We start from the raw sequence: 113,372 nt of genomic DNA, 5'->3' as shown, positions 1-113,372 counted from the left end.
TCCGGCCTGCCGCTCTTCGGCGTGATGATGAGCGTTATCTCGAAGGGCGAGACCGTTGCCGGCCTGATCTTTGATCCGATGGGCAATGACTGGGCGATTGCCGAAAAGGGTTCCGGCGCCTGGCTTTGCAGTGCTGATGGTTCGCAGACGCAGATGTCGGTCGTGCCGGCGCCTGAACTGTCGCAGATGGTGGGCATCGCCAATACCGGCTATTTCGACGTTGAGACACGGCGCAAGATTCTGACGAACCTCGCCGATGTGCGGCTGTTCACCAGCTATCGCTGCGCGGCGCATGAATACCGCCTGTTCTGCGGCGGCCACATGCATTTCCTGATGTATAACAAGCTGATGCCCTGGGACCATCTGGCCGGCACGCTGCTTTCGCAGGAAGCGGGCGCCTATGCGGCGCGTCTCAACGGCTCGCCCTATCTGCCGCGGCATGTGGATGGCGGGCTGTTGCTGGCACCCAATCAGGAGACGTGGGAATTGCTGCGCGAGAAGATTTTTACGGTTTGAGGCGGCGAATTAATGTGGGGCTGGGCAGGAAGGCTTTCTCCCGTCATGCCGAACTTGATCCGGCATCCAGTAGCCGCGCGTCTGCGCGGTGGAAAGAGTCTTCTCAGCCCAAAGACTTGGGCTGGCTAGACCCCGGATCTAGTCCGGGGTGACGGGCTGCGGATGACGTGAACTCGTAATCAACAAAAAGGGCGCGGAACAGAATTCCGCGCCCTTTCATTTTTCTAACGGCCCTTACCGTGTCGGCTTGTTGTGGGCCTGAAACAACACGCCCTTTTCCCCGATCAGCACGAAGATCAGACCGATGATGGAGACGACGAAGAAGCCGGCCACCATGGGCAGTGCGGTGCCGTCGAAAGCCTGGCCGATGGCGGCACCAATCAGCGAGCCGCCGACCGTTCCCATGAAACCGATAACGGACGAGGCCGTGCCGGCGACGTGGCCGAGCGGTTCCATGGCGAGCGAGTTGAAGTTTGAGCCGATCCAGCCGAACTGGAACATGGCGAGCGCGAAGAACACGATGAAGATCGCAAAGGGCATCGGTTCCGGGCCAAGCACCTGCACCACCAGCCAGATGAAGGTGATGGCGATGAAGCCCAGCAGGGATCCGTGCGACAGCTTGCGCATGCCGAACCGGCCGACAAGCCTTGCATTGATGAAGGACGAGAAGGCCATGAACAGCGCCACGCCCGCAAAGGCCGCTGCGAACCATGCACCCAGCCCATAAATGCCCTTGTAGACCTGTTCGGCCGAATTGATGAAGCCGAACAGCGCACCGAAGATAAAGGTGCTGGAGAGCGTGTAACAAAGCGCAATGCGGTTGGTGAGCACGATCTTGAAGCCGCCAAGGATAGAACGGGCGGTGAAGGGGCGGACATCGTCCGGATGCAGGGTTTCCGGCAGGCGGAAATACATCCAGGCCGTCACGACGGCGGCAATTCCCGCCATGAAGGCGAAGATCAGATGCCAGTTACCGAAAAACAGCACGATCTGACCGGTGCCGGGTGCGATGACCGGAACGACCATGAACACCATCATGATCAGCGACATGACTTCCGCCATCTGGCGGCCGCCATAGATGTCACGCACGATCGAGATGGTAATGACGCGTGTCGCCGCCGAGCCGATGCCCTGAATGAAGCGCAGGATCAGCAGGCCGGAGAATGACGGTACGAAGACTACGGCGAGGGCTGAAACGATATAGATCGCAAGTCCGACGAGCATCGGCTTGCGGCGTCCGAAACGGTCCGAGATCGGACCGTACAGAAGCTGCGCGACGCCGAAGCCCAGAAGATAGGTGGAAATGACATATTGGCGGTGGTTTTCATTGACGACGCCAAGCGATGCGCCGATTTCCTGAAGACCCGGCAGCATGATGTCGATGGCAAGCGCGTTCAGCGCCATCAGCATCGCGGCAAGCGCGATGAATTCCGTGCGCCCCATCGAGCCTGCGCGCGAAGCGGTGGATTGTGAAAGTTCTGTCACAGGATTGCCCCAAAAAGAACGGCAAAGGCGTTGCATGAAGCAACGCCTGGCATAGTTTTCTGACAATCAGGGTGGGCCGGATGAACCGGCCGAAATCAGGCCGCGCCGCGGACGCTGATACCCTGTTCTTGGAAGTGGCTTTGCAGTTCGCCGGACTGGAACATCTCTCTTACGATGTCACAGCCGCCGACGAATTCGCCCTTGACGTAGAGCTGCGGGATTGTCGGCCAGTTGGAATAGTCCTTGATGCCCTGACGGATGTCGGCATCGGCAAGCACATTGACGCCCTTGTAGTCGACGCCGAGATAATCGAGGATCTGTACCACCTGTCCGGAAAAACCGCACTGCGGAAATTGCGGGGTGCCCTTCATGAAAAGAACGATGTCGTTGCTCTTCACTTCGCTGTCGATCATGTCGTTAATGCCGCTCATAGGCCTATTCCTTTCACATGCGGTTCAAGGCCGCTGCTTTCCGTTTGTTCCTAGATAACATGTCGCGGCGCGATTTCCACCCGGGAAGCGTAAAAAACTGCGGGTGTGGCATCATTGGAGAGGGATCGAAATTTCGCGTCCACGTCGCAGCGGGTCAGGTGTCGGGATAGACCAGAAGTATTTTGCCGATCGTCTTTCGCGGTCTGGAGACGAGCGGGACTAATATGCCTGTCTCGTCAGCGAAAAGATCGAGTTCTTTCTGGTTCTGGAGTGTCATCACTGAGCGGCCGGTCGCTAGCGAACAATCTCGTTCGCAATCCACCTGCATTTCACTCACCAGTCGGTCGTTTTGGTGGTCGATTTTGAGATCGACAATTAATTTAGGCTCTTCCTGTTTAAGCAGACGGCAGGTTTGACCAATTTTGCAAAGCGCGGTGCCGGCTATCGGATCAGCATCATGAAGCAGCACGGCGAAGCCGATTTTGATCTCTTTGTTACTTCTGTCGTCGGTGAAGCCCATGCGTGTTGCGGAAAGAAACAGGAGGGCGCAGGCGAAAAACAGGCAAAGCCGCTCGTTGCGGATCATCGATATCTCTGTCGGCTGCGCGCAGCGGCCGTGCGTCTTTTGCTCACCTGCTTCTTGGCTGGCTTGGGTTTGACGGCTGCGTTGATCGCGGCTTCCAGGACCGAGCCGACGATGCCGCCGGCAAGGGAACCGGCGCTTTTCGTCCGGCGGGCCCTTCGGGTCTTGCGGATACCGGTCTTGGTCAGCACTTCGGCCAGAGCGCCCTTGACGACGCCGTTGAGCAATTGATCGACGATGCCAGACAAATTTCCCTCGCCAATAAATAAATCATATTTCGGTCGCGATTTTTACTATACGTGCATCGCCCACTGTATCAAGCGATCCTTTCGGGTGCCTCCAGCCCGAAGGTTTATGCATGCCGACCGTCAAGTCACGCCTTGTTCTTTATTTCCCCGGTTTCGATCCGCTCGATGCGGCGGCCCATCATCTGCGTTACCAGCGGGCGGCGGCGCTGGCCGGCAAGACTTGGGATGTCGACTATGCGGTGGGACCGCTCACGAACACGCCGGCGGGTGAAACATTCACGGTGGAGGCTTCGGCGGGCGACTGGCGGACGCGCTCCGACATTTTCGTTTACGATCATAATGCGGTGATATCGCAGTTACGGGATGCGCCGGTCCGGCAGCAGATCTGGCTTGGTTTCAAAGCCGGTGCAGGCATTATCGCCGAGGGCGGTGCGGCGCGCTACTTCCGCCATGCCTGGCGTTTTGGTCTGTTCTTCATCTTCCCGTTCCTGCTGATGCTGGTCGGCGGTGCTGTTGCTGCGGCTATTGCGCTCTCGCCTTCGCTGCTCGGTTTGCCTCTCTGGCTCTTCGCAATCAGCCTTCCCGCCGCCGCCCTGTTTTTCGTGAAGGCGTTTCTGCCTTTTGCGGAGCGGTTTCACACCCTGCATCTTTATGCGGACTGGCGCTTCGCGCTCGCTGTCGGCCGCGATGAAGCGATTGCCCGCGACTGGATCGAAGAGAGGGCCGCACTTGTTCTGACGACGCTTGAGCAGCCCTCGGACGAGGTTCTGGTCATTTCGCACAGCATGGGCGCCAGTCTTGCGCTCGCCGTGATCGGCCGCGTGCTGGAACTCAGGCCGGATGCGCTGGATGGCCGGAAGCTGTCCTTTGCAACGCTGGGCGGCGCAGCGCTGCAATGTGCGTTCCTGTCGAGTGCGGACAGGCTGCGTGAGAGCGTCGGCGTGATTGCACGTCACCCTGAGGTGACATGGTTCGATATCCAGTGCCTCACCGATCCCATTCACCTCTACAGGTGTAACACGGTGGCGCTGACCGGCCATAAGGATGCGCCGCTGCCGAAGATCGTGCCGATCCGCTTCAAGCATTCGCTTTCGCCGGAGCGGTATAAAAAGAACAAGCGCAACTTCCTGCGCATGCACCGGCAATATGTTCTGGGGCCTGATCGCAAGTCCGGTTACGATTTTACGCTGCTAACGGCTGGACCTTTACCGGCCGCATCTTTTGCCGATCTGGAATCGCAGAGCCCGCCTGCTTTGTAAGCGGCTACTGCTCATTCTACCGGATATGAAAAGGCCCGCGTGAGAGTATCACGCGGGCCTTTGATTTTAGTCCGGAGCCTTTATGCGTTGGCAGGACAGTGAAACTGTCTTGCCCGAACGGCTTTGACGGCCACGGTCATTCGGGAGCCGAGGTCTGCAGGGCAAGGGCGTGCAGAACGCCGCCCATATTGCCCTTCAGCGCGTCATAGACCATCTGGTGCTGCTGCACGCGGGTCTTGCCCTTGAACGCATCCGCAACGACTTCCGCCGCGTAGTGGTCGCCGTCACCGGCCAGATCGCGGATCGTGACCTTTGCCCCGGGAATTCCCGCCTTAATCATGTCTTCAATGTCGCCGGGTTTCATGGGCATGGTGTTTCTCCTTAATTCATTCTGCGGCGAGCAAAGTTTCGCCGTCCATGAATTGAGGGAACCACGATTCATAGGCCAAGTGCAATTCTTTAATCTCGACAGCCCGCGCCGTGCCCAGCTTTACGCTCGCACCGCCGGTAACGCCGATTGCGGGGCAGGAAACGCCCGCCGCCTTCGCCGCTGCCTGCACCTTGTCGAGATCACCCTTCTTCACCGTCAGGACGTAACGACCCTGGTCTTCGCCATAGAAGGTGAGGACCGGATTGTGGCCTTCGACCGCATCGATCGTCGCGCCGATGCCGGAGGAAATTGCCATTTCGGCAACCGCAAGCGCCAGACCGCCCGAGGAGCAATCGTGAACCGCTGTCGTAAGACCATCGGTGATGAGCGTACGGACGAAATCGCCGTTCTTCTTTTCGGCTGCCAGATCCACATGCGGTGCGGGGCCATCGATGCGGCCATGGATGTCGCGCATGTAAACCGACTGGGCGATGTGGGTGCCGAGACCGGCAGGCGCGCCGACCAAGAGCACCACTTCGTCAGCGGCGGCAAAGCGGATGCGCGCCATGCGGCCCCAATCCTTCAGGAGGCCGACGCCGCCGATGGTGGGGGTGGGCAGGATCGCCTGACCGTTGGTCTCGTTGTAGAGCGAGACATTGCCGGAAACGATCGGGAATTCCAGCACGCGGCAGGCTTCGCCGATGCCCTTGATGGCATGCACGAGCTGGCTCATGATCTCAGGCTTTTCCGGATTACCGAAATTGAGGTTGTCGGTAGCCGCCAGCGGCAGGGCGCCGGTTGCGGTGATGTTGCGCCAGCATTCGGCGACGGCCTGCTTGCCGCCTTCGAAGGGATCGGCCTCGACATAACGCGGCGTCACGTCGGAGGAGAAGGCGAGCGCCTTCTTGTCATGGCCTTCGACACGGACCACGCCGGCATCGCCACCCGGCAGCTGCAGGGAGTTGCCCTGGATCAGCGTATCGTACTGCTCATAGACCCAGCGGCGCGAGGAGTTGTTGGCCGAACCAACCAGCGAAACCAGCGCATCGGCAATATCGGCCGAGGGAATGTCATTTTCCGAAAGCGGCGCCTGAACCTTGGCGGGCGTCCACGGACGGTCATATTCCGGGGCCTGATCGCCGAGATCCTTGATCGGCAGGTTGGCGACTTCCTCGCCATTGTGCAGCACGCGGAAGCGCAGGTCGTCGGTGGTCTTGCCGACGATAGCGAAGTCCAGACCCCATTTAACGAAGATCGCCTTGGCGACCTCTTCCTTGGAGGGCTCGAGAACCATGAGCATGCGCTCCTGGCTTTCCGACAGCATCATTTCGTAAGCCGTCATGCGCTCTTCGCGCACCGGCACGGCATTGAGGTCGAGTTCGATGCCGAGATCGCCCTTGGCGCCCATTTCAACGGCCGAGCAGGTGAGGCCGGCGGCACCCATGTCCTGAATGGCGATGACCGCGCCGGTCTTCATCAGTTCAAGGCAGGCTTCCAGCAGGCACTTTTCGGTGAAGGGGTCGCCGACCTGAACGGTCGGGCGCTTTTCTTCGATCGACTCGTCGAATTCGGCAGACGCCATGGTCGCGCCGCCGACACCGTCACGGCCGGTCTTTGCACCGAGATATACCACCGGCAGGCCGACGCCCTTGGCTTCCGAAAGGAAGATCGCATTGGACTTGGCAAGGCCAGCAGCAAAGGCGTTGACGAGGATGTTGCCGTTATAACGCGGGTCGAATTCCACTTCGCCGCCGACGGTCGGCACGCCGAAGGAATTGCCGTAACCGCCGACACCGGCGACGACACCGGCCACGAGGTGGCGGGTCTTCGGATGGTCAGGAGCACCAAAACGCAGCGCATTCATGGCAGCGATCGGGCGTGCGCCCATGGTGAAGACGTCACGCAGGATGCCGCCGACGCCGGTCGCCGCACCCTGATAGGGCTCGATATAGGATGGGTGGTTGTGGCTCTCCATCTTGAAGACGACGCAGTCGCCATCGTCGATATCGACAACGCCGGCGTTTTCACCGGGGCCCTGAATGACGCGCGGGCCTGTTGTCGGCAGGGTCTTCAGCCACTTCTTGGAAGACTTGTAGGAGCAGTGCTCGTTCCACATGGCCGAGAAGATGCCAAGCTCGGTAAAGCTAGGCTCCCGTCCGATCAGGTCGAGGATACGCTGGTATTCGTCGGGCTTCAGCCCGTGGGATGCAACGAGTTCCGGGGTGATCTTGATGGAGTTTGGAATCGACATAGGTCTCACGCGGTTCGAGCCGAGGAAAGTTTCCGGTTCTTTAGCGCAAGAGGCTCAATGGCGCGACAGGAAAATGCGCTGTTTTGCCGGTTAATTGGCGGTTTATGCCGTTATTCGCGGCGGCGCACGGTCTGCGCACCAACGCACATCGGGTCATGCCACGCTCTCATATCCGGCGGAGCCATTATCGAGCAGGTGGCGGAGGACGCCGAAGGCATGCGTCAGTTCCTCGCGGGTGGAGGGGCCTGAAAAGCTGATGCGGACGCGGTGGAAAACCTTGTCCGTCCGTCCGGCCTTGAACTCGTCCTCGTCGTCGATCAGCACGCCTTCCTTCATCGCCGCATTGCGGAAGGTGCCGGAAAGCCAGGGTTCGGGCAGTCTCAGCCACAGGAAGGCGATATCCGGCAGCGAATTGAAATCCAGTCCGGCAAAGGCCCGCCGGGCAATCGCTTCGCGTTGATTGATTTCTGCGATGCAGTCCTTGCGAATGTCATCGGCGTCGCCGCTATTGACGAGGCGCGCGTTCAACTCGGCCAGCATGAAGGGCAGGCCGCCCGTCAGCATCGAGTGGGAAATGCGGATACGAGAGGAATATTGCGCTGGACAGGCGACCCAGCCGCCGCGCACGCCGGCGGCGACGGATTTCGACAGGCCGCCGACCACGAAGGTGATATCGGGCGCAAATTCGGCGATCAGCGGGATCGCCTCGCGGGTCATCGCGCCGTAGAGATTGTCCTCGATGATCCACACGCCGTAACGGCGGGCAATATCGGCAATCGCGCGGCGGCGCTCTTCCGGCAGGGTGGCGCAGGTCGGGTTCTGGCCGGCCGACATCAGGAAGATCATCTTCGGATGCTGCTGGGCGCAGACGCGCTCGAAATCATCAGGGACAATGCCGTTCTCATCCGCTTCCACCAGCGTCACCCGCCGACCGGCAAGGGCGGCGCTGCGGCTGATGTGGGAATAGGTGACGGGTTCGAAGACGATACGGTCGCCCGGCGCGGTCATCGCCGTCACCACACTCATCACCGCCGCATGGGCGCCAAGCGTCGAGACGATGTTTTCCGGTTTCGGCGACCAGCCGTTCTGGGAAAGCCAGCGAACGCCCGCCATGCACCAGCTGTCGGGGAAGGAGCGGGCGTAATTGGTGATGTCGTAGGCATGCTCACGGGTGACGGCCTCGATGTGCCGGGCGATCAGCCCGCTCTGGCCGACATCCGGTGCAGCCGTCGTGTTCAGCCTGAATTCGGCGCTGCTGTCGATGGCGTGGCGTGTGCTGCCGAAGGCCGCCGCTGCCGGTTCCAGGGGCAATGAGGGGGCAGGGGTCTTGCGCTCATTGACATAGGTGCCGCGTCCGACCTCACCGCTGACGAGGCCACGTTCGTGAATGAGCGCATAGGCCCGGCTGATTGTACCGATTGTCACACCGAGATCGTAAGCAAGATTGCGCTGGGGCGGCAGTTTCGAGCCGGCCTGCAGGGTGCCGTCGGAAATCGCGCCTTCAATACTGTCGGCGAGGCGAAGATAAATCGGGCCGTCGCCCTCGGTGATGTCGGGAAGCCAATTTGTCATGGTGACAATTTATGCATTGTATCTATCGAGAAGTCAATTGTATTTATTGTCTGCATTAATTGAGGATCAACGAACGGAGACAATAGGTGCAATATGCGCAAGATGGATCAATACCTTTCGACAGCGGATACACTCTATCCTGATGGCTACGAACGGGAACGCGTGTTCCGCGATGCCGGCGACATGGTCGCACCGGCGCCCTTTCCGGCCAAGATCGCCCACACGCTTATTGGTCGCCTGATTGCGGGCATGTTCAATTGGCACCGGAAACGGCAGGGACGGCTCGCTTTGCGGGAATTGTCCGACGATCTTCTGAAGGATATCGGCGTTACGCGGGATGAGGCCCTCAACGAGGCCGCAAAATCGCGGCTTCTCTCCTGGCCCTCCCGGTCGCTTTGATTTTTTGTCGGAGAGCGGTGCCTTCTTTCCCCGGCGCCATCAAGCCATTCGGCAGCCCGCCACGCCACTCCCAACCGGCGCTGGCGGGTTTTTTTATTGGATTGCCGAGAGCCTCTTTGCCAAATCGACAAGTACGTTACAGGGATTTTTTGCGCCGGGCACACATCCGTGTCCCTCATTCCTGTGCTTGTCACAGGAATCCAGCCGATGCGCGTCTGCGCGACGGAAGGACTACTCTCAGCCCAAGGACTTGGGCTGGCTGGATCCCTGTGACAAGCACAGGGATGAGGATAGAAACGATGCATCCCAAGCTAAGAACTAACCGATGCGCCCGCCGCGGACCGTTTCCGCGCTTGTCGATCAGCAGCCCTTGCCGCCGTTCGCCCAGCGCTTGACGTCGGTTGCGATGCGGCCGGAAATGGCTTCGTTCATCACGGGGCCGAAAGCGTCGAGCTTTGCCGGATTGCCTTCGGCCTGAACCACCAGCATGGGGCGCGATTCCGGGCTGTTGCGCGGCACGAGCAGGATGCGCGGGCGGCCGGAGAAGGAGTTGAGTTCAGGGGCCAGACGATAGGCCTTGAAGGCCGCATCGCCCGACTTGAACCAGCAGGCATTCGCGCCAAGCGCGATCCGTTCCATGGTCGGCAGGGCCGCGCGGGAGACGGAGGCAGCCGGCTGCGGTTTCGGCTGGCAGGCGGCAAGTGCGGCGGCAGCGAGGATCAATCCGGCGGCTTTATGGGCATTGTGTCGAAGAAGACGGGGCATCAGGTCATCCAGAAGAAAGGCCGAAACGGCGCCGAAAGCCGGCATCAAAAAAGGCGGGCCTGAAGCCCGCCCGGTCTATCAGGCTGCGATGACGCCGAGCGCCGAAGCGAAGAGGCCGCGGCCGTCATTGCCGCCATGGGCGGCTTCGATGAGGTTTTCCGGATGCGGCATCATGCCGAGGACATTGCCCCTGGCGTTGATGACGCCGGCAATGTCGTTCAGCGAGCCGTTGGGGTTGGTGTCCTCGGCATAACGGAACACCACCTGGCCGTTGCCTTCCAGCGCCTTCAGCTCTTCGGCTTCGACGAAATAGTTGCCGTCGTGATGGGCGACGGGGCAGCGCAGGATCTGGCCCTTGTCGTAAGCGCGGGTGAAATCGGTGTCGTTGTTGGCGACTTCGAGCTTCACTTCACGGCAGACGAATTTCAGCGAGGCGTTGCGCATCAGCGCACCGGGCAGCATGCCGGCTTCGACCAGAATCTGGAAGCCGTTGCAGACGCCGAGAACCTTGACGCCTTTTTCGGCCTTTTCGCGGATGGCCTGCATGACCGGCATGCGCGCGGCGATGGCGCCGCAACGCAGGTAGTCACCATAGGAGAAGCCGCCCGGAATGACGATCAGGTCGACATCGGGAATATCCGTTTCCGTCTGCCAGATGGTGACGGGCGCGCTTCCGGAAATTTTCGTCAGCGCCGCGATCATGTCGCGGTCGCGGTTGAGGCCGGGAAGTTGGACGACAGCGGATTTCATGGACGGCGGCTCCTGCGGCTTCAGAGGATGGCGATAGCGTAGTTTTCGATGACCGTGTTGGCCAGGAGCTTTTCGCACATCGCCTTCAGGTCGGTCTCGGCCTTGGCCTTGTCGGCGCCTTCCAGCTCCAGGTCGAAGACCTTGCCCTGACGGACATGGCCGACGCCACCGAAACCGAGGCTGCCGAGCGCGCCTTCGATTGCCTTGCCCTGCGGATCGAGAACGCCGTTCTTCAGCGTAACAGTCACCCGTGCCTTGATCACCTGATCTTCTCCTGATTTTACCCTACGAGGCCAATATTACTTTACGAGGACCGGACCAGTGCCGCGGATCGGTTCGTTTTCATTGATGATGCCGAGACGGCGCGCCACTTCGGAATAGGCTTCCACAAGTCCGCCCATATCGCGGCGGAACAGGTCCTTGTCCATCTTTTTCTGGGTCTCGATGTCCCACAGGCGGCAGCTGTCTGGCGAAATCTCGTCGGCGAGGATGATGCGCATCATGTCGCCTTCGAAGAGCCGGCCGCATTCGATCTTGAAATCGACGAGCTGGATGCCGACGCCGAGGAACAGGCCGGACAAGAAGTCGTTGACGCGGATGGCGAGCGCCATGATGTCGTCAAGCTCGGCGGGATTGGCCCAGCCGAACGCCGTGATGTGCTCTTCGGAGACCATCGGGTCTTCCAGCTCATCCGACTTGTAATAGAACTCGATGATCGAGCGCGGCAGCACCACGCCTTCCTCGATGCCGAGGCGCTTGGAGAGAGAGCCGGCGGCGACATTGCGCACGACGATCTCAAGCGGGATCATCTCCACTTCCTTGATCAGCTGCTCGCGCATGTTGAGGCGGCGGATGAAGTGGGTGGGAATGCCGATCTTGTTCAGATGCGTGAAGACATATTCGCAGATACGGTTGTTCAGCACACCCTTGCCGTCGATGACTTCATGCTTCTTCTTGTTGAAGGCGGTCGCATCGTCCTTGAAGAACTGGATAAGCGTGCCTGGCTCCGGACCTTCGTAGAGGATCTTGGCCTTGCCTTCGTAAATACGGCGGCGACGGTTCATAATTGCAGGTCTCTTGGTTGACGCCGATTCTGGTGGCGTTGCGTTTGGTCTTTGAAGCGGTCCCATAAAGGAAAAGAGTGCATTCTACAATGCGGCTCGCATATTTCCCTTCAATTCTTGTGACAGGCCGGAGAAACCGCGGCACCCGGAAAATAGGCTTCCGGGGCAGATCGAAGGGGAGGCGGCCCGCACGGCCGCCGCCGTCAGGGCTCGACAGCCTTCAGCCTGCTCAGGAACTGGGCGAACACCATGCCGCCTTCCGGCCACGGACCATGGCCGGACTCGCTGTTGATATGGCCGGACATGCCGGCGTCGATCAGCAACGAACCCCAGGCGGCGGCAATGTCATCGGCGTGTTCATAGGAGCCGAAAGGATCGTTCCGGCTGGCGATGGTGATCGTCGGGAAAGGCAGCGGGTCGCGCGGGTAAGGCCCGAAGGTCATCAGGTGCTTGGGCCGGATATCGGGATTGGCGACATCGGGCGGCGCAACGAACAGCGCACCGGACACCTTCTTGCCGATTTCCGGCAGGGCGTGGATGACGGTCGGCACGCCAAGGGAATGGGCGACGAGGACGATGGGCTTGGTGGAGGCGTTGACCTCTTCCACCAGCCGGGCGACCCAATCTTCCTTCACGGGTTTGGCCCATTCGGCCTGCTCGACGCGACGGGCGGTGGAAAGCTTGCGCTCCCAGCGGCTCTGCCAGTGGTCGGGGCCGGAATTGGTATAACCGGGGACGATCAGGATATCTGCTTCTGAAACTTTCATGCGCCCATATCTGTGTTGTGATGCCGCCGCGATCAAGGTCGCGGCGACATTAACTTCAAGGTCTCTTACTCAGCTCAAGTCTCAGGCGTTGCCGAAGACGCGGGTGAAGATCGTGTCGACATGCTTGGTGTGGTAACCGAGGTCGAACTTTTCGCGGATGACCTCTTCGGGAAGTGCGGCGCGCACTTCCTCGTCGCCCAGCAGTTCCTCAAGGAAGTCGGCGCCCTGTTCCCACACCTTCATGGCGTTGCGCTGGACGAGACGATAGGCGTCCTCGCGGGAAACGCCTGCCTGCGTCAGCGCCAGCAGAACGCGCTGCGAATGCACGAGGCCGCGGAACTTGTTCATGTTCTTCAGCATGTTGTCCGGGTAGATCACCAGCTTTTCGATGACGCCGGCCAGACGGTTCAGCGCGAAGTCGAGCGTGACGGTCGTGTCGGGGCCGATGGCGCGCTCGACCGAGGAGTGGCTGATATCGCGCTCGTGCCATAGTGCAACGTTTTCCATTGCCGGAACGACGGACATGCGCACCAGCCGGGCAAGGCCGGTGAGGTTTTCGGTCAGAACCGGGTTGCGCTTGTGCGGCATGGCGGACGAACCCTTCTGGCCCGGCGAGAAGAACTCTTCCGCTTCCAGAACCTCGGTGCGCTGCATGTGGCGGATTTCGATGGCGACGTTTTCGATCGACGAGGCGATGACGCCGAGGGTCGCGAAGAACATGGCGTGGCGGTCACGCGGGATGACCTGCGTGGAGACCGGCTCGGGGATGAGGCCGAGCTTTTCGCAGACATGTTCTTCGACGCGCGGATCGATATTGGCGAAGGTGCCGACGGCGCCGGAGATCGCGCCCGTGGCGATTTCGGCGCGGGCATTGACGAGGCGCTCGCGATTGCGGTGCATCTCGGCATAGAAGCGGGCAAAGGTCAGGCCCATGGTGGTCGGCTCGGCATGGATGCCGTGGCTGCGGCCGATGCGCACCGTGTTCTTGTGTTCGAAGGCGCGGGTCTTGAGCGCCGTCAGCACCCGGTCCATATCGGCGAGCAGCAGATCGGCGGCGCGCACGAGCTGGATGTTGAGCGTGGTGTCGAGCACGTCGGAAGAGGTCATGCCCTGATGCACGAAACGGCTGTCAGGGCCGACAAATTCGGCAAGATGGGTTAGAAAGGCGATGACGTCGTGCTTGGTGACGGCTTCGATTTCATCGATGCGGGCGACGTCGAAGGTGGCGCTGCCGCCTTTTTCCCAGATCGTCTGGGCAGCCGACTTGGGGATGACGCCGAGTTCGGCCAGCGCGTCACAGGCATGTGCCTCGATCTCGAACCAGATGCGGAACTTTGTTTCCGGCGACCAGATGGCGACCATTTCCGGCCGGGAGTAACGAGGGATCATGGCAATGACTTTCTTTGTGGAGGAATTTTGCTGCCCGTTTAGCAAAGTGTTCCGGTAATCTCAATCTATCAAGCCACATGCCTATGTTGCTCGTTGCGCACGTCGGCAAAGGAATGCACCCGCAGGCAGGAGTGGAACGGCGGCAAAGGGTAAATACAATCCAAGACCCAGAACGCAGAACTGGTAAATCGCGCCGAGCGATGTGAAGAGCTGCTGGAAAAACCAGATGCGGGAGAATGCCGGCGCGTGCCATTGCGCATAGAAAATCCGGTACTCGAAAGCGAAGAACGCCGCCGCGACAGCCAGCGTGAAAAAAGCGATGGCAAGACAGGCCGCCGCGAAACGCAGCGGCAGGGCGGTGGACGGGGGGAGGAAGTGCAACGCGGCCATGGCCAGCATCCAGCCGAAAAGGCCGCCCACGAAGAAAAGCGTGATTATGTCGGTGGCGTGGTCGGTTTCCAGCCGGTTCCTGACATAGAGGCCGATGGCGGCGGCCGCGGCTGAGCAGAGGGCCCAGACAAACGCGCCGAGCAGCGTAAATAGCGCTGCCGAAGCCGTGTCACGGAAACCCCGCCTGTCGCTTCCCATGAAAATCCCCCCAACGCCTTGCTGTGCCGTCTCCGGCCTGTCCGCATTCAGCGGTGGCGGGTTACGTCCGCCCGGCTTCCGCCGCCGCACGCAACTGAGCGACGGTCTTGCGGTAGTCGGCGACGCCATCGCCCTTGAAGACGGCCGAGCCGGCCACCAGCGCATTCGCACCGGCGGCAACGATTGCGCCCGCGGTTTCCGCCGTCACGCCGCCATCAACTTCCAGTTCGATCGGCCGGTCGCCGATCATTGCCTTTGCCGCGCGGATCTTGTCGAGCATGGCCGGAATGAACTTCTGCCCGCCGAAACCGGGATTGACGCTCATGATCAGGACGAGATCGACATCATCAAGCACGTTCTCGATGACCGAAAGCGGCGTGGCGGGGTTCAGCGTCACGCCGGCCTTTCTGCCGAGCCCGCGGATCGTCTGCAGCGAGCGGTGCAGGTGAGGCCCTGCTTCCGCGTGCACGGTGATGCTGTCACAGCCGGCCTTGGCGAAGGCTTCGAGATAGGGATCAACGGGTGCGATCATCAGATGGCAGTCGAAGAACGCCATGCTGTGCGGGCGCAGCGCCTTGATGACATCAGGGCCGAAGGAGATGTTGGGGACGAAGTGGCCATCCATGACATCGAGGTGGATCCAGTCCGCGCCGGCTTCCGTGACATCGGCGACTTCCTGTCCGAGCTTGGCGAAATTGGCGGCCAGAATGGAAGGGGCTATGCGGATGGGCAGGGACATGGGGCAAACTCCTCTCGACGCGTTGCGTAAGCTGCCTTTAACATCAAGTATCCGGGTTTGAAACGGCTGGCCGCGCGGTTGCCGGAGGTTTTCAGCCGCGTTTCATCGAATTTCGGTTGCTGCCGCGTTGCCTATTGTTTTTCCGCCTTGTCCGCCGGTTCGAAACGCTGGCCGTTCCAGCGCTGCAGGCGATAGGGATTGTCGGAAAGGTCGTGTGACGGGTTGAAGCCGAGATCGCCGATGACGGTCTTGAAGACGGCGCCGCCAGCCAATATTTCCGGCCCGGGTTTCGACTGCGCCTGCACTGCCTCCGCAAGGGCGGCGGTGAGTTCGGCCGCGGCATAAGCGGGCAGGATATAGCCCTCAGGTTCGATGCCTGCGCCCCGCAGTTCGCCGGCGGCGGTCTGGGCGGAGGGCAGGGCGTCATAGGCCGGACGCGTGACGGCCAGCACATTCGCGGTCAAGGGAACCGGATTGTTGGCGGCGTTCATGGCGTCGCCGCCCATGATGGTCAAGGGAAGGTTTTCGGATGCGGCATCCCGGGCGATGATGGCGACGTCGTTGCGCTCCGCGCCCACGAAGACATGGGAGATGCCGGTGCGCGCCAGCCGGCGCACAAGCGCCACCTGCTGTTCCTGGTTGGGCCGCATCGTATCGGTGAAGGTGGGCTTGAGGCCGTTTTCCTCGAGCGCCGAGCGGATGCGGTCCACCAGCTCGCGGCTATAGATCGTGCCGTCATCCACAAGTCCGATGGAGTGTCCCTTCCAGTCGCGCAGGATGATTTCGGCGATCCTGTCCGATTCGGCCCTGTCAGACGGGGCGAGGCGGAAAAGCGGCCAGCCGTATTTCAGCGCATCTTCCATCAGGATCGGCGCGCGGCTGGAAAGCGTGATCGCGGGAATGGCGGCCGCTTTCAATGGCGGCAGAACGCCCTGAAGCGTCTCCGTGCATAAAAACCCGATCGCGGCGCTGACCTTGGCGGCCACGAGGCCATCGGCAATCGCGCCGCCGCTGCCGTCTTCGCAGCTCTCATGGATTTCGACGACATCAAGCCCGAGCTTGGCCGCCGCCGCCTTCGCCCCCTGCCGCATCTGCTGGCCCAGAAGCTCGTAAGGACCGTTCTGAGGGGCAACAATGCCAATCGATGCCGCGCTTGCTGAGCCCGCGAAGGCAAAACCGGCGATGATCGTTAGCAGGCGAAGTGAAAGCATGACGCGATAGAAATCCTGTTGTCCCGGCTTGATGTTTATCGGCAACAACCGGTTTTCCAAAGGAAAAATCGCTGCGGTTTCATCATAATCGCATATCGCCATCCGCAGGGCGGCGGTTTTGATCGGAAGTTACCCGATTCGAGGGCGCGGAGCAGTCCAGCAACTTTTAATTGTTTTCATTCGGTGCAATTGCGCGCGACCGGTCTCGCGGTGCGGCTGTTCTTGCGGTGGAGTTGTTCCTCCTTTGCACCGAATGGGCGAGGAGGTATTTCGTGTTCCTGCCGTGAGTTGCGTTACTTCATAAATCTATTACATGTGCCGCGTATAAGCACAGTTTAGAAAAGACTGAGCTAGGTTTATGCTTTTCAGAGTGCAGCACAAAAACATGCACATTTTATTATCAATTGCATAATTTATTGATATATATGACGAATATATAATCCTTCCAATTATTCACCGCTTTTACGCCATGTTTTTTTCGCATTTGCGAGAAGATTTGCTTGACGGAAAGTAAATGATTAGCTTAGATGTAACTGTTTCAGGGGACGACTGAAATTGGCTGTAACAGGCCTCGGAAAGTGTTCCGATTATAAGCACTGCCAGACTATATTACATTCTATATTCTATTTTTTTCATTACGTATAAACCGCTTCAGGCAACTGGGGCGGTTTTTTACATGAAGCTAATTTAAGCAATTTTAAATTGAATTCTGAAAGCCTGGCGCAAAGACGTTCTTTCATTTTTGTATTTCTGGAAAAGATATAGCGCGGAGAGGGTAAATCCAACTCCGGCGTATAGATCGTATGACTGTGTGAAATTGCCCGTCGAACGCCCTTGTTGCCTGCAGGCGGGTCCGGTTGGCCGCTTGTGCGGCCTTATTTCAGGGCGGCCAGGGCGTCCCTGGCAAAGGCGGAGATGGGTTCGGGAAGTTCACCCGGATCGAACCAGCCGATAGCGGAAAGCTTGTCCGGTTCGGTCAATGCCGGCTCACCCTGCGCATCGCGGGTAACGAAGATCAGCGAAACCCAGTGGTGGCGGTCTTGCGTATCGATAAATTCGCTATGGCAGAGAAACTCGACGTCGCCGATCTCAAGGCCGGTTTCTTCTTCGGCCTCGCGGCGTGCTGCGGCGAGGGAAGTTTCAAGGTGATCGACCTTGCCGCCCGGAATGCTCCAGTATCCGGCTTCCGGCGCCTTCAGGCGCCGGCATAAAAGTACGCGCTCGTTACGCAATATGACAAGGCCGACACCAACGCCCGGAAAATCGAGGCCGGGCTTGATGGTTGATGTCATATTGTCCATTGCGCTGGTCAAGCCTTGGCGTTGGCCACGATCAGCATGAAGGCGGGAATGTCGTCGCCGAAACCAACCGGTGTCGGGCCATCGTCGTGGTCGCGATAATGGCGGCGGCGGTCGCGGTTGTCGTCATTGGCGTGCGGTTGGTTGCGGCTGTTGCGCTCGGAATTGCGCGGGGTCTTTTCCGGTCTGCGTTCTGCCTTCACCTTGTCTTCTCCGTGAGCCGCAATGTCCGTATCCACAGCGGACTGTGCATCCTGATTGATGTTTTCGACCGGCGATGCGGGTGCATCGCGACGGTTCCTGTCGCGACCTCTACCGCCACGTTCCTTGGGCCCTCGGCGGCTGGAATTGCTCTCGAAGCTTTCCATGGGCGCGGGGAGTGAGGACAGGTCACCGCTCAGCCACTCGATCTTCTCGGCGATCAGCTTTTCGATCGCGTCCAGATATTTTGCATCGCTTTTGGTGACGAGGGTGAAGGCCTTGCCCGAACGGCCCGCGCGACCGGTGCGGCCGATGCGGTGGACATAGTCTTCAGCGTGAATGGGAACATCGAAGTTGAAGACGTGGCTGACATCGGGAATGTCCAGTCCGCGTGCTGCAACGTCGGAGGCGACCAGCAGCGTCAGATTTCCATCGCGGAAATTCTGCAGCATCGTGGTGCGCGAACGCTGGTCCATGTCGCCATGCAGGGCGCCGACGGAAAAGCCGTGACGATCCAGCGAACGGAACAGGTCTGCCACATCCTTCTTGCGGTTGCAGAAGATGATCGCGTTCTTGAGTTCGGTCTCTTCGGCACGGACGAGATCGCGCAGCACGGCGCGCTTCTCATAGTCCTTGTTGTGCGCGGCGACGATGCGCTGCGTCACGGTCTTTGCCGTGGAAGAAGGCTTGGCGACTTCGATACGGGTCGGGTTCTGAAGGAACCGGTCAGCCAGCTTCTGGATTTCCGGCGGCATGGTGGCCGAGAAGAACAGCGTCTGCCGGGTGAAGGGGATCATCTTGGCGATACGCTCGATATCGGGAATGAAGCCCATGTCGAGCATGCGGTCGGCTTCGTCGATGACGAGGATTTCCACGCCGGTCATCAGGAGCTTGCCGCGCTCGCAATGGTCGAGAAGGCGGCCGGGCGTGCAGATCAGCACATCGGCGCCGCGCTCCAGCTTGCGGTCCTGGTCTTCGAAGGAAACACCGCCGATGAGGAGGGCGACGTTCAGCTTGTGATTCTTGCCATATTTCTCGAAGTTCTCCGCCACCTGCGCTGCAAGCTCACGGGTCGGCTCGAGGATCAGGGTGCGCGGCATTCTGGCGCGCGCACGGCCCTTTTCGAGCAACGTCAGCATCGGCAGAACGAAGGACGCGGTTTTGCCCGTGCCGGTCTGTGCGATACCGCAGATATCACGCTTTTCCAGCGCCGGCGGAATGGCGCCAGCCTGAATGGGTGTCGGCGTCGTGTAGCCGGCATCTGCAATAGCGGAAAGAACTTTTTGGCTCAGGCCAAGATCAGAGAATGTTGTCAAAGGAAGAACTTTTTCCGTTCTGGTTCGGTAAGAACACCTGCGTGCCGCTGCGGCACTTGCAAAGACTTGGCGCGGGGATATGCCCAAATTGCCGGAAAGTCAAGGAAACAACGGGGAAAGCGCGCGAAACAGCGGGGTTCGGGCGGGGCTTCTGGGCCTTTGGTGCAGATTTCAGCGATTTATCGTGAAAAGCGCAAAAAAAGCATTAAAATCGTGCTGCTATTTTAAATAGGTTTTGAGTTCCGTTCCAGCGATCAGGAACCGCATGGGATCAACAGGCGTATCGTTGCGGCGCACCTCATAATGCACATGCGGACCGGTGGAGCGACCGGTGCTGCCGGCACGGCCAATGACGTCGCCTGCTTCGACCTTGTCGCCGGCTTTCACCAGAATGGCGGAGAGATGGCCGAATCGCGTCGAAACCCCCTGACCGTGATCGATCTCAACCATATTGCCGTAGCCGCCTGAGTTTTCCGCCACCGTCACCTTGCCCGCGCCGGTGGATTTGACGTCAGCACCGGTCTCGGCGCGAAAATCGATGCCGGTATGCAGGGCCGGGCGGCCGAGAAACGGATCCATCCGGTTGCCGAATCGGCTTGTGATCGCCCGGCCGGGAGCAGGGTTGCCGAAGGGCAGGGCGGTTGCGGTTTCCTTGACGATGTCGAGCCTGTTCAGGGCATTGTCGAGATTGGTAAGCGACAGGTTGAAGGGATCGCCTTCACCGCGCTCGGGATCGGCATAGGGGCCGCCTATGTCGTTCGTGCCGCTTTCCTCGATTTTCAGGCCCGCCTGCCGGATGATGTCCTGCATCGCGTTCGCCTTGTCTTCGGCGTCGCTGGTCAGTCTGGCTATGCGCGATATCTGCTGGCGTTCGATATCCTTCAGCGACAGTGTCACCTTAGAGAACACCCGATCGGCCCGATCGGATGGCGTTTCGCCGGCTTCGGGTACATACGCGGCGCGTCTGTCTGATGTGGCGGGCTTTTCCGCCTGTGGCCTGCGTGGCGCCATCAGCTTTTCAATGGCCGAAAGGCCGCCGGAGAGGTCAGCGCGTTTTTCCGGCGCCATGGCGTTCGAAAGAGACGAGGGCGCGGCCGGGGAGGCGGCGATGCCGGAATTTTCGGCGCGCTCCAGCAATTCACTCATGCGGCCGTGCCGCGAGGTTAGCGCCGCCTGCTGTTCCAGCAGCTTTTCCACTTTCTTTTCAACAACCTGCTGATCGAGCAGCTGCCGGGAAGTGACACGGTCCACCTGTGCCCTCAGCGCCGCGATGCGGTCTTCATAGTCGTTCTGCATGCGGGTCTGGCGCGCCATGGTCGCGCCGATCAGGTCGTCACGCAAGATGAGATAGCTTGTGGCGCCAAGATAGCCGAGTGAAAACAGGCCGATCGTGCAGCCGGCAAGCGCCGCCATCCACGGCCGGATGGTCATGTGCCGCACCCTGTCGCCGCGCGCGAGAATGAGCACGTGCGGCTCACGCTTTTTGCCGAATACCCGGTTTTCCGCCGTATCAGTCACAATCTCTCTCCGGACTGGCCGATTTCTTAAGGGAAATCATAATTCGTTAAGGTTAACGAAGTTTTGCCGGAGGTGAGTTGCGGGTGTCAGCTATTGCTGACGGCGGTCAGCGAGCGGTAAAACGAAGGCGTAAGACCCGCCTCGGCTCGGGCAAGGTCGTTGAAGGGCGGTTTCAGCGGGCCGCGGAAATTGGCGCGCACCAGCTGCCTGAAAGTTGCGGCCGGATCCTTCTTCTCACGCGCGCACAGGAACCGGAACCATTTCGCGCCGATGGCGACATGGCCCTTTTCATCATTATAGATGACGTCGAGAACGGCGGCGCTTTCGAGGTCGCCGGTCTCGCGCATCCTTGCCTGCAGGGAAGGGGTGACGTCCAGTCCGCGCGCTTCCAGGATGAGCGGGACGACCGCCAGCCGTGCGGTGAGATCGTTGCGGGTGGAATGAGCTGCCTGCCAGAGCCCGTCATGGGCGGGCAGATCGCCGTAGTCGGCGCCGAGGCTTCTCAGGCGGTCGCGCACCAGCCGGAAATGTTTTGCCTCTTCGAAGGCGACCTGCATCCAGCCATCGAAAAAGGAATGCGGCACGGGCTCGCTGGCATATCGGGCGACGATGTCGAGTGCGAGATCGACGGCGTTGAGTTCGATATGGGCGATGGCATGCAGCAGCGCGATCCGTCCCTTGACGCTATGGAGCGAGCGGCGTTCCACGGCGGTTGGCGACACGAGTTCCGGCTTCTCGGGCCTGCCCGGACGTTCGGGCAGCGGCGGGTCGAGCGGGGAGCGCAGCGACAGGCGGCGTGCAAACCAGCGCGTCGCCGTTTCCTGCGCTAGCGCGGTTTTTCTGTCGAGATCGGCGCTCACGATGGCATCCGTCGCGCCGCCTCGGAGCGAAATGATCTTGAACGGGGGCGTCACGACGGATTGGTCCCTCAGAGTTTTTTCACGGCCTCAAGAACGGCCTGCGCGTGACCCGCGACCTTCACCTTGTTCCAGACTTCCGCGATTTTTCCATCCGGCGCGATGAGGAAGGTGGTGCGTTCGACACCCATGTATTTTTTGCCATACATGCTTTTTTCCTTCCAGACGCCGTAGGCTTCCACCACCTTCTTCTCCTCATCGGCGGCCAGCATGACGGAGAGCGCGTGTTTTGCCGCGAATTTGTCGTGACTTTTGACGCTGTCGGGCGAAATGCCGATGACGACGGCGTTGGCTGCCTCGAATTCGCCGCCCAGCGCGCTGAAGTCGATGGCTTCGGCGGTGCAGCCCGATGTGTCGTCCTTCGGGTAGAAATAGAGGATGACGGCCTTGCCTTGCAGTTTGGACAACGTCACCGTCCCTTCACCGTTACGGGGCAAAGTAAAATCGGGAGCGGTGCCGCCAATCGTCAAGTCTGTCATAATCTACCTTTCTTTCGCCGGGATGTTGAGTGAAAGTCGCCACATTCGATATATAGCGAAACCGCGCGTCGTCCAGATCATGATTGAGATTTGAGGTCGAAACGATCTTAAATCTCAATCATGATCTGGGCTAAAGAATTAGAGCGGGATTCCAGACGGAAACCGCTTATACTTTTCGCCATCCGCTCCGGTGTTGCGGCGAAACAAAAGCTATTCAAGGGCAAACAAGGGCGTATGGCTGAAGTCAGGGGTGAAAAGGTCAAGTTCGGCAGGCGTGATATCATTGCGCTGCATGATCTTCCTTCGGCGCAGGCCGAAGATCCCATCATCGTTCATTGCCCCGCGCCGCGCTCCATGGTGCGAGCCTTCGTCAAGATTTTCGCGGCGCTTTTCGTGCTGGCCTTCCTCTCCATCGGCGGCATCATTCTTTCCGTCGAGACCGGATCGATCGATGCGACGCTTTCCAGCCAGGCGCAGCAGGCGCTGGAAAAGGCGCTCGGTCCACACTACAGCGCACGGATCGGTTCTTCGGCTATCAGGTTTTCCACCGGGCTGCGCCTTGCGCTGGTGGCTGAGGACGTGGATATCGTTGAGAAGGAATCCGGCCAGCATCTGAGCCGGGCGCGGGCGATCGGCATGGCGCTCGATCCGCTTGCGCTTCTGACCGGCCGTGTCTCGGTGCAAAGCCTCGAAGCTGACGGGATGGAGCTCGATACCGCGCTTTTGCCCAAGGGTAACGGGTTCGATCTCACCAGCGTCAAGCTCGACGCCGTGCCGCAGCAATTGCAGGATGCCTTCGGACAGCTCGACAAGCTCGCCCAGGCTTTCCTGAGCAGCGGAACCGAGGAGATCGATATCTCTAGCGTTTCGGTTCACCTGCCGCCCGGCGAACTCGGCAAGCCGCGTACAATCGAAGTGCGCGAATTGTCGCTGACGCCGGATCAGCAGGGCGGCTATTCGCTTAATGGCGAAACGCTGTTTAACGGTGAAATTGCCAGCGTGTCGCTCAAAACCTCCGGCGCGGGCGGTGTGATCAACGGCTTCGAGGCCCGCATCGACGGTTTCGATATCGGCCCGTTCCTGGAAAAATACGATCCCGACGGCAATCTTCATGAGGGCCTGAACGTCAAGACCGGCGTCAACATTGTCGCCCGGCGGGCCACGCAGGGGCAGGAGCCGCGCCTGGACGTTTCCCTCGGCATGGGCAACGGCACGCTTCGGATTGGCGGCGAAGCCCAGACCTTCACGGCAGGCACCGTCAATGCGCATTATGACTTTGCAAAAAGCACCCTCGTCATCGACAATTCGCGGCTGGAGCTCGGCCGGACTATTATTCCGGTCGCCGGTGAAATCAGCGATACGGAAGACGGCTTCGGTCTTTCGTTGCGGATCGACAATGGCGTTGCTTCGTCCGAAGCTTCGGGGGAGGCCCCAGTTCCTTTCAGCCTGAAGGCGGACGGGCATTTCACGGCGGCGACGAAACAGCTTGATGTTCCCGCGCTTTATGTCTCGGGCCCGCTCGGAGACATGGCGGGATCGCTGAAAATCCGGTTCGGCCAGGGGTCGCCGGAAATCAGTTTCGGCGGACAGATTCCGAAGATGGAGGCCACGGCGGTCAAGCAGCTCTGGCCGTTCTGGATGGCGCACAAACCACGCGACTGGGTGGTATCCAATCTTTACGGCGGCACCGTAACCAATGGTTCAATCGCGATCTTCATCCCGCAGGGACGGATGTGCGGCCCCGGCTGCCCTCTGGTGCTGGGCGAAAGCGAAATGCAGATCCGCTTCGATATCGATGATACGCGTCTCAATACCACCGGCGACATTCCACCGTTGCGCGATGTCGATGCGCATTTTGACCTTGTCGGCGGCAAGATGGCCGTCGATATCAAGCAGGGCACCACCTATTTCCCGTCGAACCGCTCGCTCGCGCTGGAGAACAGCCGCTTTCTCATTTCCGCTGTTTACGACAAGCCGCTGCTCGGAAATCTCGAGTTGAACGTTTCAGGTTCGGCCGACGCCGTGGCCGAGCTTGCGACACTCAAACCCATCAATGCGCTCAAGGACACGCAGTTCAAACCGGAAGATTTCACCGGTGATGTCAAAGCCCACGCGAATCTCACCGTTGGCCTGCTTTCCAGCCACAACCCGCCGCCGCCGGTCTGGACGGCCGATCTCGACCTGAAAAACCTGTCGCTGACGAAGCCCTTCGCCGGCCACAAGGTGACCGCTCTCGACGGCTTCATGACGTTGGACGACCGCCAGCTCAAACTGGAGGGCAAGGGCCGCGTGGACGACGTGCCGATGGACATCGTGATGACGGAGCCGGTGCGCAAGAAGAGCGATATCGCGCCGACACTGTCGCTGAAGGCAACCCTCAATGAGACGCAGGTCGCCAAGCTCGCCCCTGAACTGTCCACGGTCCTCGGCGGCACGACGGCGATCGAAATCGACGGCGCTGACCCCAAACGCCAGGACATCCGGCTTGATCTGACCAAGGCGTCGATCATTCTGCCCGGGCTCGGCTGGAGCAAGGGTATCGGCATTCCCGCCAATGCCACCTTGACCATGGAAGTGGCTGATGGGCGCACGACGATCAGCGACTTCTCACTCGATGGTGACGGTTTCGGCGCTGCCGGCGATATCGCCTTCAGCAAGAACGGGCTGATTTCCGCCGATCTCAGCCGCGTGCAACTCTCGCCCTCCGACAATTACGCCGTTTCGGTCGCCGCGTCGAAGAACGGCTATATCATCAATGCATCGGGCAAATCCGCCGATCTCAGGCCCTTCATTTCGAAGCTGCGCAGCCCCTCCAGCGGCAGCGACGGCGCATCCCGCTCGCAGCCCACACTTTCCGTCAAGGCGCAGTTCGACAAGGTTTACGGTTTCAACGACGAAATCCTCGGCAATGTCAGCGCCGATGTCAGCGTGCGGGACGGCAAGGTACGCTCGGTTGATTTCCGCGGTGTCACCGGCAACGGCCAGGCGGTCGTCGCCCAGACCACCAATCGCGGGGCGACGGGAACCGTAACGCTGACCAGCAGCGATGCGGGTTCGCTCGCCCGTTTTGCCAATATCTACAGCCGCATCCGCGGCGGCCTGCTCAATCTTGCGCTGACGACGTCCAATGGCAGCGACTGGAGTGGCTCGCTCGACCTGCGCAATTTTGCCGTCGTCAACGAAGCCAAGCTGCAGGACATCGTCGCCACACCGACGGGTGAGGACGGCAGGAGCCTCAACAATGCGGTGCGCCGCAATATCGATGTCAGTTCGGAAAAATTCCAGCGCGGTTTTGCCCGCCTCGTTTATGTCAACGGTTCGGTGGCGGTGGAAAACGGCGTCGTGCGCGGTGAACAGATCGGCGCGACATTCCAGGGGCTCTTGAAGGACCAGAGCGGCCGCATGGACATGACCGGCACCTTCATGCCTGCCTATGGCCTGAACCGGCTGTTCGGGGAACTGCCGTTTATCGGCATCTTCCTTGGCAATGGCCGTGACCGGGGTCTGCTCGGCATTACCTTCAAACTGTCAGGCCAGACGGACCAGCCGAAGCTGACGATCAATCCGCTGTCGTTGATCGCGCCCGGCGTCTTCCGGCAGATCTTCGAATTCCAATAAAAAGGGCCGCTTTCGCGGCCCTCAATAACAGCTTTAGCGCGGGCGTTACGCCGGGCGAACCAGCACGTGCTTCTTCTTGCCGACCGAGAGCTTGATGACGCCGTCGCCGGTCACTTCACCGGAACCAACGTTCTGACGCTCATCGGAAACGCCGATGTCGTTGATCTTCACCGCGCCGCCCTGAACATGGCGGCGGGCCTCGCCGTTCGAACCGGCGAGACCGGCGCGCACGATGAGCGAGAGAACGCCGACGCCGGCTTCGAGTTCGGATGCCGGAACCTCGATGGAGGGCAGGTTTTCGGCGAGCGCGCCTTCCTCAAAGGTCTTGCGCGCGGTTTCGGCAGCTTCTTCCGCAGCGGCGCGGCCATGCAGGATCGCCGTTACTTCGGTCGCGAGGATTTTCTTCGCCTCGTTGATCTCCGATCCGCCGAGTGCTGCCAGACGGGCGATCTCATCCATCGGAAGCGTCGTGAAGAGCTTCGCGAAGCGAACGACATCCGCATCTTCCATGTTGCGCCAGTACTGCCAGAAATCATAGACCGGCAGCAGGTCCTTGTTCAGCCACACGGCGCCCGATGCCGACTTGCCCATTTTCGCACCGGAGGAGGTGGTGAGCAGCGGCGAGGTCAGCGCGTAAAGCTGCGGTGTCCCCATTCGGTGACCGAGGTCGATGCCGTTGATGATGTTGCCCCACTGGTCAGAGCCGCCCATCTGCAGGCGGCAGCCGGTACGCTGGTTCAGCTCCACGAAATCGTAGGCCTGGAGGATCATGTAATTGAATTCGAGGAAGGACAGCGACTGCTCGCGGTCGAGGCGCGTCTTCACGCTGTCGAAGGACAGCATGCGGTTGACCGAGAAGTGGCGGCCGACGTCGCGCAGGAATTCGAGGTAGTTGAGTCCACGCAGCCAGTCGGCATTGTTGATCATCAGTGCCGGGTTCTCAGCGCGGTCATAATCGAGGTAGTTGGCAAAGACGTGCTTGAGCGAGGTGATGTTGTCCTCGATCATGTCGATCGTCATCAGCTTGCGGGCCTCTTCCTTGAAGGAGGGGTCGCCGACCATGCCGGTGCCGCCGCCCATCAGGGAAATCGGCTGATGGCCGGTCTTCTGCATCCAGTGCAGCATCATGATCTGGGTGAGGTGGCCGACATGCAAACTCGAAGCCGTCGGGTCATAGCCGATATAGGCGGTCACGGTTTCCTTGGCGAACAGTTCGTCGAGACCTGCCTCATCGGAGATCTGGTGAATGAAGCCGCGCTCATCGAGCGTGCGGAGGAAATCGGACTTGAACCTGGACATAACCTTTTACTTTCTGGTTTGATCTTTGCCGTCGCTGGAGCGCCGCACGTCCTTTCGGACGCGCAAAGGACGCTCCACAATGCCGTAAGCAGCCAATGAACGACGCGGCTTTATCATTGTTTTTTGAAATGTGCACCCGTTTCGGCCATGAATAACGGCGATTCACGTCATCATGATTCGATATTGAAGGGGAGCGGCGCATGGGCGAGGTCAAAACGGCGATCGGGCTGATGAGCGGGACATCGATGGACGGCATCGATATCGCCCTGTTGCGCACGGATGGCGAAAGCGTGGTGCGGCACGGGCCGAGCGGTTATTTCCCCTATGATCCGGGCCTGCGGGCCATCTGGCAGAAGGCGCTTGTGACAGCCAAATCCATTCGCGAACGGCGCGAGCGTCCCGGCGATCTTGGTGAGGCAGAGCGCAAGCTGACGCTTGCCCATACCGCGGCGGTCAAATCCTTCCTCCACCGTCACCGGCTTGAAGCCGGCGATATCGATGTGATCGGTTTTCATGGCCAGACGGTGCTGCACCGCCCGGATGAGGCGCTGACCGTGCAGATCGGCGACGGCGCGCTTCTGGCTGAAGAAACCGGCATCGATGTGGTTTACGACATGCGGGCGAACGACATGGTACATGGCGGGCAGGGCGCGCCGCTCATTCCCGCCTATCACATGGCGCTCTCCGCCAATCTGCCGGCAGAGTTCGAAACGCCTGCCGTCTTCGTCAATATTGGTGGCATATCCAACCTTACCTATATCGGCGAAGGAGGGCGACTTGCCGCTTTCGACAGCGGTCCCGGCAACATGTTGATCGACCAGTGGATCGAGGCGCATACGGGGAAAGCCTTCGACAAGGGTGGCAGGACGGCGGCGGGCGGCAGTGTCGTTGCCTCGCTCGTCACCCGCTACATGGAAAGCCCGTTCTTCTCGGCCAATATCCGCCGCTCCCTTGATCGCAGCGATTTTGTGCCACCGCAAAAGGGCGAGGCCTCGTTTGCCGACGGCGCGCGCACGCTGTCGCATCTGACGGGCGCTGCAATCCTCAAATCGGCGAGCTATCTGCCGGAAGAAGCAAAAACCTATGTGGTCTGCGGTGGCGGGCGTCTCAACCCGGTGATTATGGAAGAATTCGCGAGCCTTGCCGCAAAGGTGGGCGCGCGGGTGATTGCGGCGGAAGAGGCGGGTTTCGATGGCGGGGCGATGGAGGCGGAGGCCTGGGCCTATCTGGCCGTGCGATCGCTTAAAGGCTTGCCGCTGACCTACCCCGGAACGACGGGTGTGAATGAGCCGGTGACGGGTGGGGTTTTGGTGAGGGCGTAATAGACGACGGCGGGTGTGGCTCACCCCCCTCTGCCCTGCCGGGCATCTCCCCCTCAAGGGGGGAGATCGAATCGTGGCGACCTATCGGCCACCTTGAACGTAGCAGCTTAGGTAAAGAGCAGGCGTCTGGCTGATCTCCCCCCTTGAGGGGGAGATGCCCGGCAGGGCAGAGGGGGGTAAGCCAAGCCCGCCGTCGATCACTGTAGCTAGATCAAGACCTGCCCCGACGATGCGCGGCTTATCAGCGAATACGCTTCGCTGCCGGTTCCGGAACCAGTTCGCCATTCAGGCGGCGGTCGAGGTAGTCCTCGCATTCGCTCATCAGCTCATCAACCTTGCCGTTGAAGAAGTGGTTGGCGCCGGGAAGGGTGCGGTGGGTGATGAGGATGCCCTTCTGGGTCTTCAGCTTTTCGACCAGACCGTTCACATCCTTCTCTGGCGCGACCTTGTCGGCATCGCCGTTGATGATGAGGCCGGAAGACGGGCAGGGGGCGAGGAAGGAGAAGTCGTAGGTGTTGGGCTGCGGCGCAATCGACATGAAGCCCTCGATTTCCGGACGGCGCATCAGAAGCTGCATGCCGATCCAGGCGCCGAAGGAATAACCGGCAACCCAGCAGCTCTTCGAATCCGGATGCAGGCTCTGCACCCAGTCGAGAGCGGAAGCGGCGTCGGAAAGCTCGCCAGCACCATGGTCGAATTCGCCCTGGCTGCGGCCGATCGAGCGGAAATTGAACCGGAGCGTGGTGAAGCCGCGCTTCTGGAAAAGATAGAACAGCTGATAGACGATCTGGTTGTTCATCGTGCCGCCGAACTGCGGATGCGGATGAAGGATGATCGCTATCGGCGCGCTCTTTTCCTTGGAGGGTTGATAACGGCCTTCGAGGCGACCCGCAGGGCCGTTAAAAATGACTTCGGGCATTGGTACTCCGGTCGTGTTTTTTCATTCTCCAACCGCATTCTTCCGATGAGAAGACTTGACGAACTGTGTCATCTTTTCTAGAACGCAGTTTAGAATAATTCGAAACTTTGCGTGTGCTTAAGCACTCGGTCGTGTCATAAGGCAAGCGCAACTGTAATTTCAAGAAAAATGCGTTTTGGCGCAATTAAGATTGAGCGAAACTATTCCGCGATGACGGGTTTGACGCGCACATATATGGACTGGAACGCCACGGCGCCGCTTTTGCCCGCCGTGCGGGAGGTTCTCGTCTCCGCGCTGGAGATTGCCGGCAACCCGTCCTCCGTGCACCGGGAAGGGCGTGCCGCCCGCGCGGCCGTTGAGGCTGCCCGTCGTGATGTGGCGGTGCTTTGCGGCGCACAGGCATCCCACGTCACCTTTACCAGCGGGGCGACGGAAGCGGCCAATCTGGTGCTGACGCCGGATTTCAGGATGGGGCGCGCTCCCGTACGCTATGGTCGTCTTTACGTTTCGGCGATCGAACACCCCGCTTTTCGTGAAGGAGGCCGGTTCGGCAAGGCTGACGTTACGGAAATTCCCGTTACGTCAGCGGGTGTCATCGATCTTGCGGCCCTTGAGGCTCTGCTGTCTGCGCACGACAAGTCCACTGGTCTGCCGATGGTCGCCTGCATGCTGGTCAATAATGAGACCGGCATTCTTCAGCCGGTGGCTGAAGCGGCGCGGCTTGCACATGCAGCAGGGGGATTGATGGTTGTCGATGCCGTGCAGGCTGCTGGCCGCGTTCCGCTCGATATCAATGCATTGGATGCCGATTTCCTTGTGATCTCGTCCCACAAGCTTGGTGGCCCGAAGGGTGCTGGGGCGCTGGTGTCCCGCGGCGAGGTGATGATGCCAAAGCCGCTGATCCATGGTGGTGGCCAGGAAAAGGGACATCGTTCCGGTACTGAAAATACCCTGTCGGTCATCGGTTTCGGTGCCGCCGCCGCTATTGCTGCGCAAAACCTCGAGACCGAAGCGACGCGTCTTGCAGCGCTGCGCGCAAGGCTGGAAGACGGCATGCGGGCAGTCGCGCCTGACGTGATCATCTACGGTGAGGATGTCGGCCGTGTCGGCAATACCACGTTTTTCACCTTGCCCGGTTTGAAGGCGGAGACGGGCCAGATCGCCTTTGATATAGAAGGCATCGCGCTCTCGGCCGGTTCGGCCTGCTCTTCCGGCAAGGTGGGGGAAAGCCATGTGCTGACGGCGATGGGGCGCGACCCCAAGCTCGGCGCACTGAGGATTTCCCTTGGCCACGCGACTGATGAGGCAGATATTGAACGCACGCTTGCGGCGTTTACGAAAATTGCCGGGCGGCGCAAGCTGGCCGGTCAGGCCGCGTAAAATGCGGCAAAGAATTGCGGAATAGCAATTTTCCGCTTGCCGGGATGTGTGAAAAGCGCCATCCCGCACTTACATGGGTATAAGCTCCGCCCGTTTATGCGGCACGGACGATTTGCCCGAAGATGGATAAGGCGGCTTTCCGCCTTGATACGTTGACAAGCCACCGGACCTTGGCTCCGGCGAGATTGGAGAACGACATGGCAGCGGTTCAGGAAACGATCGATCAGGTCCGCCAGATCGATGTGGACCAGTATAAATACGGCTTCGAGACACAGATCGAAGTCGACAAGGCCCCGAAGGGCCTTTCGGAAGAGGTTATCCGCTTCATCTCGGCCAAGAAGCAGGAGCCGGAATGGATGCTGGAATGGCGTCTTGAGGCTTACAAGCGCTGGCTGACGATGGAAGAGCCGACATGGGCGCGCGTCAGCTATCCCAAGATCGACTTCAACGATCTCTATTATTATGCCGCACCGAAAAGCACCCCCGGCCCGAAGTCGCTGGACGAGGTCGATCCGGAACTGCTGAAGGTTTACGAGAAGCTCGGCATTCCGCTGAAGGAACAGGAACTCCTGGCCGGCGTGGAAAACCGCCGCGTGGCCGTGGATGCGGTGTTCGACAGCGTGTCCGTCGTCACCACCTTCAAGGCGGAACTGGCCAAGGCCGGCGTGATCTTCATGTCGATTTCCGAAGCCGTTCGCGAGCACCCGGATCTGGTGAAGAAATATCTCGGCTCGGTCGTTCCGACGACTGACAATTTCTACGCGACGCTGAACTCGGCTGTCTTTACCGACGGTTCCTTCGTGTTCGTGCCGAAGGGCGTGCGGTGCCCGATGGAGCTTTCCACCTATTTCCGCATCAACGAAAAGAACACCGGCCAGTTTGAACGCACGCTGATCATCGCCGAAGAAGGCGCCTACGTCTCCTATCTGGAAGGCTGCACCGCGCCGCAGCGCGACGAGAACCAGCTTCACGCCGCCGTGGTCGAACTCGTGGCACTCGACGATGCCGAAATCAAATATTCCACAGTCCAGAACTGGTATCCGGGCGACAAGGACGGCAAGGGCGGCATCTACAACTTCGTGACCAAGCGCGGCGATTGCCGTGGCGACCGTTCGAAGATCTCGTGGACGCAGGTTGAAACCGGTTCTGCCATCACCTGGAAATACCCGTCCTGCATTTTGCGCGGCGACGACAGCCGTGGCGAATTCTATTCGATTGCGGTTTCCAACGGCCATCAGCAGATCGACAGTGGCACCAAGATGATCCATCTCGGCAAGAACACGTCGAGCCGCATCATCGCCAAGGGCATTGCCGCCGGTTTCTCGGAAAACGTCTATCGCGGCCAGGTCTCGGCTCACCGCAAGGCGACCAACACGCGCAACTTCACGCAGTGCGACTCGCTTCTGATCGGCGACAAGTGCGGTGCCCATACCGTGCCCTATATCGAGGCGAAGAACTCGTCTGCTCATTTCGAGCATGAGGCGACCACGTCGAAGATTTCCGAAGACCAGCTGTTCTATTGCCTGCAGCGCGGCATTCCCGAGGAGTCGGCCATCGCACTGATCGTCAACGGCTTCGTGAAGGATGTCATCCAGCAGCTGCCGATGGAATTTGCGGTTGAAGCGCAGAAGCTGATCGGCATTTCGCTGGAAGGTTCGGTCGGCTGATCGTCATACGAATACGCACTTTGAGTGCGCGGTTTCGCGCACCTTCGCTCACACTATTCTTAGGATAAAACCATGCTTGAAATCATCGACCTGCACGCAAAGATCGCCGATACCGAAACCGAGATCATCAAGGGCCTCAACCTGAAGGTTGCTGCCGGTGAAGTTGCGGCCATCATGGGCCCGAACGGTTCCGGCAAGTCGACGCTGTCCTACATCCTGTCGGGCCGCGAAGACTATGAAGTCACCTCCGGTGACATCCTCTATAACGGCGAAAGCATTCTGGAACTGGATGCCGCCGAGCGCGCTGCCAAGGGTATTTTCCTGGCCTTCCAGTATCCGGTCGAAATTCCCGGTGTTGCCACCATGCAGTTCCTCAAGGTTGCTATGAACGAGCAGCGCAAGGCGCGCGGCGAGGCCGAGCTGACGACGCCGGACTTCATCCGTCGCGTCAAGGAAGCTGCCGGCGACCTGAAGATCGACATGGACATGCTGAAGCGTCCGCTGAACGTTGGGTTCTCCGGCGGTGAGAAGAAGCGCGCCGAAATCCTGCAGATGGCGCTGCTGGAGCCGAAGCTCTGCGTTCTCGACGAAACCGATAGCGGCCTCGACATCGACGCGCTGAAGATCGTGGCTGATGGCGTCAACGCGCTGAAGTCGCCGGATCGCGCCACTGTCGTCATCACCCACTACCAGCGCCTGCTCGATTACATCGTGCCTGATAGCGTTCACGTTCTTTACAAGGGCAAGATCATCCGTTCGGGCGACAAGGCCCTGGCGCTGGAGCTGGAAAACAATGGTTACGCCGACATCATCGGTGAAGCGGCCTAAGCCAGAGGCCAGGAGGTGATGTCCATGAACATTCAAACGACCAATCGGCTGACGCCAGCGGAAACCGCGCTGATCGACGCCTATACCGCCAAGTTCAGCGAATTGCCGGGCAATGGTGCGGTTGTCGCCGCCCGTGACGTGCTGTTCGACGATCTGAAGACCGGCGGTCTTCCGACCCGCCGCATCGAGGCGTGGCACTATACCGATCTCAAGAGCCTGTTGCGTGCCATTCCCGAGGACCAGCCCGCACCTGTTATCGAAAAGCAGGCGTCTGTTGTCGCCGGCTCGTCCGTCGCCTACGTGCTGCATGGCACGGCCAATGTCGGCAAGATCGAAGACATCAGCGTTTCCAGCTTTGCCGAGAGCCTGCTTGACGGCTCGGCCGCCACAGGCCTTGCGGAAGCCAGCAAGGACGACGTGATCGGCCGTATCAACGGCAGCTTCGTGCGCGACGGCCTGATGCTCGACATTCCCGCTGATGCCGAGATCGAAAAGCCGATCGAATTGCAGGCGATTCATGGCGCAGGTCAGGTTCACAGCCGCTTCCCGGTGCGCTTCGGCAAGGGTTCCAAGGCGACCGTCATCGAGCGTCACCTTTCGGTGACTTCGGATGCCGCCCTGGTTTCCTCCGTCACCGACATCGTTGTCGAAGACGGTGCGGAAGTGACCTGGATCATCCTGCAGCAACAGGGCGCGGCCGATATTCATCTTGGCCAGCTGCGCATGAAAATCGGTGCGGACGCCAAGATTCGTCTGTTCGTCATCAATGCCGGCGGCAAGCTGGTACGGCAGGAACTGCGCATCGACGTGGACGGCGAGGGTACTGACCTCATCGTTCGCGGCGTCAACCTGTTGGGCGGCGAAACCCATACCGACGTGACGATGGTTCTTGGCCACAACGTGCCGAACACGACCTCGACGGAAGTGTTCCGCAACGTGGTCTTCGACCGTGCAAAGGGCATTTTCCAGGGCATGATCCGGGTTGCCCCCGATGCCCAGAAGACCGATGCGAAGATGGCGTGTAATACGCTGCTGATGTCTGACGATGGCGAGTTCTCGGCAAAGCCGGAGCTTGAAATCTTCGCCGACGACGTTCAGTGCGGTCACGGTGCGACGGTTGCCGATATTGACGACAACCATCTCTATTATCTGATGGCGCGCGGCGTGCCGCGGGCAAAGGCGCGGGCGATGCTTGTCAACGCCTTCGTCGCTGAGATCGCCGAGGAACTGGAAGAAGAAAATCTGGTAGAGGCGCTGGAGACTATCATCTCCGGCTGGCTGGAACATCATGCCTGAGAGCGAACGCGCCGCATTGGCGGCCCCTTATGACGTTGAAGCCGTGCGGAAGGATTTCCCGATCCTGTCGCGCGAGGTCTATGGCAAGCCGCTGGTCTATCTCGACAACGGCGCGTCCGCTCAAAAACCGCAGGTGGTAATCGACGCCGTTTCTCATGCCTATTCCAATGAATATGCGAATGTGCATCGTGGCCTGCATTTCCTCTCCAATGCCGCAACCGACGCCTATGAGGCGGCGCGCGAAAAGGTGCGCCGTTTCCTGAATGCCGGTTCGGTGGACGAGATCGTCTTCACCAAATCCTCCACCGAGGCGATCAATACGGTTGCTTACGGTTACGGCATGCCAAAGATCGGCGAGGGCGACGAGATCGTCATCTCGATCATGGAACATCACTCCAACATCGTGCCGTGGCATTTCATTCGCGAGCGGCAGGGCGCCAAGCTTGTCTGGGTGCCTGTCGATGATGACGGCGCGTTCCATATCGAGGCTTTCGAAAAAAGCCTGACGGAGCGCACCAAGCTCGTTGCCATCACCCATATGTCGAATGCGCTGGGCACCATCGTGCCGGTCAAGGAAATCTGCCGCATCGCCCATGAGCGCGGCATTCCGGTGCTTGTCGATGGCTCTCAGGGCGCGGTTCACATGCCGGTCGACGTGCGCGATATCGATTGCGACTGGTACGTCATGACCGGCCACAAGCTTTACGGTCCCTCGGGCATCGGCGTGCTCTACGGCAAGGCTGACCGCTTGCGCGAGATGCGGCCGTTCCAGGGCGGCGGGGAGATGATCCTCGACGTTTCCGAAGACAACGTGACCTATAACGAGCCGCCGCACCGTTTCGAAGCCGGCACGCCGCCGATCGTGCAGGCCATCGGTCTCGGTTACGCGCTTGATTATATGGACAATCTCGGCCGTGCCGCGATTGCCGCGCATGAGGCAGATCTTGCGGCTTACGCCGCTGAGCGGCTGCGCGAGATCAATTCGCTGCGCATCATCGGCAATGCGCCTGACAAGGGCGGCATCTTCTCCTTCGAGCTCGAGGGCATCCATGCCCATGACGTTTCGATGGTGATCGACCGGCGCGGCGTTGCCGTGCGCGCCGGCACCCATTGCGCCATGCCGCTCTTGAAACGGTTCGGCGTCACCTCCACATGCCGGGCATCGTTCGGCCTTTACAATACCCGCGCCGAAGTAGACTCTCTTGTTGAGGCGCTGGAATATGCGCGCAAATTTTTCGCCTGATATCGGAATAAGAGATCAGGATTGAGGTTTAAGACCATGACTGCCGAAGCCACTGCAAAGACCCAGGATGCGACCGAAGCCCAGGAAAAGGTGTCCACCATTCCGCCGGATGAGCTGGCGCGCCTCAGCGACGACGTGATTGCGGCGCTGAAAACCGTCTACGACCCGGAAATTCCAGCCGATATTTTCGAACTCGGTCTCGTCTACAAGATCGACATCGAAGACGACCGGATGGTCAAGATCGTCATGACGCTGACGGCCCCGGGTTGCCCGGTTGCAGGTGAAATGCCGGGCTGGGTGGAAAATGCCGTGGGCGCCGTCGAGGGTGTTTCCGGTGTTACCGTTGAAATGACCTTCGATCCGCCTTGGACGCCGGACCGCATGTCGGAAGAAGCGCAGGTCGCCGTCGGCTGGTACTGACGTGATTTTGACAGGTGTCATCCCTTGATGACACTCTCAGGCGCTATTAAGTTGAATTCCATAAGCATCGAGCCTTGAACTCGATTGTCGAAGGAGAATGGGCCGATGGGCTTTGCGATCATGACCATGACCGGGGCTGCCGCCTCGCGTGTTAAAGCAATCGTCGAAAATTCCGGCCCTGATGCCAAGGGCGTGCGCGTCGGCATCAAGAAGGGCGGCTGCGCGGGCATGGAATATACCATCGACCTCGTGACCGAAGCGGATGCGAAGGACGATCTGGTCGAATTCGAAGGCGCCAGGGTCTGGGTTCAGCCTTCTGCCGTGCTTTATCTGCTCGGCACGCAGATGGATTTCGAAGTGACCAAGATGCGCTCTGGCTTCACCTTCAACAATCCGAACCAGACATCCGCCTGCGGCTGTGGTGAATCGGTTGAGCTGAAGCCTGCCGATCTGGCAGCGCTGGCAAAGCAGCGCGAGGCAGAGGCCAGCGTCTGATTGGTTACGGCTATCTCTGCGATGGAGAGGCAGACCTTTCTTATGCACGCAGCGCTCCCACAAACGCGACGTCATCCCCGTCAAATCGCTTGAGACGTTTGTAGATCCTCGGGTCAAGCCCGAGGATGATGGATGAGAGGTTTGAGGTTCTTTTTCCGCAAACTGCGCCCGGCGTAAAAATCAGCTTTCGAAGGATCATGACTGCTGTTTGAGGGTTTCGATAAAATCCGCCAGCGGATGAATTGATGGCGTCGTCGTCAATAGAGGTTCGAGAGCCGCCGCGATCATCCCGCAATCCCCCGCGGAAAGTGGCCGAAGGCTTGAAGTGACCTTGTTATAGTCGGGCTTGCCGCGTGACGCGAGGGAACGATTGATCACAAACACTTCCGTCTGCCCGTCAGTTCGTTCCACGAAGAGAGCGAGCGAACCGCCGTCCGCGGCAGCGGCGCTGTCCGATACCGATTTGAACATCCAGACTCCATCCGATAAACTTGAGGGTGAGCCTATCCGATTGACGCCCTGAAGCAAGGTTATCGGATATTCCGCGAGGTTTGGCAGGAGGTGCGTGACCACCTGCCACCCATACTGAAAAGGTATTTCGGACAGCTGACAGGACTGATCGTGGGGAGGAAACCGGGATGGAAATCAATAGCGCCTCGATTGATATCTGGACCATAGGTCTGATCGTCGCCGGCGTCGTGGCTGGTCTGACGCTGATCGTCGGCATTATTTATCTTACATTTTACTGGGAGGAGAAGGCGCGCCTGCGAGCGCGGTCTGCGACATCCAAGGGTGACACGCAGAATGGCCTTCAGTTCGAGCGGACCGAGGGTGGAGAATGGCCGACGGTGCACGGTGACGGGGGAACGCATCATTGAACAGGCGGATTATTTGATGCGACCGGAGCCAGATATTATCGCAAACGCGAAAAGCGGCGGTGAGAGAAGCATTCGCGGGTGTCACCCTGGGTGGTGGCGTCGGCCTTTCCGAGGCGCAGGCGCTTGACGATTATGCGAATAATGAGGTTCGCGCCGCGTGTCGTGCTGGCGACGAGAAGAATGACTGGGCCGCTATCTCCGTGGAGGACCTCAACAGACATTCCGGCAGCCCCGCCTTCCTTGATGCTGAAGGAATGCGATTTCATCTGCCCGCCTATATGACTGCTGATCTCGATGGCGACTACAGGCACGAATTCGCACCCTATTTGTGCAGGTGCCAGGAGAAATTTTCCTTACTGACCCTGCTGCAACGGAATGCCGTGGAAGCGTATCTCCGCGCCATCAGTGAGAAGGAAAACCTGCCGCCCTATCAGGACGATATAGAGCGCGCGCTCGAAGAATGGGTGGATATGCGTGCTCCACGGTGAGCGATTAGAGCGGATCGGGTCAATCCCCAAGGAGGAGTTGCAGCTTGCCGTTTCTTCTCACACAAAGCCGGTTGCGGTTTGAACGCCGACTTTCACTCATGTCGCAACGCTTCTATCGGGCTCAGGCTTGCCGCCCGCCGTGCCGGGAAATACCCGAAAATCACCCCGATGGCCGCCGAAAAGGCGAAAGCGAGGAAGATGATCGAGGGGCTGGTGACAAAGGGCACGGTGAGATAGCTGACGACGGCATAAGCGAGGCCGAGGCCGGTAAGGATGCCGACGAGGCCACCGAAGGCCGACAGCATGACGGCTTCCACCAGAAACTGCGTCAGCACCTGTTTTTCCAGCGCGCCGATGGCAAGTCGAATGCCGATCTCGCGGGTGCGTTCCGTCACTGAGACCAGCATGATGTTCATGATGCCGATGCCGCCCACCAGAAGGCTGACGGCGGCGACCGCGCCCAAAAGCCCGGTCAGCAGCGTCGTCGTGCCGGTCATGGCCGAGGCGATCTGCGTCATGTCGTTGACGGTGAAGTCATCCTCACGGCCGATGCCGATGCGGCGGCGCTCGCGCAGCAGGTTCTGCAGGTCGCTCTGCACCTTGGCGGTGGAAACGCCATCCTGCGCTGAAACCATGATCGAGGAAATGGTGGTGGTGCCGCCAATGCGCCGCTGGTGGATTTTAAGCGGCATGATGATCGTGTCGTCCTGGTCGTCACCGAGGCCGGACTGGCCTTTTCTGGCCAGCACACCGATGACGGGGCAGGAGATGTTGCTGACGCGGATCGTCTGCCCCACAGGGTTTTCTGCCCCAAAGAGTTCCTGACGCACCGTTTCGCCGATGATGCAGCCGATCTGGCCGCCGCGATCTTCGGCGGGCTGGAAGTCGCGGCCGAGCGCAATGGTCCAGTTCTGCGCGATCAGATAATCGTTGGTGGTGCCGATGACACTTGTCTGGTGGTTCTTGCCGCCGAAAATGACGGTTGCGGCGGAACTGCGGTTCTGCGGCGCAACGGCACGGATGCCTGATATCTGGTTGCGGATGGCCTCGACATCGCGGTCATCGAAGCGTTTGGCTTCGGTGCTGGCACGGCCGGGGCCGAACTGGCCGGGACGGACGAACAGCATGTTGGTGCCGAGCCGTGACAGTTCCGATTTCACCTGTTCCGTCGTGCCATTGCCGATGGTGACCATGGCGATGACGGCGGCCACGCCGATGACGACACCAAGCACGGTGAGGAAGGAGCGCAGCAGGTTGCGGCTGATGGCGCGCAGCGCAAGACGCGACGTTTCAAAGAACATCTGATGTCTCCTTTTTGTCCGCGGCGCTATCGGAGGCGAGATGGCCGTCGACAAAGCGCAGGAGGCGTCCGGCGTGGGCGGCGATATCCTCTTCATGCGTGACCATGACGACCGTGATGCCCCTGTCACGATTGAGTGCGGTGATCAGTTCCATGATCTCGACACTGGTTTTCGTATCGAGATTGCCGGTCGGCTCGTCGGCCAGAAGCAGGGCAGGGCGGGTGACGATGGCGCGGGCAATGGCCACACGCTGCTGCTGGCCGCCGGAAAGCTCCTGCGTGGTGTGGTCCTCGCGGCCCTTCAAACCTACCTGCGCCAGCGCCTCCATGGCGCGCTCGCGCCGTTCCGAGGCCTTCATGCCGCGATAGATCAGCGGCAGCTCGACATTTTCCACGGCCGAGGTGCGTGAGAGAAGATTGAAACCCTGAAACACGAAACCCAGCATGTGCCGGCGCAGCAGCGTCAAATGTTCATTGTCGAAACTGCTGGTCGGCACGCCCTGGAACAGATATTCGCCTGATGTCGGCACATCCAGACAGCCTATGATGTTCATCGAGGTGGATTTGCCCGATCCTGACGGCCCCATGATGGCGACGAACTCCTTCTCGCGAATGGAGAGGCTGACGCCATCGAGCGCGCGGATCGTCGCTTCGCCGCGGCCATATTGCTTGACGACATCGCGGAATTCGATGAGCGGCGGCTGTTGCATGCGCTTGTCCTCCGTCAGCCGGCGTTGCGGGCCGTTGCGTCGGTGATCACCTGGTCATCGGCCTTCAACTCGCCCGATTTTACCACGGTATGCTGGCCGTCGGTGGAACCGGTTTCAATGGAAACGGAGACCGGATTGTTGTTGCGCAGCACCCAGACCGTTCTTTTGCCTGTCGCAGCCTGGCCGGCGTCGCGGTTCTGCGAGCGGCCCATGCGGGGCGGGCGGAACAGGCTCATCAGCCCGCCGCCACGGGAGGCGGATTCGCGCGGCGGCGTATAACGAAGCGCGGAATTCGGCACCAGCAGCGTGTCCTTGATTTCCTCGACAATGATATTGGCGGTCGCCGTCATGCCGGGGCGCAGCAGCAGTTCCTCATTGTCGACAGTCAATATGCCCTTGTAGGTCACCACGTTGGACACGGTTTCGGACGCGAAGCGCACGGTCTCGATCTCGGCCGGGAAACTGCGGTCGGGATAGGCATCGACGTTAAAATTGGCCTTCTGGCCGGTTTCGACCTTGCCGACATCGGCCTCATCCACTGAGACCTGCAATTCCATGTGGCGCAGATCACCGGCGATGGTGAAGAGAACAGGGGCGTTGAGCGAGGAGGCGACGGTGGCGCCGGGATCGACGCTGCGGGTGAGGATGACGCCATCGATGGGCGAGACGATCTTTGCCTTGCCGAGATTGACCTCGGCGAGCCTCAGATCCGCCTCCGCTGACAGCACCGTTGCCTCGTTGACCTGCAGCGTGGCGGCGGCGGCATCATGGGTGAACTGCGCCGCATCCAGATCCTGCTGGCTGGACACCCGGTTCTGCACCAGCGATCTCAGGCGCTCCATCGAGGTTTTTGCCGAGCCGAGATCGGCGCGCGCCTTCAGCACATTGGCCTTGGCGGAGGCAAGCTTGGCGCGGGCGCTCTGCACATCGGCCTCCAGCTTGTTGGTATCCAGTTCCGCCAACACGTCTCCGGCCTTGACCGGCGTATTATAGGTGACGTTGACCTTGCGCACCGTGCCGGACAGTTCGCTCGATATATCGACCTGATCCGTCGGCTGAACCGAGCCCGTGGAGGTGACGATGACCGAGAGATCGCCCTGACGCGCGGCCTCCGTGGTGTAGCTATAGGCGACGCCGGCTGCGCGTGACTGGTAATAATAACCAAGGCCCCCGCCAATCAGCACAATGGCTGCTGCGGCATAGAGATATCGGCGCGACTTTTTCTTGCGGCCGTTTCTGTTTGTTCCCAGAATCTCGCGCAGATCGGGCTGGCTGTTTTTTGTATCGCTGCCACTCGTATTGGCGTCATTCATTCTCATCACCCGCAAAGTTCAAAATACCACAGAGGGTTGTTTCCGCTCTCCGGTTTGTCCGTCCATCTGTCGCCGTTGTATTCCTCTGATTGTGGGAAGTGACATAGCTTGCCCTGAGGGTGAAGTGAAAACTTGGTAATATTTATGATAGTTCTGGTCTGTTAGAGATAAATCCGGAAATATCGATGCCATAAACGCGGCTGAGCTTTCAGCGGCGACATTCAGGACGATGATGAAATGAACGACAATGTGGTGAAGTTCCGCAAACCGGTGCCGCCGAAGAAGCCACGCGAACCGCTGGGGCCGAAAGCCAGGAAGGCCTTGACGATTGCGGCTGTCATCGCGTTTTTTGTGGCGGTGTGGGGGTATTTCACACTGTTTGGGCAGGGGTAGGGCTGTGAGGGCCTGTTTATGACGGCTATGGCCTAAGCGGACTTTGTTCGGTGAGCGTGGGAAGCCTCGGAATGGTCACCCTGGAGACGAGGACGCCGAATGCCATGAGACTTGCTCACATCAATCTTGTTGCCCGCAATGTGGAAGCACTTGCCACGTTTTACGTGAACGTCATGAAATGCGATGTTCTTCGCGAACCGAGGACATTATCCGGCGAAAAGGTTTCCCGGGGAAACGGGCTTTCAAACTCAGAAATTCGTACAGTCTGGCTTAGATTCCCAGAACTGGAGCAGCCTTTTCTGGAGATTCACGAACACAGGGTCACCCATCCCCGTGAACAGCCAAGGGTTAATGAACCCGGCTTTGGGCACTTAGCTTTCCAGATGGAAGATATTAGTGCGACCCTCTCCAGCATCATCGAAGCCGGCGGCGCACAGATCGGGCAGATTACTGATTTCGGGACGCCGGAGATGCCCTATCTGATCGCTTATGCACGCGATCCGGAAGGAAATGTGCTTGAGCTTGAACAGACTGATTACGCGGTCTTGGTTTGTCCATTTTGCAAATAGACCCATTGAATTCACATGGGAATTTTTTGACCTTCCAAACAGATGCGGGCATTCCGCTGCGTTTGATTTGGGCACATTTCCAGATAGGGCGCAAAAAAGCCCGCCGGAGCGGGCCTCAAAGAGTCAAAATGTAAGACTTCGCTAGAGACGAATGCCAGCCTGGATCAGGTCCGACCTTCTGTAGAAACGGGCGATGAATCCTTCGGGTTCGAAGATCGGCGAAAGGCCGACGTCCTCCAATTCAACCTTGATTGCGGCCCTGTAACCTTGGCGAGATTTGGCGATCTCCGTCAGGGAAGCATGCGCCGCATGGAACTCTGCCAAGGACTGCCGCTCAATGAACTTCACAACATGCCCCGTTTTCCGGCGGACGGTCCGCTGACGGAGGTAACCGCGCTTGATGAGGTCCGCGACCGTGATGGTCGTTGTGCCGAGCGCGAGTTCAGCCTCCTTGAGCCGCATCAGTTCGGCGTCGCCTCCCGCCAGGGGGGTGCCTTTTTTCTGCTCTTTTCGGGCCTCTGCGGACGCGGGCGTCGGTGAAGCAATATGGACCCGTTCGAAGACTGGTCCGTCGCCGGAAACGATGAACGCCTCGACACCCCCGTCCAAGACCATTTCCACAAGTCGGTTGAACGGCTGACGAAATGCAGGAGCCGCTGAGGCAAGCGACACCAAACCCTCCGTGAATGCTACAACGGTCGATTTGTTCTCGAGAGATTGAACCAGAGCGTCCAACGCACCAATTTCGATTCTGACGAAGGCTCGCTCGCCGTCGACCCGCTTCTCGACTTGCGTCAGGACACCGACGCTCAAAAGACCGTGTACCATTTCTTCGCTGACACCCAACACGTCTCCTGCCTCCCTGCTGTTCAGCGTGTCGCGTGCCGCTTGAAGGATCGGCCGCAAGGTGGCAGCATCGAAGTATGTAGAGGCGTCAGAGAGGCCGTCACGAAAGCTAGGATCGTTTGCCTTCATCAAGGCCCTGATCCGATCGTGGGGAAGACCATACTCGGCGTGTGCGGAGCTCACACTGTGAAAGTGTCTGGTCCGCACGGGCTTGAAGATGGTCTGCCCCTCACCGAATGGCATGTTGCGCTCGAGGATATCCTGCATGAGATCGATTACAGGCCCATACGCTTCTTTGACGAGGTTGCGGCGCAGCCACCTCACCATCGGCCCGAGAACCAACTCGACATACTGCATTTTCGGGCGCTTATCATCGATGACTTTCCCGATGACGCGACGGATTTCACCTTCGCCCGATACTGCGAGATTGAATCCCCATTCGCGAAGGTCGGTCTCGTCGTGCATCCACGCCTTGATGTCGTGAAGGACCAGGAAGTCACCGAGATAGCGGGTGAACTCGGCAGCGACATGTGCGTCGAGCCTGCCGAGGAAGCCATCCCCTCCAACCAGGAACACCCTGTCGCGCATATACGCATCCAGTCGAGGCTGGCGGCTCGGCGCATAAGCCGCCGCGGCGTCCTCGATAAATTCGAGATTGGCATTCACGAATTGCGGGAAATCGTGAATGCCGCCAGCGGCATCCACTGCCACTTCCGTTAGCCGGCAGCCGTGAACTGGACATCCTTCGATCCCGCGAATGGTCCACCACGCACGGCGATAGGCACGGGACGCCAAACGTCCCGCCTCCCTTTCTCGGTCTTCCAGCACGCATTGGGCACAGAAGCGATGCATTCGGCCCGGACGCATGTCCTTGCTGAGGGTTGCACATCCCATCTGCCAGGTGCCGCCAGCCCCAGACGCCCTCGCGGTCAGTTTTCCCAGCGCAGCGACGGGCACCCCAGACCACTCGCTGACCAACGACAGGGCATCCATCTCTCCGTGGACGATGGCATTGGCCGTGGTGTCCGTGTGTGCGAGAAACTCCCGCAGAGACGGATATCCGTTGGCGGCGGCAAGACGGGCGACCAGATCGATCGCCGCCTCGTCCTCGTGATGGGCAAGCGTTACGGGCAGAACCATCACTTGCCTCCCTTGCCAGCGGTGGCCAAGTCGGCCAGCGCGTTGCCAGGATCGATTTCGCTCCAGCGCGCGGCGGTGAACACGTTATCGCTCGGAAGGCAACCGGTGTCCCGCTGGTAGTTGTAAGCGAAGGCGCGGCGATCTACTGTACCCTTGCCCTTGTGCATGACGAGGAAGCACGCCGCTTGGACTGCCTCGATGATCTTCCCGTAGCACCCGCTGTTGGCGGCGCACAGACGGCCGAGGAAATCGTCGGTACGGAGTTCCTCGGGGAGGCTCAGGCCGCACTTGCCTTCAACGATGTCGGCCAACACCTGCACGATGCTGGCCTTGTCTCCGTGCAGGCTCAGCGGGATGAAGCGCATGACCATTGAACGGTTGGCCAGTTGCTGATCGCCCGTAAGCAGCTCCGCGAGCTCCGGCATTCCGGAATAGATCGTGTGCAACGGCCAGTCATCGATCTGCATCAGGCTCTTGAGACGATCCTGGACGTCGAGGATCGCGCGGCTGCGGCTGTGGCGCAGCAGGTGCTGTGCTTCGTCCACGTGGAGATAGATGATCCCGCGCTCGCGCAACTGGGCCTTCACGGTCGCGAAGAGCTGGCCTTCCGTCATCCTCGCCTTAGACGGTACTCCGATGGCATCCAGGATCGCCATGGCGAAGTCTTTCGTCGTGCACGGCTTCGGTGCCTCGATGCTCAGCAGCGGCCGCACGGTCTCACCGAACTCGTTCTTCCGCGGCTGGAATTCGGGAATGCGGCTGAAGTGATGACGGAGCGCGAAGGACTTACCGCTGCCCGAGGCCCCGATGAGGAACAGAGCGCGCCGGCGCGATCCTACGCCGCGACGGCAAGCTTCTACATTGTCGGCTAGGTCGTGCAGCATCGTGTCCAGCCGCGTGTCGCGTGCGTGTTCGATGTAGCCGCTGTAGACTTCGGCCTTCTTGTCGTTGATCGCGTCGAAAGCGATGACGTTCGTAGCGTTTTCCATATCAGTACTCCTCATAGTAGTTGTCAGTGGTTTCGGCAGGAGTCGGCGTTTCGGCCGGCGTCTGCTCAACGGCGGCGGCACGCTTCTTCTTCCGCGCATCGCGTTCGCGTTCTGCGTGGAATTCGGGGATCAAACGGGAATCGGAGACCGATCCGTCACGGAGAGGGTCCGAGGGAAGCGCGAAGGCAGTCGTAAGGGTTGGTGTGTCCGCCGACTTCACGGCGACCCACGCGCCGAACAACTCGGCCTCGAGGGCTTCATAGTGTTCGGCCGTCATGTTGCGCGGGGTCAGGTTCGCGCGGAGCGCTGCGGCCCTTCCGCTCTCGGCAAGGCGGTTGATAGTTCGGTTCATCGCAGCGAGACCAGCCTCCGCCTCGGCGGCGTGCTGTGTCCGGAGGTCATGGCGGGCGACAATCCACTCTGCCAGAGACAGGTTGCGCGCGATATCGACCTTGTTCTCGACGACGAACCACCCCTTGTCACCCCGGACCGCGATGTGCTCCAGATTCTCGGGATCGACCTTGATCTCGAATTCCATCTGTCCGTACTTCTTGCGCTGGCGGTCCAGCTCCTCGTTGGCGTACGGGATGCCCATGAATGGTATGCCGTATTGCCCGATGCGGCGCTTGAACTTCGTACCGAAGACATGCAGCATGAATTCGGGGTCTTGGCTCGGGAACTCGATGTCGTGTTCTTGGGTGGCGCGAACCCAGGCGTTATGCGGAGACGCCCCACCAAGGCCACTGTGCGGCTTGTTGTGGTAGATGTCGCAGATCGCCAGGGTGAAGAGCTGGATCATCTCGTCGACCTGCAGACTGATCTGATGTTCCGGGTTGTAATCACCCTTCTCGGCGATCGACCCGAACGTTCTGCCGTCGAAGAACGACGCGATCAGCGGGCCGATCGAGTGGAACAGGCTCTCGATGAAGGGACGAGCTTTGGGATTGCCCGCCTGCGGCCGGTTAAACGTGATCTTCGCCGCGCGCATGATGCCTTCGACAAGCGCGTTGGCGAATTCCGTGCCGTTGTCGCTGAAGATGTTGCGCGGCTGGACCATCCCGATCCACGGCGTCTCCGCCCCGACGAAGTCGGAAATGTGCCGCTTGTCGGACATGATCATACGGATGGCCGCCGCTGCCGAAACGGCGTTCGGGTTGACGCTCGCCCTGAACGCAAGAATGTAGCGTGTGGCAACATCGATCGCCGCCACAAACCAGATGCGCTTACCGACCATCGCCTCTTTGTACGATGGCGGAAGGATGTCCCACATCCCGGTTTCAACGAAGAGGGCCATGAGATCGACGTTCCAGAAGTCGATCTCGATGCGCTCGCCGACGAACAACGCGGGGATGCCACCTCTCTTCGACATCCCGAAGCGCTTGAGCGCCGAGGCACGACCGTGGCGGCCGTCCCATTTGTCGAACTCGTCGAATTTCGAGATCATAGTCTCGAACTTGTGGCGGGTGACCTTCAGGAGCGGCGTGGTGCGCTCTGCATTCACCTTCTCCAGTGCTGCCAGATAGTCACGGTAGACCTGCGCCATTGTGGGCTTACGGTCCGTCATGTAATTGAGGGCTTGCTTGTGGGCGAACGCCGTTGAATCCGCGTCAACCTTGCGAAGGTGCAGGCCAGGACCGTGATGGCGGTGGACGATTCCGAGGGTATCGCCACCGCAGGCGTGATAACGCTTGTAGTCGCGGCGGAACGTCTTCACCGACGGTGTCGGAAAGGTCTTTACTTCGACCATCGCGTCGGCGCGGACGTCTGTATCCTCGTCATCGAGACCTAGCATCTCGGCGATGATTTCTCTGCGCCAGGCTCTGAGCTTGGCCTCGAACATCTCCTTCGACCATCGCGGCTTTTTGCCGAGAGTCAGCCATTCTGCATCGAAGCGCTTGATGAGCTTTTCGCGAAACAACGCGAGGTCACGGCGCTTGCCGACAATGTCTGAGAACGTGTTGTCGCCGAAAATCGCGCGCAGACGCTGGTTTTCAGGATCGTTGTAGCCATAGCGGATTTTGGCAACTCCGCCGGCGAGTTTCGAATAGACCTCACCGTGCAACACGAAGCGTTCGTCGCTGACGTTCGCCTCGTTGCTAAAGGTCCACCCGTCGGCGTCTCGTTTCTTGGGTTTCCAGTTAACGTCGTCATCGGTGAAGCGATCGGCGTGACGCATTCTGACGATGGCGTGGCGGAAGAGGCTGGGTCTCTGGAAGTCGGTCAGCATCGCAGGCTCCTTTTAGGGCGATCGGAAGTCGGGTGATGGGTGGGGGTTATCGGCGGACCATCAGCATGGTCAGATCGTCGATCCGGCCGGGTGTCTCGGTCAGAAGGACACACTCGTCGATCAGCAACAGGAGTGCCGTGCGACGAGCTGCCCGGTTCTCACACCCGCGGAGAAGTTCACCGAAGCGAAAGGGGCCATGAAACTTCTGGACGGCTTCAAAAGCTCGGTCGTATTCGGCGTCGACACGCATTCGACGGGCGCGCAGGATGCGTTCCGCGTTTTCATAAGCACCGTATGTCGCCTCCCGTTCGGTCATGAGACGGATGCCGTGGACCGCGCCAAGCGTCGTCGAGCCGTTCCGGTTCTTCCGGAGGAAGCCTTCCGCCTTGATACGCTTCAGCAAGTCCGCCATCGCATCCGACTTGCGGGCGTGCTTCACCGCGACGGCTACAATCTCGCCATCGTCGAAAACCACGCAGAAGTCACAGATATGCTCGCGCCATACTCCGTCGGCATCGCGATACAGCAGCACCGGGAATTGCGAGTAGATAGCCTTTACGTCTTTGCGGAGCTGGAGGACCTTCGAGACGCGGCGCTCGAGATCGCTCTCGTGATAGACCACCGTTTCCTTGAAGACCGAGAAACCGCGCAGAGTCTTGGCGTGCGTAGCCGGCGGCTTGCGCACGGCACGTTCGGCTACCGGCTCGTTCCAGAACTTGGTTTCAGTCGTCGTTCCGACGACGATTCCGCGTTATTCCGCATTCCACGGCATCGGATGGCCCGTTCTCGGCCATACGGTTGGCATAACCGAAGGTGCGCGGCTGGATTGGAGGCATGCTCAGGAAGCCGAGACCTGCCTTGTGAAGCGCAATGTGTTTGGAAACCTGACGTGCAAAATGCATGAAGCCCTCCTTAGGCTCGAACAAGATGACGACATACGGTGCCTCCAGACGGAATTGTCCGCCCGAATGATCACTTTGTTCGTATGCCTATCTCGTTCATGCTTGGCTCCTTGCGTCAGCGATTTCCCAATACCGATTTTTTCGGCACTGCATAGAGTATCAGAGCCGGATCGGGGCATTTTGTGCCCCGGATTGGTGCACTTCTTTGATCTTGGTTAATGGGGTCCTTCGAAAAAATCCTTACTTTTAACCTCTAAGATGACCTAAGGCCCATACCGAATCCGCCATCCTATTTATTTCAGGTTTTCAGCGATCGTCCGAGTACAGGTTTCATCGTTTCCGACGTTAGTTGTAGCAACCGGCTTCCACGTGTCTCGATCAAAATCGAAGAACTCGACGACGCAGGTGTTGGTTTCGTAGTTCAACCATTGGGCAGCGACCAGTCGGCTATCGCGACGAAAGTCCAAACTCAGATACATGTGCTCTTCCCCGCCACGGGGGAATGAACCCGGGCGGCCCGTTTGATTGTTGGCGACGATAACGAATGAGCACCCCGTACCGCACCCGATCTGGATAAGGGTATATTGGCCAGCGAAATTTGGCCCTTGACGCATACCGTCGCGAATACGAGTTCTGAAACTGTTGAATTCGCGATCACGCCCCTTGAAGTCGGGCATGACGGTCTTTCCGGAAAGACGACCTCGAGCAGGATAGCTGGAAAGGTCTGGCCTCCTGAACGTCGCGCTTGGAGCAATCCCTACGGCCCTTTCCTGTTTATAGGATGTTACTTCACACGCGTGCCAGCGCATTTGATAGCCGTATTCCCCCTCACGACCGTAACACCATCCTACGGCCTCAAGCTTGTTGCCAATGGCTTCGCGCCGTTCACAGGCCACATTTGTTTCTGGCAAATCACCGCGGTCTCCGCGGCAGGCAGAATTCTGTTCCGCCCACTGGGATATTAGACGTACGGGTTGAGAGACCCCCTTGTCGGTCTGGATAACCTTGCCCATTTCCGAGAGGATTACGCCCGCCCTCTGGTCCCAAACCAGAGAAAACTCGGCGGAGCCGGATGAGGTCCGGTTCCCGACATCACGTTTCGTGAACCAGTCAACGATGCCGTCAACCTTGCAGGTTTCCGCGCAAGTCACCTTCGTTGCACTCGCATTCACGCTGTATGCGCGGACCGGCCATCTATTCGCGAAGTTCCGTTTTTCGTTAACGACAGCGGATTTCGGCGTGGCTTTACCGTAGAAATCGACGGTCTCCGCGTAAGCCTTTTCCATAAAGCTCAACGCTTCCTCATTCCCCCTGGACCAGGCATCATGGTACGCCGTTATGAACGCCAATGCCTTTTCCTCAGTTGTGGCCGGAGATGCGTCAGTGGTTTGCGCGGTTGCAGGCACCGCCGCTGGGGCGACCTTGGACGCATCAACGGATTTAGTCAGATCGGCCATACTTCCCCAGGTCACTTTATAGCTCTGCATCTCGCTAGCCGTGAGATACCGCATGTCGTCACTGGGAACCGACAGGCTAAGTTGGAGCAGTTTGGGGTCGACGTCCATTTCGACAAGGTACGTCATGATCTGGGCGGTCAGCGCTTGAACCGCTGCGACCGCAGTATGTCCCTCGATAGTGGTTTCCGGAGAGAAGGAAGACTGGTGTACACCGATCGCGCCGGGCTCTGCTTGGCGATTCACGCCTCCGACAAAAGCGAGTGCGCAAGCCGAAGCGCATTCGGCAGACCGAAGCTGGAGCGTCGATAGCCCGAGCGACCTGATCATCCTCCCATAAGCCATCGCCGTCATGACGTTGCCGCCGTTGCTGTTGAAGGTGATCAGTTTGGCACCGCTTGCGGCGACTTCACGTGCAAGTTGGTCAGGATGGTCCGATGTGGTGAACTCACCCTTGAGTAGGAGAACAGGCGAAGAGTTGTCGATTGGAACACGCTCAAGGGTGATGTCCGCAAGTGCGGCTCCGACCCAGGTCATCGACACTGTTGTCGATACCAATAGTATACGCTGAAACACGACTTCTGCCCCCGTTCGCCTCGAGACGCATGCTATCGTGTCAATCACTACGTGCAATATCGAAAGCGGCTAAACTGCGCTCAATGACGGCCTCGAGTAGATCAGGCGAGCCGAAATGTCGGCGAAGCAGTCAGGATAGGCGAGCAGGCCGCCGTCGTTCAATATTCTTGCCATCATCGAAGCTCCAGTTTCAGCCAGTTTGCAACCTGAACCCGTCTTGAGGTCAATAGGTATGGGTAGTTTGAATCGCTGTCGCCGCAACGTCTGGTGTACGGCGCAATCCAGTCGGGACAGAATGAGCCGTTTGCGGGTGGTGGAAATGCCGAACATTCACCCGTAGGCCAGCCGGAGCGCAGCCATGTCACCGCTGCTGAGCGCCGCCAGGTTGGCTTCGATTTTCTCGATAGGCCAGTCCCACCAGGCGAGACGAAGCAGTTCGTCGATGACTTCGCTGGGATAACGCATTCGGATAATAGATGCTGGATTTCCGCCGACAACTGCGTAGGGCGGTACATCTCGTGCGACGACCGAAGCGGCAGCGACAATCGCACCCGTTCCTATGTGAACGCCTGGCATGATTGCCGCGTTCTGGCCAATCCAGACGTCGTGGTCCACGATCGTGTCCTTGACGGGCAGGTCTTTGTAACCAAAGGTCTCCGGCTTGAAGATACGAAACGGGTAGGTGGTGAAGCCGGTCATCGGGTGGTTCGCCGAACTGGTAATGAAGTAGCTTCCTCTCGCGATCTGCACGAACTTGCCGATTACCAGTCGTTCGCGCACACCGTGACCGAGATAAGGAGCTAGGATCAGGGCAGTGTCTTCGGGCTTTCCGGCATGCGTATAATAGCTGAAATCACCGATCTCCATCCGCGGATGATCTATGACGTTCTTCAGGTACACCGTGTCCCGATAGATAGTCCCGTCGGGCAGCGTAATCGGATGGATGGCATTTGCGTCGAGAAGAGCCATACAGAACCTTTCGAATGCCAGCCGGCCAGAAACGGCATCCTGTTTAACCTCGTGGGTGATTTTGTCGCTGTCAGGCTATTTTCTCCCGACCGAGAAATCCATCACGGGTGGTGTATCGTTCCAATGAATAGTTTTGATGGCCAACGTCGGGGTTGAACACATCTACCTTCTACGACGTCTCCGATAGGGCGCTTCCGTGCAAGCGAGTATATGGAAGCCCGGAGGTGATCCGATGTGATTATCTGTGTGGTCAGTGGCGGGTGTTCCGTTGACCACACAAAGTCTTCAGAACAGATTGCGAGTGTCGCTCCTCGGGTCGTTTGCCACCTGATGAGGAACGTAAAGTTGGGCACGCGCCTTTCGCCGCCACGGTCGAGCCGGATTTTCCGGGTCAATCACAATGTCCGCAACAGTGATCGCGGCTCCGCCATCTGCCGTGCACAGTGCTTTCCATTGACCATTCGGCGCAGCAATTCCCGAAGGGGCCAGCATGCTTTGCGGCGCGTGAGCGGCATAGCTGATCCAGTACGTATTGCTGGCCGCATGTCCCAATACCTCGGCGGCAAAACCTGATGCAGCGGACGGCGTTTCGCCCGTGGTCGAAAACAGGACGCAATCTACCTCAAGCCGCTCATATTCGGTGAATATCTCTGGATAATGCGTTTCCATTCCAAGCGCGCAGCCGAAGCGGACGCCACCAACGTCAAATGTCACAGGAGTTCTTCCTGGCGAATACATGAATGAGACTTTTGTGTTCGACAACATTCGCTCGTCGTAACGTGTCACCAGTTCCCCCTGATCAGAGATGACGTACAGACTGTTATGTGGCCGATGTGGAGCGGTGAGCTGATGAACTGAACCAAACACCGTCCATAGCTGAAGCTCCTTCGCGAGCTGGCTGGTCAGATTGAGTTCGTCACGCAAGGTCGCCCATTCGAATTTGGCCCAGGCAGAAGGACCAATTTCTCTAGGTCCATTTGCGGACATGATCCGCTTATTGGGCGAGCAGATTGCCCCCTCAGGGAAATGCACAAGACGCGCACCCGCGTTATGCGCCTCTTCCATCAGGCTGCGCATTTCCCGCCCACCGGCCCGAAGCGCCGAAATGTCACGGGGATCATCGAACAACGATGTTTGCCCGACAGCTAATCGTATCGAACGGATCGCGGAGGTATCCGTTGGCTGCCGAATATGTCGGAGTGCTGAGGTATAGGATTCGCCGGTTTTCGCGGCACGAGCACGCACACGGCGCTTGAGATTACCGTTTTTCGTCATCTTGGAGCCTTCCACGTCCCGGACCCAGTTCCCCAGCAACCCGCCCGAAACGCTCGGACCAAGATAATGACCTGAGACGGAAGTCCCTTTGCCTCCGTTCAAGACCCTGCTGGGGAGAGTCTGGGAGGTTTGGCGCAGGTCACGCCAAGACCAGGATGGTAGCGGAATGATGATTCGTCAATGTGGTTCGATGCCAGGGTGAGCGAGATGCCGATGGCGATTGGAAATTTTACACGGGTGGAAAATCGGAGTTCGCTGCTCGTGCTGTTGAACAGGCGGCTGCCCAAGCAGCGGCGAGAGCTTGCAATTCGATGAGTGTTCTTCTGCTGAACCAATCACCGTTTCTCGCTGATGTAGAGGTAACGGTCGACAAAGACGCCGCTTTCCCGGAGCTGTTTCCGATAAACTTCTTTTCTGTCGTGCACTTGTTGTGCGACTTTTTGCGATGGTGTGTTTTCGGGGCTGGTGATGCTGACCACTCTCGGTAAACCGAGGCTGTGAAATGCATAGTCGCGGCACGCAATTGCTGCCTCGGTTGCGAAACCGTTTCCCCAGAAATCACGCCACAGATGGTAACCTATTTCAGGCTCGGGACCCGCGGGGGTTTCCTGTAGTGTAATACCACAATCGCCAATGACTTCTCCTGAGGACGCATCGATGACGGCCCAAAGGCCGAAGCCATGTCGGTCGTAGGTATCGAACGCGAGTTTTTGAAACCATGTGCGGATTTCTGAGGGTGACTTGGTACCCGGATAAAACCGCATACATTCGGGGTCGGCGTATATCCTCCCAAGCGAAACGAGATCGGTCTCCTCGATCCTGCGTAGACACAGTCGCTCCGTTGTCAGAATGATCGACACGCTACCTCCATTTCTCCTGCCCATATTACCCCCTTGGTGGACAGAACGCGGCATTGACCAGGGTTTCAAATCGGAACGAACGCAAACGTTCATTTACCACGAGGTGGATTGCCAGATTCGACGGCGCGTATATGTCGTCTTTGCCATTATGTATCCGACGAGAACAACAACCGATGAGGTGACATGATGTCAATCAACTCGGGTCATGCCAGACATTTCCCGCGACCCACACCAACTACCGTTAGCCCATTGGAACGGGCTATCCTGCAGCTAGAGACGATGATCGATGAGCAAAGACTGAGTGCGCTACCGGCACCGTTTGCACTTCACAAAGCTAAACGCATTCTCGAACGATGCCACCAAAGTAAGCCGTCGCCAGACGTTGACAACAACATTGGTAGCATCGGTTTCGATGACGGCCGCAAATCCACTTGATGGTCAGCGTGGAGGTTTGAACCAGTACAACTCGTCCCGAGCCTCGCCAATGTATACATATCTGCTTAGGATAAGTGGTCACGCACCCTGTCACGGCCCAGAAGTGATACACGGTGATGGCGGAGTCAAGGTTTTCTCAGGCTGACGCTCACGACCGTAGGGTGATCACTGATTCGTTCTACATCCCAACGGCTTGTTAGGATTTCTGCGATACTGCACCACCGTCAGAGAATTTGGTGCTTGGAATGAACATAGACGAAGTTATGGAGTTCGCTCCGTACATTCAGATCATGCTGGATCGGTATGCCGAGAATAATCCGGTCGCAACTCAGTGTCTTGTTGTTTCGGCGAAACTCGCTTCTGGCGTCGAAATGCTGATCAAAGAGCGATTGCCTCGGTTCAGAGCTAACTCCTTAACTCTCGAAATTGGCAACCTGCTTGTGGATGGCGTCTTGCAATTCGATGAAGGTGTCGCGAGGAGGCATGCAGAAGACCTTCCTCCCCCAGCTTTGACCCCAGAACACGTGGAGGCCTACCACGCTTGGCTTCAGTTCGATCGGGCAATTATTGACCTCACGATCATCTACACGGCGTTCGCCGCGAAGGACATAACTCACCTCGAGCCAGGTGCTGTCTTCATATCTTCCGATGGGGTATGGGCACCGCAGGACTACGGCTTCCAGTATCGGTCTTACCGAAGCTGGTCCTTGGAGGAACTTAGGGTGATAGGATACTGACTGCCATGGCTCTGTGTGTGTTCAGCTGCACGCACAATTCGATCCAATAGCGCGGTGTATTCAGGGCCGATGAAGTTCGATCCCTGAGCTCGACACCGCAGGCTTTTATTTCCTGTGACATGCGGTTCCTTGAGGGAGTCATATGGGTCCGTATGCACGGGGACGGTGGTTTCTGTGGCTAGCAAAGGCGACTCCAAACTGTTCGTTAATCGTGCGATCTAAACGTTGTCGGCGCAATAGTCAGGCCGATTGAAGTAAAAATAACCGGTATACTCGGTTGCAAGCATTGGCATTCTACAGTTTGTCTGCCTATGATTCCGATATGGCGAAGAACGTTACGCAGAATCAGCTTGTTGGCGAGATCGGTGAAACGGCCGCGAAGCTGCAGTTTCTAAAGATTGGCTTCCAATTCGACCCCCGGTCGCGGCTCGAGGCGGGTATCGATGCTATTGTTGAAGTCATGGATCACGGCAAGCCGCTGGCTAAGATGATCGCGGTCCAGGTAAAGACAACGGCGGCAGGAAAGTATGCCGGCGAGGACGACAACGGCTTCCACTATCTTTTGAAGAGCGAAGACCTTGCTTACTGGCGGGGCAGCAATCTACCGATCATCATTGTCCTGCACCGACAGGCGGACAACTCGTTCTTCTGGAAAGAAATCCCACGTGGCGAAGAGTTCCAAGATCGGCGCTTGAATTTTAGTAAGCGGGACGACGTGCTCGACACGGACGCCGTTGATCGCTTGGCGGCACTCACAGTTCCAAAAGCGGGCTTCGGATATTATGTTCCGCCTTTAGGGGGAGGCGAGGAGGCCCTGGTTAACATCCTTCCCGTCAAGCTGCCGTCCGAGGTTTATGTCTCCACCACTTCGTATTCGCGAAGGCAGGCCGTAGCGATATTGCTGGATGCGGATGAGCCGGCGCGATTCGACTGGGTCATCAAGGGCGATGCGTTCTGGTCATTTCATGACCCGAGGACTTCCGTCTGCAGGCACATCGTCGATCTCGATCAAGTCGAAGCGATCGATGTCGAATCCCTAGCGTTTCACGATGACGTCGATGAACGCAACAACTTTGCCTACCTACTGAAGCAGGCGCTGTCCCACCAAGTCCGACAGGACCTTTCCTGGGACAAAGAGAAAAAGCTCTATTACTTCAAGGCCAAGGCCCAGAACACAGCGCGCACCTTTAAATACGAATCCGCGAAAAAGGCCACCGAAGCCGACGTCGTAAACGTGGTGACCAGCAAGAGCGAGAAGGGCAGGGTCGAGTTCGTTCGGCATCATTCCTTCGTCCCTCGGTTCGAAAGCTTCTACGACGAATGGTTCCTGGTCATCGAGCCGACCTATCACTTCACGACCGATGGGTTCACGCCGCACACCTATCCCGATGCGCTTTTGGCCGGGAAGAAGCGATTGGACAAGAGTGCGGCGCTGCGAGGTCAGGTCATCATGTGGCATCGTTTTCTGGCCAGCATCGAGCCGAAGTCCGACGATCTCTTCGCGGTCACTTCGGGCGACCCTTGGCTCGCTTTTGGGCCTCCGCCGACGCTGGAACTGCCTACAAGAGTTCCCGAAGATGTCTGGGGATCGCCGAAGAAGGACGACCACACCGACGAAGAGAGGGACTTGCTGAACTGGGCATGAAGTTTACATCCACCATCTTCAAAGAGCCTCAGCTCGAGTTCGGCGACAAGCATCAGGACCCCGATCCCCGGCGGGGCCTCTTCCTCGCTGGTCCGTTGCAGACTGCGAGCGGCGACGCCATCAAGATTGCGGTTGTCGGAAGTGCGAAGACCGTCGAAGACACGGAGAAGTTTCTCGCTGCCGCATCAGTCGGTTTCCTCGGCAAGTCCGAAAAGCATCCGAACATGCATCCTGATTTCCCGGGCCTCGGCAATCAGAACCCATATCGGTGCAAGTTCGAGATTGCCCAGGATGCGACGGCCGCCATCCCACAGGCAAAGATAGAAAAGATCAGGAAGGAGCCTCACCACGGCAAGGCCGTGGAGATGGCAGTCGACGAAGTCATGGAACTGCTTACCGCTATCGAGGAAGGCAGTAGCCGCCCCGACGTTGCAATCGTCGCGCTTCCCGTCGCCCTGATTGAACGAGTCTGGAATGCCAAAGTCGATTCCGACGGCACGGTCGAAAAAGAGGACGACGGCGGCTCCGATGCGCCGAACTTCCGTGGATTGCTAAAGGCGAGGGCAATGCACCTGAGGTTCCCGATCCAGATCGTGTGGGAAGACGTCCTCGACGAGAGGGCCGTCATCCCACGTAAGGTGAAGGAAAGCAGCGCGCGTAAAATCCAGGACGAGGCAGGCCGAAGCTGGAACATTATGACGTCGCTCTACTACAAGGGGTCTGGACGCATTCCGTGGCGGCGGATGCCTCAGGAAGGCGAATTCTCTGCGTGTTACATCGGCATCAGTTTTTACCGTGAAGTAGGCGGGCAACAACTGTTCACCAGCGCCGCCCAAATGTTCGACGAGCGCGGGCGCGGCTTCATCCTAAAGGGACGGCGAGCCCAAACCGAAACAAGGGGCCGCCACCCCTACATGATTCAGGACGACGCCAAGGCGCTGGTTGCCGAAGTCCTCGCCGCTTACAAGAGCCATCATAAGCACTTTCCTGCGCGCGTCATCGTTCTGAAGACGTCACGGTTCCGGGACGACGAAGCTGACGGCATCATGGAGGCCCTTGAAGAAGTCGGCACCGAGATGAAGGACCTCGTGTGGGTGCAGGAAACGTCATCCATCAAAGTACTGCGGGACGGCAATTATCCCGTGCTGCGCGGGACTTTCGTCGAACTGGATGGAAAAGGGCTTCTCTACACCAACGGCAGCATCCCCTACTACGGTACATATCCCGGGATGTACGATCCTCGGCCATTGCTGCTGTGTCCGCACAAGACCAGCGATAGCACCGTTGCGCAGATCGCCAAGGAGGTCTTGTCGATGACGAAAATCAATTGGAACTCGACCCAGATGAACCAGAAGCTGCCAATCCCGATCCGGGCCGCGCGCAAGGTGGGGGAAGTCCTGAAGTATGTAGGCGACGGCAAGGTGAGTTCCGATTACACGCGGTACATGTAACCCGTCATCTCGGCAACCGCCTCGATTCTAGTCTAACGATCGTCGATTGAGCGCGAAACCGCGCGTGGAGACAGGCCGGTCGGCAGTGCCCAGCGGGATTATGAGACGATACACGTCGGCAAGACGTATGACATCGAGTTGGAATCCACGGATGGCGCTGATGTGAACGTGGAAAGGCTGCTCTGCGCTTGGCGAAGCTGTTGTCGCTCCTCAAGTTTCGTTGTCTCGACCGCTGATTGAAGTCCGGTCGGGCCAAATTGCTGCCCCTCCGCTGGTGGTGATTGCTCCTTAACTCCGAAAACATCTGTGGACCAATCGACCATTGCTGCGTCCTGACGGGACATACCCTGGCGAATCTGACCTGCTTCAGAGCTGTTGAGTCCTGGGCCCTCTGCGGCCACTGGACCGCTTTTACTTCGATTTGGGAATAGAGTTTCATCTCCTGCGGTGACATGGTCGATTTTTGGAGAAAGCAGTGTTTAAAAAAGGATCAAATTCGTCGTTGACAGCACTGAATTTGTTCTCTATTTGTTCGATCATGAAAAATTCGGCCCGCCTCATACGAATAGGATGATCCCGACCTGCCGCGACGCTCGCGGTCACGATCATCCGTGTTTCTTTGAGGTTTCAAATGGGTATCGCACAGCGCGCGAAGTCTCTTCGCGCAAGCCGCAGTTCAGCATCTATTCGCACATTTTATCCAACGGCCACCGTCAAATGCGACGGTCCGCCAATCTACCGCTCCCAGATGGCTCGAGATGCAGCGTGCCTGTTTGACTTCAACCCTTCGATCTCTTTGTGGCACTGCATGCCACTCTCACTTGATTACGGGGAAGGTGTCCACGTCCCTGATTTTGGTGTCCTGGATGATGAGGGTACACGGCTATTGGTCGACGCACCGGATCGAGTAGTGTCAGCCCAAGCCGACGAAATTGAAGTCATCGCTTCTCGGCAAGGGTACAGATATCGACGTCTGGTCGCCGATGAAGTCTACGACGGTCCGCGTCTTCAGAATGCCAAAGACCTGCTTCGGTATGGCGGTACGGTTCTAGCGCTCGGTGACCGTTTGCGGTTACTCGCCGTCTTGGAAGAGCACGGCACTCTAACGGTCGCCGAATGCCTGACAGTTTTTACCGAAACCAAGCCAGTCGCCGGACTGGCCCAGATGATCTTGCGCGGTTTCGTCGAAGTCGATCTCGATACGGAATTACTCGGCCCCGAGACAATGGTGCGGCGGATACGGACCTGAACGGCCGTCAGCGTCATCATCATTCCCCGTGTTCCGAGGCATACATGCAGTCTTATAGCGATAACCTGATCGCCAATCGCGATCCGTTCCATAGCTCGAAGTACGAGCTTACCTTGCCAACCCATCTAGCCATCATCGCAATGTCGAGATCGATCCGCCAGTTGCTGAAAAGGCGATCTTCGTTCGTCGCGGCTTTCGTCATGCCGCCGAAGGCAGACATCTATGCCCACAAGATGGCCGCCAAATGGTTGCTTGAGGGGACTGTGCCGGTTGGTGGCGAACAAGGCAACAACTACGTTGTCGTCATCGGCGAAGAGACTGAACTTGCCGACGATTTCCAGGCGTTCAGGAAACTTCGAGAACTCAAGCGGGCGATCATTCTTCTCCAGGACGAGGAGCTTCTATCTGACGAGGTCCGCATCGTCGCCGATATCGTGGTCTCTTTGGCCCTACCGGCTCCGAACGATTATCGGATCGCGGCGCAGCGGATGAGGCTCGGGACTATCACGAATGCCGATGCCGATTTTTTGGCGCACCAATCTCCCAAACGGGTCGAACTCGGTTGGCGGCGCGGACGATCCGTAGCTGTGAGCATCGGGCGTCTCCGTCGGTATCCCCATATCGAAAAAGGAAAACGTCCCTCCAACCCCTCGTCGGCGGGGCCGGCACTGCACGACCTGTCCGGATATGGTGAGGCCAAAGCCTGGGGTCTCGAACTTGCCGAGGACATCACGGCATGGAAGGCGGGAGTTCTCACGTGGGATGATGTCGATTGCGGCGTCCTGCTTTCCGGCCCTCCGGGGTCGGGTAAGACATCTTACGCAGCTGCGTTGGCGAGGACCTGCGACGTACCGCTCGTATTAGGTTCGGCAGCACGTTGGCAGGCGACGGGCCACCTCGGCGATATGCTGAAGGCAATGCGCAAGGCGTTTGTCGAGGCTGCGCGGCAGGCACCGTCGATCCTCCTGATTGATGAATTCGACAGTTTCACTAGCCGCGACGACAGAACCGGCAGTAGCAACGACAACTACCATCGTCAGGTGATCAACGGTCTTCTGGAACTTTTGGACGGGGCACAATCACACGAAGGCGTTATTGTGATCGGTGCGACGAACCACCCGGAGATTATCGATCCGGCGCTTCTTCGAGCAGGACGCCTAGAGCGCCATTTCTGCATTCCTCTCCCGGATGACACAGCGCGCCACGACATCTACCGTTTCTATCTCCGGGGAGACCTTGCAGACGAAGCGCTGGACGACGTGGTGTCGGCGAGCGAGGGCTGGTCTGGTGCCGACATCGAACGATGTGTCCGTGATGCCCGACGCCATGCGAGAAGAGCAAAACGCTCGATGTTGCTCAGTGATCTCGCCACTGCCATGCCACCAGTCATCCCAGTTCCAATGGCCGTACAGCGCTGTGTCGCTGCCCACGAACTCGGACATGCCATTCTCGGTGTTTTGCTCGAGGCCGATCCGTTGGTGTCGGTTTCGATTCAGAGAAGCATTCAAGTCGGCCGGTCCTCGCAATCTCTGGGCCACACGGAATTCGAAGAGCGGCTGTTTAGTCGGAAGACTTCGACGCACCTCCGAAACAAGATTGCTACATTGCTTGGCGGTATCGCCGCAGAAGAGCTGCTATTCGGCGAATTTGGGAATGGAGCCGGTGGCGATCCCTCCGCAGACCTCAATCGCGCGACAGACTTGGCAACAATGGTGGAAATCAAGTGGGGTCTTGGGAAAACCCTGTCTGTCGAGCCTGGCGACAGTCCACGTGAATTGTCGGCATTCCGTCACCGCCGCAAGGCTCTCAGCAAATCAGTCGAGGCGACATTACAAGCGGAGTTTCGGCGCGCGAAATCCCTGCTCGAAGAACATAGGGATTCCCTTCTCGATCTTCATGCCGGTCTTTTGCGGGAGGGCAGTTTGGCCGCCGCGGAGGTGAGAGCTGCCGTAGAAAGGAACGAGAGCGCCGGTCTACCTCATAAAGCCAAAACCGCTGGATACGAACTCGGGCAATGAAGGCAGCGTCATTCCGTAATCGTCGTCGTGTATCACAGCGCGGCATGGAACGTGCCATTGAACTTCAACAGGATGAAAAACGCCCGGTAAGGGGAAATACTTGTCGATCAGGATGAAATCTTTCACGTTGAACGACGCAATCGGCATTTGATGGGCGATCGACAGGGCCGCGAACAGGAGATCATGCCCAATCTTATCCTTCTTCTGCTCCGGGCTTGGTACATAGAGATGTCGGAGGGGTCCGACGGTGGTCATTTCGGCATAGAGATTGGCGGCTTTGGCTGTGAGTTCGGCGAACTGGAAGTCGACGGAGAGGATGTCATCAATCCAGTTGTGGAGTCGTTGCGCTTTTTGTGGATCGTGTTTCGAGGCCAGATGGGCACCCCGCCTCAACTCTGCTATAGCGGGGAAGGAGATGGCGAGTGAATCCGCTCCCATGGCTTTCATCCAGGCACGCAACCCTGGCGGAGGTCGTTGCAAACCGGCATTGCTCAGGATGTTCGTATCCAGCAAAAAAATGGGGCCTGCCATTTCGAAACCCTCGGATGTAAACGGAATCACCAAAGGTCGTAGCCGGCATGTGCCGGTTTTCCGTAAACGTCGACGTATAGAAGTCGTAATTCGAAAATTGGAGAGACGGTGACGATGTCACGAACCTGGACGATCGATGAAGCATCTGCCGACCTGCCGAGCCTTCTGGAAGCGGCACGCACGTCGTCGCAATACATCATTGTCCCCGATGGCAAGTTCGAGGTGTCGTTCAGACAAACAGGGCGGAAATCCCTAGACGATATCTTGGATAATGACGGGCCGCTGAAAGCAAGCGATATTCGCGACCTGTGAACAAGCAACTCCTCACCAAACGCATACACTTGGAGGAGGGAAAACTCGTGTGGACGGCCGACATGGCGGGGAAGCAGTTTTAGCTTCTCGACAACCTCATTCTGGCCAAAGCATTGTTTTCCAGCAAGCCGACTCTTGAGGACAATCCAAGTCCGTGCTTCAGACCCAATAGGCACTCAAGAACGATGTATGGAAGTTCGTCCTCAACTAGGTACTGTGGACGGCGCTCATCTACGGCGGAAACGGCATCCGATTTGGTAGAGAGTTACTGTGCCGGGGGCATGGGAGAGCTTCCCAGTGTTGATCTCGACTACGAATTACTCTCCGACATTGCCGAACATTTGCGTGCGCGCATGTGTCTGGGTGACTTTGTCGATATTGAATAGATCGTCGATCATGTTTCCGTACGGCCTCAATCCGATACGGAAATAGTAGAAACAGGCGCTGCAAAAGGGAAATACGTAGGTTCCGGATACCTGCAAGGCTTCCATGTCGACAGCCAGACCATAGTGCTCTGAACGACGCCATGAAACTCGATATTAACTTCCAGTTGCGATAGCGGACGTGGGCGAAGTAGGGGAATTCCAATGACATTGTTGCTTCTATGGAAGAACGGAGACGAGATCACCGTTATTGCGGACACGCTGTTTGGCGGCGGACACGGTGAAGGCTCCGCGATCGGCCCAAAGATTTTCCCTGTCCCGATCGCGATCTCTGACCTTGGTGAGGCAAAAAAGGAAACGCTACCCAATATGGGATTTGCGTTTGCCGGCAACGTCCTCTCAGGCCAATTCGCGCACGCGCTTGCGTCAACCTGCCTCCAAAACCTTGCCGCGCCAACCACGACTATGAAGCCGGACGTGGCCGATGTCGCGCGATACTACGCCGACTGTGGACTGCGAATCGTCGAAGAGAGAAGACGGCACAAGGCTTTGGATGGATATGGTTTCGAGGGCGTTGTGTTCGGCTACTCCGACAAGAACTCGACTTCAAAAGCCTATCATTTCAACGTTCACGTTAATTCAGAAGGCAACTGTGTTGCTCCTCTTGACGAACTCTCGCTGCCAGAAGGAAAAGTCCATCCATTTGGTAGCGGGGCCTCGTACGCGCGCGAGGTAATCGCACACCTAGAGAAGAACGATGCGCCGATAGACCCCTGGGAACTCATGGATTTCATCATAGCGAGCGAAGAAGTTCCGTCTGTTGGTGGTGAAATCCAGGCGGCAACGTCACAGACTGATGGAGTCGAGCTTCGCCCTGTGCAACGGTTCTTTCGCAAGAGAGATTCGGGCGAACTCGACGTCGATTTCGCGGTAATGGGAATTAATATCCACCGCATGGGGATGGTGGCCGGCTATGTCCCGATCGGCACTCCTTTACAGGGTGACTCCGCGGAGCGGCTGAATCGAATGATGAACGATATCGAGTAATTCCGATCGCAGTCGCATCGAGATAATGCCGGACACCGAGGCGTCGCCAAATAGCCGGCCGACCATCCCGTCAATCAACGGGGGATCGCTTGGAAGCCGAGTTGTAAAACGATCCTGAACTCTACTATTGTCTGCGTGAACAAAATCAGATTCACGGTGACGAACGTTGTCGAGTTATCCGGTCTATGAATACAGCATGCATGATGTAGCGAGGGCGGGACAGCGTCTGAAAGACGTTATTCCTTGGGAGGACTATGATGATGAGGTTCGTCGGGTCTTCTCAGTAGCGAATAGTTGGCGTGACAGTCACGTGCTTCCGATGAAAAGCATTCGTCTTTCCATCGCGCACCGGATGCGTCATCTCAAGCTTTCGGGCGACGTAGTGGCGCGCGCGAAGAGAATGTCGTCAATCCGTGGAAAGCTGAGACGGCATCCAGGTAAGCTGGACCAAATGCAGGACCTGGGAGGGTGCCGCGCGATTATGGACGATATCAACGGCGTCAACGCGCTTGTGGCCGAGTGCCAGCGGATGCCTCACGAGGTTCGCAACCACAAGAATTATGTCGATCATGCCAAGGCGGACGGATACCGCAGTCATCACGTTATCTTCCGGTTCGATGGCGAGGCGGATCGAGCTATGTACCGTGGGCGTCGCGTGGAACTCCAAATCCGCACGAAGCTCCAGCATTCTTGGGCCACAGCTGTCGAAGTTGTCGGTCAAACGCGGCTCGAGGAACTGAAGTCCGGTAAGGGCAGCGCCGAGTGGTTACGCTTCTTTCGCTTGATGTCCGACGAGTTTTCCTTTGAGGAAGGTTGTGAGCTTGACCGCGTCGCACCCGAACGACGACACAGGCTTACTGAAATCCGAGAATGCAATAACGCTCTTCGTGCAATGGAAGTGCTTGAGAATCACCGCACAACGACGCGGTACATAAAATCCTACATACTCTCGGGCGATGCGCGGGTCTTCCTTATCCGATACGACAACGTCAACCACACTGTCAGCGTGGAAGGTTACTCAGACCCGTCCGTGGGAGCTATTGCCCTACAACATGAAGAAATGGCGATGGAAGAGGCCGGGCTGGCCGAGAACAGTGTCGTCCTCGTGGACGCGAAGGAGGCTGCGTCAATCGTCTCGGCATTTCCGAACTACTTTGGTGACGTCTCGCTGTTTCTTGGCCGTCTGAAAGCGATTTGCGGGAAGGCTCAGGATGCCGAATATCAGTTGCCTAAGCAGGAAGCTGTAGCTCCGAAGGCTCGCGAGGTGCCGGACCTAAGCTGGTTCAAGCAACGCCATCGACGCTGGACCGAAGGCGGCAGAGGCAACAAAAAATAGGAGCTGTGATGTTGAGGAAGGACGAATTCGTGATCCTGAACATCTGGGAGGACAGCCGCGCGCAACTAATTGAGCGGTTAGACTTCTACCACGAGCAGGCGAAGAAGCGCGTACTTGAGCAGTTCCGAGATATTGAAGGCGAAGCAGAGCGGTACGCAGAGGAGTCGTATGACCGTCGCGGACACTGGTTCAATCCCGACACGGACGATCCAGCCTCATCGGCGGAGGCCGCGTGGGATGATGGTATCATGCACTACGGTCTTCTTGAAGACCTAAGGAAGCAGATGATCCTTAGCATAGCGGCCGGAATGTACCACGAGTGGGACAAGCAGTTCCGTGACTGGCTGGACCGCGAGCTAGGTCATAATTTCAGTCTGGATAAATTAAGGCCTGACCTATGGAAGCAGGACGTCGGCACGCTTTTCGACATGCTTGAAATGTGGGGATGGGACCTTAGGGCGCAACCGTTTCATGAAATCATTGATTCCTGCCGTCTGATCGTGAACGTGTATAAGCATGGTCATGGTCCATCGTTGAGCCAGTTGAAGGAAAAGTATCCGCAATATCTTCCTAGTTCCGGGAGGCGTACTTCCTTCGGATCAAGCTATCTGCACTACAACCAGCTTGAGGTCGAAGAAGACGCCTTGTCGCTGTTCCATGAGGCATTCGGTGATTTCTGGAAGTACGTCCCTAGTAGGACTGTTGTACGAAAGAATACTACGCTGCCGGCGTGGTTTGAAAAGGCTCTGACGCGGAAGCCTCGATCCAAGGAACCGCCGAAAGCGAGGACATCATCGTGAGCAAAAACGAGTGCCGCAGTACGATGCCTCTTCCTCACTATCGAGGCCGTGGGAAATGACATCCTCAAACAGCCCTCATGATTTTCACCCTGTCTACCAGGTCGGTAGGGCTGACGACTTGGATGAGGCTTGGGGAATCGATTTGATCACAGGGCAGAAGGTCGCATCTCTAGTCGCCCTGTTTGGCGCGGTAGAGTTCCATCTGGAACGTGCGATATGGAAGCTGAAAGGTATCGATCCCAAGGGCATCCGTCCCGAAACCGATGGCAAGAGGATTTCGGCGATGATCGACATGGTCGAGCAGATTGCGGTTGCTCTTCCGTCCGATATCGAGAAAGGCATGTTGGCGACATGGTGTGCGGCGTGTCGGTCGGGCTTCACTATCCGGAACAACATTTCGCATGGGGTACCGTCAAGGCTTGGGACGACTCTTGTCTTTTCGAGGAATCCTCAGTGGCATGGAGAACAGCGGAAAAAGGTCTTTGGTGACTTTTGGGCGGACGTACACACTCTCGACCTTGTGCGTCAGTCCTTTGCCACCCTTCTGCGGGTGATAGTTCACGTGGAGAAATGCGAGACATCCCTCGAGAGCATCGGGACAAAGATTGTCCTACGTGCGCTTGGCGAGGCTCGATCAATCCTCGGTGAGTTTGCGAGTCAGACCTATGATCCTAGTTTCGAAAAGTACTGAGGTGGAGGAACGATGAGGCTCTACTATTTCACGAAGGCCGAATACGGGCTCGAGAACATCCGCCGCCGCCGGATCAAAATCGCCCGTATCAAGGACCTCAACGACCCATACGAATTTATCCCTCTCATGGGAGACCGGGCGCTGCGCACAGGGATGCGAGAGATGAAGCGTCTGGCGGACGCTGAGTATGGCATCGTGTGCTTCACGACCGATTGGACGCATCCGATGATGTGGTCGCACTATGCGGATCGACATCGCGGCGTCTGCCTCGGGTTCGACGTCGTAAACGCCCGCCCGATTATTCCCATCGAGTACACGCCGAACCTGCTCGCCGAGAAGGACTTCAAGGTCAAAGAAATCGACGACATCAACACGCTCGACTATATGCGGACCTGGTTTGTCAAATACGAGGCGTGGGCCTACGAGGCCGAGGCGCGGATGGTCTTCCAGCTCTCCCAGGAAGAGGAAGAGAACGGCCTCTACTTTCATCAGTTCGAACCCGCTCTTCGTCTGTCCGAGGTTGTCGTCGGCCCCGAGAGCGACATCAACCGAAACCAGGTTGAGGCGGCCATCGGCGACCTTCAAAATGTCGAGTTGACCAAGGCAAGGCTGGCTTTCCAGAGGTTCGCGGTCGTGAAGCAACACAAGGAATCGATGTGGAAGAAGACCGAGGACCTCGACCCCGAAAATCTAATGTGACTTGACTCCACCCGAAAACGAGAACGGTTGGAGAACAAAATCCGAGGTTCTATATGATCACGTATTTCGACGTCACATGTACTCGGAAATCGGTTACTCTGGCACCGTGTCCTGTGCCAGCTGGTTTCCCGTCGCCTGCGGGCGATGACGTCGAAGAAGTCTGGACTTCGTGTCATGGATCGTCAGGCACGAGGCATCGACGTTCTGGTGGAAGGTCAGCGGCGACGGCCTTCATGACATCGGAATCCAGGACGGCGACTGGATCGGGGTAGACCGCACCGGAAAGGCTCGCCCTGGTCGCGTCGTCCTCGCCGTTCACGAGGGCTAGTTATCATCAAGATTATCGACAAGCGTGACGGCCGGCTCTGGCTCGAGGCCTTCCGGAACTATTCTCCGATCCTCGTAGGCGAGGACACGACGATCTGGGGTGTAATGGCGGGCCTGGCGCACAAAATGCCCATCGAGTGATGCGATGCCAGAGCCAATCGCCCTAATCGACGGCAACAATTTCCACGTTTCCTGCGAGCGGATTTTCGATCCCCGCCTTCACAACATTCCTGTCGTTGTGCTGAGCAACAACGACAGCTGTACCGTCGCCCGCACGCCAAGGCCAAGGCGCGGGCGTTGGGATGGTTGAGCCTCTCCATTTTTTCAAAGACAAGGTGAAACGCCACGGGATCAAGGTCCTGTCGTCGAACTATTCGCTCTACGGAGATATCTCTCGTCGTGTCGTCAGTACCGTCCAGCAATTCAGCCCGGCATTGGAAGTTTACAGCATAGATGATAATTTCTTCGGCATGAGCGGGTTCGGTGATCCGTGTCCGAGCACGAGCCTGAACGGGGCTTTGGCTATTCGCTGGCTCTACCGTCAAAGAATCGCCGAGGCGGGCTTTCATGGGTTTCCACTCGCGGCATGTGAGCGCTCTGAACCGCGCTCTATGGTGGTTCAAGCTGAATACACCGCGACATCTGGGACGCAATGATTGAGTCAAACCGCCAAAACCAGTCCAAAAACGGACATGCCCAAATCAAATGCCGCGAGTAGCCCCAATCAGCCAGCGCAGGGACAAACCAAACCCGCGAAATCACCTCGACGGTCATTCATCTGAAATTGTGAGAAGCGGTGGCGACCCCTGCAGGACTCGAACCTGCGACCTACTGCTTAGAAGGCAGTTGCTCTATCCAGTTGAGCTAAGGGGCCATCATGCCGGGCAATCGATACTCCGGCAAAAACTTTGATCTTGGTGTTTCAGTGCGTCCAGGGCTGGGTGCGGTTGAAACGGAAATTGTCGGTGTAGGAAACCACCTTGCGGGTCGCTTCCTTCGGCTGGATGACGCGGTATTCGATGCCCTTGCGCTGGGCATAGGCTTCGGCCTGTTCCTGCGTCTCGAATGTCAGCTTGAGTTGCTGCTTCATGTCGGAACTGGAGGTGTAGCCCATGATCGGATCGATCTTGCGCGGAACTTCGGCGTCGAATTCCAGAACCCAGACATTGGTCTTCGCCTTGCCGGATTGCATGGCGGTTTTTGCAGGGCGGTAAATCTTCGCAGACATGTCGAAACTGCTCCGGTTGGACAGTGGGGCACAACACCCCGAATTATTCATCACGTACCTGAATAGAATAACCAAATCGTGTCAGGAACGTTGAATTTGAAATGGACTGACTTCAGGTGAGAGTCAAGACGATTATCCCCTTGCAGCCCGATCGCACTCCGCCGTTTCGGCGTCATGTTTTGCCCATCGGGGCCGCGGTTGAACAAAGATGAATTTCCCTGTTGCGGACTGCGGGTGAACCGTGTATTCCCCAGCCATCGCCTCGGCGGAGTGTAGCGCAGTCTGGTAGCGCATCTGGTTTGGGACCAGAGGGTCGGGAGTTCGAATCTCTCCACTCCGACCATTTTAAAGCAAAACATCAGCTTTCCGGCGTAACCCTATCCTAAAGATGACAATTTATTCTGCTGACGGACCGGCCAGTGTGCTCTCGGCCGTGCCGATCGTCATGACATTGCCACGCCAAGCGACCGCGCTGCCGATCCAGCTGCGGGCCCAGACGAGGGGCATGATCATATCCCTGCTGATCATGGCCGGCAGCGTGTAGAGCGAAACCGGCCAGCGGTTGAGGGCGGCAAGCGCGAGTTCCGGCACGTACATGAGGGCGAGGACGGCAAAGGCGGTTGCGGTAAGGTTCACGTCCATCATCGCAGCGGCGGCGAGCGCGAAGAGAAGCGGGGGAAGCGTGCCGGTCAGGATTTCCGGCGCGAAATATTGCGGGAAGGTCACGCGTCGCAGCCGCGCCCAGCGGGTCTGGCGCGACCAGATTTCACCGGCATGGCGCTGGCCGAGCGGTTGCTCGAACGGGGCGGAGACCAGATGCACCCTGCGGCCGGCGCTTCGCACCAGCTTCGTCGAGGCGGCGTCTTCGGCGATTTCGGCGGCGAGTGCACGAATGCCGCCATTGTCCTCCAGGAACGGCTTGTTCCACAACATCGACTTGCCTTGCGCGAAACCCATGCCGATGGCTTCCGCCGCATATTGCCAGCGGCCCTGCGATCCGTTGAGGAAGGCGCATTCCACATGCGCCCAGAAACCCGCAGGCCGTGAACCGAGCGGCGGCGAGCAGACGAGCCCGCTGTCCTTCCGCCAGGCCGACATCATGGTGGCAATATAGGATTTCGGCATCAACACGTTCGAATCGGCGAGAATCACCCATTCATGCCGGGCGGCGCGCCAGCCCTTCACGCAATTGTTCAGCTTTGGATTGGCGCTGATGCGGTCGTCACCGATGAGCAATTGTGTGGAAACCGAGGGAAAGGCGGCTTCAGCTTTGCGGACTTCCTCGATCACGGGATCGAATTCATCAGCGACGCAGAACAGCAGCTCGTAGTCGGGCCAGTTGAGCTGAAAGGCGCGCGATAGTGTCAGCGGCGTGAAGTTTTCCACGCCGCGCAGCGGCACGACAAGCGAGACAGGCGGTTTTTTCCGGACAAGATCGTTTTCCGCATCTCGTCTTGTCAGTCGCCAGCCGGCCAGAACGATGCCGAGAAGATTGAAGGCGAGGAGCAGGATTGCGCAAAGGGCAAAAACGGTTTCCATGCTGGCCAGTTCCACTCCCAAGCTTTCGGCGGTCCACCCGCCAATCGATTCCATGGAATTCGTCTCTGCCGATTATAACGTTTGCGTGACAGTTACATGTCATGATCGGACAGGCAGGGAGATCGAGCGGCGCATGAGAGGCGTCACGACGGCTGCGCTCAAAAGAAAAGCCCTCCGCATAGAAGGGCCCAATCGTCATGATGGTCGATGAATTTTAGTGGACGTTCAGGATATGGGCATGACTGCTTGCGACGAGAAACGATTCCCGTGCTTTCTCGATGTCGCATCTGCCGGCGATGGCATCGAGGCAGTTCCTGCGCGCTTCCTCATATTCCGGCCCATGTTCCTCGGGCCAGCGGTACATCAGCATATCAAGCGCCACCAGCGGGCTGTAGATTTCCACGGCCGCCGAAAGCGGCAGATGGATCGCCACCGGTTTCATCCACGCGGCGTGGTGACACGGCTCTGTTCTGTGAATCAGCATGTCATTTTCCTCCCTGTTTTACCTGGCTTGAAAGCCTCTCACACTCCCATGCGCGAAATGCCCGCCTCACGAAATGGTTCCCGATCACCTAAAATGTGATCGATCAGGGGGTTCCAATTTTCCAAGATGAATGGAAGATGAACAAATAGATGAACCGGAGATGAACAAAACCACCGCTACGGCGTTGGTATGTTCATAAGAAGGAGAACACATATGTTTAATTTGTCAGGCATTCAGGAAAGCTTCTTCGGAGACCGCATGGCTGGCGTATGCGAGGCGATCACCTCGGCTCTGGCCTTCGAATCAGGGCTCGAAAAGTCGCGCATTTCCGCAAGTGTCGAAAATGATGTGATTTATCTGGAAGGTACGGCCGATTCGGTCGAGGCGATCGATATCGCCATCAATCTTGCCGCTTCCATTTCCAATTGCCGGATTCTGAGCCATATCGAGCCGGTTTACTGAATATTGTGCCAGCCGGGCGAAACCTCGTCCGGCTCATTCAGACGCAATAACGCGGCAATGTCATTTCCGGTTGCCGATTTGCGCGCTGCGGACCATATCGCCGGGCTTGATGCCAGAACGTTTCGCGGCGCCGCCATTCAGCTCAAGCACAAATTTTACGGGTCCGCGGGAGCTGATGATCGCTTCCGAATGCGGAACGGCGTTTTCGTGAATATGGGTGATTCGGCCATCGCTGCCGATGAACAGCATATCGAGCGGAATGAGGGTGTTGCGCATCCACATGGCGACAGCGCGCGCCTCACCGAAATCGAACAACATGCCGTTTTCAGACGGCATGGATTTACGGAACATCAGACCCTGCGCGCGCTGGGCATCGTCCAGCGCCAGTTCGGCAACGAAGTCGTGCGTTTTCCCGGAAGCGGTTTCAATGGTGAGCGGCTCTGACGTGAAGGCCTGGCGTTCCTGAGTCTGCGCGGCACCGGCCAGCGTGAAAAAAAGAAGCGCCATAACGGCGCTTTTCACCATATGGCGCAGGGCGGACATCAATGCGACATCCCGATGGCAAGCGGGTTGTCGGGATGGATTTCCGCCGCCATCAGGCCCTTGTCGCCATCGCCGAAGCGCACCAGAACCACCTGACCGGGACGAAGCTCCGTCAGGCCGAAACGGCGCAGCGTTTCCATATGCACGAAAATATCTTCCGTTCCTTCGCCACGCGTCAGGAAGCCGAAACCCTTGGTGCGGTTGAACCACTTGACGATGGCGCGCTCAAGCCCGCTCGACGGCGTCACCTGCACATGGGTGCGCACCGGGGGCAGCTGCGAGGGGTGAACGGCGGTCGACTGATCCATGGAGAGAATGCGGAAAGCCTGGAAACCGCGATCGCGCCGCTGGATGAGGGCGACGATGCGCGTGCCTTCGAGGATAGTCTGGTAACCGTCGCGGCGCAGGCAGGAGACGTGCAGCAGCACATCCTGCGTGCCGTTGTCAGGCACGATGAAGCCGAAACCCTTGGCGACATCGAACCACTTCACGACGCCGGTAATCTCGGTCAGGTCCACGGCATCGCCCGAAAGGTCCTCGACATCGACTATCGTTTTCGATGACATCCTATCAGCCATATCCTGCCAACCCCTCGATTACGCGCCATACACCGGTCAACTGATTCCTGTGCGCCAGATTAACATCTTGGTAACGGTTTCACGCAAGCCCTAGTTTTTGATTTACGCAGCTGCTTTTATGTCGCCGTCCTTGTCCGGGGCTTGCCATCACGCGTTTAACGGCTTCGGACCCGTGTAATGGAGAGGAATAAAATGCGGTATCTGCACACGATGGTTCGCGTCAAAGACCTTGGCGAATCACTTAAATTCTATGTCGACCTGCTCGGTCTTACGGAAATACGCCGAATCGAGAACGAAAAAGGCCGCTTCACTCTGGTGTTTCTTGCGGCGCGCGACGACATTGCTGCGGCGAAGGAAAACAAGGCGCCGTGCCTGGAGCTCACCTATAACTGGGACACCGAGGATTATACCGGCGGCCGCAATTTCGGCCATCTGGCATACGAGGTCGACAATATCTACGATTTCTGCGCCCGGCTGCAGCAGAACGGCATCGTCATCAACCGGCCGCCGCGCGACGGACATATGGCCTTCGTGCGTTCGCCTGACGGTATTTCCTTCGAAATTCTGCAGAAGGGCGAAAGCCTCGCACCAGCCGAACCGTGGATATCTATGCAGAATACCGGTTCCTGGTAGGGATTTTCCGGTGAGTAGCGGCGTTTTCGGGTGCTCTTGCCTTGTCCTGAGGGGATGAGGCATAGTCCGCGAATCGAAACGGCCAGTCCCGTTTTGGGGAAGCACACGATTCCGTTCCCGTGCTGCTGTTGGAAATGCAAGATACGGAGGCCAGCCATGAAAACTGTCGAAAGCGCGAAAAGACGCCTTGTCCGTCCGCGTCTTGTCGTCGCGGTTTCGCTGCTTGGGCTTTCCGGCTGTGTTTCAGCGGTGACCGACGACGAGATGGCCGCCGCTACCAAGAAGCCGGAAATTGCCGCACAACAGAAGCCGCAAACCGCCGCTTCCGCCGCCGCCGGCGCGCAACCGGGACACTATGTGGATCCCGCCGTGGCATCGGCGGCCGGCGCGGCTGCGCCTGCCCAGACGCCGGGCGGCCCGGCGCAGGCTTATGGCGCCGCCGCCGATATTGGCGGATTGACGACGCAGCCCACGGCGATTTCCGCCGGGACGACAAGCATTTATTCCACTGTGGCGCCCGCCGGTGCTGCAGGTGCACCCGGCACGGCCGCCGCCACGGGCGCCCCCTCTCACAAAATCATTCCCGCGGTCAGCAGCGTCTATTCGGCACCCATGCAGGCGGCGCAACCGCAGCCTCAGCCGGTATCAGCGCCGGTTCAGGTCCCGCCAGCCGGACAGGTGCCGGCGGAACAGCATAGCGAAAACCGTCAGCCGGTTCCTGTGCCCGCGCCGCAGTCCGCCTCGGAACAGCTCGCGGCTGTCGCGGCGCAGCCGGCCGTGGACGCTGCCAAAATGGTGGGCGAGGCGCAGGGAGGTGACGGTAAGGGCGTGACGCTTGCGGCATTTTTCGCCGGCGCGGCCAAGAAGCGCCTGCCCAAGATGATTGAAAGCGGCACGGCGGACAATACGCAGGTCGCATCATTGCCCGGAGCCGCGGACGGGACGATGGGCATTGCGCTTTCCGGCCGCTCTGTCATGTCCGACGAGTTTGACGATGCCCATCTCGATGAAGAGGATGACCAGCCGACAGGCCTGATGAAACTCGCCTCGCTCTCCGGCCTGAGCCGCGTCGCCCCGAACGGGCTTTTCCTGCAGACGGATCGCGTCGAAGTTGGCTGCTTCAAGCCGGAACTGGTGCGGATGATCAAGGATGTGGAGCGCCACTATAACAGCCCGGCGATCGTCACCTCGGGCTATCGTCCTCCAAAGGGCATAAGGCAGGGCTCCAAACACTATACCTGCGATGCCGCCGACATCCAGATCAAGGGCGTCTCCAAATGGGAGCTTGCGACCTATCTGCGTTCCCTGCCGGAGCGCGGCGGTGTGGGCACCTATTGCCACACCGAATCGGTCCATATGGACACGGGTGAGCCAAGAGACTGGAACTGGCGCTGCCGCCGTACCGCTGCGCGCAAGTGATCTCTGGCCGGGTTTGTAGGAATATCAAACCCGATGCTTTCCGAGCCTGAATTTATGCCTGAAGACTGTTCCAAACGTTTTAGAGACGGTCCGGTCGTCCTGGGGAGTTGGTGTTTGAGCCGATAGCCCTGATTGTTGCTACGCGGTGTGGGGCCGGTTGCCTGATTGATGCGCGCAGTGGGTATTCTGAAACCAGGCTTGCAATGGATACAGTCTAAGACTGCAAACGCATCTTTTCCGCTCACATCACAGTCCTGTCACTCGTGGTGATAACTCTTTGCAGAATATCAGAAAATGTAGATTTGAGGTGGTGAGAGCGCAGGGATTCGAACCCTGGACCTACTGATTAAAAGTCAGTTGCTCTACCGGCTGAGCTACGCTCTCCCGTGTCGGGGCTTGGTTGCCCTTCGGAAGTGCGCGGAACATATGTAGAGCGATCCGTTCGGTCAACCCAAAAAAAGCGCTTTCTACAATCAATCCGGTTTTTTTTGTCGCACCCCCGAAAAGGTGATTGGAGAGAGGGGGCGGCTGGGGATAAAACCGGCTGCAGACATGTCGGCCAGACGGGTGAAATCCTTTTGCAGCAATGACATGCATGAAAATGAAGCGTGAGGCGGCGGCGAATCCCAGGAATCGCGGCGGCTTTGCGGGATGCGGAGTTCTTTCTTGTCGATTGCCGATATTTCCCTGTTCAGCGCGCTTCTGGCCGGCGCTCTTTCCTTTCTGTCGCCCTGCGTCCTGCCGCTGGTGCCGCCTTATCTCTGTTATATGGCGGGCGTTTCGGTCGAGCAGTTCAGGACGGAAGATACAGCACCCCGACCGGAGATTCGCAGGGCCGTGCTGTTTTCGGCCTTTTTCTTCACGCTTGGTTTCGCCACTGTTTTCGTGGCGCTTGGAGCAGGGGCCTCGACGATCGGTACGCTCCTTCGTCAGAATCTGGATATTCTCGCCAAGATCGGCGGTTTCATCATCATCCTTATGGGCCTGAATTTCCTCGGTGTCTTCCGCATCGGCCTGTTTTCGCGCGAGGCGCGGTTTCAGGGGGCGGGCAAGCCGGCCACGCTTTCAGGGGCCTATGTGATGGGCCTCGCCTTCGCTTTCGGCTGGACGCCCTGTATCGGTCCGGTGCTGGGCGCGATCCTGGGTGTCGCTGCCGCGCGTGATACGGTTGGTGATGGTGCGGCGCTGCTTGCGGTCTATTCGCTCGGCCTTGCCGTGCCGTTCTGGATCGCGGCTGCGTTCTCCGGTTCCTTCATGCGTTTCCTCGTCCGCTTTCGCCGCCATCTCGGCCTCGTGGAAAAGCTGCTGGGCGTATTGCTGGTGCTGACCGGTCTCGCTTTCATGTCCGGTTTTATCACCAATGTGGCGATCTGGTTCCAGGAGACCTTTCCGATCCTCATGAAAATCGGTTAAGCCTCCCGCCGGAGTTGCTTGCGGGGGAAACATAGTGACGGATATCGTCGGATTGCTTTTGCCGTTTTTCGGCCTGATCTTCATCGGTTATGGTGCGGCGCGCATAACGAAACAGCCGGTCGAGGCGATGGGCTGGCTGAACACCTTCATCATCTATGCGGCGCTGCCGGCGCTGTTTTTCAAGCTGGTGTCGAAAACGCCGGTTGAAGAGCTGGCGCGCATGGATTTCGTCGCTGCCAGCCTTGCCTGCACCTATGGCATTTTCTTGGCTGTGTTCCTGATCGGCCGGTTCGTGCGGAAAAACAGTCTTGCCGAAACCACTATCCAGAGTTTTGCGGCCAGCTACGGCAATATCGGCTATATGGGGCCGGGCCTTGCGCTTCTGGCGCTCGGCGAAAAGGCGGCAGTGCCGGTGGCGCTGATCGTCTGCCTTGAAAACGCCGCCCATTTCATCGTCGCCCCGGCGATGATGGCGGTGGCGGGCGGCGACAAACGCTCTCCGGCAAGGCTTGCGCTGGATGTGGCGCGCAAGGTCATCACCCATCCCTTCATCGTATCCGTCATCGCCGGTTTTCTGGCCGCATCGCTGTCATGGCAGCCGCCGGAGGCGGTGCAGCGGCTGGTGGATTATCTGGCGCAATCGGCAGCACCCTGCGCGCTGTTTGCCATGGGTGTGACGCTGGCGCTTCGGCCAATGAAACGGGTGCCGGTGGAAATCAGCTATATCGTGCCGGCAAAACTGATCCTGCATCCGCTCGCCGTCTGGCTCGTGCTCTCGTCGCTCGGGCGATTTGAGCCGGTGTGGATCTATTCGGCCGTGCTGCTGGCAGCGCTGCCGACCGCGACGAACGTCTTCGTCATCGGCCAGCAATATCACGTCTGGCAGGAGAGGGCGTCTGCGACGATCCTGATTTCGACGGTGCTGTCGGTCTTCACGCTGACCGGCGTGGTGTATTTCATCCAGCCTTTTTGAAGCTGCCGAATAAAAGCGAGGGCAGGGCCTTCAGCCCGCGTCCCGGCTCGATGCCTTCGCGCATGACCATGCTTCGGAGCGTGCCGATTCCCGAGAGGACGTGCAGGCCCGCCGCGCGCGCCATCTGCACCGGCAGCAGGTCGGAAAGCAGCGAACGGTTGAGGAGATCGACGCTGAGCGTGCGGCTATAGACATCCGCACGCCGCCTGCGGTCGAAGCTGCTGCCGGCATCGGCCGCAATCGGGCGGTCGGAGACCGCGCCCAGCAGTTCCGTCAGCGCGATGATGTCGCGCAGGCTGAGGTTCAGCCCCTGCGCGCCGATGGGTGGAAAACCATGAGCAGCCTCGCCGATCAGGGCCACGCGGCCCTTGCCGAAGCGGTGTGCCGTCATGGAAGAGAGCGGCCAGGCCTGCACGCTGTCCTCTACTGTTACCGCGCCCAGCATGGACTGCATGCGCTCCTCGATCCGGAGGCTGAGTGTTTCCAGCGGCAGCGCCGTCAATTCCTCCGCCTGTTGCGGGGTAACGACCCAGACGAGGCTGGATCGGTTCCCGGGCAGGGGAACCTGGGTGAAAGGACCGGTTGGCGTGTGGAATTCCGTCGAGACATTGCCATGCGACCGGCTATGGCCGAAGTTCAAAACAATGGCCGTCTGCGGATAGGACCAGGATTTGACGCCGATGCCGGCTGCATCCCGCACCATCGACTTCCTGCCATCAGCGCCGATGAGGAAATCGGCCGAGAGTGTTTCGCCGTCTGCAAGTGTCACCGATACGCGGTCGTTGCCGATGTCGATCGTCTCGGCCGTGGCGTCGAGGCGGGTAATATTGTGTTCCTGCTCAACCGCTTCGCTGAGAACGCCAAGCAGCGCCTCGTTGGGAATGTTCCAGCCGAAGGCATCGAGCCCGATTTCGGAGGAGCGGAACTGCACGGTTGGCGCGCGTAGAAGCCGGTCGGTGCCGTCAATGATCTGCATGGTGGAAAGGCGTGCGGCTGATGGCGCGATGCGTGACCAGAGGCCGAGACGGTCCATGAAGCGGATGGACTGGTCCATCAGCGCCGTGGTGCGCTGGTCCTTCCTTTCGCTTGAAGGTGCGATGAGCGCCACGTGGCGGCCCGCCCGCGCCAGCGCGATGGCCGCGATCTGGCCCGCAAGTCCCGCACCTGTTATGGCGATATCGAAGTGTCTCATGGTCCTGATCCGTTGTTATTTCCAAAGCATCATAATGGCTTTGCGCGGGTAAATCCACTTCGGCTCCGGAACATCCGGTTGCGAAGATTCGTTGGTTGCCCTGTTATATTAGTCTTAGGATAAGCGGATTGAGCCGGTTGCAAAGCGTGGTGAATGGCCGCATACCGGAATAAGCAGGGCGGATGAAAAACGGGGCGCAGACGCTGACCATGAAAATTTTCAACTACAAGCGTGTTCCCTACGCGGAAATCCGCGCCTTTTCCGTTCATATGCTCACGGCTTCCGGTTCGTTTCTGGCCTTTCTCGGCGTCGTTGCCGCGGCTGAACACCGTTTCGTCGACATGTTCTGGTGGCTGGGGCTTGCGCTTCTGGTCGATGGTATCGACGGACCCATCGCCCGTAAGGTGCGGGTGAAGGAAGTTCTGCCCAACTGGTCCGGCGATACGCTCGACAATATCATCGACTACGTCACCTATGTGCTCTTGCCCGCCTTTGCGCTTTACCAGAGCGGCATGATCGGCGAGCCGCTGTCCTTCGTGGCGGCCGGCATGATCGTGGTGTCCAGCGCCATCTATTATGCCGATATGGGCATGAAGACGGACGAATATTTCTTCTCCGGCTTTCCGGTGGTGTGGAACATGGTGGTGTTCACCCTGTTCGTCATGGATGCCAGCGCAACGACGGCCATGATCGTCGTTACCGTCTCGGTGTTCCTGACATTCCTGCCGATCAATTTCCTGCATCCGGTGCGGGTGAAGCGGTTGCGGCCGCTCAATCTGGCTGTCGTGTTCATCTGGTGCGCGCTTGGCGGTTATGCGCTGCTGACGCACTTTGAAACCCCGAGCTGGGCCGTGATCGGCTTCGTGGTCAGTGGCATCTATCTTTATTGCATCGGTGGAATATTGCAGTTTTTCCCCTCGCTCGGTGCGAAATAAGAAAAAGGTAAAGCCGTTTATTGCTTGTGCAAATCGCATTTAAGCAGCTTCTTTTTCAGTTGTGCGCAGCAGCAAAACCGTTATCAATAAGTCTTGATTGGATGAAATTGCATACGCATTGGCGTCCGATTGGGAACAATGACCGCGATCGTTAGAAACGCCTCGAAGAAGGCATGGATGGTCGGTGAGAGAGGGAACTCGTGACTGGAACTTTGGCGCCGGAGGCCGTGCCTCTCCTGTCCGTTCGCAAGCTGACCAAGCTGTTCGGCAATTTCGCTGCCTGCAACGGCATCGATCTCGATATTGCGCCGGGCGAAATTCATGCGCTTCTGGGTGAAAACGGTGCGGGCAAATCCACGCTCGTCAAGATGCTGTTCGGTGTTCTCGCACCAACCGAGGGTGATATTATCTGGCAGGGCCAGCCGGTTTCCGTGGGCTCGCCAAGCGAGGCCCGCCAACTCGGCATCGGCATGGTCTTCCAGCATTTTTCCCTGTTCGAGGCGCTGACGGTCGCTGAAAACATCGCCCTGTCGCTCGACCCTAAAATTTCATTGAAGGAAATCGCCAGGGAAGCGGAAACGCTGTCGCGGGCCTATGGCCTGCCGCTCGATCCCTATGCGCATGTGGCCGATCTTTCGGTTGGTGAGCGCCAGCGGATCGAGATCGTCCGCGCCTTGCTGCAGAACCCGCGCCTCATCATTCTCGACGAGCCGACCTCGGTGCTGACGCCGCAGGAGGCTGACAAGCTGTTCGAAACGCTGGAGAAGCTGAAGGCCGAAGGCCGTTCGGTGCTTTATATCAGCCACCGTCTGGAAGAGGTGCAGCGCATCTGCGACCGCGCCACTGTTCTGCGTCACGGCAAGGTGACCGGCGCCTGCGATCCGCGCAAGGAAACGCCTGCGTCGCTGGCGCGCATGATGGTCGGCAGCGATGTCGCAAGCGTTTCGCGGCCGACGGGCGAGGCGCTCGGCCAACCGCAGATCGAGGTCATGGGGCTTTCCGTTGCGCCACGCACGCCCTTTGCCGTGGCGTTGAAATCGATTTCCATGCAGGTGCGCGCCGGGGAAGTGCTGGCGATTGCCGGCGTGGCCGGCAACGGGCAGGGCGAGTTGTTCGATGCGCTTTCGGGCGAATATCCGGTCTATAACAACGATGCCATCCATCTGCGCGGCAAGCCCGTCGGTCGCATCGGTATCAATGGTCGTCGTCTGATGGGCGCGGGTTTTGTGCCGGAAGAACGCCACGGCCACGCCGCCGTTCCCGGCATGAGCCTTTCCGACAACCTGCTGCTGGCGCGGGCGCGCTCCGACCGCAAGGCGTTTCTGACCGGCGGTTTCCTGCGCATCGTCAGGGGCTCGGCGATCAAGGCTGCGGCACGGCGCATTTCGGAAACAATGGATGTGCGCAAAAGCGGGGCCGATCCGCTGGCCGGATCGCTTTCCGGCGGCAACCTGCAGAAATTCATCGTCGGGCGCGAGCTTGATCGTCAGCCGACCGTGCTTGTCGTCAACCAGCCGACCTGGGGTGTGGATGCCGGTGCCGCAAGCCGCATTCGTCAGGCGCTTGTCGATCTTGCCAAGGCGGGCTCGGCCGTCATCGTCATCAGCCAGGATCTCGATGAAATCTTCGAGGTTGCCACCAATATCGCGGTCATTTCCGACGGCAAGCTTTCCGAGGCCTATCCGGTGGAAGACATGACGCTTGAAAAGATCGGCCTTTTGATGGGCGGCATTAACGCGTCACATTCGGGAGCCGCCCAGCATGCGCATTGAGCTTGAAAAACGGGCAGGGGTCTCGAAGCTTTTCACCCTTATTTCGCCGCTTCTGGCGCTTGTGCTGACGCTGCTCGTCGGCGCCGTCATGTTCGCCATGCTCGGCAAAAATCCGGCTCATGCGCTTTACGCCTTTTTCGTTGAACCGCTGCTGGAAGTCTGGTCGCTGCACGAGCTTGCGATCAAGGCCGCACCGCTGATCCTGATCGGCGTTGGCCTGTCGATCTGTTATCGCTCCAATAACTGGAACATCGGCGCGGAGGGGCAATTCACCATCGGCGCGATCACCGGTTCCATACTGCCGGTTCTTTATCCCGACTGGCATTCGCCGCTCATCCTGCCGCTGATGATGGTGATGGGCGCCATCGGCGGCGCGCTTTATGCCGGTATTCCGGCGGTGTTGAAGACCAAGTTCAACACCAACGAAATCCTCGTCAGCCTGATGCTGGTCTATGTCGCGCAGCTTTTTCTCGACTGGCTGACGCGCGGCATCTGGCGCGATCCGGGCGGCTACAACTTCCCGCAGACCAAGCCCTTCAACGAAAGCGCCGTCTTGCCGGAAATGCTGGCCTCGGGCCGTGCGCATTGGGGTTTCGTTTTCGCCATCGTCGCGGCAATCGCGCTGTGGTTCATGATGCGCTACATGCTGAAAGGCTTCGAGGTCACCGTGCTTGGGCAATCGGCGCGGGCCGGGCGTTTTGCCGGTTTCTCGTCAAGCCGCATGGTGTGGTTTTCGCTGTTGCTGTCAGGTGCACTGGCAGGGCTTGCGGGCATATCTGAGGCCTCCGGCTCCATCGGCCATCTACAGCCCAGCATTTCGCCGGGCTATGGTTTCACCGCCATCATCGTCGCCTTTCTCGGCCGTCTCAATCCGCTTGGCATCATTCTGTCAGGGCTGGTGCTGGCGCTGACCTATCTCGGCGGCGAGGCGGCGCAGCTTTCGATTGGTGTGTCGGACAAGGTGACGCGTGTGTTTCAGGGGCTGATGCTGTTCTTCGTGCTGTCCTGCGATACGCTGATCTTCTATCGCATCAGGGTCGTCTTCACCGGCAAGGCGCATAACAGCCAAGGAGCGGCATGATGGATATGCTTCAGGCCATTCTCCTCACCGTCATTACTGCCGCCACACCGCTGGTCATCGCCGCCTCCGGCGAGCTGGTGACGGAGCGTTCCGGCGTCCTCAATCTCGGCGTAGAGGGCATGATGATCATGGGCGCGGTCTGCGCTTTTGCCACTGCACATATGACCGGTTCTCCCTATCTCGGCATTCTGGCCGGCATCGCCTCTGGCGCGGTTTTCTCGCTGCTGTTCGGCTTCCTGACACTGACGCTGGTGACCAACCAGGTAGCGACAGGCCTTGCGCTTACCATTCTCGGCCTCGGCGTTTCCGGCATGCTGGGCGAAAGTTTCGTCGGCCTGCCGGGCGTCAAGCTGCAGCCCATCGTCTTTCCGTTGCTGTCGGATATTCCCTTTATCGGCCCCTCGCTGTTCCGGCAGGATCTGATCTTCTACATGTCCATCGCGCTGGTTTTCGGCACTGGCTGGTTTCTGTTCAAAAGCCGCGCGGGCCTGAAAATCCGCGCCATCGGCGACAGTCACGCTTCCGCCCATGCGCTTGGCATCAACGTCATCCGCACGCGTTATCTGGCTGTGATGTTCGGCGGTGCCTGCGCCGGTCTTGCCGGTGCGCAGCTGTCGCTCGTCTATACGCCGCAATGGGTGGAAAACATGTCGGCCGGGCGCGGCTGGATTGCGCTGGCGCTCGTCGTTTTCGCGTCATGGCGTCCATGGCGGGTTCTGGCGGGCGGTTATCTGTTCGGCGCCGTCTCCATCGGGCAATTGCATGCGCAGGCATTCGGCATCGGGGTGCCGTCGCAACTGCTTTCGGCGCTACCTTACCTTGCAACTATTGTCGTGCTGGTCATCATCTCGCATAATCGCCGCACGACCTTGATCAATACACCGGCATCGCTGGGCAAATCCTTCGTGCCGGACAGGTGAAGCATTCTCACGTCTCCAAACCAACAGGGGTAAAAATGAAAAAACTGGTCATCGCACTTGCCGCTTCCATCGCGGCGCTTGGAGGCGTTGTTTCCTCCGCTGAAGCCGCCGACGCCAAGAAGGTCTGCTTCATCTATGTCGGCAGCCGCACCGATGGCGGCTGGACGCAGGCGCATGAAATCGGCCGCGAAGAGCTGCAGAAGCACTTCGGCGACAAGATCGAAACGCCGTTCCTCGAAAGCGTTCCGGAAGGCCCGGATGCCGAACGCGCCATCGAGCGCATGGCACGTTCCGGCTGCGAACTGGTGTTCACCACCTCCTTCGGCTTTATGGATGCGACCGTGAAGGTTGCCCAGAAGTTCCCCAAGGTGAAGTTCGAGCACGCCACCGGCTTCAAGACCGCTGAAAACGTCGCGACCTACAATTCGCGTTTTTATGAAGGCCGTTACATTCAGGGCCAGATCGCCGCGAAGATGTCGAAGAAGGGTGTTGCCGGCTACATCGCGTCCTTCCCGATCCCGGAAGTGGTGATGGGCATCGATGCCTTCGTTCTCGGCGCGCAGTCCGTCAATCCCGAGTTCAAGGTCAAGGTCGTCTGGGCCAATACCTGGTTCGACCCCGGCAAGGAAGCCGATGCCGCCAAGGCGCTGATCGACCAGGGCGTCGATATCCTGACGCAGCACACCGACACGACAGCGCCGATGCAGGTTGCAGCGGAACGCGGCATCAAGGCCTTCGGTCAGGCTTCGGACATGATCAAGGCCGGTCCGGAGACGCAGCTGACCGCGATCAAGGACACTTGGGGCGCATATTACATCAAGCGCACGCAGGCTCTTCTGGACGGCACCTGGAAGTCCGAATCCATCTGGGACGGCCTGAAGGACGGCATCCTGACCATGGCGCCCTACACCAACATGCCTGATGACGTGAAGAAGATGGCCGAGGAAACCGAAGCCAAGATCAAGTCGGGCGAGTTGCATCCTTTCACCGGTCCGGTGAAGAAGCAGGACGGTTCGGAATGGCTGAAGGCTGGCGAGAAGGCTGAAGACAAGGTTCTGCTCGGCCTCAACTTTTACGTTGCCGGCGTGGACGACAAGCTGCCGCAATAATGCGGATCATCTATCCTTATTGAGGCAAGGCCGCACATGTGTCATGTGCGGCCTTGCTTATTTTCATGCGTTTTACTGCATGGATGAAGTTTACCTTTGCTTTTCACGCGACTTGATGTTTTTCACTATAATCTGACTTGAGATACACACGTCTGGCGCGATTTTTTCGAGATCGCCAGCCGAACGGAAGGATATTGCACTTGCAGCGCGGAATGCTCGATGCGGCGATCGGTTTTCGAAAGCTGCGGACAAATCATGCACAGGTCGTTCACAAGCTCGGTCTCGATATCGTCTCCGGCACCTTCAAGACGGGTGACATCCTTCCCGGTGATGCCGAGCTGATGGAGCGTCTGAAAGTGTCGCGCACAGTGCTGCGCGAAGCGATGAAGACGCTCACCGCCAAGGGCATGATTTCACCCAAGGCGCGTATCGGCACCCGGGTGACGGAGCGCGAGAGCTGGAACATGTTCGACAGCGAAGTGCTGCTCTGGCATTTCGAGGCTGGTGTCAGCGATGAGTTTTTGCTGCATCTTTATGATATCCGCCAGGCTTTCGAACCCTATGGCGCGGGCCTTGCCGCCGTCAGGGCAAAGGACACCGATATCACCAAGCTCGCCGCCTATGCCAACGAGATGGGCAACACGGCCTATTCCAAGGAAAAGCGTGCTCTTGCGGATATGAACTTCCATGTGCTCATCACCGAAATGTCGGGCAACCCGTTCATGCGCACCGTCGGTTCGCTGATAAAGGCGGCTCTGGTGGGCATTTTCCGGATGAGCAACCCGGACACCGATCCCAATGAGATTTCCGATGTCTCCGCCTCCCACCTGAGGCTCGTCGAGGCGTTTCGCCTGCGCGATGAGGCCGCGGCGCGCCGTGAAATGGAAAGGCTGATTGAAAACGGCCGCCAGCAGGTGCTGGAATTCACTGCCCGCAATACCCCGCGATAACTCAAACTGCGGGAGCGGGATGCGACCCTCTCCCAATCACGTTTGATGAAAATCGGTGCGGAAATTTGGTGCAGATTTGCATGGTTTCTTAAGTGGGCCGCCGTTATAGCAATTCCGGAATGAAATTACCGATGCGCCCGTTCGTTTGCCGGACGGCGTGAAGTCAAACATATGCCGCCGTCCTGGCCGCCATGCGGCCGGTGACAGGGTGTTGGAGGTCTTATGGAGCGCAGCTCTCTAGCCATTATTCTCGCAGCGGGCGACAGCACGCGCATGAAATCGTCGAAGTCCAAGGTGCTGCATCCGGTCGCCGGGCGTCCGATGATCGCGCATGTGGTGGAGGCGGTGGCTGGATCTGGCGTCGGCACGGTGGCGCTGGTGGTCGGGCGCGATGCCGACAATGTCACCGCGGCCGCAAGCATGAAGGGCATTCAGGTCGAAGCTTTCCTGCAGACGGAACGCAAGGGCACCGGCCACGCGGTTCTTGCCGCACGCGCCGCCCTCGAACGCGGTTTCGATGATCTCATCATTGCCTATGGCGATGTGCCACTTATCACCTCCGCAACGCTCGACCGGGCGCGTGAGGCGATTGCCGCCGGCGCCGATGTCGCTGTCATCGGTTTCCATACCGATCGCCCGACCGGTTACGGCCGGCTTCTGGTCGAGAATGGCGAACTTGTCGCGATCCGCGAGGAAAAAGACGCCACCGATGCGGAGCGCAAGGTCACCTGGTGCAATAGCGGCCTGATGGCCATCAACGGCCGCAATGCGCTCGATCTGCTCGACCGGATCGGCAACAGCAATGTGAAGGGCGAATATTATCTGACTGACGTCGTCGAGATCGCCCGCTCTCTCGGACGCCGCGCCGTCGCCATCGACGCGCCGGAAGCCGAGCTGGTCGGCTGCAACAACCGTGCCGAACTCGCCTTTATCGAGAAGCTCTGGCAGGAGCGTCGCCGCCACGAATTGATGGTGGACGGCGTTTCGATGATTGCCCCCGAAACCGTCTTCCTCTCCTTCGACACCAAGATCGGTCAGGACGTTCTGATCGAGCCGAATGTCGTCATCGGTCCCGGCGTCACGATCGAGCCGGGCGCCGTCATCCACGCCTTCTCGCATCTGGAAGGGGCCCATGTCGCGGAAGGTGCGGCCGTTGGTCCCTATGCGCGGTTGCGTCCGGGCGCAAACCTGCACGCCAATGCCAAGGTGGGTAATTTCTGCGAGGTCAAGAAGGCCGAGATCGGTGAGGGCGCTAAGGTCAACCATCTGACCTATATCGGTGACGCCTTTATCGGTGCAGGCAGCAATATCGGCGCGGGCACCATCACCTGCAATTACGATGGCTACAACAAGGCCGAAACGCGCATTGGTGCGAACAGTTTCATTGGTTCGAACTCGTCGCTGGTCGCTCCTGTCACCATTGGAGAGGGGGCCTATATCGCCTCCGGCAGCGTGATTACCGATGACGTGCCTGATGATGCGCTGGCTTTTGGACGCGCACGTCAGGAAGTGAAACCGGGCCGGGCAACCGTCGTGCGCGAGCGGGCAAAAGCGCTGAAGGAAGCGAAGAAAAAGTCCTCTTGAAAGACGTTACCAAGCGATACCGAAAGTGACCGGCGGCGTAATTGCCGATTTCAGGGAAACGATTAGTAGTTGCGGCGAAGAGATCGCCGTCTGGAGAAATATATGTGCGGAATTGTCGGAATTGTGGGAACCCAGCCCGTTGCTGAACGGCTTGTCGATGCGCTGAAGCGTCTCGAATATCGCGGTTACGATTCGGCGGGTGTCGCCACCATCGACAATGGCGCGATGGACCGCCGCCGTGCGGAAGGCAAGCTGTTCAATCTGGAGAAAAGGCTCTCTGAAGAGCCGCTGCCTGGTGTCGTTGGCATCGCGCACACCCGCTGGGCGACCCACGGCGTTCCGAACGAAACCAACGCCCACCCGCATTTCGTCGATGGCGTTGCCGTCGTCCATAACGGCATCATTGAAAACTTCTCCGAATTGCGCGACGAACTGAGCGCCGAGGGTGCAACCTTCACCACCCAGACCGACACCGAAGTGGTGGCGCAGCTTCTGGCGAAATATACCCGGGAGGGTCTCGGCCATCGCGAGGCGATGCTGAAGATGCTGAACCGCGTGACAGGCGCCTATGCGCTGGTGGTGATGTTCAAGGATGATCCCGGCACGCTGCTTTCGGCGCGCTCCGGCCCGCCGCTTGCCGTCGGTTACGGTAGGGGCGAAATGTTCCTCGGCTCCGACGCCATCGCGCTGTCGCCCTTCACCAACGAAATCACCTATCTGGTGGATGGCGATTGTGCCATCTTGACCCGCCAGGGTGCTGAGATCATCGATTTCTCGGGCAAGCCGGTGAAGCGCGAGCGTCAGATCTCGCAGGCGACGGCCTTCGTGGTCGACAAGGGCAACCATCGCCACTTCATGGAAAAGGAAATCTACGAGCAGCCGGAAGTCATTTCCCACGCGCTCAGCCATTACGTGGATTTCGCCTCCAAGACCGTGAAGCAGGCCGACACGGCCATCGACTTCGCCAAGCTTTCCGGCCTTGCGATTTCCGCCTGCGGCACGGCCTATCTGTCCGGCCTGATCGGCAAATACTGGTTCGAACGTTACGCGCGTCTGCCGGTGGAAATCGATGTCGCCTCGGAATTCCGCTATCGCGAAATCCCGCTTGTTCCCACGCAGGCCGCGCTGTTCATTTCGCAATCGGGGGAAACTGCCGATACGCTGGCGGCCTTGCGTTATTGCCAGCAGGAGGGCCTGAAGATCGGCGCGGTGGTCAATACGCGTGAATCGACCATGGCGCGTGAATCCGATGCGATCTTCCCGATCCTCGCCGGTCCGGAAATCGGCGTGGCCTCCACCAAGGCCTTCACCTGCCAGCTTGCCGTGCTCGCTTCGCTTGCCGTTGCCGCCGGAAAAGCGCGAGGCACCATCACGCCTCAGCAGGAAACCGAGCTGGTTCGCCATCTTACCGAGATGCCGCGCATCATGAGCAAGGTTCTCAACAGCATCCAGCCGCAGATCGAATCGCTGTCACGCGATCTGTCGCGTTTCAAGGACGTGCTTTATCTCGGCCGCGGCACCAGCTTCCCGCTGGCGCTGGAAGGCGCGCTGAAGCTCAAGGAAATCTCCTATATCCACGCCGAAGGTTATGCCGCCGGCGAGCTGAAGCATGGGCCGATCGCGCTGATCGACGAAAATATGCCCGTCATCGTCATCGCGCCGCATGACCGCTTCTTCGAAAAGACCGTTTCGAACATGCAGGAAGTCGCTGCACGCGGCGGCCGCATCATTTTCATCACCGACGAGAAGGGGGCCGCCGCCTCCAAGCTCGACACGATGGCGACGATCACGTTGCCCAATGTCGACGAGCTTATTGCTCCGATGGTTTTCTCGCTGCCGATCCAGCTGCTGGCCTATCACACCGCCGTCTTCATGGGCACGGATGTGGACCAGCCGCGCAATCTGGCGAAATCGGTAACGGTGGAATGATTGTCCGACCGGAACAGCAGGGCGACGAGGAAGCGATTGCTCGCGTTACGGAAGATGCCTTCCGTAACGCCGAGCACAGCAGCGGGACAGAACAGCTGATCGTCGCGCGGCTGCGGAATGCCGGCGCACTGACGGTTTCACTGGTGGCGGAAGACAGCGAAGGCGTCATCGGCCATGTCGGCTTCTCGCCGGTGACGCTGTCGGGCGGCGAGACCGGTTGGTTCTGCCTCGCGCCGCTCTCCGTGACACCGGAAAGGCAGGGAGAAGGTGTCGGTTCGCGGCTGGCGCGTGAAGGGCTTGCCGCACTGGAGCGGCTGAGCGCTGCCGGCTGCGTCGTTGTCGGTGATCCCGCCTATTACGGCCGCTTCGGTTTTCGCCATGTTGAAGGGGTGGGTGCGGAAGGGATTCCTGACGAATATTTCACAGTTCTTCGCTTGCATGGTGGAACTCCATCCGGCATTGTCGGTTTTCATCCGGGTTTCGATGGCGACAACGCTTAATTCCGAACGGTAAATGACCGATATTCCAGTCAAAATTTCATTCGCAGCCCGCCTGCGCAACAGTTTCCTCACGGGCGTTCTGATCCTCGCGCCCGTCACCATCACCATGTGGCTGGTGTGGAGTTTCCTGCAATGGGCGGATAGCTGGGTGAAGCCCTATATTCCGGCCCGTTACGATCCCGAGCAATATTTCGATGTGGCAATCCCCGGTTTCGGCCTGCTGATCGCCGTCATCGGCATCACGCTCATCGGCTTTCTCGGTAATAACCTCATCGGCAAATGGATTTTCGGCGTCGGCGAATCCATCCTTAATCGCATGCCGCTGGTGCGGCCGATCTACAAAAGCATCAAACAGCTGTTCGAATCCGTCCTGAAAGAGCATTCGAACTCCTTCAAGAAGGTCGGCCTGATCGAGTTTCCATCATCAGGCACCTGGGCCATGGTTTTCGTCGCCTCCGAGGCCAAGGGCGAACTTGCTCACCGTTTCAACGAAATGGGCCAGCAGATGGTCGCCGTCTTCCTGCCGCCCACACCGGTGCCGACGGCAGGTTTTCTGCTCTTCGTGCCCAAAAACAAGATCGTGATGCTGGACATGACACCGGAGGATGCGGCGAAACTGCTGATTTCCGGCGGTCTGGTGGCGCCCGATTTCACGCCGCCCAAGATGATCGCGCCGGTTTGAAGGCATTCGCGAGGCGCTAGATTCCTCCCTCCATTCTCACGGAGGGAAGAAAAACCATGCGGTTGACGAACCAATGTGGTTCACCAATAATCACTGTGAACCAAGAAGGGTTGCGATCATGACTGCATTCACGGTGCGTCTGCCTGATGAGGTTGCCGACAAACTCGACCAATTGGCAGAAAAACTAGATCGGTCGCGATCCTATATGGCGGCGCGGGCGATTGAGGACTTTGTTGCACGCGAGGAGTGGCAGCTTGCCGAGATCGAGGCGGGTGTAGCGGAAGCCGATCGCGGCGAGTTCGGGACGCCTGAGGACCTCGCAAACATTGTCGGGAAATATGTGAAATCCACCCGGCCGTCATGAGTGACCGGAGAATTCTCTGGACCTTACGGGCGCTGCGACGGCTCGATGAAATTGGTGCGCATATCGAAAAGGACAACCCGGCTGCAGCAGCCCGTGTGATTTCCCGCATTGTTTCGGCGGCCGACATTGGTGCAGCAGCCGGCAATGGGACGGGTCGGGCGTATCAAGGGAACACGGGAAGCTGTGCTTTCCGACATTTCCTATATCATCGCCTATCGTGTCGGCCAGGATATCGAAATCCTGACGATCATCCATACCTCGCAGCGATGGCCTTCGGCGCTCTAAGCAAATAATCTTTCAGATCAGTCGGTCAATCCTCGTCATCCAGATCATCCACTTCCGTCCCCGCATTGGTCGCGTGGAAAACGGGAACGAAAAGCCGCATATAGACCAGGCGCACGCTCCAGCCTGCCTCCAGCGCCTCGCTCCAGGCCTTCTTGCGGCCGGGCTTCTTGAACGCCTTGCCGATCGCCTTTTTCTCACTCTTCGCAAATGTCTCGGGTTGCAGGATATTCTGCGGCGAGCACAGCGCATAACCCTTGCGGAAGGCGGGTGGTGGGCGGCGGGGGTCGATCATGTTCATGACAGGTCACTTTCAGCCGGCGTGCAGGAAGCGGATCGCTTCGTCCCGGCGGTGCAGGTAGAGCAAGGTGCGCAGCGCATTGCCGCGCGGGGCCGTCAGTTCGGGGTCGCGCTCGATGACGTAGGCCGCGTCCTTGCGGGCGATTTCCAGAAGGTCGGCGTGGGCTTCCAGGCTGGCGATGCGGAATCCCGGCGTGCCGGACTGGCGGGTGCCGAGCAACTCGCCTTCGCCGCGCAGCTTCAAATCCTCTTCCGCGATCAGGAAGCCATCCTCGCTGTCACGCAGGATGGAAAGCCGGGCGCGGCCGTTTTCGCTGAGCGGGCCTTTGTAGAGCAGGATGCAGGTGGAGGCCTCGTCACCGCGCCCCACGCGTCCGCGCAGCTGGTGAAGCTGGGCAAGGCCGAAACGTTCGGCATGTTCGATGACCATGATCGTCGCGTCAGGCACGTCGACGCCAACTTCCACCACGGTCGTCGCTACCAGAAGCCGGGTTTCGCCGCTCTTGAAGGCGAGCATGGCGGCGTCCTTCTCCGGGCCGCTCATGCGGCCATGGATGAGGCCGATATTGGCGCCCAGCATCTGCGAGAGAACTGCGTGCCGCTCCTCCGCCGACATAAGGTCGGATTCTTCCGTTTCTTCCACCAGCGGGCAGATCCAGTAGGCCTTCTTGCCATCCTTCAGCGCGGAACGCAGCCGCTCGACAATGTCGCCGATCCGTTCGGTGGGGATCGTCACCGTCTGGACAGGCTTGCGGCCGGCCGGCTTTTCGGTGAGCTTCGAAACATCCATGTCGCCGAAGGCGGCCAGAACCAGCGTGCGCGGAATGGGCGTGGCAGTCATGACCAGCATATGCGGGGTGATGCCCTTGGCGGTGAGGCGCAGGCGTTGATGAACGCCGAAACGGTGCTGTTCGTCCACCACGGCCAGCACGAGGTTCTTGTAACTCACGCTGTCCTGAAACAACGCATGGGTGCCGATGACGATCTGTGCCTCACCTGATGCGACGCGCTCCTCGATCTCGCGCCGCTCCTTGCCCTTGGTGCGGCCGGTCAGCACTTCGACGGTAATGCCCGCGGCCTGAGCGAGCTTGGAAATGGTGGCGTAGTGCTGCCGGGCGAGGATTTCGGTCGGGGCCATCAGCACCGCCTGTCCGCCGGCCTCCACGGCCGTTGCCATCGCCATCAGCGCCACCAGCGTCTTACCTGCGCCGACATCGCCCTGCAGCAGGCGAAGCATGCGGTCTTCGCCGGCCATGTCAGTCAGAATATCCTTCACCGCAGCGCTCTGGCTCGGTGTCAGCGAGAAGGGCAGTTGCGACAGGATTTTTGCGGCGACATCACCCTTGGCGCGGATCGGCTGGCCCGCCACTTTGCGCAGCCGCTGACGCACCAATGCGAGTGACAGCTGCCCGGCGAGGAATTCGTCATAGGCAAGCCGCCTGCGCGCTGGAGCCTGCGGCTCGATATCGGCGCTGTCACGCGGGTCGTGCAACTCACGGAAGCTCGAAGCGACATCGCCGAAGCCTTGCCGGGTCTTCAGCGTTTCATCGATCCACTCCGGAAAGACCGGCAGCTTCGATAGCCCGCCTTCGATCGCCCGCCGCAGCACCTTGGGGGACAGTCCGGCGGTCATGGGATAAACGGCTTCCACAAGTGGCAGGTTTTCGGCCTCGGAAAGTTTCACCATGAAATCCGGATGCACCATGGAGGCGCGGCCATTGAACCAGTCCACCTTGCCGCTGACGAGAACCTCCTCATCGACGGGCAGCGCCTTGGACAGCCAGTCGCCCTTGGCGCGGAAGAAGGTCAGCGCCAGTTCGCCGGTCTCGTCATGCAGGAAGACGCGATAGGGCGCGGAGCGGTTTCCCGGCGGTGGCGGCTGGTGGCGGTCCACTCGTCCCTGAATGGTGACAATGGCGCCGGGTGCGGCAAGCGCGATGCCGGGGCGGTTGCGGCGGTCGATGACGTTGGACGGCGCGTGGAACAGGAGATCGATCACGCGGGTGTCGTCGGCGTTTTCCCGGCTCAAGAGCTTGGCCAGAAGATCGGCAAGCTTCGGCCCCACACCGGCAAGGGTGGAGACGGAAGCAAACAGCGGATCGAGAATGGCCGGGCGCATGGTCAGCAAAATCGGGGAAGGGCACGGCTTATGCAAGACTTCGCTGGTCACAAAGGCGGGTTATCACCGGCAGTTTTTAGCGGCCGTGGCATTATTTCGATAAAAACCGGTTCCCAAGCGTTCGCCTCCTGTTCTATAGGAGGTCGCAGTCAACATCCTGTTGAATAGCCAACCGAAAGGTGAATGCGATGACTGGACTGGTGCGCACGAGTGCCGACCTCGATCCGAGACGCCGGCGGATTCTTTACCGCTGCTGGCACCGGGGCATTCGCGAGATGGATCTGGTGCTCGGGCAATTTGCGGAAGACAATATTGCCGGGCTTTCCGATGATCAGCTCGATGAGCTTGAGATCATCATGGCGGAAGAGGATAACGACCTCGTCAAGATGGTGACCGGCGCGCTTGCCATACCGGAAAAATTCCAGACACCGCTGTTTGAAAAGATCGCCTCCTACCGTCCCGATTTTGATCTCGTCACCGCCGAAACCCTGAAGGCCTGAAACATGATAGCCGGATTCGATGCAAAGCTGGTGGCGTCGGCAGATACGCCGCTGACCATCGGAAATGTGCCCTCCGGCATGGAAGCCCTGCTTCTGGCCGATATGGCGCGGGCGGGGACATCGGTCGCCTATGTCATGTCGGATGGCCAGCGGGTCGCAGATCTCGAACAGATTCTCGGTTTCGTCGCGCCTGACATTCCGGTCATGACGCTGCCGGCCTGGGACTGCCTTCCCTATGACCGCGTGTCACCGAGCGCCGACACCTCGGCGCGCCGGCTGGCGGCGCTTTCCGGTCTCATCAGCCACGCCAGGAAACCGCATCCGGCCATCGTGCTGGTCACCGTCAACGCCATGCTGCAGAAGATGGCGCCGCGCGACATTATCGAGAGCCTCGGCTTTTCGGCGAAGCCTGGCAACCAGATCCGCATGGACGACATCGCCGCACGGCTGGAGCGCAACGGTTTCGACCGTGTGGCGACGGTGCGCGAAGTCGGTGAATTCGCCGTGCGCGGCGGCATTCTCGATGTCTTCGTGCCGGGCACGGAAGAGCCGGTGCGGCTCGATTTCTTCGGCGACACGCTGGAAAGCATCCGCACCTTCGATCCGGCCAGCCAGCGCACCATCGGCCAGGCGCGCTCGCTCGATCTGAATCCGATGAGCGAAGTGACGCTGACGCCGGATACGATCAGCCGTTTCCGCAAGAATTACCTGTCGCTGTTCGGTGCCGCGACGCGCGACGACGCGCTTTATCAGGCCGTCTCCGAAGGCCGCCGTTATGCCGGCATGGAGCACTGGCTGCCGTTGTTTTACGAGAAGCTGGAAACCGCCTTCGATTATCTCGAGGGTTTCCGCATCGTCACCGATCACACGGCGCGGGAGGCGGCAAAAGAGCGCTCCAAGCTGGTGCTTGATTATTACGATGCGCGCCGCAGCTCCGGCGAAACCAAGGGATCGACGCAGGGCGCGCCCTACAAGCCGGTTTCGCCCGGCCAGCTCTATCTCGACGGCAAGAGTTTCGATGCCGCACTGGCCGCCGTCAATGCGGTGCGTCTGACACCCTTCAACGAGCAGGATAGCGAAGGCCGCCCGGTCGCCACGCTCGACGCCCATGTCGGGCCGCGCTGGGCGCGTCCGCCAACCGAAGGCGAGAGCGAAGAACGGGTCAATGTTTTCGATCTGGCGGTGAAGCATATTGCCGAGCGCCGGGCCAAGGGCTGGAAGGTGCTGATAACAGGCTGGTCGGAAGGTTCGCTCGACCGGCTGCTGCAGGTGCTGAACGAGCACGGGCTTGAGAAGATCAAGCCGGTCGCCTCGTTGAAAGAGGTGGAGAAGCTCGGCAAGGGCGAGGCGGCCTCGGCGGTGCTGAGCCTTGAGGCAGGTTTCGAAACTGGGACGCTCGCGGTAATCGGCGAGCAGGATATTCTCGGCGACCGCATGGTGCGGCGCTCGAAACGCCGCAAGCGCGGTGCGGATTTCATCTCGGAAGTGGCGGGGCTGGACGAAGGCTCGCTGGTCGTCCATGCCGAGCATGGTATCGGCCGCTTTGTCGGCCTGCGGACAATCGAGGCAGCGGGTGCGCCGCGCGCCTGCCTGGAACTGCATTATGCCGACGATGCAAAGCTGTTCTTGCCGGTTGAAAACATCGATCTTCTTTCCCGTTACGGCTCCGATGCGGCGGAAGCCACGCTTGACAAGCTGGGCGGCGGCGCATGGCAGATGCGCAAGGCCAAGCTCAAGAAGCGCCTGCTCGACATGGCCGACGAGCTTATCCGCATCGCGGCCGCGCGCCTGGTGCGGCACGCGCCGGTTCTGGCGGCACCCGATGGGCTTTACGACGAGTTTGCCGCCCGTTTCCCCTATGACGAGACGGAAGACCAGCTGAACGCCATCGAGGCGGTCCGCGAGGATCTGGGTGCAGGCCGGCCGATGGATCGCCTCATCTGCGGCGATGTCGGTTTCGGCAAGACCGAAGTGGCGCTGCGCGCCGCCTTCCTCGCCGCCATGAACGGCGTTCAGGTGGCGGTGGTGGTGCCGACCACTTTGCTCTCTCGCCAGCATTTCCGCACTTTCTCCGAACGTTTCCGCGGCCTGCCGATCCGGGTGCAGCAGGCGTCGCGCCTCGTCGGCTCCAAGGAACTGACGCTGACGAAAAAGGAAGTGGCTGATGGCAAGACCGATATCGTCGTCGGCACCCATGCGCTGCTGGGCGCAGGTATCAACTTCGCCAATCTCGGCCTGCTCATCATCGACGAAGAGCAGCATTTCGGGGTGAAGCACAAGGAGCGGCTGAAGGAACTGAAGAGCGACGTGCATGTGCTGACGCTCTCTGCGACGCCCATTCCGCGCACCCTGCAGCTGGCCATGACGGGCGTGCGCGAACTGTCGCTCATCACCACGCCGCCGGTGGACCGCATGGCGGTGCGCACCTTCATTTCGCCCTTTGATCCGCTTGTCATCCGCGAAACGCTGATGCGTGAGCATTATCGTGGCGGCCAGAGTTTCTATGTTTGCCCGCGGCTTGCCGACCTCGCCGATATCCATGCCTTCCTGCAATCGGATGTGCCGGAGCTGAAGGTGGCGGTGGCGCATGGGCAGATGCCGGCAGGCGAACTCGAAGACATCATGAACGCCTTCTACGACGGCAAGTATGACGTGTTGCTTTCGACCACCATCGTCGAATCCGGCCTCGACGTGCCGACCGCAAATACGCTGATCGTGCACCGCGCCGACATGTTCGGTCTTGCCCAGCTTTACCAGCTGCGTGGTCGTGTCGGTCGTTCAAAGGTGCGTGCCTTTGCGCTCTTCACCCTGCCGGTCAACAAGGTGCTGACGACGATGGCGGAGCGGCGGCTGAAGGTGCTGCAATCGCTCGACACGCTCGGCGCCGGTTTCCAGCTGGCGAGCCACGACCTCGATATTCGCGGCGCGGGCAATCTGCTCGGCGAAGAACAGTCCGGCCATATCAAGGAAGTCGGCTTCGAGCTTTACCAGCAGATGCTGGAAGAGGCGGTTGCCGAAGTGAAGGGCGACGAACAGGTACAGGACAGCGGCTGGTCGCCGCAAATCTCGGTCGGCACCTCCGTTATGATCCCGGAGGATTATGTTCCCGATCTGCATCTGCGCATGGGCCTTTACCGCCGTCTCGGCGAGCTTGCGGATATCAGCGAGATCGACGGTTTTGGCGCGGAAATGATCGATCGTTTCGGCCCCTTGCCGAAAGAGGTTCAGCACCTGCTCAAGATCGTCTACATCAAGTCGCTCTGCCGTATCGCCAATGTCGAAAAGTTGGACGCCGGGCCGAAGGGCGTCGTGGTGCAGTTCCGCAACAAGGAATTCCCCAATCCGGCAGCGCTTGTTGGCTATATCGGCAAGCAGGGCACGATGGCGAAGATCCGGCCGGATCACAGCCTGTTCCTCACCCGCGATCTGCCCACGCCTGAAAAGCGGTTGACGGGTGCGGCGATGGTCATGACGCAGCTTGCGGAACTGGCGCGCTCCTGACCGTGACGCAGGCAGAGTGCGGGCTGTCGTCCATATTACAGCGATGTAACTAAACGGACATGTGCCGGTAGTTTTCGCGGGCGTAATCTGCATTTCATACCCGGTGCGGCGGATCTGTAGATGCCGCCGGGTCATGAAGGAGCAGGACGATGTGGACCAACATCAACAGGTTTGCCACCGCTGGTCTGGTTGCTTTGACAATTGCGGGCACCACAATTGCCACCACCAGCCAGGCGGAAGCGCGCAATAATTTCGGCCGCGGCCTTGCCGCCGGCATTGCCGGCACGATCATTGGCGGAGCGCTGATTGCGGGTGCAAGACACCCGGGTTACGCCTACGCTCCGGCCTATGGCCCGGCTTACGGTCCTCCCGTCTACGCGGCGCCTGTTTATGGCCCGCCGGTCGCGTATGAACCCGTCTATCCGCGCTGCCACGTTGCCTGGCGACAGAACGCTTGGGGCGACATGTATCGGGTCAGGGTTTGCGACTGACAGCTGAGAGCGCCGGCGGCAGGAATATGTCGCCGGTCGTTCCGTATTCTTGTGACCTAAGTCGCGTCTTCCGGTGTGATGCCGACGGCCACGTTCTGATCGGTTGCGGCGATCGAGGCGGGCAGCGGCACTTTTCTCTGCTTCTCGCGGATCAGCGTCAATAGGCCGGAGCCGACGATGAGGGCGATGCCGAAGAGCATCCAGCCATCGATACGGTCGCCGAAAATCAGATAACCGAAAAGGATGGCCCAGAGCATCTGACTATATTGCGTCGGGCCGATCATGGCGGCGGGCGCATATTGGGCGGCATACATGACCAGCACGTTGCCAAGTGCGCCGAGCAGGCCATATCCCGCCAGCAGCAGCCATTGCTCACCGCCCGGCATGATGAAGGTGGGGACCATGGCGATGCCGCTGATGGTGAGACAGCCCAGCACGCCAGCGCCATAAAGCGAGACATTTTTTTCCGAGGGCCCCATGGCGCGGAAGATGACGATGCTGAGCGCGCCGCTGAAGCCGCCGATGATGGCGCCGAGATGGCCGATACCCAGTTCACGGAAGCCCGGCCGCAGGATGACCAGTACGCCGAGGAAACCGATGATGACTGCGGACCAGCGACGGATGCCCACCTGTTCCTTCAGAAATACCACCGACATGATGGTGACGAAGGAGGGCAGAAGGAAGATCAGCGCAAAGGCTTCGGCCATGGAAAGATGGGTAAAGGCGGTCACGCTGCCGACAGCACCGGTGCCGGCGGCAAAAAAGCGGATGATCCACAAAGGACGGTTCGTCGTCTTCACCACATCCACCCAGCGATCGTTGCGCTTGCGGATGAAGGGCAGGGCGACGAGCCCGAACAGGGCGCCGAAGAAGGCCGATTCGATCGGCGAAATCTGGCCTTCTATAAGTTTAACGCTGGCATCGCTCCAGGCGTAGGCAGCGAAGGCGGCAAAGGCGAGCAGAATGCCTTTCAGGGTCTGGTCGGACACGGAAACACCGGGGGGAAATCGAGTTGCAGAAAACCGCCGGTGGTTTGGCCGTCAGTTCATCGATCTATGCTCGTCCGCCTTGATTTTTGCAATATCCCGCAATGCAGCAATCAGGACATCTGGCGTTTGTGCACCGCTTATGGCGTATTTCTGGTCGATGATGAAGAAGGGTACGCCGGCCACGCCCATCTGCTGCGCCGCATCAATTTCAGCGATGACGGTGTCCTTGTCCGCCTCCGAGGCGAGAAGCCGTGCCACCACCTGCGCGTCCATGCCCGCCTTTTCGGCTACATCGATCAACACGGCGTGGTCGCCGATATTGCGGCCTTCTTCGAAATTGGCCTTGAACAGCCCGGTCACGACCTTCTCCTGGATGTCGCGGCCTTCGGAATGCGCCCAGAGCGACAGGCGGTGCGCGTCGAGTGTGTTCGGGCCGATCTTGATCGCATCAAAATCGTAATGGATGCCGACTTCCTTGCCGAGCTGCACCAGCGTGGCATGGGCCTGTTCCAGACGCTCCTTGCCGAGCTTTTCCTCCAGCGCTGCTTTCTGGTCGACACCCTCAGGCGGATAATCCGGGTTGAGGCGATAGGGGCGCCAGTTCACGTCGACGCTGATTTCATCCTGCACCTCGGCTATGGCAAGATCGAGCCTTGCCTTGCCGAGATAACACCAGGGGCAGACCATATCCGATACGACGTCGATAACGATGCGTTCCATGGCTTTATCTTCCCTTGTCCTGGACCGGGCAGGGGCGGGTTACTGCGCCCGCGCATCCCACCAGGTCTGTTTCTGATTGCCTGATATCGGGGTCATATCCGGGCGGTCGATATATTTCCAGCGCGCAACCCATTGCGCGCCGATATAATAGAGCGGAATGATGTAGTGGCCGGCAACCAGAAGGCGGTCATAGGCGCGCACGGCGGCCTGGAAATCTTCCGTCGAGCGCGCCTGCAGCAGCGCTTCGATCATCCGGTCAATATCGGGATTGGCGGCGCCCGCATAGTTGAAGCTGCCCTGCGCATCGCGTGAGAGCGAATTCCAGCGGTTGAGCTGCTCCATGCCCGGCGAAAGCGACGACGGCAGGGAGCGGATGATCATGTCGTAATCGAAGCTGTTCGAGCGGGCCTGATATTGCCCGTCATCGACCGAGCGGATGCCCATGGCGACGCCGATCAGATTGAGAGAACGCTGATAGGCAAGCGCGATGCGCTCCTGAGCGGGGTTCTGTGTCATGATCTCGAAGGCGAGCTGGCGGCCGTTGGCGTCGGACATCCTGCCGTTCCTGATGCTGTATCCGGCCTCTTTCAGCTTGTCGACGGCCATTTTAAGGACCTTGCGGTCCGCACCGGTGGCGTCGGTGGTCGGCAAGGCATAGGTGCCGGCCAGTAGCTGCGGAGGCATGGTCTTAGCCGCGTCGCCGAGCAGCGCCAGCTCGCGTTCGTCCGCGGCATTGCCATAGGCGCCGAGCGGCGAATTCTGCCAGTAACTCTGTGTGCGCTTGAAGGAGCCGCCGAGAATGTTTCTGTTCATCCACTCGAAATCGAACGCGTAGGTAAGGCCTTCGCGCACCTTCTCGTCGGCGAAGACGGCGCGGCGGGTGTTGAAGACGAGACCGAACATGCCTGTCGGCAGGCGCGGCTGGAAGACGTCCTTGACGATGTCGCCGCGATGGACGGCGGGGAAATTGTAAGCCTGTCCCCAATGGGAGGTGTCGGAGGTGCCGTTGATGGCGTCGCCTTCGGGATAGATGTCGATATCGCCCTTCTTGAAGGCCTCGAACATGGTGGTGACCTGCAGGAAATAGGTCACGCTGATCTCGTCGTAATTGTCGAAGCCGACCTTGCCCGGAATGTCCTTGCCCCAATAATCCGGATTGCGCTCCCAGATGATTCGTTCGCCCGGCCGCAGGGTCTTGATTCGGTATGGACCCGAGCCGACGACTGCGCCGAGGCCCGCCTGTTCGAATTTTTCCGGATCGATCGCATGTTTTGGCAGGATCGGGGTGGAGGAGGCGAGAATGAGCGGCGTTTCGCGGTTGGCCTTGTCGTTGAAGGTGAAACGCACGCTGCGATCACCGATCTTTTCCAGCTTCGCCACCCCGTCCAGACGGCTGTTGAAGGGCGGGCGGCCTTTTTCCTTCAGAAGATTGAAGGTGAAGATCACGTCATCTGCGGTCACCGGCTCGCCGTCGGACCATTTTGCCTTCGGGTTGATGTTGAACTGGACGAAGCTTCGCTCCTCATCCCACTCCACTGTTTCGGCCAAGAGGCCGTAAAGGCTGAAAGGCTCATCGCTGGAGCGCAGCATCAGGGGTTCGTAGAGAAGATTGCCGAATTCCGGGTCCCAGACGCCGCGCGCCGTGGTGCGCATTCCCTTGAGAACGAAGGGATTGAGGCTGTCGAAGGTGCCGACGACGCCATAGGAAATGCGGCCGCCTTTCTTCACGTCCGGATTGACATAAGGAAGGTGCCTGAAGTCTGCGGGGAGCTCCGGCGTGCCGTGCATGGAAATGCCGTGCAGCGGCTGCGCCAGGGCGTTCCCGGCGGGAAGCAGGGATGATCCCAAAAGGAACAATGCGGGGATGAGGGCCGCAAGGTTGCGCATGTCACTGTCCTGTCTCAACTGTCCGTCCGATGTGCGTCACGACCGTTTATCATCATGATTCTGGCAGATATGTAGCACACGGACATGGTGCGACCCATCCAAGCGCGGGAAATCTTGGGTCAGCTCAAGAAAAAGTTAAAGAAGTGCTGGATATCGCCGCGATCGGCATGTAACAGGGTGGCCGGAAGAGACGGGTCACGCATTTGCCTCATTTAAACGACAGTTGAACGGGCAGAAGGATACCGCCATCGACGAACAGGGCCTTAACGGTTCTGTTCTGGCAGACATTCAGGAGACGGAACTCTTATGATGCAAAAGGCAAACACATTCACCCGGACGGCTCTGTCCGCTCTGGTCCTCTCTCTGGGCGCGGTTTCCGCTCCGGCCATCTCGCAGGCACAGGATGCTGCTCCCGCCGCTCAGGGCGCCGGCGCTCCGCCGCTCGGCTGGTTCAAAACCTGCTCCAAGCAGGAAGACAACGATGTCTGCGTCGTGCAGAACGTGGTTCTCGCCCAGAACGGCCAGATGATCACCGCTGTCGGCCTCATCACCGTTGAAGGCAAGGTCAACCGCAAGCTGCTACAGGTTTCGGTTCCGACCGCGCGTCTCATTCCTCCTGGTGTGATGATGCAGATCGACGGCGGCAAGGGCCAGAAGCTCGACTACGCCGTTTGCCTTCCCGACAAGTGCACGGCCGAAGTTCCGCTGACGGACGCCATGATCGCTTCCCTGAAGAAGGGTAGCGAGGTGGTCTTCACCTCCATCAACTTCCGCCGCGCGCCGAACCCCATCAAGATCGCGCTCTCCGGCTTCACCGGCGCGTTTGACGGCCCGGCGATCACCCAGTCGCAGCTGGCCGAAAGCCAGCGCAGCCTGCAGGAAGGCATGCAGAAGAAGGCTGAAGAGGCTCGCAAGAAGCTGGAAGCCGCTCAGGATGCCGCCAAGGGCGCTCCGAAGCCCTGATTGCAGCGTAAGCGCTAAAAACAGAAAACCGGTCTGGTGACAGACCGGTTTTTTTATGTCCCTGGGAGAGTGGGGAGATGGTTGGCGGGCGTCAATGCGCCGTTGACATTTTCGGGCGCCATTCGCCGTTCGGCGCCTTGTCGAAGATGCGGCCGATATTGGGGTTTCGGAGCGGCGTCTCGTTTTCGTCGTGGACGAGGTTCTGCTCGGAAACATAGGCGACATATTCCGTCTCCTCGTTTTCGGCCAGAAGATGATAGAAGGGCTGGTCGCGATCCGGCCTGATTTCCGCGGGAATGGCGTTCCACCATTCCTCGGTATTGGCATATTCCGGGTCGACGTCGATGACCACGCCGCGGAACGGAAACACCTTGTGGCGGACGATCTCGCCAAGCGTGAATTTTGCGTCTCTTTGTTTCATGGCATGAACTTCCTTTCCCACTAATAGTTGGGTGCGGAACGCAAAATATCAAGGGCTAGGGGGTATCCCGGCCCTTTCTCTCTATATGGGCTCAGGCTCGGCGGCCGAGCGGCGCGGTGGCGATGATGACACCGCCGGTGACCAGCACGATGCCGATCGCGTGGTAGGTCTCGAACGTCTCCCCGAGGAACAGCGTGGCCATCAGGATCGAGACGGGCGGCATCATGTAAAGCGTGATGCCGGCCGTGGCGGGGCCGAAGACGCGCACCGTATGGGTGAAGCAGTAAAAGGCAAGCAGCGAAGCGAACAGGATGATGCCGCCGATCTTCGCCCATGCCATTGGCGTCGCGGGCAGCATGCCGCCCTGCGCCAGTTCCAGCGCCGCCGGCGGCAGAAGCACCAGCGCGCCGGAAAGCGCGATCAGACCAAAAAGGCTGAAGGACGCCATCTGCCGCGCCGCCGGCTCGCGCAGCAGCAGCGAATAGACGGCAAAGGCGATGGCCGCCGTCAGTATGGCGAAATCGCCGATGTTGAAGCTCATGTGCCGGAGAGCTGCGATATCGCCCTTGAGCACGATGGCCGCCACGCCGGCAAAGGCGATGATCATGCCCGCCACCTCAAGCTTTCTGATGGGGCGGCCCTGAAAGATGCGCTGGAACAGGATGATGAACAGCGACGATGTCGTGTAGATCAGCGTGCCGTTGGCGGCCGTGGTCATGGTGAGGCCCCAATAGACCACGCCGCCGCAGATGCCCATGCCGAGAATGCCGAGAACGAGCCAGAGAAGCGTTTTGCGCCTCAGGAAGGCAAGGCAGTTGCGCCAGTCGGCGATCATGAAGGGCGCGATGATGAGGGTCGATCCGATCCAGCGGATGAAGGCGGCGATGAAGGGCGATACCTCACCGACGACGCCGCGACCGAAAATGACGTTGCTGGAGAAAAAGAACGGCACCGCCAGAAAGATGAGCCAGTCCGTAAGGCGCGTTTGCTGAGTGGCTGGCTTGTTCGACATTCTTCGCGACATGGCTGGGCTTCAAAAGAAAACGGCGGCTTTCCGGGGAAAACCGCCGAAATGGATCGAGCGCCCCAGAGGGAGCGCTCGAAAGGCCGATCAGGCCGAGTAGTACATGTCGAATTCGACCGGATGCGGGGTCATTTCGAAACGCATGACTTCCTGCATCTTCAGCTCGATGAACGAGTCGATCTGGTCGTCGTCGAACACGCCGCCGGCGGTCAGGAACTTGCGATCCTTGTCGAGGCTTTCGAGAGCTTCGCGCAGCGAGCCGCAGACGGTCGGGATCTTCTTCAGTTCCTTTGCAGGAAGGTCGTAAAGGTCCTTGTCCATCGGCTTGCCGGGGTGGATCTTGTTCTTGATGCCGTCGAGGCCGGCCATCAGCATGGCCGCAAAACCGAGATAGGGGTTCTGGGTCGGGTCCGGGAAGCGGACTTCGACGCGCTTTGCCTTCGGGTTGGAGCCGAAGGGAATACGGCAGGATGCGGAACGGTTGCGGGCCGAATAGGCGAGCAGAACCGGCGCTTCATAACCCGGCACCAGACGCTTGTAAGAGTTGGTGGTGGGGTTGGTGAAGGCGTTGATGGCCTTGGCGTGCTTGATGATGCCGCCGATGTAATAGAGGCAGTTTTCAGAAAGGCCGGCATATTCGTCGCCTGCGAAGGTCGGCTTGCCGCCCTTCCAGATCGACTGGTGAACGTGCATGCCCGAGCCGTTGTCGCCGAAGATCGGCTTCGGCATGAAGGTTGCCGTTTTGCCATAGGCATTGGCGACCTGATGCACAACGTACTTGTAGATCTGCATCTTGTCGGCGCTGGAAACCAGCGTGTCGAACTTCACGCCCAGCTCGTGCTGTGCGGCAGCCACTTCGTGGTGGTGCTTTTCAACGACGACGCCCATTTCGGCCAGAACCGTCAGCATTTCGGAGCGCATGTCCTGCAGGCTGTCGATCGGCGGAACCGGGAAATAACCGCCCTTGACGCGCGGACGGTGGCCGAGGTTGCCGGTTTCATAATCCGTGTCGTCGTTGGACGGCAGTTCGGACGAGTCGAGCTTGAAGCCGGTGTTATAGGGGTCTGCCTTGTACTTCACGTCGTCGAAGACGAAAAATTCGGGCTCCGGGCCGACGAAGACGGTGTCGCCGATGCCCGAGGCCTTGAGGTAGGCTTCGGCCTTCTTGGCGGTGCCGCGCGGGTCGCGGTTATAGGCTTCGCCCGAGACCGGGTCGAGAATGTCGCAAAGGACGACCAGGGTGGACTGGGCGAAGAACGGGTCGATATGGGCGGTGGCCGGATCGGGCATCAGCACCATGTCGGACTCGTTGATGGCCTTCCAGCCGGCGATCGAGGAGCCGTCGAACATGACGCCGTCGGCGAACATGTCTTCGTCCACACAGACAACATCCATGGTGACGTGCTGCAGCTTGCCCTTGGGGTCGGTAAAGCGCAGGTCCACGAACTTGATGTCGTTATCCTTGATCTGCTTCAAGATATCGTTTGCGGTCGTCATTTAAACGTTTTCCTTGAGTGTGATGATGACGAGGTGAAAACCCAAGCCTCCCCGGCTCGGGACGTTCTTGATTATATGGCGTCCACGCCTGTTTCACCGGTACGGATGCGGATGACTTCCTCGATATTGGAAACGAAAATCTTTCCGTCGCCGATACGTCCGGTCTGCGCCGCATTGCGGATCGCCTCGATGACGGCTTCCGCGTTCTCGTCCGCCAATACGACTTCGACTTTCACTTTCGGCAAAAAGTCCACAACGTACTCTGCACCGCGGTAGAGTTCCGTGTGGCCCTTCTGACGACCAAAGCCTTTTGCTTCCGTGACCGTGATGCCCTGAAGTCCGACTTCCTGAAGGGCTTCCTTCACTTCATCGAGCTTGAAAGGCTTAATGATCGCTTCGATCTTTTTCATGAGAAAATATCTCTCCGCTTCTCCCGTTAAAGCAGGTTATTCCCGCTCTGCCACAAGAATGCACGTATTGTGCCAGATCGGAAGCGGGCTTGAAGAAAAAACTTCGATCCCCCGGCCTTCCGACACAAAATGCATTCGGTTTTGGCGGTTTTCCAGCCAATTTCTCTCGGGAACCCGAAAAATCCATCAGCATTTCTGCCAATTCTTATTATTTTAGATGGTTTGAATATTTGAGAATGCGCGGGTGTGATGAAGTTGGTTTGTTTATATTTTATGCATTTGATTATTATTTGGACTTGGCTATCTGCTTATTTTTGTATCGATTGCCTTTCCGGCGTTTTGAAGGGATGATCGAGGCATGACATCCCTCTCTGACCTCTCCCTTTTTGACCCGTCTGTTATGGCCCGCATCGATGCGGCGGCCGGTCAATCCGGCATTCCGCTTTATGATCTGATGGAGCGGGCGGGGCAGGCGGTTGCCGCCTCAGTGCTGCGGCACTATCCGCAGGCGCAACGTTTCGTCGTGCTCTGCGGCGGCGGCAACAATGGCGGCGACGGTTACGTGGCGGCGCGGGCGCTTGTGGAAAGCGGCGCGGTCGTTGTGGTTCATCATCTCGGTGACGCCGGTACGCTCAGGGGCGATGCGCGGATGGCTTTCGAGCGCAGCGGGATGGCGCCGCTGCCGCTTGGCGACTATGCGCCTCTTGCCGGCGACGTGGTGATTGACGCAGTCTTCGGGGCCGGGTTGTCCCGCGATATTCCTCGGGAACTTGCGCGGATAATCGAGGTGGTGACCAGCGCGAAGGTGCCGGTTCTCGCCGTCGATCTGCCCTCCGGTCTCTGCGGCCGGCGGGGCGTGCCGCTTGGTGCCTCGTTCACGGCCGAACGGACGGTGACCTTCATGGCGCGCAAGCCCGGCCATCTGCTGATGCCGGGGCGGGCGCTTTGCGGGGCGCTCGAGGTGTTCGATATCGGTATTCCCTCCCGCATCCTCACCGATCACGCAGGCCCGGTTGCGGAAAACCATCCGCTGGTCTGGCGTGATGCCTTGCCCGCCAGCGATATCGAGACGCATAAATTCCGCCGCGGCCATCTGACCGTCTTTTCCGGCCCGGCCCATGCGACGGGTGCAAGCCGCATGACGGCGCTTGCGGCGCTGAAGGCAGGGGCGGGTATCGTCGCTGTCGCCGCTCCGAGGCAGGCGCTCGACGTGCTGTCCGTGACGCTGACGGCCGTGATGAATGCGCCGATGGACGATGCCGATGATCTGCGGCTCTGGCTGGACGACCGGCGTCACGGAGCCTTCGTTCTCGGCCCCGGTTTCGGCGATCTCGACAAGGCGCGGCAATTCGTATCCCTGCTTGGAGACAAGGCGGTCGTGCTGGATGCCGATGCGATCACTGCTTTCAAGGATCACACGGAGACCCTGTTCGAGCGCATTACCTCAGGCGTGGGCAAATTCATCCTGACGCCGCATGAGGGCGAGTTTGCGCGATTGTTTCCGGATCTTGCCGCCGACAGGGTGCTGAGCAAGATCGAGAAGGCGCAGGTCGCCTCGGCGCGCAGCGGTGCGGTGCTGGTCTATAAAGGCGCGGATACCGTGATTGCTGCGCCTGATGGCCGGGCGCTGGTCAACACCAATGCGCCGGCGAGCCTTGCGACGGCCGGATCGGGTGATGTGCTGGCCGGTATCATCGGTGCGCTGCTGGCGCAGAGAGTCCCCGCCTTCGAAGCGGCTGCGGCCGGCGTCTGGCTGCATGGGCAGGCGGGCCACAGGGCAGGTGACGGCATGACGGCGGAGGACCTTGCCCATGCGGTTCGGCCGTTTGGGTGAATTGGTCTCCGATTATGTTCGCTGTTTGCTGGCCGCTGACAGATCCGGTGGTTTGGCACAGTTCCATCATTCTCACTCCGTCACCCCGGACTTGATCCGGGGTCCAGTGCGATCACGTCCTTGATCGCGAAAGGCTCGTTCACGGCGCAGACGCGCCGTGGCTGGATGCCGGATCAAGTCCGGCATGACGGGGAGAGGTTTCTACCTCCGAATCGAGGCCTTTTGCGTTTGTGGCCCTTGCCACGCACTCAATGCGCGGCTTTGCCCTGGCTTGCCATTGCCATTCGCGACGCACTGATCAAGAGCTTGCGTTCAGCGCGCTCCTGCTGCGGCGTGCGATTGTAGATTTCGCGATAACACTTGGAAAAATGCGAGGCGGAGACGAAACCGCAGGCGACGGCGACTTCGACCACCGGCATGGCCGATTGCACCAGCAGGTGGCGGGCGCGGTCGAGACGGATTTCGAGGTAATAGCGGGCGGGTGAGCGGCCCATTTCCTGGCGGAAAAGGCGCTCCACCTGCCGGCGCGACAGATCGGCGGCGTCGGCGATGTCGAGCAGCGACAGCGGCTCGGCGAGATTGCCTTCCATCAATTCGATGATCGACAGGACCTTGCTGTTCTGGACGCCGAGGCGGGCGCGCAGCGGCAGGCGCTGACGGTCGTTGGGACTGCGCACCCGGTCGGTCAATTGCTGTTCGCAGACACGGTTGACGAGGTTTTCGCCGAAATCCTGGCCAATCAGGCTCAGCATCATGTCCAGCGAGGCCGTGCCGCCGGCGCAGGTGTAGATGTTGCTGTCGACTTCAAAGAGGTCGGCATAGACTTCCACCTGCGGGAAGGCTTCGGAAAAGCCGGGCAGGTTTTCCCAGTGGATCGCGCAGCGCTTGCCGTTCAGGAGGCCAGCCTGTGCGAGGATATGGGCGGCGGTACAGAGGCTGCCGATGGCGATGCCGCGATTATAGGCTTCGCGCAGCCAGGCATTGACGGACTTGTTGATGTGTTGATCCACATCGATGCCGGAACAGATGATCGCCATTTCCGGGCGGTTTTCGCCGCTGACATAACGCCGCTCGTCGGCAAGACAGGTATCGGCCTCAAGACAGATGCCGCTTGACGACATGACCTTCTGGCCGTCTAGGGAGGCAAGGCGCCATTCATAGGCCTGATAGCCCAACATTCGGTTGGCGATGCGAAGCGTTTCAACCGCTGCGGCGAATGGCAGCATGGTAAATTGCGGAATGAGAAAAAAGACGATTGAGCGTTTCTTCTGGGAGTTTCTGCTCATTTGCCCGTGCTCCGTTGCGAATACGCAATTCCTCCCTTGGAATTGGTCTTCTGGATGTCCTGATTACGACATCTTTAACGAAAAATACGCCTCGGAATCGGAGCTGTCAAAAAATAGCTTTTGAAATATGCAAATTTCGCGACAAGCCTTTAAAAAAGGCGATGTGTCGCATGCAAAACAGGCAGGCTGTTTTGCGCCCCCGTCCTGCCGTTTGGGCGCGGGCAGGGATGGCTCGCAAGACGCGCAATGGTTGCGAGCCATCGGTTGGACATCATTTGCGGATGGTGTGTATGCGGGTGGTGTCGGTGGTCGGCCATCCGATATCCTTCAATGTTTCAGGCGGCAATGCCTCCAGTGCACGGAGCATTCTGGCGCGGCGCCATTCTGCGTAACGGGCGGAAACCTGGTCGGACAGGCGATGGAGCCAGCCAATGGGTGAAGGACGGTGCGTAGAACGGTTCGTCACCGGGAGATAATGTATCATGGTCATGTCTTGATCCTTTCGTGAACCACGATCCTGTTTGCGACTTCGATATGCGCTTGCCTGTTTCATCAGGCAAGATAATGAATCTTATGTCATTCATCAGTTTTTGGAATGAATTGCCGGCGACGCCTGCGGGGAAAATTCCAATCCGCGAGATCGTCAGCGCTTCATTCCGACGAGGCTCAATTCGCCCCGTCAATCGATGTCCCGGATGGTGCGCGCTTGTTGACATTCAATCAAACGAAATGATATCCATCTATAAATCAAAATATTTGAAGGTGCGTGCCATGACCGTGACTTTCCGCCAACCGCTGCCGTTGCTGGATAACGACATATTGAGAACCTTCGTCGCCATTGCGGAAACGGGAAATTTCTCCACCGCCGCTGAAGTGGTGTTCAGAACGCCTTCCGCCGTTTCCATGCAGATCAAGAAACTCGAGGAGCAGTTGAAGACGACGCTGTTCCTGCGCGATGCCCGCTCAGTCACATTGACGGCGCATGGGGAGACGCTGCTGACCTATGCGCGGCGCATGATTGCGCTCTCCAACGAGGCCGTATCGCGTTTCGTCATGCCGGAACTCTCAGGTGTCGTCCGGCTCGGCGCGCCGGAGGATATTGGCGAGCGTGGCCTGCTGCCGGGTATTCTCAAGCGTTTTGCCGAGGCTTTCCCCGGCATCATGATCGACGTCACCATCGATTCCAGTTCCAATCTCTACAAGCGCATGGACGAGCAGCGGCTCGATCTCGCCCTCGTCAACTGTGCCTCGCATCCGCTGCGCGACACCGGCGAGGTGCTGATGCGCGAACGTCTTGTCTGGGCAGGCGCGAAATGCGGTACGGCCTATCTGCGTGATCCGCTGCCGATCTCCATCTGGGAGGAAGGCTGCATCTGGCGTTCGGAAGCGATCAATTCGCTGGAGCGGCGCGGGCGCAATTTCCGCGTGGCCTATCTCAGCGGCCATACCATGGCGCAGCGCGCGGCGATTGCCGCCGATCTCGCGATTGCACCGCTGCCGCGATCCTATGTGCTGAACGATATGGTCATTCTGGGCGACAAGGAAGGTCTGCCGGAGCTCGGCTCTTTCGATATTCGCCTGATCATGGGCGACAAGGCGTCGCGCCCTGTTCTTGCCGTGGCTGAAAGCATTCGAAACGCTTTTGTCGAGGTCGCCAAGGCGGCCTGAGGTCCTGATAATGCGCGGCGGACGTGGCCCGTCGCGCTGTCAGGATGGCGGCTTCAGCCCGCCATCGAATCCTGTGATGCCGAACGGTCTGCGCCGCCGGTTTGCCAGCTTCCACGCTTGACCAGCCAGTCGGCCGAATTCTGCAATCCGCCAAAGGGAAAGACGTGAATCTGCCGTATAGGCCCCTGCGGATTGGCCTGCCAGTGCCGCTCGATCGGCCCGACGATGCTTTCCGGCGAATGGCCCTTCGCCAGCGTCGTCAGGGAAAGCGCGTTTTTCTTGAGATAGGCAATGGAATTGCCGACGCCGCAGAGTGCGGCATATTTCAAGAGCGTCGTGATCTTGGCCGGGCCGGAAACGCCGATATGCACCGGCAAATCGATGCCTGACGCCGTTAGTCCTTCCGCCCAGGCGATGAAACGCGCGGGATCAAAACCGAACTGCGTGACGATGCGCATTGCGGCATCGCTTCTTTCTGCAAAATCGCGTTTCAGCCTGAGTGCGGCCATCGCCGTGTCGTCGTTGAAATCCGGGCTGCCTTCCGGGTGGCCGGCGATTGCGATCTGCCTTATCCCGCAACGGTCGAAAATGCCTGACGACAGCATGTCCATGCTGGATGCGAAGGGACCGGCTGGCCGGTCGACACCGCCGCCGACAACCAGAACATCCGTGACACCCGCTTCTCCGGCAAGCCGTCTCACCTGTTCTTCAAACCCCGTGCGGGAAGGTATGCGCCGCGCTGCAAGATGCGGCACTGGCTCGTAACCGAGGTCGCGCAAATGTCCTGCGGCATCAACGAGCCTTTCCTGCGAGGCAGCTCCGGTGTCGGTGAGATAGACGCGGACACCCTGCGGAAAGAGACCGGCAAGGTCGCTCGCGCCAAGCACCTGCGCGGGCGAGGCTTCGATGGAGGCGGGAATGATGGAAGCGGCGGAAATATCGGGCAATTTGTGCATGATCCTTTTTATTATCATGCACCGATTTTTCGGCGAAGTCTGTGCCTGTTGCGGCAAGACAGGCTTGCATCTGCGACGAAGCTCAACCCCGGTTCGGAGAGTTTCGGTTTCACCAGATCCGTTTCGTCAGGCCGTTCCACAGCCAGGTCCAGATGGTCGGCGGAAAACGCAGCACCGATTTGCCGGGTGAGGGCGGCTGCGGCGCAAGGCTGCCGGAAAGGGCGTCCTCGATGGCGCTGACAGCGATATCCACCGAAGCGGCGGTCAAAAGCAGCGGATAGGTGGCGATCGTGTCGGAAGGCGATGGTTTCAGCCGCTTCTCGTAGAGTGTTGCGCCGGTATCCACGCCCTTGTCGACCAGATGCACGGTCGCGCCGAAATTGCCTCGGTCCTTTTCGACCAGCGCCCAGTAACCGCCCATCTGCCCGCGATAGGCGGGGTTGATGCCGGCGTGGAAATTGATGACCGGGCATTGCAGGGCCTGCAGCGTGGCAGGTCTCAGCAGACGGCAGGAAATGGTGAAGATTGCAGCCGGTTGCAGCAGATTGGCGGCCTTGCGGCATTCCTCATCGTTGAGCGAGGCGAATTGCGTAACGGGAAGGCTGTGGTGGAGATCGGGAGAAAGACCGTGTTCGGCGATGATCTCGTTGCTTCTGCGAACCGTGAAGCGTTTGCCGAGCCGCGAGGCGATCATCGTCGCTATCTGGCCCGCAGCGACAATCCAGCCAAGCCGTCTCGCGCGTCGCCTGAGAATGACTGACTTGCTTTCCGGCTGCTCCATGAAGACGTGGATATCGGGAAATCGGGCAGCCAGAGCATTGATCATGACATTGGGGTTCACGCCGCCCGCCGTCATCACCAGAAGCCGATTGTTGATGTCAGTCATATCACCCACGGGATTTTCCTAAGCCATGATGCAGTTGCCGAGTGTCACTCGTGAACTTCAAAACCATGTTAATTTTCATCGACAGGATTTTTTGAAATGCCGCTGGAACCGTTTTTTGGGACTCACGTTATTGTGACGCATATCACATTGGCGCTTGCCTTTGGACGGCAAGTCATAGGGGAGTAGTTTCACATGATCACACGTATTCTTTCGACCGTTTTCGTGGCTTTGCTGACTGTCGTCACCCTCAGCTCCTGCGGCAATACCATTCGCGGCATGGGCCGGGATACGGCAAACGCCGTTGACGCGACGCAGGATGCCGGCCGCAACGTGGACCGCGCAGCGCGTCGTTAATCAAGGCTCCCCTCCCGCAAAGGCGTTACCCGAAAACCCGGGTGACGCCTTTTCTTTGACCGAATTTCCCTGCGAATGTTCGCCTGACGAGAATCAAAGGGGCGGGCATGATTTCATCGATGAAGAAACTGGCAAAGGCGCTGCTGCCGTTGTTGTTGCCATTCTCCGCGCAGGCCGGTGGGCAGCCGGATTTCTGCAAGGCCATCGACCATGCGGGCGGGCGCTACACCGTCTGCAGTTTCGATCCGGCAAGGAACGCCATCCGCATTTATGACCGCGACCATGTCTCCGGGCAGGGATACCGCAGTTTCGCCGACCTGTCGTCGGCCTTGTGGCGGCAGCACATGTTCAGCATCTTCGCCATGAATGGCGGCATGTATCATTCCGACTATTCGCCCGTCGGCCTCTACATTGAAAATGGGGTGGAGCGTTCGCCGCTCAGCACCCGGGGCGGCTGGGGCAATTTTCACCTTTTGCCGAACGGCGTGTTTTATCTGAAGGGTGCAAAGGCTGGCGTGCTGGAAACCGCAGCCTATCTGGCGGCGGATCCGAAAGCCGATTTCGCCACCCAGTCCGGGCCGATGCTGGTAATCGACGGCAAGCTGCATCCGCGCTTCCTGCCCGAGAGCGACAGCCTGAAGCGGCGCAACGGCGTCGGCGTCTCCCGCGACGGTATGGTGCATTTCGCCATTTCGGAAAATACCGTGCGCTTTTATGATTTCGCCACGCTGTTCAGGGACGTGCTGGATGCGCCGAATGCGCTCTATCTCGACGGCACCATATCCAGCGTCGATATTCCTGCGATGAACCGCCGGGATTCGCTGTTTCCCATGGGGCCGATCATCGCCGTTGTCGATCGGGTGCCGGATTAGCCGAAAAGATCAGATCGGCGCCTTGGGATAGGCTTTTTCGAGACCGGCCGATGCCGTCAGCCCTTTGCGGAAGGCGATATAGGCGGGGTGCTGGCTCGCTCTTGCGGTTTCCGTGATGCGGATCTGCAACCGGGAAGGGGCATTGCCGCCAAGCCATTCGCCGGTCGTTTCCAGCTTCAGGCTGTTCAGGAAACGGGCATTGGTCTGCTGGTCGAGATAAAGATTGAGGCCAGCCAGCAGGTTTTCGTCCTGCAGGGCGTTTTCCATCAACAGCAGCACCCACGCTTTATCTTCGCTTGTCAGCGAAGTGAGCTTCGACGCGACCGTTTCACGGTCGGGAAAAGAGGATGCCTGCTGCATTGGGTGACTCGCATCGTTGCCGTTGCCATCGTCGATAAAGCAGCACTGGCGGCCTTTCAAGGCGCGACGCTTCAGTGGAAGAAATTCGACTGCAACGTGTTCGGTCGCGAGGGTTTTCAACAGGCGTTTGTAGGAAAGCTTTAAATAACGGTTACACTTTAGCCTAAATTGCGGCGAAGCCCGAAACGGCGTCTTTTTGCACGCCGCGCTAACATCTTGTTTTTTCACATACCTATGCACGGGGCGAATGGCAGCCCATCGAAAACGCCTTCATTTAGCCGCTTTTTGCATTTGCGTTCGCCGCCGGATTTTAATAAATGCTTGCCTCAACGGGCCGGGTCTTGAAGATCCCCCGGAGAGTGAATAGCTGGAGTAATCATGGAAGAAACCGCTCAGAAATCCTGCTGGGGCGTCACCTTGCGCGCACTTGCAGGCTTTGCCGCTTTTCTCGCATTGACGTACATTTTTGGCAGCCCATAAGCATCTCTCCTGAATGACGGGTTTTGAAACGGCGCGGTTTTCCTCTGGAAACCGTGCTGTTTTCGTTTCTGGGACGCTCATGTCGCAGCTGCGCAAACCGCTGACGCTCTTTTGTGGCGATCCGTTTCG

114 protein-coding genes, 3 tRNA genes and 1 pseudogene (2 of these 118 only partly in view) are annotated in these 113,372 nt (G+C 59.0%); 58 read left to right on the top strand and 60 right to left on the bottom strand.

Annotated elements, in window-relative coordinates:
* Positions 1-516 carry the 3' portion of an inositol monophosphatase family protein gene (locus tag V6R85_RS15620; RefSeq protein ID WP_111834505.1) on the top strand. The gene continues 309 nt to the left of window position 1, outside the view, so 516 of the gene's 825 nt are visible here — the last part of the coding sequence; its start codon lies beyond the left edge, outside the window; it ends in the stop codon at positions 514-516.
* A gap of 234 nt (positions 517-750) precedes the next feature.
* Here the strand turns inward: V6R85_RS15620 and V6R85_RS15615 are convergent, their stop codons facing one another.
* The 4 genes from V6R85_RS15615 to V6R85_RS15600 form a co-directional block, all read right to left on the bottom strand.
* On the bottom strand, positions 751-1,959 hold the full coding sequence (locus V6R85_RS15615; RefSeq protein ID WP_031234083.1) for a multidrug effflux MFS transporter: 1,209 nt from the start codon (positions 1,957-1,959) through the stop codon (positions 751-753).
* Positions 1,960-2,096: 137 nt separating this feature from the next.
* The gene (grxD, locus tag V6R85_RS15610; RefSeq protein WP_060723270.1) at positions 2,097-2,432 is read right to left on the bottom strand and encodes a Grx4 family monothiol glutaredoxin; all 336 of its coding nucleotides are present in this window, start codon (positions 2,430-2,432) and stop codon (positions 2,097-2,099) included.
* Between the two features lie 154 nt (positions 2,433-2,586).
* Entirely contained in the window at positions 2,587-3,018 is a 432-nt protein-coding gene (locus tag V6R85_RS15605; protein ID WP_003507905.1) for a hypothetical protein, read from the bottom strand.
* Positions 3,015-3,263 carry a hypothetical protein gene (locus V6R85_RS15600; RefSeq protein ID WP_003507906.1) on the bottom strand — a complete coding sequence of 83 codons (249 nt, stop codon included), beginning with the start codon at positions 3,261-3,263 and terminating at the stop codon, positions 3,015-3,017. Before V6R85_RS15600 ends, V6R85_RS15605 begins: the two co-directional genes overlap by 4 nt.
* 110 nt (positions 3,264-3,373) lie before the next feature.
* On the opposite strand from V6R85_RS15600, the gene V6R85_RS15595 reads away from it, so the two are divergent.
* Positions 3,374-4,522: a hypothetical protein gene (locus V6R85_RS15595; protein ID WP_111834504.1), complete on the top strand. Its 1,149-nt coding sequence runs from the start codon at positions 3,374-3,376 to the stop codon at positions 4,520-4,522.
* Positions 4,523-4,658: 136 nt separating this feature from the next.
* Here the strand turns inward: V6R85_RS15595 and V6R85_RS15590 are convergent, their stop codons facing one another.
* The 3 genes from V6R85_RS15590 to V6R85_RS15580 form a co-directional block, all read right to left on the bottom strand.
* Complete coding sequence (locus V6R85_RS15590; RefSeq protein WP_003516012.1) at positions 4,659-4,892, bottom strand: BolA family protein; 234 nt, start codon at positions 4,890-4,892, stop codon at positions 4,659-4,661.
* Positions 4,893-4,908: 16 nt separating this feature from the next.
* Positions 4,909-7,143 (bottom strand): phosphoribosylformylglycinamidine synthase subunit PurL, encoded by a 2,235-nt coding sequence (gene purL, locus V6R85_RS15585; protein ID WP_111834503.1) that lies wholly within the window; start codon positions 7,141-7,143, stop codon positions 4,909-4,911.
* Positions 7,144-7,296: 153 nt separating this feature from the next.
* A complete protein-coding gene (locus V6R85_RS15580) occupies positions 7,297-8,715 on the bottom strand; it encodes an aminotransferase-like domain-containing protein (protein ID WP_003507913.1) in 1,419 nt (472 codons plus the stop codon).
* 93 nt (positions 8,716-8,808) lie between these two features.
* Between V6R85_RS15580 and V6R85_RS15575 the strand changes: the two genes are divergently transcribed.
* Positions 8,809-9,114, top strand: coding sequence for a DUF1127 domain-containing protein (locus V6R85_RS15575; RefSeq protein ID WP_111834502.1), 306 nt, complete (start codon positions 8,809-8,811; stop codon positions 9,112-9,114).
* Between the two features lie 360 nt (positions 9,115-9,474).
* Here V6R85_RS15575 and V6R85_RS15570 read toward each other — a convergent pair whose 3' ends face one another.
* The 14 genes from V6R85_RS15570 to bcp form a co-directional block, all read right to left on the bottom strand.
* Positions 9,475-9,924, bottom strand: a complete 450-nt coding sequence (locus V6R85_RS15570; RefSeq protein ID WP_376903711.1) for a hypothetical protein — start codon at positions 9,922-9,924, stop codon at positions 9,475-9,477.
* Between the two features lie 33 nt (positions 9,925-9,957).
* Positions 9,958-10,629: a phosphoribosylformylglycinamidine synthase subunit PurQ gene (gene purQ / locus V6R85_RS15565; protein WP_111834501.1), complete on the bottom strand. Its 672-nt coding sequence runs from the start codon at positions 10,627-10,629 to the stop codon at positions 9,958-9,960.
* Between the two features lie 20 nt (positions 10,630-10,649).
* Positions 10,650-10,892: a phosphoribosylformylglycinamidine synthase subunit PurS gene (gene purS, locus V6R85_RS15560; RefSeq protein ID WP_003507918.1), complete on the bottom strand. Its 243-nt coding sequence runs from the start codon at positions 10,890-10,892 to the stop codon at positions 10,650-10,652.
* A gap of 36 nt (positions 10,893-10,928) precedes the next feature.
* Positions 10,929-11,693: a phosphoribosylaminoimidazolesuccinocarboxamide synthase gene (purC, locus tag V6R85_RS15555; protein WP_003507919.1), complete on the bottom strand. Its 765-nt coding sequence runs from the start codon at positions 11,691-11,693 to the stop codon at positions 10,929-10,931.
* 203 nt (positions 11,694-11,896) lie between these two features.
* Complete coding sequence (locus tag V6R85_RS15550; RefSeq protein ID WP_003507920.1) at positions 11,897-12,460, bottom strand: alpha/beta hydrolase; 564 nt, start codon at positions 12,458-12,460, stop codon at positions 11,897-11,899.
* A gap of 81 nt (positions 12,461-12,541) precedes the next feature.
* On the bottom strand, positions 12,542-13,849 hold the full coding sequence (gene purB / locus V6R85_RS15545) for an adenylosuccinate lyase (protein ID WP_003507924.1): 1,308 nt from the start codon (positions 13,847-13,849) through the stop codon (positions 12,542-12,544).
* 81 nt (positions 13,850-13,930) lie between these two features.
* Entirely contained in the window at positions 13,931-14,437 is a 507-nt protein-coding gene (locus V6R85_RS15540; RefSeq protein WP_111834500.1) for a hypothetical protein, read from the bottom strand.
* 61 nt (positions 14,438-14,498) lie between these two features.
* A complete protein-coding gene (rpe, locus tag V6R85_RS15535) occupies positions 14,499-15,176 on the bottom strand; it encodes a ribulose-phosphate 3-epimerase (protein ID WP_003507931.1) in 678 nt (225 codons plus the stop codon).
* Between the two features lie 131 nt (positions 15,177-15,307).
* On the bottom strand, positions 15,308-16,489 hold the full coding sequence (locus V6R85_RS15530; protein WP_162695537.1) for an ABC transporter substrate-binding protein: 1,182 nt from the start codon (positions 16,487-16,489) through the stop codon (positions 15,308-15,310).
* A gap of 773 nt (positions 16,490-17,262) precedes the next feature.
* Positions 17,263-17,688, bottom strand: a complete 426-nt coding sequence (locus V6R85_RS15525) for an NUDIX domain-containing protein (RefSeq protein ID WP_020810920.1) — start codon at positions 17,686-17,688, stop codon at positions 17,263-17,265.
* 8 nt (positions 17,689-17,696) lie between these two features.
* Positions 17,697-19,202 (bottom strand): DEAD/DEAH box helicase, encoded by a 1,506-nt coding sequence (locus V6R85_RS15520; RefSeq protein ID WP_111792474.1) that lies wholly within the window; start codon positions 19,200-19,202, stop codon positions 17,697-17,699.
* A gap of 219 nt (positions 19,203-19,421) precedes the next feature.
* On the bottom strand, positions 19,422-20,720 hold the full coding sequence (locus tag V6R85_RS15515) for a M23 family metallopeptidase (protein WP_003507935.1): 1,299 nt from the start codon (positions 20,718-20,720) through the stop codon (positions 19,422-19,424).
* 86 nt (positions 20,721-20,806) lie between these two features.
* Entirely contained in the window at positions 20,807-21,634 is an 828-nt protein-coding gene (locus tag V6R85_RS15510; protein WP_003507936.1) for a ferritin-like domain-containing protein, read from the bottom strand.
* Between the two features lie 14 nt (positions 21,635-21,648).
* Positions 21,649-22,116 carry a thioredoxin-dependent thiol peroxidase gene (gene bcp, locus V6R85_RS15505; RefSeq protein WP_003507937.1) on the bottom strand — a complete coding sequence of 156 codons (468 nt, stop codon included), beginning with the start codon at positions 22,114-22,116 and terminating at the stop codon, positions 21,649-21,651.
* A gap of 234 nt (positions 22,117-22,350) precedes the next feature.
* On the opposite strand from bcp, the gene V6R85_RS15500 reads away from it, so the two are divergent.
* Complete coding sequence (locus tag V6R85_RS15500) at positions 22,351-25,734, top strand: YhdP family protein (protein ID WP_111834499.1); 3,384 nt, start codon at positions 22,351-22,353, stop codon at positions 25,732-25,734.
* 45 nt (positions 25,735-25,779) lie between these two features.
* On the opposite strand, the gene tyrS is transcribed toward V6R85_RS15500, so the two are convergent.
* Positions 25,780-27,033, bottom strand: coding sequence for a tyrosine--tRNA ligase (gene tyrS, locus V6R85_RS15495; protein ID WP_111834498.1), 1,254 nt, complete (start codon positions 27,031-27,033; stop codon positions 25,780-25,782).
* A 200-nt stretch (positions 27,034-27,233) separates the two neighbouring features.
* Here tyrS and V6R85_RS15490 point away from each other — a divergent pair, with 200 nt between their 5' ends.
* On the top strand, positions 27,234-28,355 hold the full coding sequence (locus V6R85_RS15490) for an anhydro-N-acetylmuramic acid kinase (RefSeq protein WP_111834497.1): 1,122 nt from the start codon (positions 27,234-27,236) through the stop codon (positions 28,353-28,355).
* A 241-nt stretch (positions 28,356-28,596) separates the two neighbouring features.
* On the opposite strand, the gene V6R85_RS15485 is transcribed toward V6R85_RS15490, so the two are convergent.
* Entirely contained in the window at positions 28,597-29,274 is a 678-nt protein-coding gene (locus V6R85_RS15485) for an alpha/beta hydrolase (protein ID WP_003507952.1), read from the bottom strand.
* A gap of 210 nt (positions 29,275-29,484) precedes the next feature.
* Here V6R85_RS15485 and V6R85_RS15480 point away from each other — a divergent pair, with 210 nt between their 5' ends.
* The 7 genes from V6R85_RS15480 (at position 29,485) to sufA (ending at position 36,603) form a co-directional block, all read left to right on the top strand.
* The gene (locus tag V6R85_RS15480) at positions 29,485-30,654 is read left to right on the top strand and encodes a cysteine desulfurase family protein (RefSeq protein WP_111834545.1); all 1,170 of its coding nucleotides are present in this window, start codon (positions 29,485-29,487) and stop codon (positions 30,652-30,654) included.
* A 197-nt stretch (positions 30,655-30,851) separates the two neighbouring features.
* Positions 30,852-32,321, top strand: coding sequence for a Fe-S cluster assembly protein SufB (sufB, locus tag V6R85_RS15475; RefSeq protein WP_060726327.1), 1,470 nt, complete (start codon positions 30,852-30,854; stop codon positions 32,319-32,321).
* Positions 32,322-32,393: 72 nt separating this feature from the next.
* A complete protein-coding gene (gene sufC / locus V6R85_RS15470) occupies positions 32,394-33,149 on the top strand; it encodes a Fe-S cluster assembly ATPase SufC (protein WP_003507958.1) in 756 nt (251 codons plus the stop codon).
* A 24-nt stretch (positions 33,150-33,173) separates the two neighbouring features.
* Positions 33,174-34,445 carry a Fe-S cluster assembly protein SufD gene (sufD, locus tag V6R85_RS15465; RefSeq protein WP_111796303.1) on the top strand — a complete coding sequence of 424 codons (1,272 nt, stop codon included), beginning with the start codon at positions 33,174-33,176 and terminating at the stop codon, positions 34,443-34,445.
* Positions 34,438-35,688, top strand: a complete 1,251-nt coding sequence (locus tag V6R85_RS15460) for a cysteine desulfurase (RefSeq protein WP_087744168.1) — start codon at positions 34,438-34,440, stop codon at positions 35,686-35,688. Before sufD ends, V6R85_RS15460 begins: the two co-directional genes overlap by 8 nt.
* 36 nt (positions 35,689-35,724) lie before the next feature.
* Positions 35,725-36,108 carry an SUF system Fe-S cluster assembly protein gene (locus tag V6R85_RS15455; RefSeq protein ID WP_003507963.1) on the top strand — a complete coding sequence of 128 codons (384 nt, stop codon included), beginning with the start codon at positions 35,725-35,727 and terminating at the stop codon, positions 36,106-36,108.
* A 105-nt stretch (positions 36,109-36,213) separates the two neighbouring features.
* Complete coding sequence (gene sufA / locus V6R85_RS15450; RefSeq protein ID WP_003507965.1) at positions 36,214-36,603, top strand: Fe-S cluster assembly scaffold SufA; 390 nt, start codon at positions 36,214-36,216, stop codon at positions 36,601-36,603.
* 195 nt (positions 36,604-36,798) lie between these two features.
* On the opposite strand, the gene V6R85_RS15445 is transcribed toward sufA, so the two are convergent.
* Complete coding sequence (locus V6R85_RS15445) at positions 36,799-37,074, bottom strand: hypothetical protein (RefSeq protein WP_003507967.1); 276 nt, start codon at positions 37,072-37,074, stop codon at positions 36,799-36,801.
* Between the two features lie 167 nt (positions 37,075-37,241).
* On the opposite strand from V6R85_RS15445, the gene V6R85_RS15440 reads away from it, so the two are divergent.
* Positions 37,242-37,481, top strand: coding sequence for a hypothetical protein (locus V6R85_RS15440; protein ID WP_003507969.1), 240 nt, complete (start codon positions 37,242-37,244; stop codon positions 37,479-37,481).
* 59 nt (positions 37,482-37,540) lie between these two features.
* Entirely contained in the window at positions 37,541-37,969 is a 429-nt protein-coding gene (locus tag V6R85_RS15435; RefSeq protein WP_236775571.1) for a DUF6714 family protein, read from the top strand.
* A 92-nt stretch (positions 37,970-38,061) separates the two neighbouring features.
* Here V6R85_RS15435 and V6R85_RS15430 read toward each other — a convergent pair whose 3' ends face one another.
* The 3 genes from V6R85_RS15430 to V6R85_RS15420 are packed head-to-tail and all read right to left on the bottom strand — an operon-like array spanning position 38,062 to position 41,292.
* Positions 38,062-39,270 (bottom strand): ABC transporter permease, encoded by a 1,209-nt coding sequence (locus V6R85_RS15430; RefSeq protein ID WP_111834496.1) that lies wholly within the window; start codon positions 39,268-39,270, stop codon positions 38,062-38,064.
* A complete protein-coding gene (locus tag V6R85_RS15425; protein ID WP_020012822.1) occupies positions 39,260-39,979 on the bottom strand; it encodes an ABC transporter ATP-binding protein in 720 nt (239 codons plus the stop codon). Before V6R85_RS15425 ends, V6R85_RS15430 begins: the two co-directional genes overlap by 11 nt.
* 14 nt (positions 39,980-39,993) lie before the next feature.
* Positions 39,994-41,292 carry an efflux RND transporter periplasmic adaptor subunit gene (locus V6R85_RS15420; protein ID WP_060723292.1) on the bottom strand — a complete coding sequence of 433 codons (1,299 nt, stop codon included), beginning with the start codon at positions 41,290-41,292 and terminating at the stop codon, positions 39,994-39,996.
* Positions 41,293-41,529: 237 nt separating this feature from the next.
* On the opposite strand from V6R85_RS15420, the gene V6R85_RS15415 reads away from it, so the two are divergent.
* On the top strand, positions 41,530-41,685 hold the full coding sequence (locus V6R85_RS15415) for a hypothetical protein (protein ID WP_003507979.1): 156 nt from the start codon (positions 41,530-41,532) through the stop codon (positions 41,683-41,685).
* 71 nt (positions 41,686-41,756) lie between these two features.
* Positions 41,757-42,254, top strand: coding sequence for a VOC family protein (locus V6R85_RS15410; protein ID WP_236775570.1), 498 nt, complete (start codon positions 41,757-41,759; stop codon positions 42,252-42,254).
* A 141-nt stretch (positions 42,255-42,395) separates the two neighbouring features.
* Here the strand turns inward: V6R85_RS15410 and V6R85_RS15405 are convergent, their stop codons facing one another.
* From V6R85_RS15405 to V6R85_RS15365, 9 genes are all read right to left on the bottom strand, one after another.
* Complete coding sequence (locus V6R85_RS15405) at positions 42,396-44,240, bottom strand: TniQ family protein (RefSeq protein WP_111834495.1); 1,845 nt, start codon at positions 44,238-44,240, stop codon at positions 42,396-42,398.
* Positions 44,240-45,229, bottom strand: coding sequence for an ATP-binding protein (locus V6R85_RS15400; protein ID WP_111834494.1), 990 nt, complete (start codon positions 45,227-45,229; stop codon positions 44,240-44,242). The genes V6R85_RS15405 and V6R85_RS15400 overlap by 1 nt, the downstream gene beginning before the upstream one ends.
* A 1-nt stretch (position 45,230) precedes the next feature.
* The gene (locus V6R85_RS15395; protein ID WP_111834493.1) at positions 45,231-47,456 is read right to left on the bottom strand and encodes a Mu transposase C-terminal domain-containing protein; all 2,226 of its coding nucleotides are present in this window, start codon (positions 47,454-47,456) and stop codon (positions 45,231-45,233) included.
* 46 nt (positions 47,457-47,502) lie between these two features.
* On the bottom strand, positions 47,503-48,141 hold the full coding sequence (locus V6R85_RS15390) for a hypothetical protein (protein WP_111785026.1): 639 nt from the start codon (positions 48,139-48,141) through the stop codon (positions 47,503-47,505).
* Between the two features lie 37 nt (positions 48,142-48,178).
* Positions 48,179-48,358 carry a hypothetical protein gene (locus tag V6R85_RS15385; RefSeq protein WP_080834807.1) on the bottom strand — a complete coding sequence of 60 codons (180 nt, stop codon included), beginning with the start codon at positions 48,356-48,358 and terminating at the stop codon, positions 48,179-48,181.
* Between the two features lie 293 nt (positions 48,359-48,651).
* Positions 48,652-50,349 (bottom strand): hypothetical protein, encoded by a 1,698-nt coding sequence (locus V6R85_RS15380; RefSeq protein WP_236775569.1) that lies wholly within the window; start codon positions 50,347-50,349, stop codon positions 48,652-48,654.
* A 369-nt stretch (positions 50,350-50,718) separates the two neighbouring features.
* Positions 50,719-51,357, bottom strand: a complete 639-nt coding sequence (locus V6R85_RS15375) for a CatB-related O-acetyltransferase (protein ID WP_111834491.1) — start codon at positions 51,355-51,357, stop codon at positions 50,719-50,721.
* A 285-nt stretch (positions 51,358-51,642) separates the two neighbouring features.
* A complete protein-coding gene (locus V6R85_RS15370; protein WP_111834490.1) occupies positions 51,643-52,632 on the bottom strand; it encodes a carbon-nitrogen hydrolase family protein in 990 nt (329 codons plus the stop codon).
* Between the two features lie 335 nt (positions 52,633-52,967).
* Positions 52,968-53,492, bottom strand: a complete 525-nt coding sequence (locus V6R85_RS15365) for a GNAT family N-acetyltransferase (protein WP_111834489.1) — start codon at positions 53,490-53,492, stop codon at positions 52,968-52,970.
* Between the two features lie 680 nt (positions 53,493-54,172).
* Here V6R85_RS15365 and V6R85_RS15360 point away from each other — a divergent pair.
* The 6 genes from V6R85_RS15360 to V6R85_RS15335 all read left to right on the top strand — a co-directional run bounded on the left by V6R85_RS15360 (position 54,173) and on the right by V6R85_RS15335 (position 61,027).
* A complete protein-coding gene (locus V6R85_RS15360) occupies positions 54,173-54,664 on the top strand; it encodes a hypothetical protein (RefSeq protein WP_111834488.1) in 492 nt (163 codons plus the stop codon).
* Between the two features lie 322 nt (positions 54,665-54,986).
* Complete coding sequence (locus V6R85_RS15355) at positions 54,987-56,309, top strand: DUF4365 domain-containing protein (RefSeq protein ID WP_111834543.1); 1,323 nt, start codon at positions 54,987-54,989, stop codon at positions 56,307-56,309.
* Positions 56,306-57,760, top strand: coding sequence for an argonaute/piwi family protein (locus V6R85_RS15350; protein ID WP_111834487.1), 1,455 nt, complete (start codon positions 56,306-56,308; stop codon positions 57,758-57,760). The genes V6R85_RS15355 and V6R85_RS15350 overlap by 4 nt, the downstream gene beginning before the upstream one ends.
* 45 nt (positions 57,761-57,805) lie before the next feature.
* Positions 57,806-58,000 (top strand): phosphotransferase-like protein, encoded by a 195-nt coding sequence (locus V6R85_RS15345; protein WP_111834486.1) that lies wholly within the window; start codon positions 57,806-57,808, stop codon positions 57,998-58,000.
* 391 nt (positions 58,001-58,391) lie between these two features.
* Entirely contained in the window at positions 58,392-59,009 is a 618-nt protein-coding gene (locus V6R85_RS15340; RefSeq protein WP_111834485.1) for a hypothetical protein, read from the top strand.
* Between the two features lie 44 nt (positions 59,010-59,053).
* Entirely contained in the window at positions 59,054-61,027 is a 1,974-nt protein-coding gene (locus V6R85_RS15335) for an AAA family ATPase (protein WP_111834484.1), read from the top strand.
* Here the strand turns inward: V6R85_RS15335 and V6R85_RS15330 are convergent.
* On the bottom strand, positions 60,983-61,558 hold the full coding sequence (locus tag V6R85_RS15330) for a type II toxin-antitoxin system VapC family toxin (RefSeq protein ID WP_162695536.1): 576 nt from the start codon (positions 61,556-61,558) through the stop codon (positions 60,983-60,985). The two genes, V6R85_RS15335 and V6R85_RS15330, sit on opposite strands and share 45 nt — an antisense overlap.
* 108 nt (positions 61,559-61,666) lie before the next feature.
* On the opposite strand from V6R85_RS15330, the gene V6R85_RS15325 reads away from it, so the two are divergent.
* The 9 genes from V6R85_RS15325 to V6R85_RS15290 all read left to right on the top strand — a co-directional run bounded on the left by V6R85_RS15325 (position 61,667) and on the right by V6R85_RS15290 (position 67,809).
* On the top strand, positions 61,667-61,870 hold the full coding sequence (locus V6R85_RS15325; protein WP_162695535.1) for a hypothetical protein: 204 nt from the start codon (positions 61,667-61,669) through the stop codon (positions 61,868-61,870).
* 587 nt (positions 61,871-62,457) lie between these two features.
* Entirely contained in the window at positions 62,458-63,300 is an 843-nt protein-coding gene (locus V6R85_RS15320) for a hypothetical protein (protein ID WP_111834481.1), read from the top strand.
* 196 nt (positions 63,301-63,496) lie between these two features.
* Positions 63,497-64,636, top strand: coding sequence for a RelA/SpoT domain-containing protein (locus V6R85_RS15315; protein WP_111834480.1), 1,140 nt, complete (start codon positions 63,497-63,499; stop codon positions 64,634-64,636).
* A 29-nt stretch (positions 64,637-64,665) separates the two neighbouring features.
* Positions 64,666-65,436, top strand: coding sequence for a hypothetical protein (locus tag V6R85_RS15310; RefSeq protein WP_162695533.1), 771 nt, complete (start codon positions 64,666-64,668; stop codon positions 65,434-65,436).
* A gap of 55 nt (positions 65,437-65,491) precedes the next feature.
* Entirely contained in the window at positions 65,492-66,127 is a 636-nt protein-coding gene (locus tag V6R85_RS15305) for a hypothetical protein (protein WP_111834478.1), read from the top strand.
* A 12-nt stretch (positions 66,128-66,139) separates the two neighbouring features.
* Positions 66,140-66,826 (top strand): DUF2971 domain-containing protein, encoded by a 687-nt coding sequence (locus tag V6R85_RS15300; RefSeq protein WP_111834477.1) that lies wholly within the window; start codon positions 66,140-66,142, stop codon positions 66,824-66,826.
* A 169-nt stretch (positions 66,827-66,995) separates the two neighbouring features.
* Positions 66,996-67,154: a LexA family protein gene (locus tag V6R85_RS15295; protein WP_336377077.1), complete on the top strand. Its 159-nt coding sequence runs from the start codon at positions 66,996-66,998 to the stop codon at positions 67,152-67,154.
* 144 nt (positions 67,155-67,298) lie between these two features.
* Positions 67,299-67,463, top strand: coding sequence for a Y-family DNA polymerase (locus tag V6R85_RS26050; RefSeq protein ID WP_423753528.1), 165 nt, complete (start codon positions 67,299-67,301; stop codon positions 67,461-67,463).
* The gene (locus V6R85_RS15290; RefSeq protein ID WP_111834476.1) at positions 67,456-67,809 is read left to right on the top strand and encodes a Y-family DNA polymerase; all 354 of its coding nucleotides are present in this window, start codon (positions 67,456-67,458) and stop codon (positions 67,807-67,809) included. The genes V6R85_RS26050 and V6R85_RS15290 overlap by 8 nt, the downstream gene beginning before the upstream one ends.
* A gap of 141 nt (positions 67,810-67,950) precedes the next feature.
* Here the strand turns inward: V6R85_RS15290 and V6R85_RS15285 are convergent.
* A tRNA-Arg gene (locus tag V6R85_RS15285) sits at positions 67,951-68,027 on the bottom strand.
* 48 nt (positions 68,028-68,075) lie between these two features.
* Positions 68,076-68,381, bottom strand: coding sequence for an ETC complex I subunit (locus V6R85_RS15280; protein ID WP_003507982.1), 306 nt, complete (start codon positions 68,379-68,381; stop codon positions 68,076-68,078).
* Between the two features lie 266 nt (positions 68,382-68,647).
* Between V6R85_RS15280 and V6R85_RS15275 the strand changes: the two genes are divergently transcribed.
* Positions 68,648-68,724, top strand: a tRNA-Pro gene (locus V6R85_RS15275).
* Between the two features lie 53 nt (positions 68,725-68,777).
* On the opposite strand, the gene V6R85_RS15270 is transcribed toward V6R85_RS15275, so the two are convergent.
* Together V6R85_RS15270 and V6R85_RS15265 are read right to left on the bottom strand one after the other, a co-directional pair.
* Positions 68,778-69,920 (bottom strand): ceramide glucosyltransferase, encoded by a 1,143-nt coding sequence (locus V6R85_RS15270; RefSeq protein WP_060726421.1) that lies wholly within the window; start codon positions 69,918-69,920, stop codon positions 68,778-68,780.
* Between the two features lie 214 nt (positions 69,921-70,134).
* Positions 70,135-70,404 carry a DUF982 domain-containing protein gene (locus V6R85_RS15265; protein ID WP_035213169.1) on the bottom strand — a complete coding sequence of 90 codons (270 nt, stop codon included), beginning with the start codon at positions 70,402-70,404 and terminating at the stop codon, positions 70,135-70,137.
* 213 nt (positions 70,405-70,617) lie between these two features.
* On the opposite strand from V6R85_RS15265, the gene V6R85_RS15260 reads away from it, so the two are divergent.
* Positions 70,618-70,866 carry a BON domain-containing protein gene (locus tag V6R85_RS15260; protein WP_003507987.1) on the top strand — a complete coding sequence of 83 codons (249 nt, stop codon included), beginning with the start codon at positions 70,618-70,620 and terminating at the stop codon, positions 70,864-70,866.
* 60 nt (positions 70,867-70,926) lie between these two features.
* Here the strand turns inward: V6R85_RS15260 and V6R85_RS15255 are convergent, their stop codons facing one another.
* Positions 70,927-71,409, bottom strand: coding sequence for a DUF192 domain-containing protein (locus V6R85_RS15255; protein ID WP_060723180.1), 483 nt, complete (start codon positions 71,407-71,409; stop codon positions 70,927-70,929).
* Entirely contained in the window at positions 71,409-71,987 is a 579-nt protein-coding gene (locus tag V6R85_RS15250; protein ID WP_111834475.1) for a cold-shock protein, read from the bottom strand. The genes V6R85_RS15255 and V6R85_RS15250 overlap by 1 nt, the downstream gene beginning before the upstream one ends.
* Positions 71,988-72,179: 192 nt before the next feature.
* Here V6R85_RS15250 and V6R85_RS15245 point away from each other — a divergent pair, with 192 nt between their 5' ends.
* Positions 72,180-72,620, top strand: a complete 441-nt coding sequence (locus tag V6R85_RS15245) for a VOC family protein (RefSeq protein WP_003507992.1) — start codon at positions 72,180-72,182, stop codon at positions 72,618-72,620.
* 156 nt (positions 72,621-72,776) lie between these two features.
* On the top strand, positions 72,777-74,039 hold the full coding sequence (locus tag V6R85_RS15240) for a YcbK family protein (RefSeq protein ID WP_003507994.1): 1,263 nt from the start codon (positions 72,777-72,779) through the stop codon (positions 74,037-74,039).
* A gap of 308 nt (positions 74,040-74,347) precedes the next feature.
* Here V6R85_RS15240 and V6R85_RS15235 read toward each other — a convergent pair.
* Positions 74,348-74,423: transfer RNA gene (locus V6R85_RS15235), tRNA-Lys, on the bottom strand.
* A 282-nt stretch (positions 74,424-74,705) separates the two neighbouring features.
* On the opposite strand from V6R85_RS15235, the gene V6R85_RS15230 reads away from it, so the two are divergent.
* Together V6R85_RS15230 and V6R85_RS15225 are read left to right on the top strand one after the other, a co-directional pair.
* On the top strand, positions 74,706-75,452 hold the full coding sequence (locus tag V6R85_RS15230; protein ID WP_003507996.1) for a cytochrome c biogenesis CcdA family protein: 747 nt from the start codon (positions 74,706-74,708) through the stop codon (positions 75,450-75,452).
* A gap of 34 nt (positions 75,453-75,486) precedes the next feature.
* The gene (locus V6R85_RS15225; protein WP_111792495.1) at positions 75,487-76,425 is read left to right on the top strand and encodes an AEC family transporter; all 939 of its coding nucleotides are present in this window, start codon (positions 75,487-75,489) and stop codon (positions 76,423-76,425) included.
* On the opposite strand, the gene V6R85_RS15220 is transcribed toward V6R85_RS15225, so the two are convergent.
* Positions 76,409-77,617: a UbiH/UbiF family hydroxylase gene (locus tag V6R85_RS15220; RefSeq protein WP_020809230.1), complete on the bottom strand. Its 1,209-nt coding sequence runs from the start codon at positions 77,615-77,617 to the stop codon at positions 76,409-76,411. The two genes, V6R85_RS15225 and V6R85_RS15220, sit on opposite strands and share 17 nt — an antisense overlap.
* A 209-nt stretch (positions 77,618-77,826) precedes the next feature.
* Between V6R85_RS15220 and pcsA the strand changes: the two genes are divergently transcribed.
* The 12 genes and pseudogenes from pcsA (at position 77,827) to V6R85_RS15160 (ending at position 89,728) form a co-directional block, all read left to right on the top strand.
* Positions 77,827-78,552: a phosphatidylcholine synthase gene (gene pcsA / locus V6R85_RS15215; protein WP_003508003.1), complete on the top strand. Its 726-nt coding sequence runs from the start codon at positions 77,827-77,829 to the stop codon at positions 78,550-78,552.
* A gap of 212 nt (positions 78,553-78,764) precedes the next feature.
* Positions 78,765-80,324 (top strand): ABC transporter ATP-binding protein, encoded by a 1,560-nt coding sequence (locus tag V6R85_RS15210; RefSeq protein ID WP_003508005.1) that lies wholly within the window; start codon positions 78,765-78,767, stop codon positions 80,322-80,324.
* Positions 80,314-81,405, top strand: a complete 1,092-nt coding sequence (locus V6R85_RS15205) for an ABC transporter permease (protein WP_111834474.1) — start codon at positions 80,314-80,316, stop codon at positions 81,403-81,405. Before V6R85_RS15210 ends, V6R85_RS15205 begins: the two co-directional genes overlap by 11 nt.
* Positions 81,405-82,325, top strand: a complete 921-nt coding sequence (locus V6R85_RS15200; protein ID WP_162695532.1) for an ABC transporter permease — start codon at positions 81,405-81,407, stop codon at positions 82,323-82,325. The genes V6R85_RS15205 and V6R85_RS15200 overlap by 1 nt, the downstream gene beginning before the upstream one ends.
* A gap of 35 nt (positions 82,326-82,360) precedes the next feature.
* Entirely contained in the window at positions 82,361-83,434 is a 1,074-nt protein-coding gene (locus tag V6R85_RS15195; protein ID WP_003508013.1) for a BMP family ABC transporter substrate-binding protein, read from the top strand.
* 212 nt (positions 83,435-83,646) lie between these two features.
* The gene (locus V6R85_RS15190) at positions 83,647-84,384 is read left to right on the top strand and encodes a FadR/GntR family transcriptional regulator (RefSeq protein ID WP_111834472.1); all 738 of its coding nucleotides are present in this window, start codon (positions 83,647-83,649) and stop codon (positions 84,382-84,384) included.
* Between the two features lie 222 nt (positions 84,385-84,606).
* On the top strand, positions 84,607-85,968 hold the full coding sequence (gene glmU, locus V6R85_RS15185; protein ID WP_020809234.1) for a bifunctional UDP-N-acetylglucosamine diphosphorylase/glucosamine-1-phosphate N-acetyltransferase GlmU: 1,362 nt from the start codon (positions 84,607-84,609) through the stop codon (positions 85,966-85,968).
* Between the two features lie 102 nt (positions 85,969-86,070).
* Positions 86,071-87,897: a glutamine--fructose-6-phosphate transaminase (isomerizing) gene (gene glmS, locus V6R85_RS15180; RefSeq protein WP_111834471.1), complete on the top strand. Its 1,827-nt coding sequence runs from the start codon at positions 86,071-86,073 to the stop codon at positions 87,895-87,897.
* The gene (locus V6R85_RS15175; protein WP_111834470.1) at positions 87,894-88,397 is read left to right on the top strand and encodes a GNAT family N-acetyltransferase; all 504 of its coding nucleotides are present in this window, start codon (positions 87,894-87,896) and stop codon (positions 88,395-88,397) included. The genes glmS and V6R85_RS15175 overlap by 4 nt, the downstream gene beginning before the upstream one ends.
* Positions 88,398-88,410: 13 nt before the next feature.
* Positions 88,411-89,079: a DUF502 domain-containing protein gene (locus tag V6R85_RS15170; RefSeq protein WP_003508022.1), complete on the top strand. Its 669-nt coding sequence runs from the start codon at positions 88,411-88,413 to the stop codon at positions 89,077-89,079.
* A 115-nt stretch (positions 89,080-89,194) separates the two neighbouring features.
* Positions 89,195-89,443 carry a CopG family ribbon-helix-helix protein gene (locus V6R85_RS15165; protein WP_162695542.1) on the top strand — a complete coding sequence of 83 codons (249 nt, stop codon included), beginning with the start codon at positions 89,195-89,197 and terminating at the stop codon, positions 89,441-89,443.
* Positions 89,440-89,728: pseudogene (locus V6R85_RS15160) on the top strand (type II toxin-antitoxin system RelE/ParE family toxin). Before V6R85_RS15165 ends, V6R85_RS15160 begins: the two are co-directional and overlap by 4 nt.
* A gap of 25 nt (positions 89,729-89,753) precedes the next feature.
* On the opposite strand, the gene V6R85_RS15155 reads toward V6R85_RS15160, so the two are convergent.
* Complete coding sequence (locus tag V6R85_RS15155) at positions 89,754-90,026, bottom strand: hypothetical protein (RefSeq protein WP_003508029.1); 273 nt, start codon at positions 90,024-90,026, stop codon at positions 89,754-89,756.
* A gap of 12 nt (positions 90,027-90,038) precedes the next feature.
* Positions 90,039-92,144 (bottom strand): ATP-dependent DNA helicase RecG, encoded by a 2,106-nt coding sequence (gene recG, locus V6R85_RS15150; protein ID WP_111834541.1) that lies wholly within the window; start codon positions 92,142-92,144, stop codon positions 90,039-90,041.
* Positions 92,145-92,332: 188 nt separating this feature from the next.
* Here recG and V6R85_RS15145 point away from each other — a divergent pair, with 188 nt between their 5' ends.
* The 3 genes from V6R85_RS15145 (at position 92,333) to V6R85_RS15135 (ending at position 96,636) form a co-directional block, all read left to right on the top strand.
* Positions 92,333-92,644 (top strand): FAD assembly factor SdhE, encoded by a 312-nt coding sequence (locus tag V6R85_RS15145; protein ID WP_003508031.1) that lies wholly within the window; start codon positions 92,333-92,335, stop codon positions 92,642-92,644.
* A 3-nt stretch (positions 92,645-92,647) separates the two neighbouring features.
* Positions 92,648-96,145 (top strand): transcription-repair coupling factor, encoded by a 3,498-nt coding sequence (mfd, locus tag V6R85_RS15140; protein ID WP_080866226.1) that lies wholly within the window; start codon positions 92,648-92,650, stop codon positions 96,143-96,145.
* 149 nt (positions 96,146-96,294) lie between these two features.
* Positions 96,295-96,636: a hypothetical protein gene (locus V6R85_RS15135; protein ID WP_020809531.1), complete on the top strand. Its 342-nt coding sequence runs from the start codon at positions 96,295-96,297 to the stop codon at positions 96,634-96,636.
* 56 nt (positions 96,637-96,692) lie between these two features.
* On the opposite strand, the gene V6R85_RS15130 is transcribed toward V6R85_RS15135, so the two are convergent.
* The 3 genes from V6R85_RS15130 to V6R85_RS15120 are packed head-to-tail and all read right to left on the bottom strand — an operon-like array spanning position 96,693 to position 100,232.
* A complete protein-coding gene (locus V6R85_RS15130) occupies positions 96,693-97,625 on the bottom strand; it encodes a DMT family transporter (RefSeq protein ID WP_111792499.1) in 933 nt (310 codons plus the stop codon).
* Positions 97,626-97,676: 51 nt separating this feature from the next.
* On the bottom strand, positions 97,677-98,345 hold the full coding sequence (locus V6R85_RS15125) for a DsbA family oxidoreductase (RefSeq protein ID WP_060724307.1): 669 nt from the start codon (positions 98,343-98,345) through the stop codon (positions 97,677-97,679).
* Positions 98,346-98,384: 39 nt separating this feature from the next.
* Positions 98,385-100,232 carry an extracellular solute-binding protein gene (locus tag V6R85_RS15120; protein WP_020809529.1) on the bottom strand — a complete coding sequence of 616 codons (1,848 nt, stop codon included), beginning with the start codon at positions 100,230-100,232 and terminating at the stop codon, positions 98,385-98,387.
* Between the two features lie 306 nt (positions 100,233-100,538).
* On the opposite strand from V6R85_RS15120, the gene V6R85_RS15115 reads away from it, so the two are divergent.
* Positions 100,539-101,195, top strand: a complete 657-nt coding sequence (locus V6R85_RS15115; RefSeq protein ID WP_003508037.1) for an invasion associated locus B family protein — start codon at positions 100,539-100,541, stop codon at positions 101,193-101,195.
* 91 nt (positions 101,196-101,286) lie between these two features.
* Here V6R85_RS15115 and hspQ read toward each other — a convergent pair whose 3' ends face one another.
* The 4 genes from hspQ to V6R85_RS15095 all read right to left on the bottom strand — a co-directional run bounded on the left by hspQ (position 101,287) and on the right by V6R85_RS15095 (position 104,547).
* Positions 101,287-101,616: a heat shock protein HspQ gene (gene hspQ, locus V6R85_RS15110; RefSeq protein ID WP_003508038.1), complete on the bottom strand. Its 330-nt coding sequence runs from the start codon at positions 101,614-101,616 to the stop codon at positions 101,287-101,289.
* 91 nt (positions 101,617-101,707) lie between these two features.
* Positions 101,708-102,628 (bottom strand): DMT family transporter, encoded by a 921-nt coding sequence (locus V6R85_RS15105; protein WP_080866223.1) that lies wholly within the window; start codon positions 102,626-102,628, stop codon positions 101,708-101,710.
* Between the two features lie 99 nt (positions 102,629-102,727).
* Entirely contained in the window at positions 102,728-104,137 is a 1,410-nt protein-coding gene (gene glnA / locus V6R85_RS15100) for a type I glutamate--ammonia ligase (RefSeq protein ID WP_003508040.1), read from the bottom strand.
* 71 nt (positions 104,138-104,208) lie between these two features.
* The gene (locus V6R85_RS15095) at positions 104,209-104,547 is read right to left on the bottom strand and encodes a P-II family nitrogen regulator (protein WP_003508042.1); all 339 of its coding nucleotides are present in this window, start codon (positions 104,545-104,547) and stop codon (positions 104,209-104,211) included.
* Positions 104,548-104,636: 89 nt separating this feature from the next.
* Here V6R85_RS15095 and V6R85_RS15090 point away from each other — a divergent pair, with 89 nt between their 5' ends.
* Both V6R85_RS15090 and V6R85_RS15085 read left to right on the top strand, forming a co-directional pair.
* Positions 104,637-104,909, top strand: a complete 273-nt coding sequence (locus tag V6R85_RS15090) for a hypothetical protein (RefSeq protein WP_077998371.1) — start codon at positions 104,637-104,639, stop codon at positions 104,907-104,909.
* Positions 104,906-106,381, top strand: a complete 1,476-nt coding sequence (locus V6R85_RS15085; protein WP_111834469.1) for an NAD(P)H-hydrate dehydratase — start codon at positions 104,906-104,908, stop codon at positions 106,379-106,381. Before V6R85_RS15090 ends, V6R85_RS15085 begins: the two co-directional genes overlap by 4 nt.
* Positions 106,382-106,629: 248 nt before the next feature.
* On the opposite strand, the gene V6R85_RS15080 is transcribed toward V6R85_RS15085, so the two are convergent.
* Together V6R85_RS15080 and V6R85_RS15075 are read right to left on the bottom strand one after the other, a co-directional pair.
* Complete coding sequence (locus V6R85_RS15080) at positions 106,630-107,667, bottom strand: GlxA family transcriptional regulator (protein WP_060724311.1); 1,038 nt, start codon at positions 107,665-107,667, stop codon at positions 106,630-106,632.
* Positions 107,668-107,938: 271 nt separating this feature from the next.
* Complete coding sequence (locus V6R85_RS15075; protein WP_003508045.1) at positions 107,939-108,157, bottom strand: DUF1127 domain-containing protein; 219 nt, start codon at positions 108,155-108,157, stop codon at positions 107,939-107,941.
* Positions 108,158-108,396: 239 nt separating this feature from the next.
* Between V6R85_RS15075 and V6R85_RS15070 the strand changes: the two genes are divergently transcribed.
* Positions 108,397-109,335 carry a LysR family transcriptional regulator gene (locus tag V6R85_RS15070; RefSeq protein WP_003508046.1) on the top strand — a complete coding sequence of 313 codons (939 nt, stop codon included), beginning with the start codon at positions 108,397-108,399 and terminating at the stop codon, positions 109,333-109,335.
* A 53-nt stretch (positions 109,336-109,388) separates the two neighbouring features.
* Here the strand turns inward: V6R85_RS15070 and V6R85_RS15065 are convergent, their stop codons facing one another.
* Positions 109,389-110,309, bottom strand: a complete 921-nt coding sequence (locus tag V6R85_RS15065) for a methylenetetrahydrofolate reductase (RefSeq protein ID WP_111834468.1) — start codon at positions 110,307-110,309, stop codon at positions 109,389-109,391.
* Positions 110,310-110,400: 91 nt separating this feature from the next.
* A complete protein-coding gene (locus V6R85_RS15060) occupies positions 110,401-111,177 on the bottom strand; it encodes a formyl transferase (protein ID WP_035213178.1) in 777 nt (258 codons plus the stop codon).
* Between the two features lie 192 nt (positions 111,178-111,369).
* Here V6R85_RS15060 and V6R85_RS15055 point away from each other — a divergent pair, with 192 nt between their 5' ends.
* Both V6R85_RS15055 and V6R85_RS15050 read left to right on the top strand, forming a co-directional pair.
* Positions 111,370-111,531, top strand: a complete 162-nt coding sequence (locus V6R85_RS15055; protein ID WP_003495552.1) for an entericidin A/B family lipoprotein — start codon at positions 111,370-111,372, stop codon at positions 111,529-111,531.
* Positions 111,532-111,638: 107 nt separating this feature from the next.
* Positions 111,639-112,403 (top strand): phosphodiester glycosidase family protein, encoded by a 765-nt coding sequence (locus V6R85_RS15050; protein ID WP_087744145.1) that lies wholly within the window; start codon positions 111,639-111,641, stop codon positions 112,401-112,403.
* A 9-nt stretch (positions 112,404-112,412) separates the two neighbouring features.
* On the opposite strand, the gene V6R85_RS15045 is transcribed toward V6R85_RS15050, so the two are convergent.
* Both V6R85_RS15045 and V6R85_RS15040 read right to left on the bottom strand, forming a co-directional pair.
* Entirely contained in the window at positions 112,413-112,763 is a 351-nt protein-coding gene (locus tag V6R85_RS15045; RefSeq protein WP_026364145.1) for a hypothetical protein, read from the bottom strand.
* Between the two features lie 270 nt (positions 112,764-113,033).
* On the bottom strand, positions 113,034-113,372 hold the 3' portion of the coding sequence (locus V6R85_RS15040; protein ID WP_161974088.1) for a hypothetical protein. 51 nt of this gene lie beyond the right edge of the window; only the last 339 of its 390 coding nucleotides appear in the window; its start codon lies beyond the right edge, outside the window — the gene reads right to left on this strand; its stop codon occupies positions 113,034-113,036.

The organism is Agrobacterium sp. CCNWLW32 (assembly GCF_037083425.1).
Lineage (GTDB): Bacteria > Pseudomonadota > Alphaproteobacteria > Rhizobiales > Rhizobiaceae > Agrobacterium > Agrobacterium radiobacter.
Note: the sequence above shows the minus strand (reverse complement) of the source record. Positions and strands in the feature narration are given on the sequence as shown.

Bases quoted from the DNA above. Each gene is read 5' to 3' on its own strand.
- V6R85_RS15395 (WP_111834493.1), bottom strand. From the start codon at position 47,456: ATGCTGACCGACTTCCAGAGACCCAGCCTCTTCCGCCACGCCATCGTC.
- V6R85_RS15580 (WP_003507913.1), bottom strand. From the start codon at position 8,715: ATGACAAATTGGCTTCCCGACATCACCGAGGGCGACGGCCCGATTTAT.
- rpe (WP_003507931.1), bottom strand. From the start codon at position 15,176: ATGTCCCTGCCCATCCGCATAGCCCCTTCCATTCTGGCCGCCAATTTC.
- purL (WP_111834503.1), bottom strand. From the start codon at position 7,143: ATGTCGATTCCAAACTCCATCAAGATCACCCCGGAACTCGTTGCATCC.
- sufB (WP_060726327.1), top strand. From the start codon at position 30,852: ATGGCAGCGGTTCAGGAAACGATCGATCAGGTCCGCCAGATCGATGTG.
- V6R85_RS15455 (WP_003507963.1), top strand. From the start codon at position 35,725: ATGACTGCCGAAGCCACTGCAAAGACCCAGGATGCGACCGAAGCCCAG.
- V6R85_RS15530 (WP_162695537.1), bottom strand. From the start codon at position 16,489: ATGGCGATATGCGATTATGATGAAACCGCAGCGATTTTTCCTTTGGAA.
- V6R85_RS15255 (WP_060723180.1), bottom strand. From the start codon at position 71,409: ATGTCCGCCCTGCGCCATATGGTGAAAAGCGCCGTTATGGCGCTTCTT.
- V6R85_RS15410 (WP_236775570.1), top strand. From the start codon at position 41,757: ATGGTCACCCTGGAGACGAGGACGCCGAATGCCATGAGACTTGCTCAC.
- V6R85_RS15280 (WP_003507982.1), bottom strand. From the start codon at position 68,381: ATGTCTGCGAAGATTTACCGCCCTGCAAAAACCGCCATGCAATCCGGC.
- sufA (WP_003507965.1), top strand. From the start codon at position 36,214: ATGGGCTTTGCGATCATGACCATGACCGGGGCTGCCGCCTCGCGTGTT.
- pcsA (WP_003508003.1), top strand. From the start codon at position 77,827: ATGAAAATTTTCAACTACAAGCGTGTTCCCTACGCGGAAATCCGCGCC.
- V6R85_RS15480 (WP_111834545.1), top strand. From the start codon at position 29,485: ATGACGGGTTTGACGCGCACATATATGGACTGGAACGCCACGGCGCCG.
- V6R85_RS15115 (WP_003508037.1), top strand. From the start codon at position 100,539: ATGATGCAAAAGGCAAACACATTCACCCGGACGGCTCTGTCCGCTCTG.
- V6R85_RS15155 (WP_003508029.1), bottom strand. From the start codon at position 90,026: ATGAACATGATCGACCCCCGCCGCCCACCACCCGCCTTCCGCAAGGGT.
- V6R85_RS15220 (WP_020809230.1), bottom strand. From the start codon at position 77,617: ATGAGACACTTCGATATCGCCATAACAGGTGCGGGACTTGCGGGCCAG.
- V6R85_RS15050 (WP_087744145.1), top strand. From the start codon at position 111,639: ATGATTTCATCGATGAAGAAACTGGCAAAGGCGCTGCTGCCGTTGTTG.
- V6R85_RS15485 (WP_003507952.1), bottom strand. From the start codon at position 29,274: ATGCCCGAAGTCATTTTTAACGGCCCTGCGGGTCGCCTCGAAGGCCGT.
- V6R85_RS15265 (WP_035213169.1), bottom strand. From the start codon at position 70,404: ATGCTGATTCACAGAACAGAGCCGTGTCACCACGCCGCGTGGATGAAA.
- V6R85_RS15105 (WP_080866223.1), bottom strand. From the start codon at position 102,628: ATGTCGAACAAGCCAGCCACTCAGCAAACGCGCCTTACGGACTGGCTC.
- V6R85_RS15300 (WP_111834477.1), top strand. From the start codon at position 66,140: ATGAGGCTCTACTATTTCACGAAGGCCGAATACGGGCTCGAGAACATC.
- purQ (WP_111834501.1), bottom strand. From the start codon at position 10,629: ATGAAATCCGCTGTCGTCCAACTTCCCGGCCTCAACCGCGACCGCGAC.
- recG (WP_111834541.1), bottom strand. From the start codon at position 92,144: ATGCGCCCGGCCATTCTCGATCCGCTGTTTGCTTCCGTCTCCACCCTT.
- V6R85_RS15590 (WP_003516012.1), bottom strand. From the start codon at position 4,892: ATGCCCATGAAACCCGGCGACATTGAAGACATGATTAAGGCGGGAATT.
- V6R85_RS15190 (WP_111834472.1), top strand. From the start codon at position 83,647: ATGCTCGATGCGGCGATCGGTTTTCGAAAGCTGCGGACAAATCATGCA.
- V6R85_RS15200 (WP_162695532.1), top strand. From the start codon at position 81,405: ATGGATATGCTTCAGGCCATTCTCCTCACCGTCATTACTGCCGCCACA.
- V6R85_RS15385 (WP_080834807.1), bottom strand. From the start codon at position 48,358: ATGCATTTTGCACGTCAGGTTTCCAAACACATTGCGCTTCACAAGGCA.
- V6R85_RS15305 (WP_111834478.1), top strand. From the start codon at position 65,492: ATGACATCCTCAAACAGCCCTCATGATTTTCACCCTGTCTACCAGGTC.
- V6R85_RS15540 (WP_111834500.1), bottom strand. From the start codon at position 14,437: ATGGGAAGCGACAGGCGGGGTTTCCGTGACACGGCTTCGGCAGCGCTA.
- purB (WP_003507924.1), bottom strand. From the start codon at position 13,849: ATGATCCCTCGTTACTCCCGGCCGGAAATGGTCGCCATCTGGTCGCCG.
- V6R85_RS15260 (WP_003507987.1), top strand. From the start codon at position 70,618: ATGTTTAATTTGTCAGGCATTCAGGAAAGCTTCTTCGGAGACCGCATG.
- V6R85_RS15380 (WP_236775569.1), bottom strand. From the start codon at position 50,349: ATGACCTGGGTCGGAGCCGCACTTGCGGACATCACCCTTGAGCGTGTT.
- V6R85_RS15460 (WP_087744168.1), top strand. From the start codon at position 34,438: ATGCCTGAGAGCGAACGCGCCGCATTGGCGGCCCCTTATGACGTTGAA.
- V6R85_RS15550 (WP_003507920.1), bottom strand. From the start codon at position 12,460: ATGAAAGTTTCAGAAGCAGATATCCTGATCGTCCCCGGTTATACCAAT.
- V6R85_RS15350 (WP_111834487.1), top strand. From the start codon at position 56,306: ATGAAGTTTACATCCACCATCTTCAAAGAGCCTCAGCTCGAGTTCGGC.
- V6R85_RS15445 (WP_003507967.1), bottom strand. From the start codon at position 37,074: ATGTTCAAATCGGTATCGGACAGCGCCGCTGCCGCGGACGGCGGTTCG.
- hspQ (WP_003508038.1), bottom strand. From the start codon at position 101,616: ATGAAACAAAGAGACGCAAAATTCACGCTTGGCGAGATCGTCCGCCAC.
- V6R85_RS15095 (WP_003508042.1), bottom strand. From the start codon at position 104,547: ATGAAAAAGATCGAAGCGATCATTAAGCCTTTCAAGCTCGATGAAGTG.
- mfd (WP_080866226.1), top strand. From the start codon at position 92,648: ATGATAGCCGGATTCGATGCAAAGCTGGTGGCGTCGGCAGATACGCCG.
- V6R85_RS15335 (WP_111834484.1), top strand. From the start codon at position 59,054: ATGCAGTCTTATAGCGATAACCTGATCGCCAATCGCGATCCGTTCCAT.
- V6R85_RS15270 (WP_060726421.1), bottom strand. From the start codon at position 69,920: ATGGAAACCGTTTTTGCCCTTTGCGCAATCCTGCTCCTCGCCTTCAAT.
- V6R85_RS15615 (WP_031234083.1), bottom strand. From the start codon at position 1,959: ATGGGGCGCACGGAATTCATCGCGCTTGCCGCGATGCTGATGGCGCTG.
- V6R85_RS15330 (WP_162695536.1), bottom strand. From the start codon at position 61,558: ATGGCAGGCCCCATTTTTTTGCTGGATACGAACATCCTGAGCAATGCC.
- V6R85_RS26050 (WP_423753528.1), top strand. From the start codon at position 67,299: ATGCCAGAGCCAATCGCCCTAATCGACGGCAACAATTTCCACGTTTCC.
- V6R85_RS15440 (WP_003507969.1), top strand. From the start codon at position 37,242: ATGGAAATCAATAGCGCCTCGATTGATATCTGGACCATAGGTCTGATC.
- V6R85_RS15240 (WP_003507994.1), top strand. From the start codon at position 72,777: ATGAAAACTGTCGAAAGCGCGAAAAGACGCCTTGTCCGTCCGCGTCTT.
- V6R85_RS15570 (WP_376903711.1), bottom strand. From the start codon at position 9,924: ATGCCGGCTTTCGGCGCCGTTTCGGCCTTTCTTCTGGATGACCTGATG.
- V6R85_RS15245 (WP_003507992.1), top strand. From the start codon at position 72,180: ATGCGGTATCTGCACACGATGGTTCGCGTCAAAGACCTTGGCGAATCA.
- V6R85_RS15400 (WP_111834494.1), bottom strand. From the start codon at position 45,229: ATGGAAAACGCTACGAACGTCATCGCTTTCGACGCGATCAACGACAAG.
- V6R85_RS15195 (WP_003508013.1), top strand. From the start codon at position 82,361: ATGAAAAAACTGGTCATCGCACTTGCCGCTTCCATCGCGGCGCTTGGA.
- V6R85_RS15360 (WP_111834488.1), top strand. From the start codon at position 54,173: ATGAACATAGACGAAGTTATGGAGTTCGCTCCGTACATTCAGATCATG.
- V6R85_RS15080 (WP_060724311.1), bottom strand. From the start codon at position 107,667: ATGAGCAGAAACTCCCAGAAGAAACGCTCAATCGTCTTTTTTCTCATT.
- V6R85_RS15575 (WP_111834502.1), top strand. From the start codon at position 8,809: ATGCGCAAGATGGATCAATACCTTTCGACAGCGGATACACTCTATCCT.
- V6R85_RS15075 (WP_003508045.1), bottom strand. From the start codon at position 108,157: ATGACCATGATACATTATCTCCCGGTGACGAACCGTTCTACGCACCGT.
- V6R85_RS15420 (WP_060723292.1), bottom strand. From the start codon at position 41,292: ATGAATGACGCCAATACGAGTGGCAGCGATACAAAAAACAGCCAGCCC.
- glmS (WP_111834471.1), top strand. From the start codon at position 86,071: ATGTGCGGAATTGTCGGAATTGTGGGAACCCAGCCCGTTGCTGAACGG.
- V6R85_RS15250 (WP_111834475.1), bottom strand. From the start codon at position 71,987: ATGGCTGATAGGATGTCATCGAAAACGATAGTCGATGTCGAGGACCTT.
- V6R85_RS15405 (WP_111834495.1), bottom strand. From the start codon at position 44,240: ATGGTTCTGCCCGTAACGCTTGCCCATCACGAGGACGAGGCGGCGATC.
- purC (WP_003507919.1), bottom strand. From the start codon at position 11,693: ATGAACCGTCGCCGCCGTATTTACGAAGGCAAGGCCAAGATCCTCTAC.
- V6R85_RS15425 (WP_020012822.1), bottom strand. From the start codon at position 39,979: ATGCAACAGCCGCCGCTCATCGAATTCCGCGATGTCGTCAAGCAATAT.
- V6R85_RS15065 (WP_111834468.1), bottom strand. From the start codon at position 110,309: ATGATAATAAAAAGGATCATGCACAAATTGCCCGATATTTCCGCCGCT.
- sufC (WP_003507958.1), top strand. From the start codon at position 32,394: ATGCTTGAAATCATCGACCTGCACGCAAAGATCGCCGATACCGAAACC.
- V6R85_RS15430 (WP_111834496.1), bottom strand. From the start codon at position 39,270: ATGTTCTTTGAAACGTCGCGTCTTGCGCTGCGCGCCATCAGCCGCAAC.
- V6R85_RS15060 (WP_035213178.1), bottom strand. From the start codon at position 111,177: ATGACTGACATCAACAATCGGCTTCTGGTGATGACGGCGGGCGGCGTG.
- bcp (WP_003507937.1), bottom strand. From the start codon at position 22,116: ATGACAGACTTGACGATTGGCGGCACCGCTCCCGATTTTACTTTGCCC.
- V6R85_RS15290 (WP_111834476.1), top strand. From the start codon at position 67,456: ATGGTTGAGCCTCTCCATTTTTTCAAAGACAAGGTGAAACGCCACGGG.
- V6R85_RS15125 (WP_060724307.1), bottom strand. From the start codon at position 98,345: ATGGAACGCATCGTTATCGACGTCGTATCGGATATGGTCTGCCCCTGG.
- V6R85_RS15045 (WP_026364145.1), bottom strand. From the start codon at position 112,763: ATGCAGCAGGCATCCTCTTTTCCCGACCGTGAAACGGTCGCGTCGAAG.
- V6R85_RS15170 (WP_003508022.1), top strand. From the start codon at position 88,411: ATGACCGATATTCCAGTCAAAATTTCATTCGCAGCCCGCCTGCGCAAC.
- V6R85_RS15355 (WP_111834543.1), top strand. From the start codon at position 54,987: ATGGCGAAGAACGTTACGCAGAATCAGCTTGTTGGCGAGATCGGTGAA.
- V6R85_RS15340 (WP_111834485.1), top strand. From the start codon at position 58,392: ATGGGTATCGCACAGCGCGCGAAGTCTCTTCGCGCAAGCCGCAGTTCA.
- V6R85_RS15320 (WP_111834481.1), top strand. From the start codon at position 62,458: ATGACATTGTTGCTTCTATGGAAGAACGGAGACGAGATCACCGTTATT.
- V6R85_RS15370 (WP_111834490.1), bottom strand. From the start codon at position 52,632: ATGACGAAAAACGGTAATCTCAAGCGCCGTGTGCGTGCTCGTGCCGCG.
- sufD (WP_111796303.1), top strand. From the start codon at position 33,174: ATGAACATTCAAACGACCAATCGGCTGACGCCAGCGGAAACCGCGCTG.
- V6R85_RS15070 (WP_003508046.1), top strand. From the start codon at position 108,397: ATGATATCCATCTATAAATCAAAATATTTGAAGGTGCGTGCCATGACC.
- glmU (WP_020809234.1), top strand. From the start codon at position 84,607: ATGGAGCGCAGCTCTCTAGCCATTATTCTCGCAGCGGGCGACAGCACG.
- V6R85_RS15135 (WP_020809531.1), top strand. From the start codon at position 96,295: ATGTGGACCAACATCAACAGGTTTGCCACCGCTGGTCTGGTTGCTTTG.
- V6R85_RS15175 (WP_111834470.1), top strand. From the start codon at position 87,894: ATGATTGTCCGACCGGAACAGCAGGGCGACGAGGAAGCGATTGCTCGC.
- V6R85_RS15525 (WP_020810920.1), bottom strand. From the start codon at position 17,688: ATGGACAATATGACATCAACCATCAAGCCCGGCCTCGATTTTCCGGGC.
- V6R85_RS15500 (WP_111834499.1), top strand. From the start codon at position 22,351: ATGGCTGAAGTCAGGGGTGAAAAGGTCAAGTTCGGCAGGCGTGATATC.
- V6R85_RS15145 (WP_003508031.1), top strand. From the start codon at position 92,333: ATGACTGGACTGGTGCGCACGAGTGCCGACCTCGATCCGAGACGCCGG.
- V6R85_RS15490 (WP_111834497.1), top strand. From the start codon at position 27,234: ATGGGCGAGGTCAAAACGGCGATCGGGCTGATGAGCGGGACATCGATG.
- V6R85_RS15415 (WP_003507979.1), top strand. From the start codon at position 41,530: ATGAACGACAATGTGGTGAAGTTCCGCAAACCGGTGCCGCCGAAGAAG.
- tyrS (WP_111834498.1), bottom strand. From the start codon at position 27,033: ATGTCCAGGTTCAAGTCCGATTTCCTCCGCACGCTCGATGAGCGCGGC.
- V6R85_RS15120 (WP_020809529.1), bottom strand. From the start codon at position 100,232: ATGCGCAACCTTGCGGCCCTCATCCCCGCATTGTTCCTTTTGGGATCA.
- V6R85_RS15085 (WP_111834469.1), top strand. From the start codon at position 104,906: ATGACATCCCTCTCTGACCTCTCCCTTTTTGACCCGTCTGTTATGGCC.
- V6R85_RS15375 (WP_111834491.1), bottom strand. From the start codon at position 51,357: ATGGCTCTTCTCGACGCAAATGCCATCCATCCGATTACGCTGCCCGAC.
- V6R85_RS15055 (WP_003495552.1), top strand. From the start codon at position 111,370: ATGATCACACGTATTCTTTCGACCGTTTTCGTGGCTTTGCTGACTGTC.
- V6R85_RS15595 (WP_111834504.1), top strand. From the start codon at position 3,374: ATGCCGACCGTCAAGTCACGCCTTGTTCTTTATTTCCCCGGTTTCGAT.
- grxD (WP_060723270.1), bottom strand. From the start codon at position 2,432: ATGAGCGGCATTAACGACATGATCGACAGCGAAGTGAAGAGCAACGAC.
- glnA (WP_003508040.1), bottom strand. From the start codon at position 104,137: ATGACGACCGCAAACGATATCTTGAAGCAGATCAAGGATAACGACATC.
- V6R85_RS15315 (WP_111834480.1), top strand. From the start codon at position 63,497: ATGCATGATGTAGCGAGGGCGGGACAGCGTCTGAAAGACGTTATTCCT.
- V6R85_RS15205 (WP_111834474.1), top strand. From the start codon at position 80,314: ATGCGCATTGAGCTTGAAAAACGGGCAGGGGTCTCGAAGCTTTTCACC.
- V6R85_RS15605 (WP_003507905.1), bottom strand. From the start codon at position 3,018: ATGATCCGCAACGAGCGGCTTTGCCTGTTTTTCGCCTGCGCCCTCCTG.